This window comes from Burkholderia sp. SR8 (assembly GCF_052851275.1).
The window spans coordinates 1-112,198 of record NZ_JAULUC010000001.1; the positions used below are offsets into that span (position 1 = coordinate 1).

103 protein-coding genes and 1 other RNA gene (1 of these 104 cut by a window edge) are annotated in these 112,198 nt (G+C 67.5%); 35 read left to right on the forward strand and 69 right to left on the reverse strand.

Annotation, left to right across the window (positions count from 1 at the left end):
- Nucleotides 1–99 precede the first annotated feature (99 nt).
- The 3 genes from phaC to Q3A80_RS00015 form a co-directional block, all read right to left on the reverse strand.
- On the reverse strand, nucleotides 100–1,974 hold the full coding sequence (gene phaC, locus Q3A80_RS00005) for a class I poly(R)-hydroxyalkanoic acid synthase (protein WP_446327123.1): 1,875 nt from the start codon (nucleotides 1,972–1,974) through the stop codon (nucleotides 100–102).
- Between the two features lie 365 nt (nucleotides 1,975–2,339).
- Nucleotides 2,340–3,179 carry a peptidoglycan editing factor PgeF gene (pgeF, locus tag Q3A80_RS00010; protein WP_446327124.1) on the reverse strand — a complete coding sequence of 280 codons (840 nt, stop codon included), beginning with the start codon at nucleotides 3,177–3,179 and terminating at the stop codon, nucleotides 2,340–2,342.
- 6 nt (nucleotides 3,180–3,185) lie between these two features.
- On the reverse strand, nucleotides 3,186–4,391 hold the full coding sequence (locus tag Q3A80_RS00015) for an RluA family pseudouridine synthase (protein WP_446327125.1): 1,206 nt from the start codon (nucleotides 4,389–4,391) through the stop codon (nucleotides 3,186–3,188).
- Between the two features lie 41 nt (nucleotides 4,392–4,432).
- Between Q3A80_RS00015 and Q3A80_RS00020 the strand changes: the two genes are divergently transcribed.
- Nucleotides 4,433–5,257 carry an outer membrane protein assembly factor BamD gene (locus tag Q3A80_RS00020; RefSeq protein ID WP_446327126.1) on the forward strand — a complete coding sequence of 275 codons (825 nt, stop codon included), beginning with the start codon at nucleotides 4,433–4,435 and terminating at the stop codon, nucleotides 5,255–5,257.
- 82 nt (nucleotides 5,258–5,339) lie between these two features.
- Here Q3A80_RS00020 and Q3A80_RS00025 read toward each other — a convergent pair whose 3' ends face one another.
- The 3 genes from Q3A80_RS00025 to Q3A80_RS00035 all read right to left on the reverse strand — a co-directional run bounded on the left by Q3A80_RS00025 (nucleotide 5,340) and on the right by Q3A80_RS00035 (nucleotide 8,693).
- Nucleotides 5,340–7,592 (reverse strand): ATP-dependent DNA helicase, encoded by a 2,253-nt coding sequence (locus Q3A80_RS00025; RefSeq protein ID WP_446327127.1) that lies wholly within the window; start codon nucleotides 7,590–7,592, stop codon nucleotides 5,340–5,342.
- 55 nt (nucleotides 7,593–7,647) lie between these two features.
- Nucleotides 7,648–7,863, reverse strand: coding sequence for a YdcH family protein (locus Q3A80_RS00030; protein WP_006755091.1), 216 nt, complete (start codon nucleotides 7,861–7,863; stop codon nucleotides 7,648–7,650).
- 77 nt (nucleotides 7,864–7,940) lie between these two features.
- Complete coding sequence (locus Q3A80_RS00035; protein WP_446327128.1) at nucleotides 7,941–8,693, reverse strand: hypothetical protein; 753 nt, start codon at nucleotides 8,691–8,693, stop codon at nucleotides 7,941–7,943.
- A gap of 158 nt (nucleotides 8,694–8,851) precedes the next feature.
- On the opposite strand from Q3A80_RS00035, the gene Q3A80_RS00040 reads away from it, so the two are divergent.
- Nucleotides 8,852–11,176, forward strand: a complete 2,325-nt coding sequence (locus Q3A80_RS00040; protein WP_446327129.1) for a Tex family protein — start codon at nucleotides 8,852–8,854, stop codon at nucleotides 11,174–11,176.
- A 118-nt stretch (nucleotides 11,177–11,294) separates the two neighbouring features.
- Here Q3A80_RS00040 and Q3A80_RS00045 read toward each other — a convergent pair whose 3' ends face one another.
- From Q3A80_RS00045 to ndk, 17 genes are all read right to left on the reverse strand, one after another.
- Entirely contained in the window at nucleotides 11,295–13,208 is a 1,914-nt protein-coding gene (locus Q3A80_RS00045; protein ID WP_446327130.1) for a potassium transporter Kup, read from the reverse strand.
- A 265-nt stretch (nucleotides 13,209–13,473) separates the two neighbouring features.
- Nucleotides 13,474–14,070 (reverse strand): phosphoribosyltransferase, encoded by a 597-nt coding sequence (locus Q3A80_RS00050; protein ID WP_040144962.1) that lies wholly within the window; start codon nucleotides 14,068–14,070, stop codon nucleotides 13,474–13,476.
- A gap of 9 nt (nucleotides 14,071–14,079) precedes the next feature.
- A complete protein-coding gene (locus tag Q3A80_RS00055) occupies nucleotides 14,080–15,426 on the reverse strand; it encodes an adenylosuccinate synthase (protein WP_446327131.1) in 1,347 nt (448 codons plus the stop codon).
- A gap of 113 nt (nucleotides 15,427–15,539) precedes the next feature.
- Entirely contained in the window at nucleotides 15,540–16,688 is a 1,149-nt protein-coding gene (locus Q3A80_RS00060) for an ATP phosphoribosyltransferase regulatory subunit (RefSeq protein ID WP_446327132.1), read from the reverse strand.
- Nucleotides 16,689–16,787: 99 nt separating this feature from the next.
- On the reverse strand, nucleotides 16,788–16,979 hold the full coding sequence (locus tag Q3A80_RS00065) for a DUF2065 domain-containing protein (RefSeq protein WP_009687995.1): 192 nt from the start codon (nucleotides 16,977–16,979) through the stop codon (nucleotides 16,788–16,790).
- A 36-nt stretch (nucleotides 16,980–17,015) separates the two neighbouring features.
- A complete protein-coding gene (gene hflC, locus Q3A80_RS00070) occupies nucleotides 17,016–17,915 on the reverse strand; it encodes a protease modulator HflC (protein WP_446327133.1) in 900 nt (299 codons plus the stop codon).
- Nucleotides 17,916–17,930: 15 nt separating this feature from the next.
- Nucleotides 17,931–19,286 carry an FtsH protease activity modulator HflK gene (hflK, locus tag Q3A80_RS00075; protein ID WP_446327134.1) on the reverse strand — a complete coding sequence of 452 codons (1,356 nt, stop codon included), beginning with the start codon at nucleotides 19,284–19,286 and terminating at the stop codon, nucleotides 17,931–17,933.
- Between the two features lie 47 nt (nucleotides 19,287–19,333).
- Nucleotides 19,334–20,509, reverse strand: coding sequence for a GTPase HflX (gene hflX / locus Q3A80_RS00080; protein ID WP_446327469.1), 1,176 nt, complete (start codon nucleotides 20,507–20,509; stop codon nucleotides 19,334–19,336).
- A 72-nt stretch (nucleotides 20,510–20,581) separates the two neighbouring features.
- Entirely contained in the window at nucleotides 20,582–20,821 is a 240-nt protein-coding gene (gene hfq / locus Q3A80_RS00085) for an RNA chaperone Hfq (protein ID WP_006399927.1), read from the reverse strand.
- Nucleotides 20,822–20,975: 154 nt separating this feature from the next.
- Complete coding sequence (gene der / locus Q3A80_RS00090; protein ID WP_446327135.1) at nucleotides 20,976–22,313, reverse strand: ribosome biogenesis GTPase Der; 1,338 nt, start codon at nucleotides 22,311–22,313, stop codon at nucleotides 20,976–20,978.
- A 247-nt stretch (nucleotides 22,314–22,560) separates the two neighbouring features.
- On the reverse strand, nucleotides 22,561–23,706 hold the full coding sequence (gene bamB / locus Q3A80_RS00095) for an outer membrane protein assembly factor BamB (protein WP_446327136.1): 1,146 nt from the start codon (nucleotides 23,704–23,706) through the stop codon (nucleotides 22,561–22,563).
- 39 nt (nucleotides 23,707–23,745) lie between these two features.
- Nucleotides 23,746–24,375: a tetratricopeptide repeat protein gene (locus tag Q3A80_RS00100; RefSeq protein ID WP_446327137.1), complete on the reverse strand. Its 630-nt coding sequence runs from the start codon at nucleotides 24,373–24,375 to the stop codon at nucleotides 23,746–23,748.
- A gap of 55 nt (nucleotides 24,376–24,430) precedes the next feature.
- Entirely contained in the window at nucleotides 24,431–25,771 is a 1,341-nt protein-coding gene (gene hisS / locus Q3A80_RS00105) for a histidine--tRNA ligase (RefSeq protein ID WP_446327138.1), read from the reverse strand.
- Between the two features lie 21 nt (nucleotides 25,772–25,792).
- Entirely contained in the window at nucleotides 25,793–27,097 is a 1,305-nt protein-coding gene (ispG, locus tag Q3A80_RS00110; protein ID WP_446327139.1) for a flavodoxin-dependent (E)-4-hydroxy-3-methylbut-2-enyl-diphosphate synthase, read from the reverse strand.
- A gap of 106 nt (nucleotides 27,098–27,203) precedes the next feature.
- Nucleotides 27,204–28,232 (reverse strand): helix-turn-helix domain-containing protein, encoded by a 1,029-nt coding sequence (locus Q3A80_RS00115; protein WP_446327140.1) that lies wholly within the window; start codon nucleotides 28,230–28,232, stop codon nucleotides 27,204–27,206.
- Between the two features lie 163 nt (nucleotides 28,233–28,395).
- Nucleotides 28,396–29,535, reverse strand: a complete 1,140-nt coding sequence (rlmN, locus tag Q3A80_RS00120) for a 23S rRNA (adenine(2503)-C(2))-methyltransferase RlmN (protein WP_446327141.1) — start codon at nucleotides 29,533–29,535, stop codon at nucleotides 28,396–28,398.
- 55 nt (nucleotides 29,536–29,590) lie between these two features.
- Nucleotides 29,591–30,016, reverse strand: coding sequence for a nucleoside-diphosphate kinase (gene ndk / locus Q3A80_RS00125; protein WP_006478674.1), 426 nt, complete (start codon nucleotides 30,014–30,016; stop codon nucleotides 29,591–29,593).
- Nucleotides 30,017–30,266: 250 nt separating this feature from the next.
- On the opposite strand from ndk, the gene Q3A80_RS00130 reads away from it, so the two are divergent.
- The gene (locus tag Q3A80_RS00130) at nucleotides 30,267–30,965 is read left to right on the forward strand and encodes a Bax inhibitor-1/YccA family protein (RefSeq protein WP_006761414.1); all 699 of its coding nucleotides are present in this window, start codon (nucleotides 30,267–30,269) and stop codon (nucleotides 30,963–30,965) included.
- Nucleotides 30,966–31,026: 61 nt separating this feature from the next.
- On the opposite strand, the gene rlmD is transcribed toward Q3A80_RS00130, so the two are convergent.
- Nucleotides 31,027–32,424, reverse strand: a complete 1,398-nt coding sequence (gene rlmD, locus Q3A80_RS00135; protein ID WP_446327142.1) for a 23S rRNA (uracil(1939)-C(5))-methyltransferase RlmD — start codon at nucleotides 32,422–32,424, stop codon at nucleotides 31,027–31,029.
- 214 nt (nucleotides 32,425–32,638) lie between these two features.
- On the opposite strand from rlmD, the gene Q3A80_RS00140 reads away from it, so the two are divergent.
- Complete coding sequence (locus tag Q3A80_RS00140) at nucleotides 32,639–33,499, forward strand: endonuclease/exonuclease/phosphatase family protein (protein ID WP_446327143.1); 861 nt, start codon at nucleotides 32,639–32,641, stop codon at nucleotides 33,497–33,499.
- A 27-nt stretch (nucleotides 33,500–33,526) separates the two neighbouring features.
- Here Q3A80_RS00140 and Q3A80_RS00145 read toward each other — a convergent pair whose 3' ends face one another.
- From Q3A80_RS00145 to ffs, 10 genes are all read right to left on the reverse strand, one after another.
- A complete protein-coding gene (locus tag Q3A80_RS00145; RefSeq protein WP_446327144.1) occupies nucleotides 33,527–34,303 on the reverse strand; it encodes a 3'-5' exonuclease in 777 nt (258 codons plus the stop codon).
- Between the two features lie 3 nt (nucleotides 34,304–34,306).
- Nucleotides 34,307–35,392 (reverse strand): RNA polymerase sigma factor RpoS, encoded by a 1,086-nt coding sequence (gene rpoS / locus Q3A80_RS00150; RefSeq protein ID WP_446327145.1) that lies wholly within the window; start codon nucleotides 35,390–35,392, stop codon nucleotides 34,307–34,309.
- An 11-nt stretch (nucleotides 35,393–35,403) separates the two neighbouring features.
- Entirely contained in the window at nucleotides 35,404–36,303 is a 900-nt protein-coding gene (locus tag Q3A80_RS00155; protein ID WP_446327146.1) for a peptidoglycan DD-metalloendopeptidase family protein, read from the reverse strand.
- Between the two features lie 5 nt (nucleotides 36,304–36,308).
- Nucleotides 36,309–37,238, reverse strand: coding sequence for a protein-L-isoaspartate(D-aspartate) O-methyltransferase (locus Q3A80_RS00160; RefSeq protein WP_446327147.1), 930 nt, complete (start codon nucleotides 37,236–37,238; stop codon nucleotides 36,309–36,311).
- A complete protein-coding gene (surE, locus tag Q3A80_RS00165) occupies nucleotides 37,235–37,996 on the reverse strand; it encodes a 5'/3'-nucleotidase SurE (RefSeq protein ID WP_446327148.1) in 762 nt (253 codons plus the stop codon). Before surE ends, Q3A80_RS00160 begins: the two co-directional genes overlap by 4 nt.
- Nucleotides 37,997–38,216: 220 nt before the next feature.
- On the reverse strand, nucleotides 38,217–39,422 hold the full coding sequence (locus tag Q3A80_RS00170; RefSeq protein ID WP_446327149.1) for a CaiB/BaiF CoA transferase family protein: 1,206 nt from the start codon (nucleotides 39,420–39,422) through the stop codon (nucleotides 38,217–38,219).
- 48 nt (nucleotides 39,423–39,470) lie between these two features.
- Complete coding sequence (recR, locus tag Q3A80_RS00175) at nucleotides 39,471–40,067, reverse strand: recombination mediator RecR (RefSeq protein ID WP_014896897.1); 597 nt, start codon at nucleotides 40,065–40,067, stop codon at nucleotides 39,471–39,473.
- A gap of 49 nt (nucleotides 40,068–40,116) precedes the next feature.
- Nucleotides 40,117–40,443 (reverse strand): YbaB/EbfC family nucleoid-associated protein, encoded by a 327-nt coding sequence (locus tag Q3A80_RS00180; RefSeq protein WP_006755698.1) that lies wholly within the window; start codon nucleotides 40,441–40,443, stop codon nucleotides 40,117–40,119.
- A 94-nt stretch (nucleotides 40,444–40,537) separates the two neighbouring features.
- Complete coding sequence (locus tag Q3A80_RS00185; RefSeq protein ID WP_446327150.1) at nucleotides 40,538–43,036, reverse strand: DNA polymerase III subunit gamma/tau; 2,499 nt, start codon at nucleotides 43,034–43,036, stop codon at nucleotides 40,538–40,540.
- Nucleotides 43,037–43,162: 126 nt separating this feature from the next.
- An RNA gene (ffs, locus tag Q3A80_RS00190) (signal recognition particle sRNA small type) lies at nucleotides 43,163–43,261 on the reverse strand.
- A 405-nt stretch (nucleotides 43,262–43,666) separates the two neighbouring features.
- Between ffs and trxA the strand changes: the two genes are divergently transcribed.
- From trxA to Q3A80_RS00230, 8 genes are all read left to right on the forward strand, one after another.
- Entirely contained in the window at nucleotides 43,667–43,993 is a 327-nt protein-coding gene (gene trxA, locus Q3A80_RS00195; protein WP_006402348.1) for a thioredoxin TrxA, read from the forward strand.
- Between the two features lie 194 nt (nucleotides 43,994–44,187).
- A complete protein-coding gene (gene rho, locus Q3A80_RS00200) occupies nucleotides 44,188–45,450 on the forward strand; it encodes a transcription termination factor Rho (protein ID WP_006478662.1) in 1,263 nt (420 codons plus the stop codon).
- Nucleotides 45,451–45,577: 127 nt separating this feature from the next.
- A complete protein-coding gene (locus Q3A80_RS00205; RefSeq protein ID WP_446327151.1) occupies nucleotides 45,578–46,078 on the forward strand; it encodes a MerR family transcriptional regulator in 501 nt (166 codons plus the stop codon).
- Nucleotides 46,075–47,631 carry an MFS transporter gene (locus Q3A80_RS00210; protein WP_446327152.1) on the forward strand — a complete coding sequence of 519 codons (1,557 nt, stop codon included), beginning with the start codon at nucleotides 46,075–46,077 and terminating at the stop codon, nucleotides 47,629–47,631. Before Q3A80_RS00205 ends, Q3A80_RS00210 begins: the two co-directional genes overlap by 4 nt.
- 38 nt (nucleotides 47,632–47,669) lie before the next feature.
- Nucleotides 47,670–48,503 carry a M90 family metallopeptidase gene (locus tag Q3A80_RS00215; protein WP_446327153.1) on the forward strand — a complete coding sequence of 278 codons (834 nt, stop codon included), beginning with the start codon at nucleotides 47,670–47,672 and terminating at the stop codon, nucleotides 48,501–48,503.
- Nucleotides 48,504–48,659: 156 nt separating this feature from the next.
- Nucleotides 48,660–48,923, forward strand: coding sequence for a type B 50S ribosomal protein L31 (locus Q3A80_RS00220; protein ID WP_040144297.1), 264 nt, complete (start codon nucleotides 48,660–48,662; stop codon nucleotides 48,921–48,923).
- 150 nt (nucleotides 48,924–49,073) lie between these two features.
- Entirely contained in the window at nucleotides 49,074–50,906 is a 1,833-nt protein-coding gene (locus Q3A80_RS00225; protein ID WP_446327154.1) for an ArnT family glycosyltransferase, read from the forward strand.
- Nucleotides 50,907–50,908: 2 nt separating this feature from the next.
- Complete coding sequence (locus tag Q3A80_RS00230; protein WP_446327155.1) at nucleotides 50,909–52,264, forward strand: MATE family efflux transporter; 1,356 nt, start codon at nucleotides 50,909–50,911, stop codon at nucleotides 52,262–52,264.
- Nucleotides 52,265–52,279: 15 nt separating this feature from the next.
- Here Q3A80_RS00230 and lipA read toward each other — a convergent pair whose 3' ends face one another.
- The 5 genes from lipA to Q3A80_RS00255 all read right to left on the reverse strand — a co-directional run bounded on the left by lipA (nucleotide 52,280) and on the right by Q3A80_RS00255 (nucleotide 57,767).
- Entirely contained in the window at nucleotides 52,280–53,245 is a 966-nt protein-coding gene (gene lipA, locus Q3A80_RS00235) for a lipoyl synthase (RefSeq protein ID WP_446327156.1), read from the reverse strand.
- 2 nt (nucleotides 53,246–53,247) lie between these two features.
- Nucleotides 53,248–54,363 (reverse strand): acetoin dehydrogenase dihydrolipoyllysine-residue acetyltransferase subunit, encoded by a 1,116-nt coding sequence (locus Q3A80_RS00240; RefSeq protein ID WP_446327157.1) that lies wholly within the window; start codon nucleotides 54,361–54,363, stop codon nucleotides 53,248–53,250.
- 4 nt (nucleotides 54,364–54,367) lie between these two features.
- Nucleotides 54,368–55,372, reverse strand: coding sequence for an alpha-ketoacid dehydrogenase subunit beta (locus Q3A80_RS00245; protein WP_446327158.1), 1,005 nt, complete (start codon nucleotides 55,370–55,372; stop codon nucleotides 54,368–54,370).
- Between the two features lie 98 nt (nucleotides 55,373–55,470).
- Nucleotides 55,471–56,454, reverse strand: coding sequence for a thiamine pyrophosphate-dependent dehydrogenase E1 component subunit alpha (locus Q3A80_RS00250; protein WP_446327159.1), 984 nt, complete (start codon nucleotides 56,452–56,454; stop codon nucleotides 55,471–55,473).
- A gap of 254 nt (nucleotides 56,455–56,708) precedes the next feature.
- The gene (locus Q3A80_RS00255; protein ID WP_446327160.1) at nucleotides 56,709–57,767 is read right to left on the reverse strand and encodes an ATP-NAD kinase family protein; all 1,059 of its coding nucleotides are present in this window, start codon (nucleotides 57,765–57,767) and stop codon (nucleotides 56,709–56,711) included.
- A gap of 524 nt (nucleotides 57,768–58,291) precedes the next feature.
- Here Q3A80_RS00255 and Q3A80_RS00260 point away from each other — a divergent pair.
- A complete protein-coding gene (locus tag Q3A80_RS00260; RefSeq protein ID WP_446327161.1) occupies nucleotides 58,292–60,208 on the forward strand; it encodes a sigma-54-dependent Fis family transcriptional regulator in 1,917 nt (638 codons plus the stop codon).
- 31 nt (nucleotides 60,209–60,239) lie between these two features.
- On the opposite strand, the gene Q3A80_RS00265 is transcribed toward Q3A80_RS00260, so the two are convergent.
- Both Q3A80_RS00265 and Q3A80_RS00270 read right to left on the reverse strand, forming a co-directional pair.
- Nucleotides 60,240–60,674: a carboxymuconolactone decarboxylase family protein gene (locus tag Q3A80_RS00265; RefSeq protein ID WP_446327162.1), complete on the reverse strand. Its 435-nt coding sequence runs from the start codon at nucleotides 60,672–60,674 to the stop codon at nucleotides 60,240–60,242.
- Complete coding sequence (locus tag Q3A80_RS00270; RefSeq protein WP_446327163.1) at nucleotides 60,658–61,119, reverse strand: MerR family transcriptional regulator; 462 nt, start codon at nucleotides 61,117–61,119, stop codon at nucleotides 60,658–60,660. The genes Q3A80_RS00265 and Q3A80_RS00270 overlap by 17 nt, the downstream gene beginning before the upstream one ends.
- A 296-nt stretch (nucleotides 61,120–61,415) precedes the next feature.
- On the opposite strand from Q3A80_RS00270, the gene Q3A80_RS00275 reads away from it, so the two are divergent.
- Together Q3A80_RS00275 and Q3A80_RS00280 are read left to right on the forward strand one after the other, a co-directional pair.
- Entirely contained in the window at nucleotides 61,416–62,039 is a 624-nt protein-coding gene (locus Q3A80_RS00275) for a ComEA family DNA-binding protein (RefSeq protein WP_446327164.1), read from the forward strand.
- An 88-nt stretch (nucleotides 62,040–62,127) separates the two neighbouring features.
- Nucleotides 62,128–62,556, forward strand: coding sequence for a YidB family protein (locus Q3A80_RS00280; RefSeq protein WP_446327165.1), 429 nt, complete (start codon nucleotides 62,128–62,130; stop codon nucleotides 62,554–62,556).
- 131 nt (nucleotides 62,557–62,687) lie between these two features.
- Here the strand turns inward: Q3A80_RS00280 and clpB are convergent, their stop codons facing one another.
- The gene (gene clpB, locus Q3A80_RS00285; RefSeq protein WP_446327166.1) at nucleotides 62,688–65,285 is read right to left on the reverse strand and encodes an ATP-dependent chaperone ClpB; all 2,598 of its coding nucleotides are present in this window, start codon (nucleotides 65,283–65,285) and stop codon (nucleotides 62,688–62,690) included.
- Nucleotides 65,286–65,441: 156 nt separating this feature from the next.
- The gene (locus tag Q3A80_RS00290; RefSeq protein WP_446327167.1) at nucleotides 65,442–65,954 is read right to left on the reverse strand and encodes an Rrf2 family transcriptional regulator; all 513 of its coding nucleotides are present in this window, start codon (nucleotides 65,952–65,954) and stop codon (nucleotides 65,442–65,444) included.
- Nucleotides 65,955–66,228: 274 nt separating this feature from the next.
- Here Q3A80_RS00290 and Q3A80_RS00295 point away from each other — a divergent pair, with 274 nt between their 5' ends.
- Entirely contained in the window at nucleotides 66,229–66,789 is a 561-nt protein-coding gene (locus tag Q3A80_RS00295; RefSeq protein WP_446327168.1) for a group III truncated hemoglobin, read from the forward strand.
- 60 nt (nucleotides 66,790–66,849) lie between these two features.
- Here Q3A80_RS00295 and Q3A80_RS00300 read toward each other — a convergent pair whose 3' ends face one another.
- The 6 genes from Q3A80_RS00300 to Q3A80_RS00325 form a co-directional block, all read right to left on the reverse strand.
- Nucleotides 66,850–67,326, reverse strand: a complete 477-nt coding sequence (locus tag Q3A80_RS00300; RefSeq protein ID WP_446327169.1) for a molybdenum cofactor biosynthesis protein MoaE — start codon at nucleotides 67,324–67,326, stop codon at nucleotides 66,850–66,852.
- 206 nt (nucleotides 67,327–67,532) lie between these two features.
- Nucleotides 67,533–67,790, reverse strand: a complete 258-nt coding sequence (moaD, locus tag Q3A80_RS00305) for a molybdopterin converting factor subunit 1 (protein WP_446327170.1) — start codon at nucleotides 67,788–67,790, stop codon at nucleotides 67,533–67,535.
- An 18-nt stretch (nucleotides 67,791–67,808) separates the two neighbouring features.
- A complete protein-coding gene (locus Q3A80_RS00310; RefSeq protein ID WP_446327171.1) occupies nucleotides 67,809–69,056 on the reverse strand; it encodes a molybdopterin molybdotransferase MoeA in 1,248 nt (415 codons plus the stop codon).
- Nucleotides 69,057–69,341: 285 nt separating this feature from the next.
- Entirely contained in the window at nucleotides 69,342–70,793 is a 1,452-nt protein-coding gene (gene thrC / locus Q3A80_RS00315) for a threonine synthase (RefSeq protein WP_446327172.1), read from the reverse strand.
- Nucleotides 70,794–70,807: 14 nt separating this feature from the next.
- Complete coding sequence (locus Q3A80_RS00320) at nucleotides 70,808–72,136, reverse strand: homoserine dehydrogenase (RefSeq protein ID WP_446327173.1); 1,329 nt, start codon at nucleotides 72,134–72,136, stop codon at nucleotides 70,808–70,810.
- A gap of 52 nt (nucleotides 72,137–72,188) precedes the next feature.
- Entirely contained in the window at nucleotides 72,189–73,427 is a 1,239-nt protein-coding gene (locus Q3A80_RS00325) for a pyridoxal phosphate-dependent aminotransferase (protein ID WP_011657054.1), read from the reverse strand.
- A 314-nt stretch (nucleotides 73,428–73,741) separates the two neighbouring features.
- On the opposite strand from Q3A80_RS00325, the gene Q3A80_RS00330 reads away from it, so the two are divergent.
- From Q3A80_RS00330 to Q3A80_RS00380, 11 genes are all read left to right on the forward strand, one after another.
- Nucleotides 73,742–74,116, forward strand: coding sequence for an Mth938-like domain-containing protein (locus Q3A80_RS00330; protein WP_446327174.1), 375 nt, complete (start codon nucleotides 73,742–73,744; stop codon nucleotides 74,114–74,116).
- A gap of 135 nt (nucleotides 74,117–74,251) precedes the next feature.
- On the forward strand, nucleotides 74,252–75,928 hold the full coding sequence (locus tag Q3A80_RS00335; RefSeq protein ID WP_446327175.1) for a phospholipid carrier-dependent glycosyltransferase: 1,677 nt from the start codon (nucleotides 74,252–74,254) through the stop codon (nucleotides 75,926–75,928).
- A 13-nt stretch (nucleotides 75,929–75,941) separates the two neighbouring features.
- Nucleotides 75,942–76,313, forward strand: coding sequence for an EamA family transporter (locus tag Q3A80_RS00340; RefSeq protein WP_446327176.1), 372 nt, complete (start codon nucleotides 75,942–75,944; stop codon nucleotides 76,311–76,313).
- A 169-nt stretch (nucleotides 76,314–76,482) separates the two neighbouring features.
- On the forward strand, nucleotides 76,483–77,634 hold the full coding sequence (locus tag Q3A80_RS00345; protein ID WP_446327177.1) for a DegT/DnrJ/EryC1/StrS family aminotransferase: 1,152 nt from the start codon (nucleotides 76,483–76,485) through the stop codon (nucleotides 77,632–77,634).
- Between the two features lie 6 nt (nucleotides 77,635–77,640).
- Entirely contained in the window at nucleotides 77,641–78,663 is a 1,023-nt protein-coding gene (locus tag Q3A80_RS00350; RefSeq protein ID WP_446327178.1) for a glycosyltransferase, read from the forward strand.
- Entirely contained in the window at nucleotides 78,660–79,607 is a 948-nt protein-coding gene (locus tag Q3A80_RS00355; protein ID WP_446327179.1) for a formyltransferase, read from the forward strand. The genes Q3A80_RS00350 and Q3A80_RS00355 overlap by 4 nt, the downstream gene beginning before the upstream one ends.
- The gene (locus Q3A80_RS00360; RefSeq protein WP_052111046.1) at nucleotides 79,604–80,659 is read left to right on the forward strand and encodes a bifunctional UDP-4-keto-pentose/UDP-xylose synthase; all 1,056 of its coding nucleotides are present in this window, start codon (nucleotides 79,604–79,606) and stop codon (nucleotides 80,657–80,659) included. Before Q3A80_RS00355 ends, Q3A80_RS00360 begins: the two co-directional genes overlap by 4 nt.
- A gap of 12 nt (nucleotides 80,660–80,671) precedes the next feature.
- On the forward strand, nucleotides 80,672–81,568 hold the full coding sequence (locus Q3A80_RS00365) for a 4-deoxy-4-formamido-L-arabinose-phosphoundecaprenol deformylase (protein WP_446327180.1): 897 nt from the start codon (nucleotides 80,672–80,674) through the stop codon (nucleotides 81,566–81,568).
- A 107-nt stretch (nucleotides 81,569–81,675) separates the two neighbouring features.
- Nucleotides 81,676–82,137, forward strand: a complete 462-nt coding sequence (locus Q3A80_RS00370) for a peroxiredoxin (RefSeq protein ID WP_174382164.1) — start codon at nucleotides 81,676–81,678, stop codon at nucleotides 82,135–82,137.
- Nucleotides 82,138–82,469: 332 nt separating this feature from the next.
- On the forward strand, nucleotides 82,470–84,284 hold the full coding sequence (locus Q3A80_RS00375) for a PhoH family protein (protein ID WP_446327181.1): 1,815 nt from the start codon (nucleotides 82,470–82,472) through the stop codon (nucleotides 84,282–84,284).
- A gap of 234 nt (nucleotides 84,285–84,518) precedes the next feature.
- Nucleotides 84,519–85,610, forward strand: coding sequence for a C40 family peptidase (locus Q3A80_RS00380; protein ID WP_446327182.1), 1,092 nt, complete (start codon nucleotides 84,519–84,521; stop codon nucleotides 85,608–85,610).
- A gap of 154 nt (nucleotides 85,611–85,764) precedes the next feature.
- On the opposite strand, the gene Q3A80_RS00385 is transcribed toward Q3A80_RS00380, so the two are convergent.
- The 10 genes from Q3A80_RS00385 to Q3A80_RS00430 all read right to left on the reverse strand — a co-directional run bounded on the left by Q3A80_RS00385 (nucleotide 85,765) and on the right by Q3A80_RS00430 (nucleotide 94,471).
- The gene (locus Q3A80_RS00385; protein WP_446327183.1) at nucleotides 85,765–86,775 is read right to left on the reverse strand and encodes an anion permease; all 1,011 of its coding nucleotides are present in this window, start codon (nucleotides 86,773–86,775) and stop codon (nucleotides 85,765–85,767) included.
- Between the two features lie 10 nt (nucleotides 86,776–86,785).
- Nucleotides 86,786–87,412 carry a DUF47 domain-containing protein gene (locus Q3A80_RS00390; RefSeq protein ID WP_006402300.1) on the reverse strand — a complete coding sequence of 209 codons (627 nt, stop codon included), beginning with the start codon at nucleotides 87,410–87,412 and terminating at the stop codon, nucleotides 86,786–86,788.
- 146 nt (nucleotides 87,413–87,558) lie between these two features.
- Complete coding sequence (gene dnaB / locus Q3A80_RS00395) at nucleotides 87,559–89,979, reverse strand: replicative DNA helicase (RefSeq protein ID WP_446327184.1); 2,421 nt, start codon at nucleotides 89,977–89,979, stop codon at nucleotides 87,559–87,561.
- A 135-nt stretch (nucleotides 89,980–90,114) separates the two neighbouring features.
- Nucleotides 90,115–90,567, reverse strand: coding sequence for a 50S ribosomal protein L9 (gene rplI / locus Q3A80_RS00400; RefSeq protein WP_044847232.1), 453 nt, complete (start codon nucleotides 90,565–90,567; stop codon nucleotides 90,115–90,117).
- Between the two features lie 27 nt (nucleotides 90,568–90,594).
- Nucleotides 90,595–90,870, reverse strand: a complete 276-nt coding sequence (rpsR, locus tag Q3A80_RS00405; protein ID WP_006486248.1) for a 30S ribosomal protein S18 — start codon at nucleotides 90,868–90,870, stop codon at nucleotides 90,595–90,597.
- Between the two features lie 4 nt (nucleotides 90,871–90,874).
- Complete coding sequence (gene priB, locus Q3A80_RS00410; protein WP_011657069.1) at nucleotides 90,875–91,174, reverse strand: primosomal replication protein N; 300 nt, start codon at nucleotides 91,172–91,174, stop codon at nucleotides 90,875–90,877.
- A gap of 40 nt (nucleotides 91,175–91,214) precedes the next feature.
- Nucleotides 91,215–91,589 (reverse strand): 30S ribosomal protein S6, encoded by a 375-nt coding sequence (rpsF, locus tag Q3A80_RS00415; protein ID WP_006755436.1) that lies wholly within the window; start codon nucleotides 91,587–91,589, stop codon nucleotides 91,215–91,217.
- Between the two features lie 238 nt (nucleotides 91,590–91,827).
- A complete protein-coding gene (locus tag Q3A80_RS00420; RefSeq protein ID WP_446327185.1) occupies nucleotides 91,828–92,736 on the reverse strand; it encodes an anti-sigma factor family protein in 909 nt (302 codons plus the stop codon).
- Nucleotides 92,726–93,367, reverse strand: coding sequence for an RNA polymerase sigma factor (locus tag Q3A80_RS00425; RefSeq protein WP_446327186.1), 642 nt, complete (start codon nucleotides 93,365–93,367; stop codon nucleotides 92,726–92,728). Before Q3A80_RS00425 ends, Q3A80_RS00420 begins: the two co-directional genes overlap by 11 nt.
- 192 nt (nucleotides 93,368–93,559) lie before the next feature.
- The gene (locus tag Q3A80_RS00430) at nucleotides 93,560–94,471 is read right to left on the reverse strand and encodes a LysR family transcriptional regulator (protein ID WP_446327187.1); all 912 of its coding nucleotides are present in this window, start codon (nucleotides 94,469–94,471) and stop codon (nucleotides 93,560–93,562) included.
- A 169-nt stretch (nucleotides 94,472–94,640) separates the two neighbouring features.
- Between Q3A80_RS00430 and gcl the strand changes: the two genes are divergently transcribed.
- From gcl to lysM, 4 genes are all read left to right on the forward strand, one after another.
- Nucleotides 94,641–96,416, forward strand: a complete 1,776-nt coding sequence (gene gcl, locus Q3A80_RS00435) for a glyoxylate carboligase (protein ID WP_446327188.1) — start codon at nucleotides 94,641–94,643, stop codon at nucleotides 96,414–96,416.
- Between the two features lie 44 nt (nucleotides 96,417–96,460).
- Nucleotides 96,461–97,270: a hydroxypyruvate isomerase gene (hyi, locus tag Q3A80_RS00440; RefSeq protein WP_446327189.1), complete on the forward strand. Its 810-nt coding sequence runs from the start codon at nucleotides 96,461–96,463 to the stop codon at nucleotides 97,268–97,270.
- A 38-nt stretch (nucleotides 97,271–97,308) separates the two neighbouring features.
- Nucleotides 97,309–98,217 carry a 2-hydroxy-3-oxopropionate reductase gene (locus Q3A80_RS00445; RefSeq protein ID WP_446327470.1) on the forward strand — a complete coding sequence of 303 codons (909 nt, stop codon included), beginning with the start codon at nucleotides 97,309–97,311 and terminating at the stop codon, nucleotides 98,215–98,217.
- 458 nt (nucleotides 98,218–98,675) lie between these two features.
- The gene (gene lysM, locus Q3A80_RS00450) at nucleotides 98,676–99,146 is read left to right on the forward strand and encodes a peptidoglycan-binding protein LysM (RefSeq protein WP_021162125.1); all 471 of its coding nucleotides are present in this window, start codon (nucleotides 98,676–98,678) and stop codon (nucleotides 99,144–99,146) included.
- Between the two features lie 89 nt (nucleotides 99,147–99,235).
- Here the strand turns inward: lysM and Q3A80_RS00455 are convergent, their stop codons facing one another.
- Entirely contained in the window at nucleotides 99,236–100,258 is a 1,023-nt protein-coding gene (locus Q3A80_RS00455; protein WP_446327190.1) for an asparaginase, read from the reverse strand.
- Nucleotides 100,259–100,529: 271 nt separating this feature from the next.
- Between Q3A80_RS00455 and Q3A80_RS00460 the strand changes: the two genes are divergently transcribed.
- From Q3A80_RS00460 to Q3A80_RS00470, 3 genes are all read left to right on the forward strand, one after another.
- Nucleotides 100,530–100,820 (forward strand): PsiF family protein, encoded by a 291-nt coding sequence (locus Q3A80_RS00460; protein WP_006402283.1) that lies wholly within the window; start codon nucleotides 100,530–100,532, stop codon nucleotides 100,818–100,820.
- Between the two features lie 323 nt (nucleotides 100,821–101,143).
- A complete protein-coding gene (locus Q3A80_RS00465) occupies nucleotides 101,144–101,602 on the forward strand; it encodes a hypothetical protein (RefSeq protein WP_446327191.1) in 459 nt (152 codons plus the stop codon).
- A 223-nt stretch (nucleotides 101,603–101,825) separates the two neighbouring features.
- Nucleotides 101,826–102,413, forward strand: coding sequence for a BPSL1445 family SYLF domain-containing lipoprotein (locus Q3A80_RS00470; RefSeq protein WP_446327192.1), 588 nt, complete (start codon nucleotides 101,826–101,828; stop codon nucleotides 102,411–102,413).
- A 129-nt stretch (nucleotides 102,414–102,542) separates the two neighbouring features.
- Here Q3A80_RS00470 and Q3A80_RS00475 read toward each other — a convergent pair whose 3' ends face one another.
- The 9 genes from Q3A80_RS00475 to mltG all read right to left on the reverse strand — a co-directional run bounded on the left by Q3A80_RS00475 (nucleotide 102,543) and on the right by mltG (nucleotide 111,118).
- Nucleotides 102,543–103,607: a glycosyltransferase family 4 protein gene (locus Q3A80_RS00475; RefSeq protein WP_446327193.1), complete on the reverse strand. Its 1,065-nt coding sequence runs from the start codon at nucleotides 103,605–103,607 to the stop codon at nucleotides 102,543–102,545.
- A gap of 258 nt (nucleotides 103,608–103,865) precedes the next feature.
- On the reverse strand, nucleotides 103,866–105,044 hold the full coding sequence (locus Q3A80_RS00480; protein ID WP_446327194.1) for an AAA family ATPase: 1,179 nt from the start codon (nucleotides 105,042–105,044) through the stop codon (nucleotides 103,866–103,868).
- A 31-nt stretch (nucleotides 105,045–105,075) separates the two neighbouring features.
- Entirely contained in the window at nucleotides 105,076–106,248 is a 1,173-nt protein-coding gene (locus Q3A80_RS00485) for a mechanosensitive ion channel family protein (protein WP_446327195.1), read from the reverse strand.
- 96 nt (nucleotides 106,249–106,344) lie between these two features.
- A complete protein-coding gene (locus tag Q3A80_RS00490; protein ID WP_006755340.1) occupies nucleotides 106,345–106,701 on the reverse strand; it encodes a Rap1a/Tai family immunity protein in 357 nt (118 codons plus the stop codon).
- A gap of 120 nt (nucleotides 106,702–106,821) precedes the next feature.
- Nucleotides 106,822–107,532 carry an ankyrin repeat domain-containing protein gene (locus tag Q3A80_RS00495; RefSeq protein ID WP_446327196.1) on the reverse strand — a complete coding sequence of 237 codons (711 nt, stop codon included), beginning with the start codon at nucleotides 107,530–107,532 and terminating at the stop codon, nucleotides 106,822–106,824.
- A gap of 43 nt (nucleotides 107,533–107,575) precedes the next feature.
- Nucleotides 107,576–108,355: a TatD family hydrolase gene (locus tag Q3A80_RS00500; protein WP_446327197.1), complete on the reverse strand. Its 780-nt coding sequence runs from the start codon at nucleotides 108,353–108,355 to the stop codon at nucleotides 107,576–107,578.
- 78 nt (nucleotides 108,356–108,433) lie between these two features.
- A complete protein-coding gene (locus Q3A80_RS00505; protein ID WP_446327198.1) occupies nucleotides 108,434–109,462 on the reverse strand; it encodes a DNA polymerase III subunit delta' in 1,029 nt (342 codons plus the stop codon).
- 16 nt (nucleotides 109,463–109,478) lie between these two features.
- Nucleotides 109,479–110,099 (reverse strand): dTMP kinase, encoded by a 621-nt coding sequence (tmk, locus tag Q3A80_RS00510; protein ID WP_446327199.1) that lies wholly within the window; start codon nucleotides 110,097–110,099, stop codon nucleotides 109,479–109,481.
- The gene (gene mltG, locus Q3A80_RS00515) at nucleotides 110,099–111,118 is read right to left on the reverse strand and encodes an endolytic transglycosylase MltG (protein ID WP_446327200.1); all 1,020 of its coding nucleotides are present in this window, start codon (nucleotides 111,116–111,118) and stop codon (nucleotides 110,099–110,101) included. Before mltG ends, tmk begins: the two co-directional genes overlap by 1 nt.
- Before the next feature lie 77 nt (nucleotides 111,119–111,195).
- Here mltG and ygfZ point away from each other — a divergent pair, with 77 nt between their 5' ends.
- On the forward strand, nucleotides 111,196–112,198 hold the 5' portion of the coding sequence (gene ygfZ, locus Q3A80_RS00520) for a CAF17-like 4Fe-4S cluster assembly/insertion protein YgfZ (protein WP_446327201.1). Its footprint extends 32 nt past the window's final position; the window shows 1,003 of its 1,035 coding nt (coding positions 1–1,003); the start codon lies at nucleotides 111,196–111,198; its stop codon lies beyond the right edge, outside the window.

Genomic DNA, 112,198 nt, shown 5'->3' on the forward strand with positions numbered 1-112,198 from the left:
TTCCGTTTCCTCCGGGCCCGCACGACACGGCGCATCGCTACCGGCCCTGTTAAAAAAACTGCGGTGCGCCGGACAGCGTGCGCCGCTGTCCGGTTTTCGTCAATCGCGCTGCAACACGTAGCGGCCCGGCGCCGGCTCGATCACCGGGAATTGCGCGGAACCGGCCTTCGCGGGCGGCGCCACCTTGCGGCCGCCGTACTCGTCGAGCCATTCGACCCAGGTCGTCCACCAGCTGCCCGGCTGCTCGGTCGCGCCGGCGAACCAGTCGTCCGCGGATTCGGGCAGGTCGCTGTCGTTGACCCAGTAGCTGCGCTTCTTCTTCGCCGGCGGGTTGATCACGCCCGCGATGTGGCCCGACGCGCCGAGCACGAACTTCAGCGGGCCCGTCAGGATCGACGTCGATGCGTAGGCCGTCTGCCACGGCACGATGTGATCCTCGCGCGACCCGTAGATGAAGGTCGGCACGTCGATGCGCGACAGGTCGACGGACTCGCCGCACACGGTCAGCGCGTTCGGCACGCGCAGCTTGTTCTCGAGATAGGTATTGCGCAGGTACCACGCGTACATCGGGCCCGGCAGGCTCGTCGAGTCGCTGTTCCAGTACAGCAGGTCGAACGCGGCAGGCGTGCGGCCTTTCAGATAGTTGTCGACGACGTAGTTCCACACGAGATCGTTCGGCCGCAGGAACGAGAACGTGTTCGCGAACTCGACGCCGCGCATCAGCCCCGGCGCCGCACCGTTCTTGCCGCCGATGGTCTGCTCGCGCATCTGCACGTGCGCCTCGTCGACGAACACGTCGAGAATGCCGGTGTCGGTGAAGTCGAGCATCGCGGTCAGCAGCGTCATCGACGCGGCCGGATGTTCGCCGCGCGCGGCGAGCACCGACAGCGCGGTCGCGAGCATCGTGCCGCCGACGCAGAAGCCGAGCGTGTTGATCTGCTCGCGGCCGCTGATCTGCTGCACGGCGTCGATCGCCGCGAGCAGTCCTTCGTTCATGTAGTCGTCCCACGTCTTGTGCGCGACCGATGCATCGGCGTTGCGCCACGACACGAGGAACACCTGATGGCCGTTCGACAGCGCGTGCGCGACGAGCGAATTCTCGGGCTGCAGGTCGAGGATGTAGAACTTGTTGATGCACGGCGGCACGATCAGCAGCGGCCGCTCGAACACCTTGTCGGTCTTCGGCGTGTACTGGATCAGCTGGATCAGGTCGTTCTCGTAGACGACCGCGCCCGGCGTGCACCCGAGGTTCTTGCCGACCACGAACTGCGATTCGTCGGTCTGCGAAATCTTGCCGCGCTGCATGTCGCCGAGCAGGTTCATCATCCCCTGCCGCAGGCTTTCGCCCTGCGTCTCGAGGATCGACTTCTGGGCATCGGGATTGAGCGCGAGGAAGTTGCTCGGCGCGGCCGCGGCCGTCCATTGCTGGACCGAGAAACGGATGCGCTCGCGCGTCTTCGGATCGGTCTCGAGCGCGTCGGCCAGTTCCTGCAGATAGCGCGCATTGAGCAGATACCACGCCGCCGCGAACGCATGTGCGGGCGAGGCCTTCCACGCATCGCCACTGAAGCGGCGGTCCTTCAGTTCGGGGGACTCGAGCTTCGCGGCGGCCGCCTGCTGCATCAGCGTCACGCAGTCGCGCGCGTAGTCGGCCTGCAACTTCTGGAGCCGTTCGGGCGGAATCGCGGCCACCGGCAGCTTCAGCCCCGCGAACGGCGATGCCAGGTTGCCGAGCCCGCCCAGATCGGGCATCGACGGCATCTGGAACGGAACCGCTGTCGGGAACTGGAATGCGGCGAACGGGTTCGCGGAAGTCGCCGCCGTTGCGGCGCGCGCCGGATCTGCGAAGCCGCGCCACGCGTTCAGCCATGACTCGAACATCTGCTGCATCGGCTGCGCAGCCTGACCGGATCCGGTGCTGCCCGCGGAAGTGCCCGCCTGAGCGGACGTCGACGAATTTTTCGATGCTGTCATTACCTGCCTTACCGGTGATTCGTGAGCGTCAATCGTGAAATCCTGCTCGCGCGCGGCGTGCCGGCTGCGAGCCGGGCCGTCATGCTCTGGAGAGGCGTCTCCAGATTCTGCCGCAGTGCGGTATTTTTATCATTATCGTTTTCCCCATGTGAAGCACCGCGTCAAACCACTGAACATTTCCGCCCGGAGATAATCCGCGCGCAACAGGCGGGACAAGGCTTCCGGCGAAACATGAAACATTTCGATTGACTTGACTTTGCGATTATTCATTCGGTTGTCCATACAACACCGCATTGCCGCCGCAATATCGAGATAACTCCATTTTGCAGCGCAACAAACCGCGCGCGCAAGCGCGCGGCGAGCCGTCAATCGCTCAGCCAGATGGCGGCGGCCATGCGTCCGGTGACGCGGTCGCGCCGGTATGAATAGAAGCGCGCGGGTTCGGCGAACGTACACGCGGTGCCGCCGCTCACGTACGCCACGCCGGCGCGGGCAAGACGCAGGCGCGCAAGCGCAGGGAGGTCGGCGAGGAACTTGCCGGGCGTGCCATCGATCGCGACGAACGCCTGCCGCGTGTCATCATGCTCCGACTGCGGAGCCGTGTCGAGAAACGCATCGCGCACCTCCGCGCCGACTTCGAACGCCTGCGGGCCGATCGCAGGCCCGAGGTACGCATGGACCTGATCGGTCGCGCCGCCCGCGAGCGCGGCGACGCGGGCCGCGGTCTGCTCGACGATGCCGGCCGCGAGCCCGCGCCAGCCCGCATGGGCGACGCCCACGGCCCTGCCCTGCGCGTCGCACAGCAGCACCGGCATGCAATCCGCGACCATCACGACGCAGACCGCACCCGCGCGATCCGTCACGCTCGCGTCGGCCCGCACGGGCGCAGCGGCATCCGCCGCCGCGCCGATCACGTCGTCCGCGCGCACGATCTGCGCGCCGTGCACCTGTTCGAGCCACGCGGCGCGCGACTGGCCCGCCAGCGCGAGCAGCCGCGCGCGATTGGCCGCGACATGGTCCGGATCGTCACCGGTGTGCAGGCCGAGATTCATCCCGCCCGGCAACGCGGCGCCATCCTGCCAGCGCCCGTACGGACCTTCGCTCACGCCGCCGTCGCGCGTGGTGATCAGCGCGCGCACGCGCGGCGACACCTGCCAGTCGGGGCGGATGCAGTCCTGCCATGTCAACGGCGCCACGTTCGTCATCGGCACTCACTCCTCCTCGTCATCCATGTACGGCTCATCGTCGTGATATTCGCCGGCGAAATCGTCATCGTCATAGACGTCGTCGTCGTCGAATTCGTCGTCGCCGTGGCCGAAGCCCAGCGCCGCGACCAGTGCATTCATGTCGTCCGGCAGCGGGCAACGCCACTGCATCGTCTTGCCCGAGACCGGATGCACGAGGCCGAGCCGCCACGCATGCAGCGCCTGCCGTGCGAACCCGTCCGGCAGCGGCGTGACCGAGCGCTTGCCGCGCGCGCGCCCGTAGACGGGGTCGCCGAGCAGCGGGTGCCCGGCATGCGCGCAGTGCACGCGGATCTGATGCGTGCGGCCGGTTTCGAGATCGCACTGGATCGCCGAAACGGGCTGACGTTGCCACACGCATGTGTCAACCGTGCGGAAATGCGTGCGCGCGGGCTTGCCCGACGCGCCGGTGACGACGGCCATGCGCGTGCGCTCGCGCGGATCGCGGCCGATCGGCGCGTCGATCGTGCCTTCCTCGGGCATCGTGCCCCACACGAGCGCGAAATAGCGGCGCTTCACGGTGCGGGCCTGCAGCTGGCGCACGAGATCCGTCTGCGCGGCGAGCGTGCGCGCGACCACCATCAGGCCCGACGTTTCCTTGTCGAGCCGGTGCACGATGCCCGCGCGCGGCAGGCCGGCCGCCGCGTCGCCGTAGCGGTGCAGCAGGCCGTTGAGGATCGTGCCGCTCCAGTTGCCGGCCGCCGGATGCACGACGAGGCCGGCCGGCTTGTTGATCACGACGAGCGCGTCGTCCTCGTAGATCACGTCGAGCGGCACGGGCTCCGGCGTGAACGCGAGCTGCTCCGGCAGCAGGTCGGGCACGAGCGCGATCTTCGCGCCGAGCGGCACCGGCTGGCGGATCTTCGCCGGCGCGCCGTCGATCAGCACGCGCTGCGCCTCGATCCAGCTCTGCAGGCGGCTGCGGGAGAATTCGGGGAACAGCTGGGCGAGCGCCTTGTCGAGGCGTTCGCCGGCGAGCGACAGCGGCACTTCGACGACGCGCGGCGCGTCGTCGCCCGCGGCGGACGGCACGACGGGTGCCTGGATCGCGTCGCCGGGCAGATCGTCATCGAGGGAATCCCCCGACGCAGCGTCGGCGGGCCGATCGCTTGGGCTATAATCTTCGCGATTTGACTTGCCCCGCGGGGCATTCTGCGAACTTGAACGGGTCATTTAGACTGGGTCACCGAGACTTGAAGCTAGGACATGCGAGCATGATGAATTCGACCAAACGTACGGCCAAAACCGTCGCCGCCCGAGCTGCGGCGGTAGCGGCCGCGGCCCTCATCGCCGGCTGCCACGGCTTGCCGCAGAAGCAGGACGAGACGGCGACCTGGTCGAACAACAAATTATACTCAGAGGCCCAGGACGCACTGTCCGGCGGCGACTGGGGCAAGTGCGCGAAATATTTCGAATCGCTGCAAGGCCGCGATCCGTTCGGTCATTTCGCGCAACAGGCGCAGATCAACGTCGCGTACTGCAACTGGAAGGACAACGAACCGGCGGCCGCCGACCAGGCCGTCGACCGCTTCATCCAGCTCCACCCGGATCACCCGGACATTCCGTACGCGTACTACCTGAAGGGGATGATCCACTTCAACGACGATCTCGGCCTGTTCGGTCGCTTCTCCGGCCAGGACATGAGCGAACGCGATCCGCAGGCGCTGCGCGAATCGTACGATGCGTTCAAGGTCGTCGTCGACCGCTACCCGAAGAGCAAGTACGCGCCCGACGCCGCGGCCCGGATGCGCTACATCGTCAACGCGCTCGCGTCGCACGAAGTGCATGCGGCCGACTACTACTACCGGCGCGGCGCGTATGTCGCGGCGATCAACCGCGCGCAGCTCGCGATCAAGGACTACAAGGGTGCACCGGCAATCGAGGACGCGCTGCACATCATGATCCTGTCGTACGGCAAGCTGAACCAGCCGCAGCTCGCGGAAGACACGAAGCGCGTGCTCGCGGGCACGTTCCCGGACAGCCCGTACATCACCGGCCACTCGCGCCCCGGCACGAAGAAGTCGTGGTGGCAGTTCTGAGCGACGCCCGCCGCACCAGCAAAAAACCCGGCCATCGAGCCGGGTTTTTTGTTGGCGTCGCCGCCAGCAGGCGACGCTTTGCTCACGCGCGTTTCTGCGCGCGATGCTCGTCGAAGAAGTCCTGCACGACCGCGATCTCGCGCGTGCGCTTGAACGGCGGCAGGCTCTGCCAGATCCGGCGGCCATAAGGCTTGTCGACGAGCCGCGTGTCGCAGATCATCAGCACGCCGCGATCCGTCTCCGCGCGAATCAGGCGGCCTGCGCCCTGCTTCAGCGTAATCACCGCCTGCGGCAGCTGGTGAACCGCGAACGGGCTCAGGCCCTTCCGGGTCAGCGCATCGAGCCGCGCGGCCAGCACCGGATCGTCCGGCGGCGCGAACGGCAGCTTGTCGATCACGACGAGCGACAGCGCGTCGCCGCGCACGTCCACGCCTTCCCAGAAGCTCTGGCTGCCGACCAGGATTGCGTTCCCGTACGACCGGAAGCGATCGAGCAACTCGGTGCGGCTCGCGTCGCCCTGCACCAGCAGCGGCGTGTTCCAGCCGCGCGACTCGATCACGTCGCGCAGTTTCGATGCGATCCGGTCGACCGCGCGCAGCGTCGTGCACAGCATGAACACACCGCCGCCCGACGCCTCGATCGCCGGCAGCGCGGCGTCGAACACGGCATCGGTAAACGCCGGCGACGACGGCTGCGGCAGGTTGCGCGGCACGTACAGCAGCCCTTGCGTCTGATAGTCGAACGGGCTCGCGAGCGTCATCGAGCGCCGCGAGCTGAGGCCCATCTGCGCCGCGTAGTGCGTGAAGTCGCCGCGCACCGACAGCGTCGCCGACGTGAAGACCCACGCGCGCGGCACGCCGGCGCGCTGCTTCGCGAAGATCGGCGCGACCGACAGCGGCGTTTCGTGCAGCTGCACGGTATGCGCGAACACTTCGACCCAGCGCACCTTCTCGTTCGGGTCGTCGGCCGCGGCCTTGTCGCCGGCCGCCGCGGCATCGGCCTTCGCGGCCGCTTCCGCCGCCCCGGGCGTGACCCAGCCGGCGAGCAGGTCCTGCAATTCGCGGGCGCGCCGCAGGCACGCGCCGAGCGACTCCGCCCGCTCGGCCTGGCCGGCCAGCGCCGACGCGAGCGCATCGAGCGCCGCCTCGAGCCCGTCGAGCGCGCCGAACATCGGATGATCGTCGCCCAGCTGCGCGAGCGACATGCGCACGATCTGGTCGTTCGCGAACGCGAGCCGCAGGTCGCGCGCCGCGCGCTCGAGATCGCCGCCGAGCTTCACCCACTCGACCGCGTCGCGCGCATGGCTGAGGCCTTCGGCGACCGTGTCGCGCGCGAGTTCGAGGATCTGCGTGGTCGACAGCGTCTCGCCGAAGAACAGCGTGGCCGTTTCGGGCAGCTGGTGCGCCTCGTCGAAGATCACCGTGTTCGCGTTCGGCAGCAGTTCGGCCATCCCGGTGTCGCGCAACATGATGTCCGCGAAGAACAGGTGATGGTTGACCACGACGATGTCGGCCTGCTGCGCCTCGCGCCGCGCCTGCATCACGAAGCACTCCTTGTAATGCGGGCACTCCTGGCCGAGACAGTTGTCGCGCGTCGACGTGACCATCGACCACACGGGCGCCGTCTCCGGCACGCTCGCGAGCTCGGCCTTGTCGCCGCTCTTCGTGATCTTCGCGAAACGGACGATTTCCTGCAGATACGCGGTGTCCTGCCGCGACGGCAGCCGGCCGTTGTCGGCGGTGCGCTGCAGGTAGTAATGGCACAGGTAGTTCGAGCGGCCCTTGAGCATCGCGACCGTGACCGGCACCGCGAGCGCGTTGCGCACCGTCGGGATGTCGCGCTGGAACAGCTGGTCCTGCAGGTGCTTCGTGCCGGTCGACACGATCACCTTGCCGCCCCACAGCATCGCGGGCACGAGGTACGCATAGGTCTTGCCGGTGCCGGTGCCGGCCTCGACGATCAGCGTGTTGTCGGCGGTGTCGCCGTCGGCGTCGGCTGCTGCGCCGTCCGCGGCCGATTCGGCGCCCTTGTCGGCCTTGTCGCCGTCGCCCAGGCGACGTGCCGGCCGCTTGCGCGTCTCGAAGATTTCCGGCTCCGGCAACCGGCGCGCGGACGCCTCCATCGCGGACGCGACCGCGCGCGCCATCTCGATCTGCGACTGACGCGGATGATAGCCGTCGAGCGCGCGCGCGAGCAGTCCGCCTTCGCCGAAGATCGTGTCGAGCTCGTCGACACGCTTGCGGCTCAGCTCGAACGTGCCTTCGGGCGCACGAACGCGCCCGGCGGACGACGCGTCACGCCGGGCATCGGGGTTGGCTTCAAGCGGTGAATTCAAGGCAAGCGTTCCTGTGTCCAGCGCCCGGGCGGCGCCGGCGCTTGCCAGGCCGCGCTCAGGCGCGCTTATCCGGTTCCAGCTGCGATTGCAGCAAAATGATTTTGTCCTTGGCCGCCAGCTTTTCCTTCTTCAGCCGGTGCAGCGTAATGTCGTCGATGTCGGAGTGTCCTTCCTTCAGCTCGATTTCCCGAGCGAGCTGCTGGTGCTGCTCCTGCAATGCTGCCAAACGGTTGTGCAATTCCTGCTGCTGTTCCGTGGGACGGTTTTGCATATGCGCCTCCTCATCGAAGCAGCGCGCCGGCTGGCGTGCCGGCACGCATGAGACTGATTCCGGATCAATCCGACACGTTACTGCCCCTGCTGTTGCTTCTGCTTGGCCTTCTCGGCCGCTTCCTGCTGACGCCGCTCGACATCGGCCTTGTGCTGGGCGGCTTCCTTCTGCTTCTGCTCGTAGCGCGCGGCGTTGTCCGAGCGCTCCTGCGCCTTTTGCGCGGCCTGCTGGTGCGCCTCGTCGAGCTTGCGCTGGAAATCCGCCTGCTTCTGGTCGTATGCCTGCCGGTTCGCCGCGCGCTGCGGGCCTTCCGCACCGCGCTGCGCCCGCTTCAGTGCATTCTGCTCCTGCTTGTCGCGGAACGCAGCGGCGTTCGCCGCGTCGTTCGCGGCCCGCTGCGGCGCTTCCGCCGCATTCTGCGCCTGCTTCAGCGCCTGCTGCTCGTCGCGCTGCTGCGCCCGCACCGCGCGCTGTTCGTCGTCGAGCGCGAGCTGCTCCTGGCGGATGCTCGCCCGCTCCTCGCGCATCCGGTCGCGCGCATTGCCGAGACAGTGGTTGACGAAGAACTTGCTGTAGCAGTCGTGCTCCGCCACCGCATAACGATAATCGTTTTCGGCGGAACGCTGATTGAGCACTTTTTGACGGGCGTCAAAATCCTGCGTGGCGGAGGCCGCGATCGGCGCGGCGACGGCGGTGTCAGGCACGGTTGCGCCGGGTGCCTGCGCGTACGCGGCAACCGACCCGGCGGACAAAGCCGCGGCAAGCGCTGCGGCGAGCGCGACGAGAGAAATGCGGGAAGTTGGCAACGTCGTAGGAAAGCTGCGGGACATGTGTCAAATTCTATCACCCCCGGCTGGACGCTCCGCCATTTATGGCAAAATGCCCCGCTTCACTCACCCGCGGCATCTGGTCCGGCGGCCCCGTCTCGCAGCCCGCCGCGCGGTCTGCCGGCCCGCGCCGCGATTTCAGCAGGCAGATCATCCACGACATGACGGAAACCGTAGCACTCAAGATCGTACAGCGCATCGCCACCGAACTGTCCGTCCAGCCGCGCCAGGTCGCGGCGGCCGTGCAACTCCTCGACGAAGGCTCGACCGTTCCGTTCATTGCCCGGTACCGCAAGGAAGTGACCGGCAACCTGGACGACACGCAGCTGCGCCAGCTCGAGGAACGCCTCCTGTATCTGCGCGAGCTCGAGGATCGCCGCGCGGCGATCCTGTCGAGCATCGACGAACAGGGCAAGCTGACCGACGAACTGCGCGCCGCGATCGACGCGGCCGACAGCAAGCAGGTGCTCGAAGACCTCTATCTGCCGTACAAGCCGAAGCGCCGCACGCGTGCGCAGATCGCCCGCGAAGCCGGCCTGGAGCCGCTCGCGCACGCGCTGCTCGCGAATCCGCTGCTCGACCCGCAGACCGAAGCCGCCGCGTACGTCGATGCCGACAAGGGCGTCGCCGACGTGAAGGCCGCGCTCGACGGCGCGCGCGACATCCTGTCCGAGCAGTTCGGCGAAACGGCCGAACTGCTCGGCAAGCTGCGCGACTACCTGCACAGCCAGGGCGTCGTGTCGTCAGCGGTCGTCGAAGGCAAGGAAAACGAGGAAGGCGAGAAGTTCCGCGACTACTACGACTACGCGGAAACGATCCGGACCGTGCCGTCGCACCGCGCGCTCGCGCTGTTCCGCGGCCGCAACGCCGGCGTGCTGACCGTGAAGCTCGGCCTCGGCGAAGAACTCGACGCGCAGGTGCCGCATCCGGGCGAAGCGATGATCGCGCGCCATTTCGGGATCGCGAACCAGGGCCGCCCGGCCGACAAGTGGCTGTCCGACGTGTGCCGCTGGTGCTGGCGGGTGAAGGTGCAGCCGCACATCGAAAACGAATTGCTCACGCAACTGCGCGAAACCGCCGAAGCCGAGGCGATCCGCGTGTTCGCGCGCAACCTGAAGGATCTGCTGCTCGCCGCGCCGGCCGGCCCGAAGGCCGTGATCGGCCTCGACCCCGGCCTGCGCACCGGCGTGAAGGTCGCCGTGGTCGACCGCACCGGCAAGCTGCTCGCGACCGACACGATCTACCCGCACGAGCCGCGCCGCGACTGGGACGGCTCGCTGGCAAAGCTCGCGCGCCTCGCCGCGCAGACGCAGGCCGAGCTGATCAGCATCGGCAACGGCACCGCGTCGCGCGAAACCGACAAGCTCGCGAGCGAGCTGATCTCGAAGCACCCCGAACTGCGGCTGCAGAAGATCGTGGTGTCGGAAGCCGGCGCGTCGGTCTACTCGGCGTCCGAGCTGGCCGCGAAGGAATTCCCGGATCTCGACGTGTCGCTGCGCGGCGCCGTGTCGATCGCACGCCGCCTGCAGGATCCGCTCGCCGAGCTCGTGAAGATCGAGCCGAAGGCGATCGGCGTCGGCCAGTACCAGCACGACGTGAACCAGCGCGAACTCGCCCGCTCGCTCGATGCGGTGGTCGAGGATTGCGTGAACGCGGTCGGCGTCGACGCGAACACCGCGTCGGTCGCGCTGCTGGCGCGCGTATCGGGCCTCAACGCGACGCTCGCGCGCAACATCGTCGACTACCGCGACGCGAACGGGCCGTTCCCGTCGCGCGACCACCTGCGCAAGGTGCCGCGCCTCGGCGACAAGACGTTCGAGCAGGCGGCCGGCTTCCTGCGCATCAACGGCGGCGAGAATCCGCTCGATCGCTCGTCGGTGCACCCGGAAGCGTATCCGGTCGTCGAACGGATCCTCGCGAAGATCAGCAAGCGGATCGACGACGTGCTCGGCAGCCGCGACGCGCTGTCCGGCCTGTCGCCGGCCGAATTCGTCGACGAACGTTTCGGGCTGCCGACCGTGCGCGACATCCTCGCCGAACTGGAAAAACCGGGTCGCGACCCGCGCCCCGAATTCAAGACCGCCACGTTCCGCGACGGCGTCGAGAAAGTGTCCGACCTGATGCCGGGCATGCTGCTCGAAGGCGTCGTGACGAACGTCGCGGCATTCGGCGCGTTCGTGGACATCGGCGTGCACCAGGACGGCCTCGTCCACGTGTCCGCGATGTCGACGAAGTTCATCAAGGATCCGCACGAAGTCGTGAAGGCCGGCCAGGTCGTCAAGGTCAAGGTGCTCGACGTCGACGTGAAGCGCCAGCGCATTGCGCTGACGATGCGCCTCGACGACGACGCGGCCGCGCCGGGCATGGCGCCGCGCGGCGGCCAGGATCGCGGCAACGCCGGCCGCGGCGCGGCACGCCCGCAGCGTTCGCGCGAGCCGGAACCGGCCGGCGCGATGGCCGCGGCGTTCGCGAAGCTCAAGCGCTGAGCGCTCGACGCGTCGGCGCCGTACAAAAAAACCCGCCGAAAGGCGGGTTTTTTTCATGGCTGCGGCGAATGCGCCGCCGAAATGGCGTGGGCCGCATGTGCGGCCCTGCACGCGCGCGTCAGATCTCGATCTTGGTGCCCAGCTCGACCACGCGGTTCGCCGGAATCGAGAAGAAGTCGGTCGGCTTCGCCGCGTTCTGATGCATCCACGCGAACACGCGCTCGCGCCAGATCGACATGCCGGGCAGATGCGTCGGCACGACCGTTTCGCGCGCGAGGAAGAACGACGTGTCCATCAGCTCGAACGTCATGTCGTGCGTGCGGCCGAATTCCTCGAGCACGGCCTTCACGTCCGGCGTCTCGTTGAAGCCGTACTGCGCGTTGACGATGTACATGCCGCCGCCCGCATCGCGGGAACTCAGGCGCTTGTCGTCGCGCACGTACGGGATGTCGCGCGTGACGAAGGTCAGGAAGATGGTCCGCTCGTGCAGTACCTTGTTGTGCTTCAGGTTGTGCAGCAGGCTGACGGGCACGAGCTTGTCGTTGCCGGTCAGGTAGATCGCGGTACCCGACACGCGGTGCGGCGGATGCGCGAGCAAGCCCTGCAGGAACGGTTCGAGCGGGATACCGTCGGCCGCCGTGCGCTCCTTGACGATGTGACGGCCCTTGTACCAGGTCATCAGCAGGAAGAACAGCAGCGCGCCGATCCCGAGCGGCAGCCAGCCGCCCTGCGCGACCTTCAGCAGGTTCGCGCCGAAGAAGCCGAGGTCGATCGCGAGAAACACCGCGATGATCGCGCCGACGAGCAGCCGGTTCCAGTTCCACACCTTCACCATCACGACGCACGCGAGCACGGTCGTGATCACCATCGTCGCCGTCACCGCGATACCGTACGCGGCAGCCAGGTTGTCGGAGCTCTTGAAGCCGATCACGATGCAGAGGATCACGAACAGCAGCAGCCAGTTCACGACCGGCACGTAGATCTGGCCGATCGCGAGCTCGGACGTATGCAGCACCTTCATGCGCGGCACGTAGCCGAGCTGGATCGCCTGCGACGTCAGCGAATAGGCGCCGGAAATCACGGCCTGCGACGCGATCACGGTCGCGACCGTCGACAGCACGACGAGCGGCAGCAGCGCCCAGTCCGGCGCCATCAGGAAGAACGGATTCTCGATCGCCTGCGGATTCTGCATCAGCAGCGCGCCCTGGCCGAAGTAGTTCAGTACGAGCGACGGCATCACGAGCCCGTATGCGGCGATGCGGATCGGCTTCGCACCGAAGTGGCCCATGTCCGCATAGAGCGCTTCCGCGCCGGTCAGCACCAGCACGACCGAACCCAGCACGACGTAGGCCTGCAGCAGGTGGTCCGCCATGAACGATGCGGCGTAGTACGGATTGATCGCGGCGACGATGCCCGGCACGCGCAGGATGTGGTACACGCCGAGTGCGGCGATCGCAACGAACCACAGCACCATGATCGGCCCGAACAGCTTGCCGACCGTCGCGGTGCCGTGGCGCTGGATCCAGAACAGCGCGATCAGGATCACGATCGTGATCGGCAGCACGAGGTGCGACAGATGCGGCGTCGCGATCTGCAGGCCTTCGACCGCCGACATCACGGAGATCGCCGGCGTGATCACGGCGTCGCCGTAGAACATGCACGCGCCGAAGATCCCGAGCGCCATCAGCGCGCCCGCGACGCGGGTCTTCGAATCGAGCGGGCGCAGCGACAGCGCCATCAGCGCGAGCACGCCGCCCTCGCCGTTGTTGTCGGCCCGCATCACGAACAGCAGGTATTTGACGCCGACCACGAGGATGATCGCCCAGAACAGCAGCGAGATCACTCCGAGGATCGAACTTTCGGTCAGCGGAATGCCGTGGGCGGGGCTGAACGCCTCCTTCAGCGAATACAGCGGGCTCGTGCCGATGTCGCCGAACACGACGCCGATCGCCGCTATCGCAAGCGAGCGCATCGAATGTTGGTGCGTCGAATGCGCATGGGCAGCGTCGGTCGCCTGGGTCGTGTCGTTCATATGAAGCGTAATAATCGGGTCCGGTTCGGACAAAACGAGCGCTATTCTACTCGCGCCCCCCTGAAACACCGTCCTGCCCTGTTGCCCTGAAACCACGTGATCCACGCCGCGCATGCAATCGTGCACGAGCTGTGGCAGGGCTGCCATCATAGCCGGGGCCGCGCCGTCTGCCTACCGCGTCCGCCCATCGCCGCAGCCGGCCGCGCAAATGAAATCGGCGCCGCAAGCGGCGCCGTGCAAGGCTTTCCTTCGATGGGCCGGCCGCTTACGCGCCCGAGCCGTCGCGCTGCGCGCGGCCGCGCTTGATCCATGCCTCGAGGTTGTGCGGACGGACCGTGTCCCACTCTTCGAACGGCTGATGAATCCACGGATTCGTCGGCAAGTACTGCGTATGATAGTCAGGCTTGACCTTCGAGCAACCCTTGTACCAGAGCACGGCCGAGCGCACGGCCGTGACCGACGGATAGCGCTCCTTCAGATGCTCCTGCACCCGCGCGAGCGTGACGCCCGAATCGACGAGATCGTCGACCAGCAGCACGTTGCCCGCGAGGTTGCCGCGCGTCATCGTGATGTACTGCGCGATGTCGAGCTCGCCCTGCTCGGTACCGGCCGCTTCGCGGTACGAACTCGTCGCGAGGATCGCGAGCGGGACGTCATAGATGCGCGACAGCTGGTCGCCGACGCGCAGGCCGCCGCGCGCGAGGCACAGGATCTGGTCGAACTTCCAGCCCGACTCGTGCACCTGCAGCGCGAGCAGCTCGATCAGACGATGGTATTCGTCCCAGCCCACCCACAGGTTCTTGTCGTCGTTGCGCGGATCGGTCATCAAGTCCGCCGCCGTCATCGTGATTTGCTGCGTCATGCTGAAAATTTAAACCTTGAACGGATGGCGGAGCAGGATCGTTTCGTCGCGGTCCGGGCCCGTCGAAACCATGTCGACCGGCACGCCGGCCACTTCCTGGACACGGGTCAGGTAAGCCTGTGCGTTCGCCGGCAGCGCGTCCCACGTCTTGATGCCGACGGTGCTTTCCTTCCAGCCGGCGAACGTTTCGTACACCGGTTCGCAACGCGCGACGTCGACCGCGCCGCGCGGCAGGATGTCGACGTCCTTGCCGTCGACCTTGTAGCCGACGCACAGCTTCACTTCATCGAGACCGTCGAGCACGTCGAGCTTCGTCATGCACAGGCCCGACACGCCGTTGATCTGGATCGAGCGGCGCAGTGCCGCGGCATCGAGCCAGCCGGTGCGGCGCGGACGGCCGGTGACCGAGCCGAATTCCTTGCCGACGTTCGCGAGCGTGACGCCCACTTGGTCCTGACGCTGCGGGTTGTCCGCATCGTACAGTTCGCTCGGGAACGGACCCGAGCCGACGCGCGTGCAGTACGCCTTCGTGATGCCGAGGATGTAGTTCAGCTTCTGCGGACCGACGCCGGCGCCGGCCGATGCCGCACCCGCGACGCAGTTGCTCGACGTGACGAACGGATAGGTGCCGTGGTCGATGTCGAGCAGCGTGCCCTGCGCGCCTTCGAACAGCAGGTTCTGGCCGGCATTGTTCGCGTCGTACAGGCGGCGCGACACGTCGGCCACCATCGGCTTCAGCCGATCGGCATAGCCGAGCATCGTGTCGAGCGTGGCCTGGAAATCGACGGCCGCGCCACCCAGGTACTGGGTCAGCACGAAGTTGTGGAAATCGAGGTTCTCGCGCAGGCGGTCGGCGAAGGTCTTCGCGTCGAACAGGTCCTGCACGCGCAGCGCGCGGCGGCCGACCTTGTCTTCGTACGCGGGGCCGATGCCGCGGCCGGTCGTCCCGATCTTGCCCGCGCCCTTGCGCGCTTCGCGCGCCTGGTCGATCGCGATGTGGTACGGCAGGATCAGCGTCGTGGCTTCGGAGATGAACAGGCGGTCGCGCACGTTCACGCCGGCTTCTTCGAGCTCGCCGATTTCCTTGAACAGTGCCTCGGGGGACAGGACGACGCCGTTGCCGATGTAGCAGGCGACGCCTTCACGCATGATGCCCGACGGAATGAGGCGCAAGATGGTTTTCTTGCCGCCGATGATGAGGGTGTGGCCGGCGTTGTGACCGCCCTGGAAACGCACGACGCCCTGAGCGTGGTCCGTCAGCCAGTCGACGATCTTGCCCTTGCCTTCATCACCCCATTGCGTTCCCACGACGACGACGTTGCGCCCGGGAGTCACGTTCACTGCGCTGGCAGACATGTTGATTCGTTAGCTGGTTAAAAACGTATTCTACCTATGTTCGCGGGCGATTCCGAATTTTTCCGTTTCGCTTCAACGATATGCACGTCGAACGACGGCCCGCGAACGCCTGATTAACGGGGTTCGACCACCCATGCGCCGTTACGCTCGACGAGCGAACGGTCGCATGCGAACTCGTCGAGCACGTGGTCGTGCCCCGGCAGCGCCTGGATCACGACCTCGCCCGCATCGCGCAGCGCTGCGACGGCCGCGCTCAGTGCATCGTCCTGTGCCCACGGCGCGAGGATCGCAGTGCCGCGCGCCTCGACCGGCGAAATCCGCGCGAGCTCGCGCAGGTCCAGCGAGAAACCCGTCGCCGGACGCGCGCGACCGTACGCCTGGCCCACGTGGTCGTAGCGGCCGCCGCGCGCGATCGCGTTCGGCACGCCGTCGATGTACGCGGTGAACATCGCGCCGCTGTGGTACGCGTAGCCGCGCAGGTCGGCGAGATCGATCGCGACTTCGGCGCCCTTCGCCTGTGCCGCGAGCTGCGCGAGATCGTCGAGCGCGCGCGTGATCTCCGGCAGCACCGGCAGGCGCGCGCGCGCCTCGTCGAGCACGCTCGCGTCGCCGTACAGCTGCGGCAGTGCACGCAACGCCGCGCGCGTGTCGGCGCCGAGATCGTCGGTCAGTTCGTTCAGCAGCGGCACGTCCTTGCCCGACAGCGCGTCGTACAGCGCTTCGCCGCGCTCGGCCGCCTGCGCGTCGCGCGCGAGCAGCGCCGCGAGCACGCCCGCGTGGCACAGGTCGAGCCGGATCCGCGACAGCCCTGCCAGATGCAGCGCGTCGAGCATCAGCTGCTGGATCTCGAGATCGGCTTCCAGCCCCGCATGGCCGTAGATTTCCGCGCCGATCTGGATCTGCTCGCGCGTCGCGTGCAGGCCACGCGGACGCGTATGCATCACGTGGCCCGCGTAGCAGAGGCGCGTCACGCCCTGACGGTTCAGCAGATGCGCGTCGATGCGTGCGACCTGCGGCGTGATGTCCGCGCGCAGGCCGAGCGTGCGGCCCGACAACTGGTCGACCAGCTTGAAGGTGCGCAGGCGCAGGTCGGCGCCGCCGCTCGTCAGCAGCGACTCGAGGTATTCGAGCAGCGGCGGCATCACCATCTCGTAGCCGTACGAACGGAAGCGGTCGAGCAGCCTGCGGCGCAGCTCCTCGATCTTGCGCGCTTCCGACGGCAGCACGTCGGCGATATTCTCGGGAAGTAACCAGGTCGACATCGGTACGGTCCTACGACGGGAAACAGGGCGCGACACACGCGCCGCGAAATGAATCGGAAATCGGAATCGGGCGGAACGAACGGCGGGTGCGCCGTCCGGTCAAGTGGCGAGCAGCAGCAGGACGAGCCCGAGCGCCATCACGATGAGCCCGCCGATCCGGATATGATGCGGCGGCCGCTCCGCTATTCTACGAAACGTGTCGCGCCAGGCGACGGGAAACACGAAGGGGAACGCCCCCTCGATGATCAGCATCAGTGCTACCGCGAGCAACAACGAGCCAGCCAGATCCATGCGAGCGACGGCGCCGCTCGTCGCGGCGCCCCAAGGTCAGTGTTTGCGGGGAGCGGGAGCCGCCGGTGCGGCACCGCCCGTCGGGCTGCGCATGAAACGGAAGAACTCGCTGTCGGGATCGACGACGATGATGTCGTTGCGCTTGAAGGTACTCCGGTAAGCCTGCAGGCTCGCGTAGAACTGGTAGAACTGCGGATCGCGGCCGAATGCGTCGGCGGCGATCGACGCGGCCTTCGCGTCGCCCTCGCCCTTGATCGTCTGCGCGGACTTGTACGCATTCGCGAGCACCGCCTGCTGCTCGCGTTCCGCGTCGGCCTTGATCTGCTCGACGTCGGCCGCGCCTTCGGCACGCACCTTCGCCGCCTGGTCGCGCAACGCGGCAATCATCCGCTGATACACGGCGTCCGTCTGCGCGGCCGGCAGGTCGACGCGCGTCAGTTGCACGTCGACCACGTCGACGCCGAAGCCCGCTGCCTGCGCGCGCACCGCATCGCGCGCCGCATCCGCGATCTCGCGCTGGCCGCCGAGCGCATCGTCGAGCGCGTGCTTGCCGAACGCGTCGCCGAGGGCTCGCTTCAGCGCGCCGGCCAGCCGGTCGGCCGCGGCCGCCGCGTCGCCGCCCGTCGCCGTGAAGTACTTCATCGGATCGCTGATCCGGTACTTGGCCGCATACGCGACGAGCAGGTCGTGCTTGTCTTCGGTCGCCAGCTGCAGCGGGTCTGACGATTCGAGCGATTGCAGGCGCGTATCGATCAGCGTCGCCGTCTGCAGCGGCGGCGGCAGCTTGAAATGGATGCCGGGGCCCGCGAGCTCGGGCTGCGCACCGTCGCGTCCCGACAGCACGGCCGTATGGCGGGGATCGACGGTCAGCACCGTCGACGATGCCGCGAACGCGGCGATCACGATTGCGACGACGAGCGCAATGATTCGGTTCATGTTCTGCGCTCCCCGTTACTTCGTATCGTCTTCGCGCGAGCGGCTGCGGAACGCATCGCGCGATCGCAGCACGTCGCTGCCCGGTGCGGGCGCCGCGGCGGCCGAAGCCGCGCTCGCGGGTGCGCCGGCCGCGGCAGCAGCCGCGTCCGACGCCGCGTCGGACGCGGATGCGCCGGCGGGCGCCGCATTCGTCGCATTCGCGGCGTTTTGCCGCCCCTGCTCGACGAGCTTGTCGAGCGGCAGGTACACGACGCTGTTGCCGCCCTTGTTGCCGACGAACACCTTCGTCGCGTTCGAATAGATTTCCTGCATGGTCTCGAGGTACATCCGCTCGCGGATCACCGCGGGCGCCTTCGAATACTGCGCATAGACCTGCTTGAAACGCTCCGCGTCGCCTTCGGCCTCGGTGACCACGCGCTCGGCATACGCCTTCGCTTCGTCGGCGAGCTTCGCGGCGTCGCCCTGCGCCTTCGGCAGCAGGTCGTTCGCATAGGCCTGCGCGGCGCGCTTCGCGGCCTCGCGCTCGTCGCGCGCCTTCGCGACCTCGGCGTACGCCGCTTGCGTCTGCTCGGGCGCCGCGACGCTCTGCATCGTGACGGCCGTGACCTCGAGCCCCGACTGATAGCGATCGAGATCGCGCTGGATCGCGGCCGACAGCTGCTCGCGCAGTGCGTCGCGGTCCTGGTTCAGCATGTCGGCGGCGCTGCGCGTGCCGACGATCGCGCGCACCGCGGCCTGGGCGGCCTGCGACACGCTGCGCTCGGGATCGACGCTGCGGAACAGGTAATCGGTGGCGGAACGGATCCGGTACTGGACGACGAAACGCACGTCGACGATGTCGGCATCGCGTGTGAGCATCGCCGCTTCTTTCACGTTCGCGAGACGCACGACGTTGTTGCGGCCGATCTCGATCGAACGGACCTGCGACGTGTCGACGATCTCGTGCGATGCGAACGGATACGGCGCGCGCCAGTGGACGCCCTGGCCCACCGTGCCCGACAGCTTGCCGAACTGCAGCACGACGCCGGTCTGGCCGTCCTGCACGACGAACAGCCCGCTGCCCGCGTATACCGCGATCAGCACGCCGATCACGATGCCGACGCCGACGCGCGCGGCCCGGCCGTTGTCGGGCCGGAAGCCGTTGCCGCCCTTGCCGCCGAACAGGCCGCTCAGACGCCGGTTGAAGTTGCGCCACATCTCGTCGAGATCGGGCGGACCGTCGCCGTCGCCACCGGGCGGACGCTTCGATTCGTTCGCACGCGTACGGGATCCGTCGTTGCCCTTGCCGTCACCACGCCCCCAGCGGGGATCGTTGATCGACAGCAAGGCGCGCATCCGCCGCCAGGTACTCCGCTCGTTGTATTCGTTCACCAGAGTTTGTTCACCAGATTGGACGCCGGCGAACCGGCCGGGACCGGTTAGCGCCCGTGTTCGGAAATCGTGTGGTCTTCGTGCGGTTCTGCGGGTGCGCCGTCGAGCGCGTCGTCGGGTAACGTCGCGCCGGAAAGGTGTTCCGCGGAGGCGATTTCGGCGATGGCGGCACGCAACGCGTCGAGACCCTGACCGGTGCGCGCGCTCAAAAAGACGCGCGAAATATTACCATACTCGTCCCGCTCGACCGCGTCGCCGCGGGCCGCCAGCTCGGGCACGGCGTCGATCTTGTTGAACACCAGCACCTGCCGGATCGTGTCCGCACCGATCTCGTGCAGCACGCCGTTGACCTGCTCGATCTGCTCGAGCCGCACCGCGCTCGACGCATCGACCACATGCAGCAGCAGATCCGCGTGGATCGTTTCCTCGAGGGTCGCGCGGAACGCGGCAACCAGCTGGTGAGGCAGTTCGCGGATGAACCCGACCGTATCGGACACGACGATCTGGCCGGCCTCGTCGCCCAGGTACACGCGCCGCGACGTCGTATCGAGCGTCGCGAACAGCTGGTCGGCCGCGTAGGCCTGCGCTTTCGTCAGCGCATTGAACAGCGTCGACTTGCCCGCGTTGGTATAGCCGACGAGCGACACCGACATCGTGCCGCTGCGCGCGCGCTGCCGACGCTGCGTGCTGTGCTGCCGGCGCAGCCGGTCGAGGCGCGACTTCAGCATCTTGATGCGCTCGCCGATCAGCCGGCGGTCGGTTTCGAGCTGCGTTTCGCCGGGGCCGCGCAGGCCGATACCGCCCTTTTGCCGCTCGAGGTGCGTCCACGCGCGGATCAGCCGGGTCGACAAGTATTGCAGCTGCGCGAGCTCGACCTGCAGCTTGCCTTCGTGGCTGCGGGCGCGCTGCGCGAAGATATCGAGGATGAGGCTCGTGCGATCGACCACACGCCGATTAAGCGCCTGCTCCAGATTGCGTTGCTGGGCCGGTGCGAGGGCGTGGTTGAAGATGACGATTTCGACGTTGTGCGCGTCGCACGCAAGCCGTAGTTCTTCGGCTTTGCCGCTGCCGATGAACATCTTGGCATCGGGACTGGCGCGACGGCCCGTGAGGGTGACGGCGGGACGGGCCCCCGCACTGGAGGCAAGAAGGCTGAGTTCTTCGAGACTGGCTTCGAAATCGGTCTTGCCGAAGTCGATGCCGACGAGCGCTGCGTTGATCAAATTATCGGGTGTCAAGATGAGGCGGCTGGCATCGGTCGCTCGCGGCGACCGGATGCCGGCCGCTGCGATGGGTTAGGACGAGGCTTCCGCGTCCGGGTGGAAATTCACCGGGCGCGCCGGCACGACCGTCGAGATGGCGTGCTTGTAGACCATCTGGGTCACCGTATTACGGAGCAACACGACGTACTGGTCGAACGATTCAATGTTCCCTTGCAGCTTGATGCCGTTGACGAGATAGATCGAAACGGGAACGTGCTCTTTGCGCAGTGCGTTCAAAAACGGGTCTTGTAACAATTGCCCTTTGTTGCTCATGGCGTACTCCATCTTTTTTTGCAGGTTGATCTGGATTGGCGACGAAGAAAAAGAGATCCGGCGCCAATCGCTACACTATAGCCGATTTTGCCTGCCCCGCCCGGGCATAGGCCATGCGGCCTATCCGTTGTGGGACGCGCGTGGCAGGCGTACTTCAGCCCTTGTCCGCGTACGGATTGTTCGACGAACGGAACTCTATGCGCAATGGAGTCCCGGTCAGCGAGAAAGTTTCGCGGAAGCGGTTTTCGAGGTAGCGCTTGTACGTCTCGGTGACCGCGTCGAGCGCGTTGCCGTGGATCACGATCAGCGGCGGATTCTGGCCGCCCTGGTGCGCGTAGCGCAGCTTCGGACGCACCGGGCCGCGACGGCGCGGCTGCTGGAATTCCACAGCCTCGATCAGCGCGCGCGTGAGCTTCGGCGTCGGCAGCTTCGCCATCGCCGCCGCGTACGCGTCGTCGACCGAGCGCATCAGCGCGCCGATGCCCGTCTTCTTCGCGGCCGAGATGTAGTGCGATTTCGCGAAATCGAGGAATTTCAGCTTGCGGGTCAAATCCGCTTTCGCGCGATCGCGCGCGTGGTCGTCCAGCCCGTCCCACTTGTTGACGCCGATCACGAGCGCGCGGCCCTGCTCGACGACGAACCCGGCGATGTGCGCGTCCTGGTCCGAGATGTCCTGCTGCGCATCCAGCAGAAGAATGACGACGTTCGCGTCCGAGATCGACTGCAGCGTCTTCACGACCGAGAACTTCTCGATCGCCTCGAACACCTTGCCGCGGCGCCGTAGGCCCGCGGTGTCGATCAGCGTGTATTTCTTGCCGTTACGCTCGAAGTCGACGTAGATCGAATCGCGCGTCGTGCCCGGCATGTCGAACGCGATCACGCGGTCCTCGCCGATCAGCGCGTTCACGAGCGTCGACTTGCCGACGTTCGGGCGGCCGACGATCGCGATCTTGATGCCGCGCGACGGATCGTCGTCGTCCGCTTCCTCGGGCTGGCCCGCATACGCGACTTCCAGCGCCTCGTTGATCATGTCGGTCACGCCGTCGCCGTGCGCGGCCGAGATCGCGCGCGGATCGCCGAGCCCGAGCTCGTAGAAGTCGGTCGCGACCGCCGTGTACTTCATCCCCTCGGCCTTGTTGACGACCAGGAAGATCGGCCGGCCCGTCTTGCGCAGGTAGTCGGCGATCGACTTGTCCTGCGGCGCGAGCCCGTTGCGGCCGTCGACGATGAACACGACGACGTCCGCTTCCTCGACGGCCTGCCGCGTCTGCCGCGCCATCTGGTGCAGGATGCCGTCCTTCGCGACGGGTTCGAAGCCGCCGGTATCGACGACCAGGTACGGCCGCGCGCCGACCCGCCCCTCGCCGTAATGGCGATCGCGCGTCAGGCCCGGCAAGTCGGCGACCAGCGCATCGCGCGAGCGCGTGAGCCGGTTGAACAGCGTGGATTTCCCCACATTGGGGCGCCCAACGAGGGCAATGACCGGTTTCATCTGTGTTTTCTACGGTGATGCGCAGCAGCGGGAGGCCCGCTGCTGCGGGCGGCTGCGCTGAATGAAAATATCACGATTTCGCGCCGCGCCGGATGCGCGCGCCGGGCGCGCGTTGCGCGCCGTCGTCTTTCGTTGCGAACTGCCTTTCAAATACCGAGCGGCCGGGGACACCGGCCGCCTTCATGTCGCGCGGCCGCGGCGTGCGGGACCCGCCCGCTCCGCCGCGATCGCGCCTGTTGCGTGCGCGTCAGCGCGGACGGAACCCGTACAGGCCGCCGTCCTTCGTCTGCACGACGAGCGTATTGCCCGCCAGGACCGGCGCCGCGGTGATCGCGCTGCCGTCCGTCTTCATCCGCGCGATGAAGCTGCCGTCTTCGCGCGACAGGAAGTGCACGAAGCCCTTGTAGTCGCCCAGCACGAGCGCATGGCCGAGCAGGTAAGGCACGCCGACATCGCGGCTCTTCAGCTTGTCGTTGCGCCAGAGCTGGTTGCCGCTCGCGGCGTCGTAGGCCGTCACGACCGACCAGTCGTCGCCGCCGGCGACGACCGAATCATCCTGTGCAAGACCGCTGCGGCTCGAGAACGGCTTTTCCCACAGCGGGCGGCCCGAGTTCGCGTCGAAGCAGCCGAGCTGGCCCTGGAACGTGACCGCGCATGCTTCGGCACCGACGAGCGTCGGCGGACCGCTGACGTCGTTGATGCGCTCCACCTCGGTCACGCCCTTCGGGAACGACACGGGCGTCTGCCAGAACGGCTCGCCCGTCTGCAGATTGATCGCGACGAGGCCGCCGCCGGGGAAGCCCGCCAGCACGGCCGCATCGCCGGCGAACGTCATGCCGGCCGACACGCGCAGGTTCAGCGGCACCGCGCGGTTGCGGTAGTTCCACTTCTGCTCGCCCGTCTGCGCGTTGAACGCGATCACCTGGCCGTCGATCGTGCGGACGATCACGAGGCCGTTGCCGACCAGCGGCGGCGAGAAGATCTCGCCCTGCACGCTCGTCTTCCACAGCTGCTTGCCGTCGGGGCCGAGCACGAACACGCCGCCCTTCAGCGCGCCGACCGCGGTCAGGTTGCCGTCGCTGCCGACACCGGCCGACAGGTCGGACCCGACCTTCGTGCGCCACAGCGTCTGGCCCGTCTTCGCGTCGATCTTCTCGACCGAACCGTTCTCGCCCGCCGCGAAAACGGCGTCGCCCACGGCCACCGGCGAGAACAGGTAGCGCCCGCCCTTGCCGACGCTCGCCTTCCAGACCTGTTGCACGTCCATGACGGGCTTGAACTCGGTGAGCGGCGTCGGCACGCGGCGCGCGTCCTTCGACGACGAGCAGGCCGCCAATGCCAGGACAGCCGCCGCGCAGGCGACGGGCACAGCGTAACGTTTCAGCAAATTCATCGGTTAGCGAAGCAAGTTAAGAGGTTGAGGGGGCCGGACTCAGCCGCCGAGCGCGTCGAGCTTGAATTGCACGAGCTGACGCGCGGACTGGTCGTCCTGCGACAGGCCGTCGAGTGCGAGCTTGTACGAGGCGCGCGCATCGTCGGTCTTGCCTTGCGCGGCAAGCAGATCGCCGCGGCGATCGGCCACGAGGCCCTTGAATGCATCGACCGGCGTGCCGGACAGCAGCGCGAGGCCCGCGTCGTACGCCTTCTCGTCGAGCAGCAGCGATGCGAGGCGCAGCTTCGCGATCTGCTTGTACTCGTCGTCCTTCGCATGGTCGACCGCCCATTGCAGCTGCGCCTTCGCGCCGGCCGCGTCGCCGGCCGCGTACAACGTCTTCGCGGCTGCGAGCGCCGTCATCTGCGCATACGGCGTGCGGGCGAACTTGTCTTCCATGTCGGCGGCCGCGCGGGCCATCGTCGCCTTGTCGTTCGCGGCGGCGGCCTTCAGGACCTGTTCGTACAGCCCGGATGCCTCGGCGGCCTGACGGCGCTGCCAGTAATTCCAGCCGTTGAAACCGGCCGCGACGACGAGCGCCGCGAGCACGATCCACGTGGTGAGATTGCCCCAGCGGGCCCACCACGCCTTCAGACTTTCAATCGATTCTTGTTCGTCGTGATAACTCATCGGCGAGCGATTCCTTCCTTTTCAGGCTTTTCTTGTCGAGCGAATGCCAGCGCGATCAGTCGTCGCCGTCTTCGGCGGATGCAACCATCGCATTGATTAGGAATTCGGTCAAGCTTTCGACCGGTACGGTCTGCTGAACGTTCTTTTCCCCTTCCTGGCCCGCACCGCGCAGCGCTTTCACGCCCACCGTGCCGTTCGCGACCTCTTCCTCGCCGAAGATCACCGCGAACGCGGCACCGCTCGCATCGGCGCGCTTCATCTGCGACTTGAAGCTTGCCGGCGCGCCGTCGGCGCTGCAGTGGAAAATCACGTCCAGGCCCGTGTCGCGCAGACGCTCGGCCGCGATGAACGCCTGTTCGCGCGCCGTCTCGCCCTGGTGCACGACGTACACGTCGACACCTTCCTGCTCCGGCGCGAGATCCTCTTCCTTCAGCAGTTCGAGAATGCGCTCGATGCCCATCGCCCAGCCGCACGCGGCGGTCGGCTTGCCGCCGAGCTGCTCGATCAGCGGGTCGTAGCGGCCGCCGGCCGCGACCGTGCCCTGCGCGCCGAGCTTGTCGGTCACCCACTCGAACACGGTCAGGTTGTAGTAGTCGAGGCCGCGCACGAGACGCGGGTTGATCTTGAACGGAATGTTGTTCGCGAGCAGCAGGCGCTGCAGCCCTTCGAAGTGCGCACGCGATTCGTCGCCGAGGAAGTCGATCAGCTTCGGCGCGTTCTGCGCGATTTCCTGCAGCGCCGGGTTCTTCGTGTCGAGCACGCGCAGCGGGTTCGTATACAGCCGGCGCTTCGCGTCCTCGTCGAGCACGTCGGCGAACTGCTCGAGGTACTTGATCAGCTCGACGCGATGCGCGGCGCGCTCTTCGGCGAGGCCGAGCGAGTTGATCTCGAGCTTGATGCCGGTCAGCCCGAGGTCGTCCCACAGGCGCTGGCACATCATGATGATCTCGGCATCCGCATCCGGGCCCGCGAAGCCGAGCGCCTCGACGCCGACCTGGTGGAACTGGCGGTAGCGGCCGCGCTGCGGACGCTCGTGACGGAACATCGGGCCGATGTACCACAGGCGCTTCGGGCCGTCGTACAGCATGTTGTGCTCGATCGCCGCGCGCACGACGGCCGCGGTGTTCTCCGGGCGCATCGTCAGGTTCTCGCCGTTCAGCGCGTCAGTGAAGCTGTACATCTCCTTCTCGACGATGTCGGTGACTTCGCCGATGCCGCGCGTGAACAGTTGCGTGTGTTCGACGATCGGCGTGCGGATGTTCTGGTAGCCGTACGCGCGCAGCAGCGATTTCACGGTCGCTTCGAAAAACTCCCACAGGCCGGCATCCTGCGGAAGGATGTCGTTCATGCCCTTGACGCCGGTGAGTTTCTCGATCTTGCGTTTCTGTTCAGTCATCGTTCGTGTGTGTGGACGAATTTAGTTCAGGGCCGCTGCGCGGCCGTAGTTGCGTGCGACGTAGTCGCTGACGATCTGCTGGAATTCCTCGGCGATCCGCTCGCCGCGCAGCGTCTTGACCTTCTCGCCGTCGATGAAGACGGGCGCGGCCGGGTTCTCGCCCGAACCCGGCAGGCTGATGCCGATGTTCGCGTGCTTCGATTCGCCCGGACCGTTGACGATGCAACCCATCACCGCGACGTTCATCTTCTCGACGCCCGGATACTCCTTGCGCCAGACCGGCATCTGCTCGCGCAGGTAGGTCTGGATCTGCATCGCGAGTTCCTGGAACAGCGTGCTCGTCGTGCGGCCGCAGCCCGGGCACGCGATTACCATCGGTGCGAACGAGCGCAGGCCCATCGTCTGCAGGATTTCCTGGCCGACGATCACCTCGCCGGTGCGCGATGCGCCCGGTTCCGGCGTCAGCGAGATGCGGATCGTGTCGCCGATCCCTTCCTGCAGCAGCACGCCGAGCGCGGCCGTCGACGCGACGATGCCCTTCGAGCCCATGCCGGCCTCGGTCAGACCGAGGTGCAGCGCGAAGCCGCAACGGCGGCCGAGCTCGCGATACACGGCGATCAGGTCCTGCACGCCGCTGACCTTGCACGACAGCACGATGCGGTCGCGGCCGAGGCCCAGTTCGACCGCGCGCTCGGCCGAGCCGATCGCCGACTGGATCAGCGCCTCGTACATCACGCTCTGCGCATCCCACGGCTGCGCACGCGCGCCGTTCTCGTCCATCATCCGCGCGAGCAGGTCCTGGTCGAGGCTGCCCCAGTTCACGCCGATCCGCACCGGCTTGTCGTACTTCGCGGCGGCTTCGATCATCTGCGCGAACTGCGTGTCGCGCTTCGCGCCCTGGCCGACGTTGCCCGGGTTGATCCGGTACTTCGACAGCGATTCCGCGCAGCCCGGATAATCGCGCAGCAGCAGGTGGCCGTTGTAGTGGAAATCGCCGACGAGCGGAACGGTCACGCCCATCCGGTCGAGCTGTTCGCGGATCGCCGGCACGGCCGCCGCCGCCTCCGGCGTGTTGACCGTGATGCGCACCAGTTCGGAGCCCGCGTTCGCGAGTTCCTTGATCTGGATCGCCGTGCCGATCGCATCGGCCGTGTCGGTATTCGTCATCGACTGCACGCGCACCGGCGCATCGCCGCCGATCGTCACGAGCTGCCCGCCCCAACGAACATCCACCGCATGCGACACGCGACGCGGCTGATGCCCGCCGAACACCGGCTCGGTTGAACAAATCTGACTGCTGCGTGGGGATTGAGCTTCGGATTGCATCGATAGATCCATTTACGCGGAATGCGCCGCGAGGCGGCGCATGAATTGAAAAAGCGCCGTGCCCTCGCGGCCTGTCGAGGACAGGCCTTCGCCACGGCGCTTGACGTCAGGGCAACGTGAACCGCGCCACGTTACCCCGCGCTGCCGAATATTTTGCCGGATCGACGGGTTTTCCGTCGAACGCGACCGTATCGAGGCCGGCCTTGTTGCCGATCGTGACCTTGAACGGCCCGTCGCCCGCGACCTGCTTCGTCTCGCCGGCCCGCACCAGCGCCGAGAACAGCTCCTTGCCGTTCTTGTCGCGCACGCTGAACCAGCAATCCTGCTTGACCTTCAGTTCGACCATCGACTGGCCTGCCGCGACCACGACGCTCGCGGGCTGGGCCGGCGCGGCCGCGCTCGCCGCCGCAGCGGCGACGACCGGCTGCGATGCGGGCGCCGCGGCGACCTGGGCCGTCGCCGAAGCTGCGACCGGCGCCGGCGCTGCCGACGCGACCGTCTGCGGCGCCGCGGCAGACGCCGCAACCTGCGCGGGCGCGATGTTGCCGGCTGCCGTCGACGCGCCGGCCGCGGCCGCCTCGTCGACGGTGGACGCCGCCGGCGCGCTCGCCGCGGACGCATGCCCGGCGTCGCCGCCCTTGAAGCGCGCGAGCCAGCTCGACGAATCGCCGCCAGTGTGCCACATGAGTACCGCGATCACCGCGACGACGACGATCGCCGTCCCCCACAGCCACGGATGATGACCCGACGAACCGCCGAGCGGAATCGACACGCGGCCGCGCGGCAGATCCGTCCCCGACGAAGCGGGCATCGACAGGTCGACTTCCGGCACGCCGCGCTCGCGGCGCAATGCCTGCGCGAACGGTTCCGGATCGACGCCGAGCATCTTCGCGTAGCTGCGCACGACGCCGAGCGCGAACGTCACGCCGGGCAGATGGCTGATGTCGCCCGCCTCGAGCGCGCGCAGCTTCTGCGGGGCGACCTTGAGGCGCGCCGACACGTCGTCGACCGTCCAGCCCTTCGCTTCCCGGAGTTGCGCCAGCCGGCTGCCGACGGCCGCCAGCGTTTCCAGTCCCGCCGGTGCCGGCTGCGCGGCATTCGTCTCTGCGCCGTTGGTCGGCTGCGGCTCACTCATCCTTGTCCTCGCGTCGATTCTTCTTCACTGGGGCGCCGCCGGCTCCCGCCGGCCGCACCCGCAACTGTCCATACCATGCGCGGCGCCGAGGCGCCGCGACCGATCGCTATTCGCGTGTTGTACCGCCAAAAAGTCCGGACATCCGCGGCCACAGGCCGCCCCGTCAAATCGCCCGGACTTCGATGATCTTTGCTGCTGCGCCCGTCCGCTCCGCCAGGCGCGTGCGGTCCTTCACCGCGCCGGCCAGCTGGCCGCATGCGGCGTCGATGTCGTCGCCGCGCGTCTTGCGCACGGTCGTGACGACACCCGCGTCGATGAGAATCTGTGCAAAACGCTTGATCTGCTCCGGCTTCGAGCGGATGAGGCCCGACTCCGGAAACGGATTGAACGGAATCAGATTGAACTTGCACGGCACGTCACGCGTGACGGCCAGCAGTTCGCGCGCATGCGCTTCGGTGTCGTTGACGCCGTCGAGCATGCAGTATTCGAAAGTGATGAAATCGCGCGGCGCGACTTTCAGATAGCGCTGGCACGCGGCCATCAGTTCGCGAAGCGGATGCTTCTTGTTGAGCGGCACCAACTCGTCGCGCAGCGCATCGTTCGGCGCGTGCAGCGACACGGCGAGCGCGACCGGCAGTTCGGCGCCGAGACGGTCCATCATCGGCACCACGCCGGACGTCGACAACGTGACGCGGCGGCGCGACAGGCCGTATGCGTTGTCGTCGAGCATCAGCCGCATCGCGGGCACGACCGCGTTGTAATTCAACAGCGGCTCGCCCATGCCCATCATCACCACGTTGGTGACGACCCGTTCGGCCTTGCCGTTCGGGCCGGGCGCGCGGCCGAGCGACGCACGCAGTGCAAACTCGGCCATCCGCAGCTGGCCGATGATTTCGGCTGTCGACAGGTTGCGAGAGAACCCCTGCTTGCCCGTCGAGCAGAAGCGGCAGTTGACCGCGCACCCGGCCTGCGACGACACGCACAGCGTGCCGCGCGTCTCTTCCGGGATGAACACGGTTTCGACCGCATTGCCGTTTCCGACGTCGATCAGCCACTTGCGCGTGCCGTCGGTGGAAACGTGATCGCTGACGATGTCGGGCATCACGATCGATGCGCGGCCCTTGAGCTTTTCTCTCAGGGACTTCGCGAGATCGGTCATGCCGTCGAAATCGCCGGCGTTGTACTGGTGGATCCAGCGCTGCAACTGCTTGGCGCGGAACGGCTTCTCGCCGAGGCTGCCGCAGTACGCGACAAGACCCTCGGCATCGAAGTCGAGAAGATTGACGGAAGTTTCGCTCGTCATGATGTGCTGCCTTGCCGCGTGCGCTGAATCCTGCCTACTTGTTGCCAGCCGGGGCTTAGCGCGAGTAGACGTTCATTTCCGGGAAGAAGAACGCGATTTCGACCGCAGCCGTTTCGGCAGCGTCCGAGCCGTGCACGGCATTCGCGTCGATGCTGTCGGCGAAGTCGGCGCGGATCGTGCCCTTTTCCGCCTTCTTCGGATCCGTCGCGCCCATCAGGTCGCGGTTCTTCAGGATCGCGCCTTCACCTTCCAGAACCTGGATCATCACCGGACCCGAGATCATGAAATCGACGAGATCCTTGAAGAACGGACGTGCTGCGTGAACTGCGTAGAACTTCTCAGCGTCCGCACGCGACAGGTGTGCCATGCGCGATGCGACGATCTTCAGGCCGGCGCCTTCGAAACGGCTGTAGATCTGGCCGATCACGTTCTTTGCCACCGCATCCGGCTTGATGATCGACAGGGTGCGCTCGATTGCCATAAAAACTCCAAGAAATTAAGAAGTTACAGGTTCAAATGAATCCGCTATTGTAGCACGATCCCGTGTATCATTGCGATTGAACCCTTACACATGTGAAAGGTTCCGAATCCATATGTTTTTGCGCCGCCCGGCCATTGAAACCAAGCGGCGCGGAACGTATCTTAGCCATAGCTGCTCCGGTTTGCTGCGCCGCACACCGCGCGCGCCGAACCGGCCCCGGACGCCCATGCGTTCAATGTTAGGAGAAACCATGAACGACTATCCGTACAATTTCGGCCGCGGCGGCTCCGTCAGCACCGCGGAGGTTCGCAATCGCGTGCTGCGGAACACGTACTGGCTGCTCGCGCTGTCGATGGTGCCGACGGTGCTGGGCGCATGGGTCGGCGTCGCGACGGGCTTCTCGCTGTTCGCGGCCACGAGCCCGATGATGAGCCTGCTCGCGTTCTTCGCGATCGCGTTCGGCTTCATGTTCGCGATCGAGCGGACGAAAAACAGCGCGGCCGGCGTGTTCGTGCTGCTCGGCTTCACGTTCTTCATGGGCCTGATGCTGTCGCGCCTGCTGAGCTTCATCCTCGGCTTCTCGAACGGCCCGTCGCTGATCATGCTCGCGTTCGGCGGCACGGGCATCATCTTCGCCGCGATGGCGACGATCGCCACCGTCAGCAAGCGCGATTTCTCGGGGCTCGGCAAGTGGCTGTTCATGGGCGTGATCGTGATCCTGCTCGCTTCGGTCGCGAACATCTTCCTGCAGCTGCCGGCGTTGATGCTCACCGTGTCGGTGCTCGCGATCGCGATCTTCTCCGCCTACATGCTGTTCGACGTGCAGCGCGTCGTGAACGGCGGCGAGACCAACTACATCTCGGCCACGCTCGCGATCTACCTCGACCTGTACAACGTGTTCACGAACCTGCTCGCGCTGCTCGGCATCTTCGGCGGCAACCGCAACTGACGTTCGCCGCATCGATGAAAAAACCGGCCCTCGGGCCGGTTTTTTTACGTCCGCCGCCCGCTCAGTCCCGCTCGAACAGCGCGATCGACTCGACGTGCGACGTATTCGGGAACATGTTCACGACGCCGGCGCCCTTCAGCCGGTAGCCTGCTTCGTGCACGAGCAGTCCCGCGTCGCGCGCGAGCGTAGACGGGTTGCACGACACGTAGACGATCCGCTTCGGCAGCGGGCCTTCGCCGCTCTGCGCGATTTCGGCCAGCGCCTTCGACACCGCCAGCGCGCCTTCGCGCGGCGGGTCGATCAGGAACTTGTCGAATGCGCCGAGCGCGCGGAGATCGTCGCCCGTCACTTCGAACAGGTTGCGGCACGCGAACGTCGTGTGGCCGTCCACGCCGTTCTCGCGCGCATTCGCGAGCGCGCGTGTCGTCAGCGTGTCGCTGCCTTCGATGCCCATCACCTCGCGCGACAGGCGCGCGAGCGGCAGCGTGAAGTTGCCGATCCCGCAGAACAGGTCGAGCACGCGATCGTCGCGCGACGGCGCGAGCAGGCGCAGCGCGCGGCCCACCAGCACGCGGTTGATCTGATGGTTGACCTGCGTGAAGTCGGTCGGCTTGAACGGCATGCGGATGCCGAACTCCGGCAGCGTGTAGTCGAGCGACACGTCGAGCGGATAAAACGGCGTCACCGTGTCCGGCCCCTTCGGCTGCAGCCAGAACTGCACGTTGTGCTCGTCCGCGAACGCGCGCAGCAGCGCTTCGTCGTCCGCATTGATCGGTTCCAGCACGCGCAGCACCAGCGCCGTGACCGTCGAGCCGACCGCGAGCTCGATCTGCGGCATCCGGTCGCGGATCGACAGCCCCTCGACCAGCCGGCGCAGCGGTACCAGCATCGCCGACACGTGCGGCGGCAGCACTTCGCAGCTCGTCATGTCGGCGACGTAGCTGCTCTTCCTTTCGTGGAACCCGACCAGCACGCCGCCCTTCTTCGCGACGTTGCGCACGGTCAGCCGCGCGCGGTAGCGATAACCCCACGACGGACCGTGGATCGGCGCGTACATCGTCTCGGCGCGCAGCTTCGACAGGTGCCACAGGTTGTCCTCCAGCACGCGCTGCTTGATCGCCACCTGTGCGCGCATGTCGAGGTGCTGCATCGAGCAGCCGCCGCAGGTGCCGAAGAACGTGCATTTCGGCTGCGTGCGCATCACGCTCGGGCGCAGAATGTCGACGACGGTCGCCTGCTCGTAGCTCGGCTTGCGGCGGTAGCTCGAGTAGGTCACGCGCTCGCCGGGCAGCGCGCCCTCGACGAAGATCACCTTGCCGGGCGTGCCGTCCTCGGTCGCCGTGCGGCCGACACCGCGCGCTTCCATGTCGAGCGATTCGATCTCGAGAACCGGGGCAGGCCCGGGCGCGACGGGCGCATTTTTCGATTTGCGCGCAGAAGTGGGGACGGCTTCGGACACCAGCTTTTCCTGACAAAACGTTGAAGAAGGCGAGATTGTAGACGACGACAGCCCGCGTCGCCCGCTTTCGTCGCGCGAGTATCGATGCAGATGCGCATGGCGCGCTGCGCCGCGCGAGAATGGTCCGCGGACCGGCGCCCCGCCAACGTGCCGCGCGCGGCCGGCCGGGAGGCACGCGTTGTGCGCGCCGGCACGAATCACAGGAGATTCGACCATGCGACTGATCGACTGGAACATTCAATGGGGTCGGGATGCAGACGGTGTCGTCGACCTCGCGCGCACGATCGCTGCCGCCCGCCTGCTCGGCGACTTCGACGTGCTGTGCATGCAGGAAGTCACGCGCGGCTTCGGCGCGCTGCCCGGCCACCCGGGCCCAGACCAGTTCGCCGAACTGGCGGCGTTGCTGCCCGGCTATACGATCGTCGATGCGATCGGTGCCGACCTCCCGGCGCTCGACCCGGGCGCACCGCGCCGGCAGTTCGGCAACGCGATCGCGACCCGGTTGCCGGTCGCGCGCGTGCTGCGCCAGCTGCTGCCGTGGCCGGCGGACGCCGCTGCGCCGTCGATGCCGCGCGTCGCGGTCGAGGCCGAGCTGGTGACGCCGTCGGGCCCGATCCGCGTCGTCGCGACACACCTCGAATTCTATTCGGCGCGCCAGCGACTCGCGCAGGTCGATGCGCTGCGCGACCGGCACCGCGAAGCCTGCGCGCACGCCACCCAGCCCGCTCCGGCCGAGAATGCGACCGGGCCGTTCACCGCAACCGGCCAGCCGCGCGATGCGATCATCTGCGGCGATTTCAACAGCGCGTTCGGCAGCGATGCGTACCGGCGGCTGCTTGAGCCGATCGCCGATGCGCCGCCGTTCGTCGATGCATGGGTCGCCCGGCACGCGGGCCGCACGCCGCCGCCGACAGCCGGCGTCTACGATACCGTGCAATGGTCGGACGGCCCGCTCGCGTGCGATTTCGTGTTCGTGACCGATACGCTGCTGCCGCGCGTCACGCGCTGCGAGATCGACGGCAACGTGCGCGCGTCGGATCACCAGCCGGTCATCCTCGAACTCGATTGCGATTGAGTGCGGCCGCGACGCGGGCCGCCGGGCTCACGCGTCGAAGCCGGCCAGGTATTCGGCCCAGTGCGACGCGGGTTCCTGCGCGAGCGCGTTCTTCACGAGCAGGATTTCGTCCGCGTATTCGCTCGGCGTCAGGCCGCCGCGCATCAGCTGGAACCGGCAATACAGCAGGTACGTGTTGACGACGTCGGTTTCGCAGTAGTTGCGGATTTCGTCGATGCGCCCGTCCTGGAACGCGGGCCACACCTGGCTGCCGTCCATCCCGAGCTTGCCCGGAAAGCCGCACAGCTTTGCAAGCGCGTCGAGCGGCGCGTTCGCACGCGCCTGATACATCGCGAGCACGTCCATCAGGTCGGTGTGCCGCGAGTGATAGCGCGAAATGTAGTTGTTCCACTTGAAGTCGCGGTCGTCCTCGCCGAGATCCCAGTAGCGGGTCGCGGGAATCCCGTGCACGAGCGCGCGGTAATGGAGCACCGGCAGATCGAAGCCGCCGCCGTTCCAGGACACGAGCTGCGGCGTGTATTTCTCGATCACGCGGTAGAACGACTGGATCAGCGCGGCCTCGTTGTCCTGCGGCGTGCCGAGCGAGCGCACGCGAAAACCGTTGTTGTCGCGGAACACGCACGAGATCGCCGCGATGCGCTGCAGGTGATGCGGCAGGAAGTCGCTGCCGGTCTTCTCGCGGCGCGCGGCGAATGCATGTTCGGCCACCGCGGCATCGTCGAGCGTCGCGGGCAGGTCTTCCAGACGGCGAATGCCGTCGACATCGGGAATGGTCTCGATGTCAAAAACGAGAATCGGTGTCATCAGTTACAGAACGGCGTCCTTGCGCACGCCGTTGGAGGCGAAGAACCGCTTGAGGCGCACCAGCGCTTCCTGCTGGATCTGCCGCACGCGTTCGCGCGTGAGCCCCATCTCGTCGGCCAGCTCCTCGAGCGTGGCCGGTTCGATGTGGTTCAGGCCGAAGCGGCGCTCGATCACGTGCCGGTGCTTGTCGGACAGCCGCGACAGCCACGCGCGCGTGAGCGTCTCGAGTTCTCGGTGCTGGACTTCGGCATCGGGCGACTGGCTCTGGTCGTCGGGCAGCAGGTCGAGCAGGCTGCTCGCGGGATCGAGATCGAGCGGCGCGTCGAGCGACGCGGTGTGTTCGTTGAGCGCGAGAATGTCGGTGACTTCCTCGGCGGTCTTGCCGGTGAGATAGGCGATGTCGTCGATGCTGGCTTCGCGGCGCTCGGCCGCCTCGCCCGTCGACATCGAATTCTTTTCGAGGTGGCGCTTCGCGCGCAGCACCTGGTTCAGTTCGCGGATCACGTGCACCGGCAGACGCACAGTGCGCGCCTGGTTCATGATCGCGCGCTCGATGCTCTGCCGGATCCACCACGTCGCATAGGTCGAGAAGCGAAAGCCGCGCGTCGGATCGAATTTCTCGATCGCGTGCATCAGGCCGAGATTGCCTTCCTCGATCAGGTCGAGCAGCGGCACGCCGCGGTTCAGATAGCCTTTCGCGATACTGACGACGAGACGCAGGTTGCGCTCGATCATCACCTGCCGCGCCTCGAATTCGCCGGCCTTCGCAAGACGCGAATAGCGCTGCTCTTCCTCGACGGTGAGCAGCGGCTTCACGCTGATGCGATTCAGGTAATGCTGGATCGTGTCGGCCGTGAGTTCGGCCTGTAGCAATGCGCGGAAATCGTCGACGTCGGGCGCGGCTTCGGCGCGGCCTTCGTGCTCGTCCTCGCCGTCCGCTTCGGCGTCGCGTGCCTCGAGATCACGTTCGTTTTCCGCGACGTCGTCTTCGTCGTCCGTCGAAGCGCCAGCTCGCTCCACCGATGCTTGCGTGGCACGACTGATCTTCTCAGACTCGGCTTGCGGCTCGTGGCGCTTCGATTTCGGCATGGTCGTCTCGGTTATTGAGGCGGCAAATACTTCAGCGGATCGACAGGTTTACCCTGTCGGCGAACCTCGAAATGCAGCATCACGCGGTCGGCGTCGCTATTACCCATCTCGGCGATCTTCTGCCCCTTCGTTACCGCGTCCCCCTCTTTTACCATCAAAGCGCGATTGTGTGCATACGCGGTGAGGTAAGTTGCATCGTGTTTGATGATAATGAGGTTGCCGTAGCCGCGCAGCCCGTTGCCCGAGTAGACGACGCGGCCGTCGGCCGCCGCCTTCACCGCCTCGCCGGACGTGCCGCCGATATTGACGCCCTTGTTCTTCGCATCGTCGAAACCGTTCAGCACCGGACCGCGAACGGGCCATGCGAACGTCACGGGGCCGCTCGGCGCTGCTGTCGTGTCGCTCGATGCGGCAGCGGCCGGCGGCGGCGTGATCGCCGAGGAAGACCCGGCGGCTGGCGACCCGGCGGCCGGGGCTGCAGGACCGCTGCTAAGCGGCGCGGTCGCGACGGCTGCGCCGCCGATCGGCGCGGCAGCCGGCGTGCCGGCAACCGCGGCGCCACCCGGCGGCGCGACGCGCAGCAGCTGGTCGACTTCGATCTGGTTCGGGTTCGCCAGGTTGTTCCACGCGGCGATATCGCGATAGTTCTGCCCGTTCTCGAGTGCAATCCGGTACAGCGTGTCGCCTGGTTTCACACGGTAAAAGCCGGGCGGCGGCGGGCCGAGCGGCACGGCCGGCTGAGCGGCAGCGGTCGTGCCGAGCGATCCGGAGCGGTCGACGACGGGCGCGTTGTCGAGCCGCGTCGCACAGGCGGCCAGCAGCGTGGAGAACGCAGCCACACAGATCGCGCGCTGGGCGAACGTGAGCGGTTCCCTGGTTCGGTTGTTTTGCATCGCGCGCAACATACTCATCGGTTTCAAATCACTCCGGATTTTAAAGGGACAAAGAAAACGCGATCAAGCCGGGACTCTCGCCACTGCGCGTGCGCGACGCGCTCGACGAGCGTGAGCACCTGCGGCTGCCCGCTCTGCCCGCCGACCGGCGCGACGAGGCGCCCGCCGATCGCGAGCTGCTCGAGCAGCGCCTGCGGCACGTCGAGCCCCGCGGCCGCGATCACGATCGCGTCGAACGGCGCCGCGGACGGCAGGCCGACCCGCCCGTCGCCGTAGTGCAGACGGATGTTCGGCACGCGCAACGGCCGCAGGTTCAGCTTCGCGCGCTCGTAGAGCGGCTTGATGCGTTCAATCGAATACACGTCGCGTGCCACGTGGCTCAGCACGGCGGCCTGGTAGCCGCAACCGGTGCCGATCTCGAGCACGCGCTCGAGCGTGCGGCCGGCCATCGCGAGCTCGATCATGCGCGCGACGACCGACGGCTTTGAAATCGTTTGCTGGTGGCCGATCGGCAACGCGGAATCCTCGTAGGCCTGCGTCGCGAGCCCCGGATCCACGAACATGTGGCGCGGCACCGCGGCCATCGCATCCAGCACGCGCGCGTCAGTCACGCCGTTCGCGCGCAGGCGTTCGACCATGCGCTCGCGCACGCGTTCCGAAGTCAGCGCGAACGCGCCGGCCGGTGCGACGCTCGGCGCGGCCGGCTTCGGCATCGCGGGCTTCAGCACGGTCGGCTTCGGCGCGCTCGCCGGCTTCGCGGCGGCCGTGCCGGGCAGCGCGCGCGCGACGCCGGACTTCGCCGCCACCGGCTTCAACACGGCAACGGGCTTGTCGATCGGCTTCGGCATCGCGCTCGTCGCGTGACGCTCGCCGGCCCGGCCGTCCGATTTGCGTGGCGCTCGCTTGAGATCTTCGAGCGCGAGCGGAAACCGCTTCGCGCGCTCGCCGCTCATGAGGCCCGCCCTCCGGCACGCGCCCATTCGCGCATCGCAGGCAGCATTTGCGTATGCGTGAGATCGAGTTGCAGCGGCGTGATCGACACGAAACCGTTTGCGACGGCATGGAAATCCGTGCCCTCGCTCGCGTCCAGCGCCGCACCCGCGGCGCCGATCCAGTAGACCGGCTCGCCGCGCGGGTCGGTCTGGCGAATCACCGGCTGCGACGGATGGCGCTTGCCGAGGCGCGTGACCTTCCAGCCGTTCAGCTGGTCGTACGGCAGATTCGGAATGTTGACGTTCAGCAGCGGCTGCCCCGGCAGCGGATGCGCGAGGTAGTGCTCGACGATTTCGGCGGCGACGCGCGCGGCGTCCGCCAGATGAGCCCAGCCCTTGTCGGCGAGCGAGAACGCGATGGCCGGCACGCCGAACATGATGCCTTCGGTCGCGGCTGCAACTGTCCCCGAATAGAGCGTGTCTTCGCCCATGTTCTGGCCGTTGTTGATGCCGGACACGACGAGGTCGGGCCGCTCGTCGGCCATCCCCGTCAACGCGACGTGCACCGAATCGGTCGGCGTGCCGTTCACGTAGAAGAAACCCGTATTCGCCGCGCGCTGCACCGACAGCGGACGCGACAGCGTGAGGGAATTCGATGCGCCGCTGCAGTTCTGCTCGGGCGCGATCACCGTGAGTTCGGCAAGCGGCTGCAGCGCGTCGCTGAGCGCGGCGAGACCGGGGGCGAGATAGCCGTCGTCGTTGCTGAGTAGGATTCGCATCCGGCGATTGTAACCGAGGAAAGATGGCGCGAGAGCGACAGTCCGGCGGCTGCGCACGAGCGCGTGCGTACGTGTCCTGCACGGTGCGCCGCCGCATTGCGCGGCGGCATTCCGGGCGCCCGGGAAAACGCTGTGTCGCGTCCCGGACGTTCGCGCGAAACGACGCGCCTGCGCGGACGTCGGTTCCGCGGAACCGACGCGACGCGCCGGAGCGCCGCGCTCAGATCGCGCCGGTCTCGCGCAGCGCGGCGATCGCGTGCGCGTCGTAGCCGAGGCCGCGCAGCACCTCGTCCGTATGTTCGCCGAGTTCCGGCCCGAGCCAGCGCGTTTCGCCCGGCGTGTCGGACAGCTTGGGCGTGATGTTCGGCAGCGGAATCTCGGTGCCGTCCGGCAGCTTGAAACGCTGGATCATCTGCCGCGCGACGAACTGCGGATCGGTGAACATGTCGGCGGCGCTGTAGATGCGACCGGCCGGCACGTCGGCCGCGTTGAGCACGGCCAGCGCGTCGTCGATCGTGCGCGGCGCGAGCCACGCGGCGATCGCGTCGTCGATCTCCTGCGTGCGCGGCACGCGGCCGTCGTTGCGTGCGAGTGCCGGGTCGTCGGCGAGATCGTCGCGCTCGATCGCCTTCATCAGCCGCTTGAAGATCGGATCGCTGTTGCCGCCGATCACGATGCTGCCGTCGCGGCACGCGTAGGTGTTCGACGGCACGATGCCCGGCAGCGACGCGCCGGTGCGCTCGCGCACCATCCCGTAGACGCCGTATTCGGGCACCACGCTTTCCATCATGTTGAACACCGCTTCATACAGTGCAACGTCGACCACCTGCCCCGCGCCGCCGTTCACGTTGCGGTGATGAAGCGCCATCATCGCGCCGATCACGCCATGCAGCGCAGCGATCGAATCGCCGATCGAGATGCCGATGCGCGGCGGCGGCAGATCGGGATAGCCGGTGATGTGGCGCAGTCCGCCCATCGATTCGGCGATCGCGCCGAAGCCGGGCCGGTCGCGGTACGGGCCCGTCTGCCCATAGCCGGACAGGCGGACCATCACGAGACCGCGGTTGTCGGCCGACAGGACGTCGTAGCCGAGGCCGAGCTTTTCGAGCAGGCCGGGACGGAAGTTTTCAATCACGATGTCGGCCTCGCGCGCGAGCTGCCGCGCGATGGTCTTGCCGGCATCGGATTTCAGGTTGAGCGTGACCGATTTCTTGTTGCGAGCCTGCACCGACCACCACAGCGACGTGCCGCCCTGCTCCGGGTACAGCTTGCGCCATTTGCGCAGCGGGTCGCCGCCGTTCGGATCCTCGATCTTGATCACTTCCGCGCCGAATTCGGCAAAGAGGCGCGACGCGAACGGCCCCGCGATCAGCGTCCCGAATTCGAGCACTTTGACGCCCGCGAGCGGGCCCTGGCTGGTGCTCATGTGTCTCCCTGGCATGAGGAACGGCGCCGCCGGCCGGCGGCGCCCGGCTTACATCGTGCGGCGGTCGAGCATCGCGCGGGCGATGGTGCCCGCGTCGACGTATTCGAGTTCGCCGCCCACCGGCACGCCGCGCGCGAGGCGCGTGACCGCGAGCCCGCGCGCCTTCAGCGTCTGGCCGAGGTAGTGCGCGGTGGCTTCGCCCTCGTTCGTGAAGTTGGTCGCGAGCACGACCTCCTTGACGATCCCGTCGGACGCGCGCCGCACGAGGCGGTCGAAATGGATTTCCTTCGGGCCGATTCCGTCGAGCGGGCTCAGCCGCCCCATCAGCACGAAATACAGCCCGCGGTACGTCATCGTCTGCTCGAGCATGATCTGGTCGGCCGGCGTCTCGACGACGCACAGCAGCGTCGGATCACGCTCCTCGTCGCTGCATACCTCGCAGATCTGCGCTTCGGTGAACGTGTTGCACTTCTCGCAGTGCTGCAGGTGCTCGGTCGCAAACAGCAGCGACCGGCCGAGCCGCTCCGCGCCCTCCCGATCGTGCTGCATCAGGTGGTACGCCATGCGCTGCGCGGATTTCGGTCCGACGCCGGGCAATACGCGCAGCGCTTCGACGAGCGCGGACAGGGCGGACGGCTGTTTCATACGGCGGTTGAAAGCTGAACGGGCTGATCGGGCTGAACGGACGCTGCGCTCAGAACGGCAGCTTGAAGCCCGGCGGCAGCGGCAGGCCCGACGTCATGCCGCTCATCTTTTCCTGCGACGTCGCTTCGGCCTTGCGCACGGCGTCGTTGAACGCGGCGGCGACCAGATCCTCGAGCATGTCCTTGTCGTCCGCGAGCAGGCTCGGGTCGATCGCCACGCGGCGCACTTCGTTGCGGCAGGTCATCGTCACCTTGACGAGGCCGGCACCCGACTGCCCTTCGACTTCGATCTGCGCAAGCTGCTCCTGCATCTTCTTCATGTTTTCCTGCATTTGCTGCGCTTGCTTCATCAGTCCGGCGAGGTTGCCTTTCAACATGGGAATACTCCTTCTGATCGTGTGAAAACCGGCATGCGGCGCGTGCCGGTCAATGTGTGCGGGGCGTGATTGTGCCTGTCGCCATGCGATTCGTTCAATGCAGCGTCGGCGGCGTGCCGTCCGGCGCCGAATCGGCGAGCGGCCGCACCGAGCCTTCGACGATGCGCGCGCCGAAGTCGCGCACGAGTTGCTGGACGAACGGATCGCCGTGGATGTCCTGCTCGGCCTCGCGCTGGCGTGCCGCGCGTGCGGCCGCGTCGAGCGCGGCCGCGGTGCGCCGCGCCGGCCCGACCTCGACCGCGACCTCGACCGGCTTGCCGAGCGCGTCGGCCAGCGCGGCCTTCAGCTTCGCGACCTGCGCGGCGTCCGCATACTGCGGCACCGGCACGGACAATTGCAGCGTCGTCGCGTCGACTGCCGTCAGTTCGCTGTTGAACGCGAGCTGATACGCGACGCCCTTCAGCGGCAGCCGCGCGGCCAGCGCCGGCCATTCGCCGTCGAAGCCGATCGGGTCGAGCGCGATCGCGGGCGGCAGCGGGCGGGTGTCGACCGGCGCGGACGCGCGGGCCTCCGCCGGCTTCGGCGCGATGCGCACATCGTCGGGGCCGCTGTCGAACACCGGGACGAAGCCGTCGTCGGCTGCGCCGCCGAACATCTCGTCGGCGCTGAGCGGTACGTATTCGTCCGGCGGGATGTCTTCCCACGGCGGCGGCGCCTGGCGCGTGTCGGCAGCCTGCGGCGCGCGGGCAGCCGCGCGCGGCGTCGGCACCTGGACGGTGGGGCGCGCTGGCGCCGGTTTCTCGACGGCCGGCTGGGCGGCCGGCTTCGGCGCCGCGCCCGCCCGCGAGCGGTCGGACGACACGCGCATGCCGGCATTGCGCAGCACGTCGAGCGCGGCCGCGGCACCGCCGCGGGCCGACGGACGCGCGGCCGGCTCGGCCGGTGCGGCAGCACGCGGCGCCGACTCCGGTTCGGCAGGCGCCGCAGGTTCGTCGTCGCGCTTCGCGACGGCAGGCGGTTCAGGTTCGTTGCGGGCAGCCGGTCGCGCGTCGGCTGCCCGTGTCGTCTCAGGTGCCGGGCTCGCTGGCCGCTGCGGGGCGACCGGCGCGTCGGCGGATGCCGAAGTCGGAGCTGCGGCGGCAGTCGATGTCGGGGCTGATGTCGGAGCCGGAATCGACGCCTGAGCCGATGCAGATGCCGGAGTCAGTGCCGATGCCTGAGCCGATGCAGATGCCGGAGTCAGTGCCGATGCCTGAGCCGATGCAGATGCAGGGGCCGAAGCCGGCTTCACCATGGGCGCAATCGCCGCATCGCCGGACTGAGCCGGTGCCGGACGTGCAGCAGGCGCCGCTGCTTGCGGGCGTGCAGCACCGGCAGATGCCTGTGCCGATGCCGGCACCGAAGGCCGCGGCGCCGCAGCCGGCGCAGCAGCGGCCTGCGCCCGCGGCGCAGATGCCGGCACGGCACGCGGTGTGGCCGGCTGGCCGCCCGTTGCGCTGCCTGCGCCGACGGCCGGCTCGAACGCGAGCATCCGCAGCAACGTCATCGTGAAGCCCGCGTATTCGTCCGGCGCGAGACCGAGCTCCGCCCGCCCGACCGTCGCGATCTGATAGAACAGCTGAACCTGCTCGGGACTCAGCGTCTCCGCGAAGCGGCGCAGGTCGGCTGCCTCCGGCCATTCGTCGAGGACCGAGCCCGGCGCGAACTGTGCCCACGCGATCCGGTGCAGCAGGCTCGCGAGATCCTGCAGCGCGGTGGAAAAGGACAGGCTGCGCAGCGACATTTCATCCGCGATCGCGAGGATTTCCGGACCGTTGCCGGCCGCGAGCGCGTCGAGCAGGCGCACCATGTAGGTCTGGTCGAGCGCGCCGAGCATGCCCGACACCGCCGCTTCGGTCACTTCGTTCGCCGAATAGGCGATCGCCTGATCGGTCAGCGACAGCGCGTCGCGCATGCTGCCCTGCGCGGCACGCGCGAGCAGGCGCAGCGCCTGCTGCTCGAACGAGATCTGCTCTTCGCCGAGGATCCGTTCGAGATGCGACACGATGTGCCCGGCCGGCATCTGCTTCAGGTTGAACTGCAGGCAGCGCGACAGCACGGTGACCGGGATCTTCTGCGGATCGGTGGTCGCGAGGATGAACTTGACGTGCGGCGGCGGCTCCTCGAGCGTCTTCAGCATCGCGTTGAACGCGTGGTTCGTCAGCATGTGCACTTCGTCGATCATGTAGACCTTGAAGCGCGCATCGACGGGCGCGTACACCGCGCGCTCGAGCAGCGCGGCCATCTCGTCGACGCCGCGGTTGCTCGCGGCATCCATTTCGACGTAGTCGACGAAGCGGCCTTCGTCGATCTCGCGGCACGCGCGGCATACGCCGCACGGCTGCGACGTGACGCCGGTTTCACAGTTGAGCGCCTTCGCGAAGATCCGCGACAGCGTCGTCTTGCCGACGCCGCGGGTTCCGGTAAACAGATAGGCGTGATGGAGACGCCCGCCGTCGAGCGCATGCGTGAGCGCCCTGACGACGTGCTCCTGGCCGACGAGCGAAGCGAAATCCTTCGGACGCCACTTGCGTGCGAGAACTTGATAGGTCATCGGGAAATTGTATCAGTAACGCCGCGTCGCGCCGACACGCGAAGCAGTGCGGAATGCGGGCAAAGCGCGGGCAAAACGGAGAATGACGCGGAAATAAAAAACGCCCGGCGAACGGGGCGAGAGGAAGGTGACGAGCCCGACCCTCGGCACTGGCGGAAAACGATTGTGGCTGCTTCGTTCCCGACCTGACCAGGTTCACCGCCCCACCATGCGAGGAGGCCCGTCACGGCGTATTCTATCACCGCTTCCTGCCGAATGCGACCGTTTGTTCGCAACAATGCAAACGGCCGCGCCAACCGGCGCGCCTGTCGGCACCCACAGCGGGCATGCATGCGCATTGCCTTCCCCGTCGCTCTTGCAATTCGCGCGCGCACCTCCACCTTCAAAACACAACGGGTCGAACGGCGCGTCGTACCCCTACTCGCGTAGCGGCTACTATCGCCGCCCGCAGCAGATAGCAATTTAGGCTAATATGACGCCCGAACGACCCGCGAGCCGCGCCATGCAGCGCCTGCGCCCTTCCTTCCGGAGAGCGGAGTGACCTGCCGCAGCGGCCGGCAGCCGTCAGGCGGCCGGAACGCCGCAACGCGCCAAGCAGGCAGTCCCCGAACCGTAAGAGGTATTGACCCAATGAGCGAACAGATCAAACACATCAGCGACGCATCGTTCGAACAGGACGTCGTCAAATCCGACAAGCCCGTGCTCGTCGACTTCTGGGCCGAATGGTGCGGCCCGTGCAAGATGATCGCCCCGATCCTCGACGAAGTCGCGAAGGACTACGGCGACAAGCTGCAGATCGCGAAGATCAACGTCGACGACAACCAGGCAACGCCTGCGAAGTTCGGCGTGCGCGGCATCCCGACGCTGATCCTGTTCAAGAACGGCGCGGCTGCCGCACAGAAGGTCGGCGCGCTGTCGAAGTCGCAGCTCACCGCATTCCTGGACAGCCACCTGTAATACCGGCCGTTCCGCGGACGTGTTGTCTACCGACAACACGTCCGTCGTCCAGCCGCCGATCGGCCGCTCAGGCGCGAATCGGCATATGCTAGAATCAAAAAACGTCTACAAGACGCATTAAGTCTCAGAGCGCCTCCGCTCGCCCTCCTCCCTTATTTCTTTTCGTCGCTTCTCCTCCCTGGCGGGTTCTCCGTATGCATTTATCCGAGCTCAAGTCTCTGCACGTGTCCGAACTGATCGAAATGGCCAATGGCCTGGAGATCGAAAACGCGAACCGCCTGCGCAAGCAGGAGTTGATGTTCGCCATTCTCAAAAAGCGCGCCAAGACGGGAGAGACGATCTTCGGCGACGGCACGCTCGAAGTGCTGCCGGACGGCTTCGGCTTCCTGCGTTCGCCGGAAATGTCGTACCTCGCCAGCACCGACGACATCTATATCAGCCCGTCGCAGATCCGCCGCTTCAACCTGCACACCGGCGACACCATCGAAGGTGAAGTCCGCACGCCGAAGGACGGCGAGCGCTACTTCGCGCTGGTGAAGGTCGACAAAGTCAACGGGCAGCCGCCCGAGGCCTCGAAACACAAGATCATGTTCGAGAACCTCACGCCGCTGCACCCGAACAAGCCGCTGTCGCTCGAACGCGAAATGCGCGGCGAAGAAAACGTCACGGGCCGCATCATCGACATGATCGCGCCGATCGGCAAGGGCCAGCGCGGCCTGCTGGTCGCGTCGCCGAAGTCCGGCAAGACCGTGATGCTTCAGCACATCGCGCACGCGATCAAGCAGAACCACCCGGACGTGATCCTGTTCGTGCTGCTGATCGACGAACGCCCTGAAGAAGTGACCGAAATGCAGCGCTCGGTCGCCGGCGAAGTGATCGCGTCGACGTTCGACGAACCGGCCACGCGTCACGTGCAGGTCGCCGAAATGGTGATCGAAAAGGCCAAGCGCCTCGTCGAGATGAAGCACGACGTCGTGATCCTGCTCGACTCGATCACGCGTCTCGCGCGTGCGTACAACACCGTGATCCCGGCGTCGGGCAAGGTGCTGACGGGCGGTGTCGACGCGAACGCACTGCAGCGTCCGAAGCGCTTCTTCGGCGCGGCGCGCAACATCGAGGAAGGCGGTTCGCTGACGATCATCGGCACCGCGCTGATCGAAACCGGCAGCCGCATGGACGACGTGATCTACGAAGAGTTCAAGGGCACCGGCAACATGGAAGTGCACCTCGAGCGCCGTCTCGCGGAAAAGCGCGTCTATCCGTCGATCAACCTGAACAAGTCGGGCACGCGTCGCGAAGAAATGCTGATCAAGCCCGAGATCCTGCAAAAGATCTGGGTGCTGCGCAAGTTCATCCACGACATGGACGAAGTCGAGGCGATGGAATTCCTGCTCGACAAGATCCGCCAGACGAAGAGCAACTCCGAGTTCTTCGACCTGATGCGCCGCGGCGGCTGATCGCCCTCGCACCGCACGGCCGCCTGCGCGTCTCGCCCGGCGGCCGTTTTTCCGCCTCAACCTGAACGTGAACGTACAGGTTGATCTATAATCGCATCATCGTCCCGACCGAAGCCCCGCCATCCCGATGCCGAACGACGCCTCCCCCGCGCTGCTGACCGTGAGCGACGCCGCGTCGCGGCTCGGCGTCACGCCGCGCACGCTGAAGTATTACGAGGAGCGCGGGCTCGTCACGCCATCGCGCAGCGGCGGCCGCTATCGGCTGTACGACGAGGCCGACCTCGAACGCTTCGCGCGCATCCTGCGGTTGCGCGCGCTCGGCTTTTCGCTGCACGGGATCACCGAGATGCTCAAGCGCCCGCTCGAGGAAACGGGCGACGGCCGGCGGCGGTATTCGGACGCGTCGCTGCGCGACATCCGCACGGGGCTCGCCGGACAGATCGACACGCTCGACCGGCGCATCGCGGCCGTCCAGCGCGAACTGAAGGAAGCCGTCGCGCTGCGCAAGGAGCTGCAGCACGACATCGACTACATCGAACGGCGCCTCGCCGGCGAAAACGCCGACGCGCTGATTGCGCAGCGGCAGGCCGAAGCCGGCAGGCGGCGCGCGCGCAAGGATCGCGAATGAACGTCGCGCCCGGCCGCCCGCCGCTGTGGAGCCGCGCCAACCTGCGCGCGGATCTGTTCCCGTGGGCGCTCGCGCTCGTCACCGGCATCGACTACTTCGACAACGCGGCCTTCTCGTTCTTCGCGAGCTACATCGCGGGCGGCATCAACGCGTCGCCGGACGAACTCGTGTGGTCGTCGAGCGCGTATGCGGTCACGGCAGTGCTCGGCATCCTGCAGCAGCAATGGTGGGTCGATCGCCTCGGCCATCGCCGCTACGTCGCCGGCTGCATGCTGATGTTCTCGTTCGGCGCGATCGCGGCCGCGCTCGCCGACACGTCGCTCGAGCTCGCGTTCGCGCGCGGCTTCCAGGGTTACTTTATCGGCCCGATGATGGGCGCATGCCGGATCCTGATCCAGATCAGCTTCAAGCCGCAGGAGCGGCCGCCCGCCACGCGCGCGTTCCTGATCATGATCCTGCTCGGCAGCGCGCTCGCGCCGATCGTCGGCGGGCTGCTGGTCGCGCATTCGACGTGGCGCGCGCTGTTCGCGTGCACGGCGCCCGCGGGCATCGCATTCGCGATCCTCGCGCTCGTCACGCTGCCCGATTCCGGCCGCACGCCGGACGACGCGCGCGGCTCCGGGCACTTCTGGCCGTACGTCGTGTTCGCGCTCGCGCAAGGCGCGCTGCAGATCGTGCTGCAGCAGGTGCACTATCAGCTCTACAGCGGCTCGCCGATGCTGATCGCGCTGACGTTCGCCGGCCTCGGCGCGCTCGCGTGGTTCGCGTATCACCAGTGGAACCACCCGACGCCGCTCGTGCGGCTGCATGCGTTTCGCGAGCGTACGTTCCAGGTCGGGCTGCTGCTGTACATGTTCTATTACTACGAGTCGACGGGCTTCAGCTACCTGACCTCCCGGCTGCTCGAAGGCGGCCTCGGCTATCCGGTCGAGAATGCCGGGCGCCTGGTCGGCTCGATGTCGCTGATTTCGGCCACTGCGCTGTTCGCGTACCTGCGCCATGCGAAGCGCGTCACGCACAAGAAATGGTTCGTCGTGCCGGGCTTCGCGATCGCGATCGTCGCCGCGCTGTGGATGACGCGGATGACGCCGCAGGTCGGCGAGGCCGCGCTGATCGTTCCGCTGCTGCTGCGCGGGTTGCTGCTGCTGTTCATCGTGCTGCCGGTCGCAAACCTGACGTTCCGCATCTTCGCGATCGACGAATACACGCACGGCTACCGGCTGAAGAACATCGTGCGGCAACTGACGATCTCGTTCGCGACGTCGTCGGTGATCATCGTCGAGCAGCATCGGCTGGCCGTGCACCAGACGCGGCTCGTCGAACGCGCGAACGTGTTCGACCCGCTGTTCCAGCAGACCGTCGACACGCTCACGCGCAGCTATGCGGCGGCCGGCCATGCGCTGAACGAAGCGCACGGCCTCGCGATCGCATCGATTGCGCGGATGGTCGCGCAGCAGGCGTCGTTCCTCGCGTCGCTCGACGGTTTCTACTTCCTCGCGGGCGTCGCGCTCGTCGGCGGCCTGTTCGCGGCATGGCAAAAAGAGATCGATTGAGTTAAAAGACAGGCTTTGGTTTTTCCCGCGCTGCCCCCATGCTCTCGAAACTGACCCGCTGGCTCGACGACCGCCGCCGCGACCGCGCGCTGCGCAGCCATCCGATTGGCGATGCGTTGTGGCAGCACACGCTCGCGCGCCTGCCGTTCCTCGCTGCGCTGCCGCCCGGCGACCTGGAGCGGCTGCGCGAACTGACGAGCCTGTTCATCGCGAAGAAGTCGTTTTCGACCGCGCACGGGCTCGAGCTGACCGACGAGATGATCGTCGCGATCGCCACACAGGCATGCCTGCCGGTGCTGAATCTCGATTTGTCGCTGTACGACGGCTGGGTCGGCGTCGTCGTGTATCCGGGCGAATTCCTGATTCGCAAGACCGTGCAGGACGAGGACGGCGTGGTCCATGAAGTCGAACAGGACGCGAGCGGCGAAGCGTGGGAAGGCGGCCCGGTGATCCTGTCGTGGGAGGACGCGCAGATGACGGACGGCCGCGATGCGTACAACGTCGTGATCCACGAGTTCGCGCACAAGATCGACATGGTCAACGGCGAGGCGGACGGGTATCCGCCCCTATTTCGCCGCTGGCACGCGCCGCACCTCGACGCGCAGGCGTGGGCCGACGTGTTCGAGCATGCGTACGACCAGTTCTGCGCACGGGTCGATGCGGTGCCGGACCGCACCTGGGCACGCTTCGAGCGCGACTCGCTGATCGATCCGTATGCGGCCGATCACCCGTCGGAGTTCTTCGCGGTGTGCAGCGAGGCGCTGTTCGTGCGGCCGCGCGCGTTCGAGTCCGAATTTCCGGAGCTGTACCGGCTGCTCGCCCGCTACTATCGGCAGGATCCGGCCCGCACCGGCGCCCTCGACGGGCGATGAAAATTATTCGTCAACCGTCTGATTTTCTGGCATAATCGCCGTTTTTCGACCTTAGGCAAGTGGCTCGCGCCGGGCTTGACGTCGGCTGAATCGCGCGGTTCGTGCGGTGCGGCACGGCAAGCGGCGGGTTGGCTACCGCTCTCACCAAGGAAAATCATGAAACCTGGCATTCACCCGGACTACCGCGAAGTCGTCTTCCAAGACATGTCGAACGGCTTCAAGTTCATCACGCGCTCGACGATCCAGACGCGCGAAACCATCGAACACGAAGGCAAGACCTACCCGCTCGCCAAGATCGAAGTGTCGTCGGAATCGCACTCGTTCTACACGGGTCAGCAAAAGATCATGGACACGGCAGGCCGTGTCGAGAAGTTCAAGAACAAGTTCGGCGCACGCGCCAGCGGCAAGGTCGCGAAGTAAGCTTCGCACCGATCCGGTGGTTGCAATGCACCGGTACCGCACGAAAGGGCAGCCCAGGCTGCCCTTTTTTGTCTCCGCTCGCCGGACAACCCCGGGCTGCCGGCCGGCGGCCCGGCAATCGTCTGACGCGCAACGGCCGGCGCGTCTACAATGCCGGATGCCCGAATCCGGCCCGGTCGCGCCCGCCCTCGCCGGCCGCCCGCCCATAACAAATCGCTCATCTGCATGAAGCCTGTCGTTCGTCTCACCGCCTCCGCCACGCGCGCGCTGCCGCGCTGGCTGCTGCTCACGCTCTGCCTCGTCTACGCGGCGTTCGGCCTGTTCGGCCGCGATCCGTGGAAGAACGAGGACGCGGCGGGCTTCGGCGTGATGTGGACGATGGCCACCGGCGGCTGGCACGACTGGCTGCTGCCGAATCTCGTCGGCAAGTTCATCACGACCGACGGGCCGCTCGGCTACTGGCTCGGCGCGCTGTCGATCCGCGCGCTGGCGCCGTGGGTCGACGCGAGCAACGCGTCGCGCATCGACACCGGCGTGCTGTTCTGCGTCGCATGCGCGTTCGTCTGGTACGCCGCGTACCTGCTCGGCCGGCGCGCCGAGGTCCAGCCGTTCAAGTACGCGTTCGGCGGCGAGCCCGAGCCGCGCGACTACGGCCGCACGCTCGCCGACGGCGCGCTGCTGATCCTCGTCGCGTGCTTCGGGCTCGCGGAGCGCGGCCACGAAACGACGCCGCAGCTCGCGCAATTCGCGTGGATCGCGATGCTCGTATACGGGATCGTGCGCGGCATCGACAAGCCGATGCAGGGCGCGCTGTGGTGGGGTGCCGCGATCGGCCTCGTCGCGCTGTCCGGCAATCCGGTGCTCGTCGTCGCGCTGCTCGCCGGCACGGCCGCGCTGTGGCTCGTCACGCCGGAGATGCGCAACCTGCGCCTGCCGCTGATCGGGCTGCCGCTCGCGGCCGCGATCTTCGCGCTGTGGCCGCTCGCCGCGTTCAACGCGGCGCCCGACGACGCCGCATGGTTCTTCAACCAGTGGATCCACGGCAGCCTGATGCGCTTCTCGGGCCCGCCGACCGCGGTGCTCGGCTATGCGGCGAAGAACCTGCCGCTGTTCACGTGGCCCGCGTGGCCGCTCGCGATCTGGGCCTGGTGGAGCTGGGCCGGCATGCGCCGCCGCGCGCACATCGCGATTCCGCTGTCGGTCGTGGTGCCGCTCGTCGCGCTCGTGATCCTGCAGAGCCAGCAGTCGAACCGCATGTACATGCTGCTGCTGCCGCCGCTCGCGGTGCTCGCGACCTTCGCGCTGCCGACGCTCAAGCGCGGCGCGATCAACGCGATCGACTGGTTCGCGGTGCTGAGCTTCACGATCCTCGGCACCTTCGTGTGGCTCGTGTGGCTCGCGTCGCTCACCGGCTTCCCGCATCCGCTCGCACGCAACCTCGCGCGCCTCGTGCCCGGCTACGAACCGCACTTCAAGATCCTGTCGTTCATCTGCGCGGTGATCGTGACCGTGTGCTGGTGCCTGCTCGCGCGCTGGCGCATCTCGCGCCAGCCGAAGGTGCTGTGGCGCAGCGTCGTGCTGTCGGGTGCCGGCACCACGCTGATGTGGGTGCTGCTGATGACGCTGTGGCTGCCGATCGTCAACTACGGCCGTACCTACAGCGACGTCGCGCAACAGATCGCATCGCATCTGCCGAAGGACTACGAGTGCATCTCGCCCGTGCGGCTCGGCGATGCGCAGATCGCGACCTTCGCGTACTTCGGCGACATGCATTTCGAATTCTCCGGCGAGTGCGACGTGATCCTGCGCCAGGACCGCGCAGACTTCGGCGAGCCGAGCGCGATGTCGCAATACGTGTGGCGTCTCGTGTGGGAAGGCCGCCGCGTGGCCGACCGCGACGAGCGCTTCCGGCTGTACGAGCGGATCGAGCGGCCGGTGGCACCCGTCAAGCGCCGCAGCCCGCGCCACCGGACGGTCGATTGACGATGTTCGCCGACATCCGCCGGATCGTCGGGCTCGCGTGGCCGGTGCTCGTCGGCCAGCTCGCGATCATCGCGTTCGGCGTGATCGACACCGCGATGGTCGGCCGCTACTCGGCCATCGATCTCGCCGCGCTCGGGCTCGGTTCGTCGATCTACGTGTCGGTCTACATCGGGATGACGGGCATCCTGTCCGCGCTGCAGCCGATCGCCGGGCAGCTGTACGGCGCGCGGCGTTATGACGAGATCGGCGAGGAAGTCCGCCAGGCGCTGTGGCTCGCGCTGATGCTAGCGGTGCCCGGCTTCCTGCTGCTGCATTTTCCCGAACCGCTGCTGCAGGTCGCGCACGCGCCGCCCGCGCTGCACGACCGCACCGTCGACTACCTGCGGATCCTGTCGTACGGCCTGCCGGCCAGCCTCGTGTTCCGGATCTACAACGCGCTGACCAACGCGGCCGGCAAGCCGCGCCTCGCGATGATCCTGCAGATCGGCGCGCTGCTGCTCAAATTTCCGCTCAACGTGTGGTTCATCTTCGGCGGGTTCGGCGTGCCGGCCCTCGGCGGCCCCGGCTGCGGGCTCGCGAGCACGCTGATCAACTGGGCGCTCGCGCTGATCGGCTTCATGCTGCTCGCGAAGCTCGACGTGTTCTCGCCGCTCGCGATCTTCTCGCGCTTTTGCCGGCCCGTGTGGGAACGCCAGAAGGCGTTGCTGAAGCTCGGCGTGCCGATGGGGCTGTCGTACCTGATCGAGGTCACGTCGTACACGTGCATGGCGCTCTTCATCGCGCAATTCGGCACGACGACGCTTGCCGGCCACCAGATCGCCGGCAACATCGGCGCGGTGCTGTACATGACGCCGCTGTCGATCGGCGTCGCGGCATCGACGCTCGTCGCGCGCGCGCTCGGCGCCGGCCGCCCCGACGAGGCGCGCCTGCTCGGCCGGCACAGCGTGATGCTCGCGTGCGCGATCGCGGCCGCATACGGCGTGCTCGTGTTCACGCTGCGGCCGCTGATCGTCGGCGGCTACACGCCGAATCCGGCCGTGGCCGCCGCCGCGCTGCCGCTGGTCGCGATCGTCACCTGCTATCACTTCTTCGACGCGCTGCAGATTACGTCCGCGTTCGTGCTGCGCGCGTACAAGGTCGCGGTCGTGCCGACCGTGATCTACGCGGTCGCGCTGTGGGGCGTCGGGCTCGGCGGCGGCTACGTGCTCGGCTTCGACGTCGGCGGCATCGCGCCCGCGTCGCTGACCGGCGCACGCGGCTTCTGGTTCGCGAACACGGTCAGCCTGATGCTCGCGGGCGCCGGCCTCGCGCTGTACCTGCGCCACGTCGGCCGCGCGCACCTGTCGGCCGGCCGGTGACGCACGGCCCGCCGCCTACGCGTCCTCCAGCACGTCGGCCGCGTGATACGACGAGCGCACGAGCGGGCCCGCAACGACTTCCCTGAAACCGAGCGCGAGCCCCTCGTCGCGCCACGCGGCGAACGCGTCCGGGCTCACGTAGCGCCGTACCGGCAGGTGGTGCGCGGACGGCGCGAGATACTGGCCCAGCGTCAGCACGTCGACCTCGTGCGTGCGCAGGTCGCGCAGCGTGTCGCGCACCTCGTCGTCGCGCTCGCCCAGGCCCAGCATCAAGCCGGATTTGGTCACGAGCGTCGGCCGCGCGGCCTTCGCCTGTGCCAGCAGTTCGAGCGAGCCGCGATAGTCGGCGCCCGGGCGCGCCGCCCGATACAGCGACGGCACGGTCTCGATGTTGTGATTGAACACGTCCGGCCATGCCGACGACAACGCGTCGAGCGCACGCGGAACACGGCCGCGGAAATCGGGCGTCAGCACCTCGACGCCGATCCCGGGCACGCTCGCGCGCACCGCCGCGATGCAGGCCGCAAAATGCGCGGCACCGCCGTCGCGCAGGTCGTCGCGATCGACCGACGTGATCACGACGTAGCGCAGCCCGAGCGCCGCGACCGCGTCCGCGAGCCGCGCGGGTTCATCCGGGTCGAGCGGCTCGGGGCGGCCGTGCGCGACATCGCAGAACGGGCAGCGACGCGTGCACAGCCCGCCCATGATCATGAAGGTGGCGGTGCGCTGCGCGAAGCATTCGCCGATGTTCGGGCACATCGCCTCCTCGCAGACCGAATGCAGCCGATGGTCGCGCAGCACGGCCGCCATGTCGGCGACCGCCTCGCTCATCATCGGCCGCGCCCGCAGCCACGGCGGCTTCGGCAGCGCCGCGCCGGCCGCGGGCTCGACGCGCACCGGAATGCGCGCGAGCTTGTCGCGGCTTCGCGCGCCCGGCTGACCGAGCGCAGTGAGACTGGGTCGTTCGAGCGCGGCGGCCATCGTCAGTCTCCGAGGAACGCGACGATCAGGCGGTTCACGTCGGCAGCCGCCTCCATCTGCACCATGTGGCCGCTGCCGGCGATCACCTCGACCCGCACGCCGTCCGGCAAGCCCTGCGCATGCTGCGCGGGGATCACCTGGTCGCGCTCGCCCCAGATCACGAGCGTGCGCGGCGCGAGCGACGCGATGCGGTCGCGGAACACGCGCCGCTGCGTCGCGCCGTCGAACGCGGCGTTCGCGATCTTCTCCAGCGCGGCCTGCACGCCCTCGAGCCGCTTGTACTTGACGAGATCCTCGACGAGTTGCCGCGTGACGAGCGCGTGGTCCGCGAACAGCGCGCCGAGGTGCGGCTTCAGCGTATTGCGGCTGTTGCCGGCGACGAAGCCGTCGATGTACGCGCGGTTGATGTCGGCGCCGAGTCCGGCGCTCGCCACGAGCGTCAGCGACGCCACGCGTTGCGGCGCGCGCTCGGCCGCCGCCATCGCGACCGCGCCGCCCATCGAATGACCGATCAGGTGTGCGCGCTCGATGTGCTGCGCGTCGAGCAGCGCGAGCACCGCGTCGGCCAGTTCGTCGAGGCTGCCGGTCTCGACGGCCTTGCCCGACTCGCCGTGACCCGGCAAATCGAGCGCCCACACCGGCCGGTGCGCAGCGAGTTCCGCGTGATTGAACAGCCAGTTGTTCAGGTCGCCGCCGAAGCCGTGGATCAGCACCGCGGGCGTACCCGAACCGTCGCCCAGCTTCAGGAAGCGGATCGTGCGCCCGCCGATCTGCGCCTTTTCGGGCTGCGGGCCGGCCGCGTCGTCGGTGGCCGCGCTCGGCACGAAATCGCGCTGGAATTCGGCGATCGCCGCGTCGATGTCGGCATCGCTCGCATCGGCCGCAGCGACCACGCCGAGCAGCGCACCGACGGGCAGCGTCTCGCCCTCCTGCGCGACCTGCCGGCGCAGCGTGCCGTCGAACGCGCACTCGACGCCCGACGAAATCTTGTCGGTCTCGACATCGAGCACTTCGTCGCCCTTCGTCACGCGCTCGCCGATCGCCTTCAGCCAGCCGTTGACCTGCCCCTGCTCCATCGACAGCCCCCACTTGGGCATCGTGATCATGTGAATCGACATCGTGTCAGCTCCTCGTCTTCAGAACCGCCTGCGCGATCGCATCGGCGGACGGGATATACAGGTCTTCCAGCACGCCGGCGAACGGCGCGGGCGTATGCGGCGCGGTCACGAGCTCGATCGGCGCCTTCAGCGAGCGGAACGCGCGCTGCGCGACGAGCGCGGCGATGTCGGTCGCGATCGAGCAGCGCGGGTTCGCTTCGTCGACGACCACCACGCGGCCGGTGCGCTCCGCGCTTTCGAGGATCGTGTCCTCGTCGAGCGGCGACGTCGTGCGCAGGTCGATCACGTCGACGTGGATGCCGTCCTTCGCGAGCTTCGCGGCCGCGTCGGTCGCGAGATGCACCATCCGGCCGTACGTGACGATCGTTGCGTCGTCGCCTTCGCGCACGACGTTCGCCTCGCCGAACGGAATTGCATAGGACTCCTCCGGCACGTCGCCTTCGCGCGTGTAGAGCAGCTTGTGTTCGAGGAAGATCACCGGATCGTTGTCGCGGATCGACTGGATCAGCAGCCCCTTCGCGTCATACGGCGTCGACGGGCACACGACCTTCAGCCCCGGGATATGCGTAAACAGCGACGTGAGCATCTGCGAATGCTGCGCGGCCGCACGCAGGCCGGCGCCGTACATCGCGCGGATCACGACCGGCGTCACGGCCTTGCCGCCGAACATGTAGCGGAATTTCGCGGCCTGGTTGAAGATCTGGTCGAAGCACACGCCCATGAAATCGATGAACATCAGCTCCGCGACGGGCCGCATCCCGCACGCGGCCGCGCCGACCGCCGCGCCGATGTAGCCGCCCTCCGACAGCGGCGTATCGAGCACGCGGCCCGGAAACTTGTGGAACAGCCCCTTCGTCACGCCGAGCACGCCGCCCCACGCGTCGTCCTCGCCGGGCGCGCCCGCGCCGCCCGCGTTGTCCTCGCCCATCACGATCACGCTGTCGTCGCGCGCCATTTCCTGCGCGAGCGCCTCGTTGATCGCCTGCGAATAAGTGATCTTCCTTGCCATGTCTGTCTCCTGGAATATTCGGTTCGTCGCACCGGCCGTACCGGCTGCGAGCTGCCTGCGGCCAACGGCTGGCTGCCGGCGGTTGCGTCAGATCGCGGTCACGGATACGACACGTACACGTCGGTCAGCAGGTCGGCCGCGTCGGGCAGCGGCGCGGCCTTCGCCTGCGCGACCGCGTCGTCGATCAGCGCCTTCACCTGGGCGTCGACGGCACGCAGGTCGTCGGTCGTCAGCACTTCGGCGCGCACGACCCGCGCTTCGAAATGCTTCAGGCAGTCCTTCTCGTCGCGCAGCTTCTGCACTTCGCCCGGCGCGCGGTAGGTCTGCGCATCGCCCTCGAAGTGGCCGAAGTAGCGCGTGAACTTCACCTCGACGAGCGTCGGACCGCCGCCGCTGCGCGCGCGTGCGACCGCTTCGCCGAGCGCCTCGTGCACCGCGAAGAAGTCGAAGCCGTCGACGATCACGCCGGGCATGCCGAAGCCGTTCGCGCGATCGGCGATGTTGTCGGTCGCGACCGACCAGCTCGACGACGTCGCTTCCGCGTAGCCGTTGTTTTCGGCGACGAAGATCGCGGGCAGCCGCCACACCGACGCGAGGTTCATCGATTCGAAGATCACGCCCTGGTTCGACGCGCCGTCGCCGAAGAAGCACACGCCGACGCCGCCGGTCTTCTTGTGCTTGGCCGCGAGCGCCGCGCCGCACACGAGCGGGCCACCGGCGCCGACGATTCCGTTCGCGCCGAGCATCCCCATCGCGAGGTCAGCGATGTGCATCGAGCCGCCCTTGCCGTGGCAGACGCCCGTCTTCTTGCCGTAGATCTCGGCCATCATCCCGTGCACGTCGACGCCTTTCGCGATGCAGTGGCCGTGCCCGCGGTGCGTGGTGGCCACGTAGTCCTCGAGACCGAGGTGCAGCATCGTGCCGACCGCGGAAGCCTCCTCGCCCGCGTACAGGTGAACGAAGCCCGGGATTTCGCCGGTCGCGAACTCGACGTGCAGGCGCTCCTCGAATTCGCGGATGGTGCGCATCAGCCGGTAGGCGTCCAGCAGCGTGTCCCTGCTGAGCTGTGTCGAAACGGTCATGTGTGTCTCCTGGATAGGTCTGACTGCGAATGCCGCCGCGGCAATGCCGCAGCGACGGATGGCACGGCGGCCTGCGGCCGTCAGTGAAACGCGAAGCGCCCGTCGATACGCGCGGCCTGCGTGCGCGCCGCGCTGCCATGCGCGCTGGCGGTTGCGAAGGCAATGGCGGCCGGTCGGCCGGGTCGGGCTGTCATGGCGATGTCTCCTCGTCGATGGTTCGGAAGCGGATTGGGGGTGGCTTCGGGAAGCCGCGATCAGAAGCGCCACGCGCCGGCGTCGCGCAACAACTGCCGCGACGACGCGTAACGCAGCGTGCGGCCCACATCGACCGTCAGCGGCCCGCGCCAGTCGAGCGCGATCTCGTAGCGCTCGCCGCGCGCGACTTCGATCTCGCGCTCGCCGTCGAACGCGAGCGTGCCGTGCTCGAACGGAATCGTCTGCCACGCGTCGGGCTCGAGCCGCTCGCAACTGCGCATCACGACGCGATCGACGCGCCCCGGTGCGATCGGCGCGACGAGCGGCGTGCCGGCCGTCTTGCCGTCGGCGGCGAAGCGCATCGCGAGCCCGTGCGGCGCGCTGCGCTCGAGCGGCGCCCACGCGCCGCCGAGCGCGGACAGGCCGATGCCGTCCGGTTCCGCGAACGTCAGGTACAGCGAATCGATGTCGTCGGGCCCCGAGATCGCGCGTGCGCCGATGAAGCGCTGGCGCGCCGCGCACACGTCGACGAGCGCGATCTCCTCGCGCCCCGCGTTCGCGCCCGCGACGCAGCGCACGACGAGCCGCTTGTTGCGCACGAACGCGACGTCGGGCGGCACGGCGCCGGTCGCGGCGAGCCCCGCGGCCACGCCCGCGACGGTCGCCTCGCGATGTTCGGGAAACGCGTTGTTGGTGCCGGTGGACAGCGCGACGAGCGGCGTCGCGCCGCAATGCGCGGCGACCGCGCGATGCGTGCCGTCGCCGCCGAGCACGACGATCAGCGCGGCTTCCATCCGATGCATGTACGCGGCGCCGGCATGCGTGTCGGCCACGGTATCGGAGATCGGCAGGTCGACGAATTCGACGTCGGGCCAGCGTTCGTGCGGCGCGACCGCGCGATGCGTGTCGAGCGCGCGCATCAGCAGCGTCGCGATGCCCGTCTTGTCGCGCAGCGTCAGCACGCGCGCGACGCCCATCGCGCCGAGGCCGGCGAGCAGGCGCACGACCATGTTGGCCTTCTCGGCGGTCGGGAACACGGATGCATGCGTCGTCAGGCGGCGAATGTCGCGCCCCGATGCGGGGTTCGCGATCACGCCGACGGTCACGGGCGTCGTCACGGGCTTGTCTCCATCCAGTGGACCGGCGCTCGCACGCCGGCCCTGCTTCTGTCGTCCGCCGTCATCGAGGACAGCGGATCGTCGTCGCCGACGCGAGCGCGCCGGACTTGCCCGTCATATCTGCAAGCGGCGTGCCACCGTGCGTGCAACGAGTGCGAAACCCGCATCCGGACTGGCTCGGCGGGCAGCGCTGTCGTCACGACCCGTTGCCGCCGCAGCTCGACGACCTGCGAAACCGGCCGTCCGTCTCACGTCGTCGCTCTCCATGCACACCCGTTGCGGCCCGTCGATGCGCATGCCGATCCGGCCCGCATGCCACGCGCATCGCGGCGCGGCGCGCATCGTCGTGCGGGGCGCGGTCGCCGCGCCCGGCGAACGTGCGCGTCTCAACCGTGCGAGACCGGCTGAGATGCCGCTGAGACGAACGTCTCACGCCGCGCGCGTGCTGCGATGCAATGTGATCCGCGCCGGCGGATGTGCTACAAGAACATCGAATTCCCCGCCGTACGGAACCGGAGCCGACCATGCCCTATGCCGTCCCCCAGGCCCAGCACGCCGACCGTGTGCTCGGCGCGCTCGCCGGACGCCTGCCCGCGCCGGCGGATTCCGCGCGCCTGGTGTCGTCGTGGCAGCGCTCGCTCGAGCGCTATGCGCTCGACCCCGCTTCGTCGATCGGCCCGCGCGTGCTGACCGCGGCCGAGCTGCGCGAGGTGCGCGACAAGGAGGAGGCGTTCCTGCGCGCATCGGGCCAGTGCCTGACGCGCCTGCACGACATGATTCGCGTCGCCGACTATTGCGTGATGCTGACCGACGCGCACGGCGTGACGATCGACTACCGGATCGATCGCGAGCGCCGCACCGATTTCCGTCACGCGGGGTTGCACATCGGCTCGTGCTGGTCGGAAAGCGAGGAAGGCACCTGCGGCGTCGCGAGCGTGCTGACCGACCTCGCGCCGATCACCGTGCACAAGACCGATCACTTCCGCGCGGCATTCACCACGCTCACCTGCAGCGCGGCGCCGATCTTCTCGCCGGCCGGCGAACTGATCGGCGTGCTCGACGCGTCCGCGGTGCAGTCGCCGGACAACCGCGACAGCCAGCGGCTCGTGTACCAGCTCGTGCGGCAGAGCGCGGCGCTGATCGAGGACGGCTATTTCGTGCACAGCACCGCGCAGCACTGGATATTGTTCGGTCATCCGAACCGTCACTACGTCGAGGCGCAGCCCGAATGGCTGATCGCGTTCGACGAATGCGGCAATATCGTCGCCGCGAACCGGCACGCGCGCGACGCGCTGCCCGCGCTGCGCGAGCCGCGCCATATCGACGAAATCTTCGATGCGACCGAGATGCCGCTGCGCGATGCCGCGCGGCTCGATGCGATCGTCGCGCTGCGGCTGCGCGCGACCGGCGCGCCGCTCTATGCGCGGTTGCGCGCGCCGCTACGGCGCGCGGGCCGCGAAACCGGCACCGCAGCGCGCCGGCCCGGCACCGCGCAGCGTCACGTGGGCGCGCTGACGCCGTTTTTGCAGAGCAGCGATGCGCGCATCGCGCAGCAGGCCGAACTCGCGCTGCGCGTCGCGAGCAAGCGGCTGCCGATCCTCGTGCTGGGCGAAACCGGCGCCGGCAAGGAAGTCTTCGCCCGCGCGATCCACGATGCCGGCGCGCGGCGCGCGCGGCCGTTCGTCGCGGTCAACTGCGGCGCGCTGCCCGAGGCGCTGATCGAAAGCGAACTGTTCGGTTACGCGGCCGGCGCATTCACCGGTGCGCGCAAGCACGGCGCGCGCGGCAAGATCGCGCTCGCCGACGGCGGCACGCTGTTCCTCGACGAAATCGGCGACATGCCGCTCACGCTGCAGACGCGGCTGCTGCGCGTGCTGGCCGACGGCGAGGTCGTGCCGCTCGGCAGCGATACGCCGGTGCGCGTCGATCTCGACGTGATCTGCGCGACGCACCGCGATCTCGCGCAGATGGTGGCCGACGGCACGTTCCGCGAGGATCTGTACTACCGGCTGAGCGGCGCGACGTTCGAGCTGCCGGCGCTGCGCGAGCGCGCGGACGTGCGCGACGTGATCGCCGCCGTGTTCGCCGAGGAAGCGCAGGCGACCGGCCACGTACTCACGCTCGACGCGACGCTCGCCGAGCAGCTGGCCGCGTATCCGTGGCCCGGCAACGTGCGGCAGCTGCGCAACGTGCTGCGCTATGCGTGCGCGGTCTGCGACGCCGCGCGCGTGACGCGGCGCGACCTGCCGGCCGATCTCGCCGCGCAACTCGGCGGCGGCCCGGCCGGTGCACTGCCGGACGACGAACGCAGCCGCATCGTCGCGGCGCTCACCGCGCATCGCTGGCGGCCCGACGCAGCCGCGCAGGCGCTCGGCATCTCGCGCGCGACGCTGTACCGGCGGATCGCGAAACACCGGATCGTCGCGCCGCACCGCATCTGATGCATGCAGCACGTGGGCGCGCTGCGCGCCGTCACGCGGCGTGCGCGGCCGCGTCGGCCGTGCCGCCTCCGTCGCCGGCTGCCGCATCGCGCCGCGTGAACACTTCGTGCGCGGCGAACAGCGCGTTGAGCGCGGCCGGAAAACCGGCATAGACGGCCATCTGCATGAAGACCTCGACGATCTCGTCACGTGTACAGCCGACGTTCAGCGCGGCCTCGATATGCACCTTCAGTTGCGGCTGCGCATTGCCGAGCGCGGCCAGCGCGGCGATCGTCGCGATCTCGCGCGCCTTCAGGTCGAGCTGCGGCCGGCTATAGATGTCGCCGAAGCCGAATTCGACGAGCAGCCGCCCGAAGTCCGGTGCGATCGGCGCGAGCGCCGCGATCACGCGTTCGCCCACTTCGCCGTCGATTTCCTTCAGCTTGTTCCAGCCGCGCGTGTAGCGGTCTTCAACGAGTCGTTCCATGGTGTCCGTCCTGTTCCGGGGATGATTGAGAAGAGTTCGCCCGTCGTTCCGTCTTGCGCTCCTGCGTCTCGTAGTACGCGATCTTGTCGCCGATCGCGTCGAGGCTCGCCTGCAGCTCCGCGATATGCGCGCGCACCGCGTCGCGATGCGCGCTCAGCAACCGCCGCCGCGCACCGAACGTCGACTCGCCTTGCGCGCGCAGCGCCGCGAACTGCTGCATCTGCGCGATCGGCATGCCGGTCGCCTTCAGGCGCATCACGAAGGCGAGCCAGTCAAGATCGGCCGGTGCATAAAGCCGGTGCCCGGCGGCCGTGCGCGAGATCGCGCGCAGCAGCCCGGCCTGCTCGTAATACCGCAGCGTATGCGTCGACACGCCGGTCAGTTCGGCGACTTGCCCGATCGTCAGCGGACCGGCGGCGGAAGAGGTGGAAACGGTTTTCGACATGGCAGGAACAAGGTTAGGAGTTAGAGTTCACTCTAAGTCAAGCACTGTCGAACGGCCAAGTCCGACAATCGCCGGTTGCACGCATCTGCCCCCGCCGACACCGTAAAGAATGGTCAAAATCGGCGCCGCGCACGGCTTTCCTTCTTTACAGCGACGCAAGCCTTCAGCAAGATTCGGTCAGCCTGTCTTAAAAAGGGCACGCATTTGTCCTATGCTTAACGGCGACGCCCGGCCGGGTTGCGCGCCGCCGTCCGTTGCAACAGCCATTCATCCGTCAGAACCAGGGAGCCTGTGCCATGCTGAAAAAGCTGCTGATGCTGTTCGTCGCGTTATCGCTGTCGCTTGCCGCGGGCTTCGCCGCGGCCGTCGAAGTCAACACGGCCGACCAGGCCGCGCTCGAATCGGTGAAGGGCCTCGGGCCCGTGAAGTCGAAGGCGATCATCGACGAGCGCACCAAGAACGGCCCGTTCAAGGACGCGGACGATCTCGCGAACCGCGTGAAGGGCCTCGGCACGAAGTCGGTCGGCCATCTCGAGGAAAACGGCCTGACGATCGGCGGCTCGTCGACGCCGCCGAAGGGCGTGAAGCTGTCGAAGCCGGCCGCGACGACGTCGGCGACCACCTCGGCCACGACGTCGGCCGGCACCGCCGCGCCGTCCACGTCGACGACCGCGACAGCCGGCACGACGGCAACGGCACCGGCGACGACGGCCAGCGCGCCGGAGGCGGCATCCAAGCCGGCCAAGAGCAAGCGCGCGTCGAAGAAGGAGAAAGCGGCCGCAGCCGCGGCGGCCTCCGCCGACGCCGGCGCAGGCGCGAGCGCGCCGGCCGCGGCGTCGTCCACGAAGGCGGCCAAGGGTTCGAAGAAGAAGAGCAAGAAGGACAAGGCAGCCTCCGCCGCCGCGGCGTCGGGCGCCTGATGTGCGCCGCGCGCGCGACGGCGTGCGCGCGGCATTCGATCAACGGGCGCCGACGTTGCGGCGCCCTTTTCTGTGAAGGTGAACAACCATGGGTCTCCTCGACATCGTCGGCGGTCTGATCGGCGGCCAGGCCGGCGGCAACTCGCAAAGCGCGCTCATCACGACCGCGCTCGAATTCATCAACAACCAGCCGGGCGGCCTGAACGGGCTGATCGAGAAGTTCAAGGCCGGCGGCGCAGGCGACATCATCGGCTCGTGGGTCGGCACCGGCGAAAACCAGCCGATCTCGCCGGACACGCTGCAGAACGTGCTCGGCTCGGACGTCGTCGGCTCGCTCGCGAGCAAGGTCGGCATCGATCCGGCGCAGGCGTCGTCGATCCTCGCGCAGGTGCTGCCGCACGTCGTCAACGGCGCGACGCCGAACGGCGAAGTGCCGGCCAGCGGCCAGGTCGACACGTCGAACGTGCTCGGCACGCTCACGCAGCTCGCCGGCATGTTCGGCGGCAACAAGGCCTGAGCGCGCACGCGTGACAGGCCGGGCGAGCGCGACGCACGCTTCGGCCGCCCCATATGCAAACACCCCGCCGAAGCGGGGTGTTCGTTTTTGCGCGCCCGGCGCGAACCGGGCGTGCGGCCGATCGCCGGCGATCAGTGGACGACGCGATCGAACACGAACTGGCCGTCGTTGACGTCGACCGGGATCACGTCTTTCGGACCGAAGCGACCGGCGAGGATCAGCTTCGCGACCGGGTTCTCGATCTCCTGCTGGATCGCGCGCTTCAGCGGCCGCGCGCCGAACACCGGATCGTAGCCGACCTTCGCGATCTGTTCGAGCGCCGCCGGCGACACGTCGAGTGCCATGTCGAGCTTCGCGAGCCGGTCGTGCAGGCGCGCGAGCTGGATCTTCGCGATCGACTCGATGTTGCTGCGGTCGAGCGCATGGAACACGACGACGTCGTCGATCCGGTTCAGGAACTCCGGACGGAAGTGCTGCTTCACCTCGAGCCACACGGCGTCCTTGATCTCTTCCTGCGGCGAACCGGTCATCGCCTGGATCACCTGCGAGCCGAGGTTCGACGTCATCACGATCACCGTGTTCTTGAAGTCGACCGTGCGGCCCTGTCCGTCGGTCATCCGACCGTCGTCGAGCACCTGCAGCAGCACGTTGAACACGTCCGGATGCGCCTTCTCGATCTCGTCGAGCAGGATCACGCTGTACGGCTTGCGGCGCACGGCTTCCGTCAGGTAGCCGCCTTCCTCGTAGCCGACATAGCCCGGCGGCGCGCCGATCAGCCGCGCGACGCTGTGCTTCTCCATGAACTCGCTCATGTCGATGCGGATCAGGTGCTCTTCCGAGTCGAACAGGAACGACGCCAGCGCCTTGCACAGCTCGGTCTTGCCGACACCGGTCGGGCCGAGGAACAGGAACGAGCCGTACGGACGGTTGGGATCGCCGAGACCCGCGCGCGAACGACGGATCGCATCCGCCACCGCGCTGATCGCCTCGTCCTGGCCGACCACGCGCTCGTGCAGCTTTTCCTCGATGTGCAGCAGCTTTTCGCGTTCGCCCTGCATCATCCGCGACACCGGAATCCCGGTGGCACGCGACACGACTTCCGCGATTTCTTCCGCACCGACCTGCGTGCGCAGCAGACGCGGACGCGTCGGGTTGTGCTGCTCCTGCTCCTCGGCCTGCGTGACCTGCTTCAGCTGCGACTCGAGCTGCGGCAGCTTGCCGTACTGCAGCTCGGCGACCTTCTCCAGCTTGCCTTCGCGCTGCAGGCGCGCGATGTCCGCCCGCACCTTCTCGATCTCTTCCTTCAGCTGCGCGCTGCCCTGCACCGCGGCCTTCTCGGCGGTCCAGATCTCTTCCAGGTCCGCATACTCGCGGCCGAGGCGCTCGATCTCTTCCTCGATCAGTTGCAGGCGCTTCTGCGATGCTTCGTCCTGCTCCTTCTTCACCGCCTCGCGCTCGATCTTCAGCTGGATCAGCCGGCGGTCGAGCTTGTCCATCTCTTCGGGCTTCGAATCGATTTCCATCTTGATCTTCGACGCAGCCTCGTCGATCAGGTCGATCGCCTTGTCCGGCAGGAAGCGGTCGGTGATGTAGCGGTGCGACAGCTCGGCCGCGGCGACGATCGCCGGGTCGGTGATGTCGACGCCGTGGTGCAGTTCGTACTTCTCCTGCAGCCCGCGCAGGATCGCGATCGTCGCCTCGACGCTCGGCTCGTCGACGAGCACCTTCTGGAAGCGGCGCTCCAGCGCGGCGTCCTTCTCGATGTACTTGCGGTATTCGTCGAGCGTGGTCGCGCCGATGCAGTGCAGCTCGCCGCGCGACAGCGCCGGCTTCAGCATGTTGCCCGCGTCCATTGCGCCTTCGGCCTTGCCGGCGCCGACCATCGTGTGGATCTCGTCGATGAACACGATCGTCTGGCCTTCGTCCTTCGCGATGTCGTTCAGCACGGCCTTCAGGCGCTCCTCGAACTCGCCGCGGTACTTCGCGCCGGCGAGCAGCGCGGCCATGTCGAGCGACAGCACGCGCTTGCCCTTCAGCGTCTCGGGCACCTCGCCGTTGACGATCCGCTGCGCGAGCCCTTCGACGATCGCGGTCTTGCCGACGCCCGGCTCGCCGATCAGCACCGGGTTGTTCTTGGTGCGGCGCTGCAGGATCTGGATCGAGCGGCGGATTTCGTCGTCGCGGCCGATCACCGGATCGAGCTTGCCCGCGCGGGCGCGCTCGGTCAGGTCGACCGTGTATTTCTTCAGCGCCTCGCGCTGGCTTTCCGCGTCCTGGCTGTGCACCTGCGAGCCGCCGCGCACCGCGGCGATCGCGGCTTCGAGCGACTTGCGCGTGAGGCCGTGCTGGCGCGCGAGCTTGCCGGCTTCGCCCTTGTCGTCGGACACGGCGAGCAGGAACATCTCGCTCGCGATGAACGTGTCGTTGAGCTTCTGCGCTTCCTTGTCGGCCTGGTTCAGCAGCCCGGCCAGTTCGCGGCCGATCTGGATGTCGCCGCCCGTGCCCGTCACTTGCGGCAGGCGCGAAATGGCCTCGTTCAGCGCGCCTTGCAGCGCCTGCACGTGCACGCCCGCGCGCGACATCAGCGAACGGGCGGAACCGTCCTGCTGCGCGACCAGCGCGGCCAGCACGTGAACGGGTTCGATGTATTGATTGTCGCGGCCTGCCGCGAGGCTTTGCGCGTCCGCGAGTGCTTCCTGGAACTTGGTGGTGAGCTTGTCGATTCTCATTGAGCGAGACCTCCAATTTTCGATTAACACCAAGATGAGGATCGTTATACGGGTTTCAAGCGGATTTCCGGTTGATTCAGCGCAAAAATCGGCAGACGGCGACGCAACTGCCCGCACGCGGGCGCCGCCGCAGGATGACCGGGCGGTGCCGGCGCGTCAGTCCTTCGACGCGGCTTCGGCGCACGCCGATGCATCGCCGTCCGACGGCTCGGCGCGCATGAGCGCGACCGGATGGATGCCCAGCAGCGCGACGAGCGGCGACGCCGGCGCGGCCAGCTCGCCGATCGTATGACGGTCGAGTTCGGCGAAGAACGCATCGCGCGCGGCCGCCAGCACGCCCTTCAGACGACACTGCGGCTCGATCACGCAGCCGCGTGACTCGCCGTCGGCCGCAAAGCAGCCGACCAGCGCGAAGTCGCTCTCGGTCGCGCGCACCACCTGGCCGACGGTCAGCTTCAACGACTCGGAGAACAGCCGCAGCCCGCCGTTGCGGCCGCGCACGGTGTCGACCCAGCCGAGCTCGCCGAGCTGCTGGACGACTTTCATCAGATGGTTCTTCGAGATGCCGTAGGCGTCCGAGATCTCCTGGATCGTCGCCAGCCCCTCGCCGCGCACGGCGAGGTACAGCATGACGCGCAGCGAGTAGTCGGTGTAGTCGGTGAGTCTCATGGGCGAATACGGAAAATTGTCGATCGTGCCCCGATTATGCGAATCCGGTCAATCGGGACGCGCGCCGGGCCGGCTGTCGCGACCGCCAGACGGCACGGGTTGCCGGAACGGCCTGCGCGCAATAAGATGCATGGCATCTACGCATTTTTCAGGCATTGGTGGACGCTATTTTGCGTCAAAATTCGAGCGGCGTCCTGCGCATTGCCCGCACTGCCGTTCCACCGGCACGTGGCCGACGCGTCGCCCATGCCCCGCTATCCCGGCCCTTTTTGTCATGACTGCCCTGCCCGCCTCGCCCGACACCGCGCCGGCCCGCCCGCGCGACGCCGAACCGACCGAAGACAACATCCGCGACCTCGTGTACGCGTTCTACGACCGCGTGCGCGCCGATCCGCTGCTCGGCCCCGTGTTCGACGCGAAGCTCGACGGCCGCTGGGACGATCACCTGCCGAAGATGGTCAGCTTCTGGTCGAGCCTCGTGCTCGGCACCAAGGGTTATCGCGGCAACGTGCAGCAGGCGCACCAGCCGCTCGACGGGATCGAGCCCGCGCACTTCAGCCGCTGGCTGTCGTTGTTCCTGAAGACCGTCGAGGGCCGCTACGCGCCGCCTGCGGCCATTCGCTTCATGGAGCCCGCGCTGCGGATCGCGCAAAGCCTGCAGCTGAGCCGCTTCGGCTGGGATTACCAGATTCCGCCGGAGCAGCAGGCGCTGCTCGACGCGATCGCGCCGCGCCGCCGCGACGCGGGCGACGATCCGCATGCGCTGCCGTCGCGCGCGCGCGGCGAGCCGTTTCCGACGAAGATCATCGGGCGCAGCGTCGATTCGGACGCGTAACGCCGCGAATCGCGGCGCTTGCGCGCTGCGGCACGGCGCCGCACGCCGCGTATGCGGCGCTCAACGGCGCGTGTTGCCCGATTCGATGCCCCAGCGCGCGAGCGCCGCATCGTCGGTGCTGCGCGCGTCGACCCAGCGCTCGCCGCTGGGCGTCGTTTCCTTCTTCCAGAACGGCGCCTCCGTCTTCAGGTAGTCCATCACGAACTCGCACGACGCGAACGCGTCGCCGCGATGCGACGCGACGGTCGCGACCATCACGATCTGGTCGAGCGGCAGCAGCCGGCCGACGCGGTGCACGATCGCGACGTCGATGCCCGGCCAGCGCCGGCCTGCGTCGGCGGCGATCTTCTCGAGCGCCTTCTCGGTCATTCCCGGATAGTGCTCGAGCTCCATCGCGGCGACGGAATCGCCTTCGTTCAGGTCACGCACCGTGCCGACGAAGCACGCGACCGCGCCGATCTTCGGGTTGCGCGCGCGCAATGCCGCGATTTCGGCGTTCAGGTCGAAATCGTCGGTCTGCACTCGTACCGTAGCCATCCTCTGCTCCTGTCGACCAGAGTTAGCGCTTTAGCGCTTACTCTGGTCCCATGCTTCGCGGTCGACCAGAGTTAGCGCTTCAGCGCTTGCCCCGATCCCATGCTTCGCGGTCGACCAGAGTTTGCGCTTCAGCGCTTACTCTGGTCCCATGCTTCGCGGTCGACCAGAGTTAGCGTCAACGCTTACCTCCGGTCCCGCGCAAATGCTCAACCGCCCGTGACCGGCGGAAAGAACGCGACCTCGCAACCGTCGGTAAGCCTGGTGCCGGGATCGGTCATCTCGTGATTGCACGCCATGCGCAGCGCGCGCCCTTCGGCGAGCGTCTCGGCCCACGCGCCGCCGCGCTGGCGCAGCCACGCGCGCACGTCGCCGACGGTCGTCACGCCGTCCGGCACGTCGGCCTGTTCGTCGGACACGCCGAGCGCCTCGCGCACGCTTGCAAAGAATTTCAGCTGAATCTTCATGGTCGGGAAGCCGTCGCGTTACGACAGCAGTTCGGAAAACGGAATGAAACGCACGGTCTCGCCTGCGCTGATCGCGTGCTGCGGCGGATTATCGATCAGCCCGTCGCCCCACACGGTCGACGTCAGCACCGCCGAGCTCTGGTTCGGGAACAGGTCGAGGCCGCCGGCCGCATTGACGCGTGCGCGCAGGAATTCGTTGCGCCGGTCGCCCTTGCTCTGCGAGAAGTCGGCGCGCAGCGACAGCGCGCGCGGCGCAACGTCGCGCACGCCGGACAGGCGCAGCAGGAACGGCCGCACGAACAGCAGGAACGTGACGAAGCTCGACACCGGGTTGCCCGGCAGCCCGATGAAGTGCGCATCGGCGCGGCCGTCGCCGCGGCGCACCGCGCCATACGCGAGCGGCTTGCCGGGCTTCATCGCGATCTGCCATAGCGCGAGCCGGCCTTCGGCCTCGACGGCAGGCTTCACGTGATCCTCGTCGCCGACCGATACGCCGCCGCTCGTCAGGATCACGTCGTGGTCGCGTGCGGCTTCGCGCAGCGTGTCGCGGGTCGCGGCGAGCGAGTCGGGCACGATCCCGTAGTCGGTCACGTGGCAGCCGAGCCGCTCGAGCAGCCCGCGCAGCGTGAAGCGGTTCGAGTTGTAGATCGCGCCGGGCTTCAGCGGCTCGCCGGGCATCGTCAGTTCGTCGCCGGTAAAGAACACCGCGACGCGAATCCGCCGCGCGACCGGCAGCTGCGCGCAGCCGACCGATGCGGCCAGGCCGAGCGCCTGCGGCGTGAGCCGCGTACCGGCAGGCAGGATCACCGCCCCCCGGCGGATGTCCGTGCCCTGCGCCGTGATCCATTCACCGGCTTTCGGCGTGTGCAGGATTTCGACCGCATCGCCGTCGGCCGCCGTCTGCTCCTGCATCACGACGGCATCGGCACCGGGAGGCACCGTCGCGCCGGTGAAGATCCGCGCGGCCGTGCCCGCGGCGAGCGGCGCGGCCGGATGACCGGCGGGGATCCGCTGCGACACCGGCAGCCGCCGTTCGCCGTGCAGCAGATCGGCGACGCGCACCGCATAGCCGTCCATCGCGCTCGTGTGCATCGGCGGCACGTCGAGCGGCGAGCTCACGTCGGCGGCCAGCACGCGGCCGAGCGCATCGAGCGTCGCGACGGTTTCGGTACCGGGCAGCGGCTTCGCGGCATCGAGCAGCGCGGCAAGCGCTTCGGCGGTCGACAGCATCGGCGCGCGCGGCGCCGCGGGATTCGGGTTCGACATCGATGGAATCGGGGATCGTTGGAGTCAATACGTCATTGTAGCGACGCCGCCGCGCCCACGCGCGATATGGCCGGCATGCGAAAACTGTGATCGGCGCGAACGCACGGCACTGGCACTTGTTTCGCCCGACGGTTCGCCCGACGTCGTGCCGCACGCCTGCGCATCGCCATGCACCGGCCAAACGAAACGGCCGGAACCCCGACTCGCGCGACGAATCGGCATTCCGGCCGTCCTGCGCCGCCGGGCGTGCGACCCGGCGGCGCGACGTTGCGCGCCGATGCGCGCTTATGCACCCGTATGCGCGGCGATGAAGTCCTTCACCTGCTGCGCGTCGGCCTTCACGACCTCGAAGCGCTGCGGCAGCGCCTCGAGCCCGTCGAAGGCGGCCGGACGCTCGGCTTCGCGATCGAGCGCCTCGCGGATCGTCTCGCCGAACTTGATCGGCTGCGCCGTCTCGAGCACGACCATCGGCACGCCCGCATCGAGATGCTCGCGCGCGACCTTCACGCCGTCGGCCGTATGCGTGTCGATCATCGTGTCGTAGCGCGAGAATACGTCGCGGATCGTCGCGATGCGGTCGGCGTGGCTGCTGCGGCCCGACACGAAGCCGAATTCGGCCACGCGCGCGAAATCGCCGCTCGCCGCGAGATCGAAGCCGCCCTTCTCCTCGACGTCGCGGAACAGCTGCATCACGCGTGCCGGATCGCGGCCGAGCAGGTCGAACACGAAGCGCTCGAAGTTCGACGCCTTCGAGATGTCCATGCTCGGACTGCTCGTGTGATACGTGTTCTCGGCGCTGCGCACGCGGTACGCACCGGTGCGGAAGAACTCGTCGAGCACGTCGTTCTCGTTGGTCGCGACCACGAGCTTCGCGATCGGCAGCCCCATCATCCGTGCGATGTGACCCGCGCACACGTTGCCGAAGTTGCCCGACGGCACCGTGAACGACACGCGTTCGTCGTTCGACGCCGTCGCCGCGAAATAGCCCTTGAAGTAGTACACGACCTGCGCGACGACGCGCGCCCAGTTGATCGAGTTGACCGTGCCGATCTTCTGCTGCGCCTTGAACGCGTGATCGTTGGACACGGCCTTCACGATGTCCTGGCAGTCGTCGAACACGCCTTCGACCGCGAGGTTGAAGATGTTCGGATCCTGCAGGCTGAACATCTGCGCCGTCTGGAACGCACTCATCTTCTTGTGCGGCGACAGCATGAACACGCGCACGCCAGCCTTGCCGCGCATCGCGTATTCGGCCGCGCTGCCCGTGTCGCCGGACGTCGCGCCGAGGATGTTCAGCGCTTCGCCGTGCTTCGCGAGCGTGTACTCGAACAGGTTGCCGAGCAGCTGCATCGCCATGTCCTTGAACGCGAGCGTCGGGCCGTTCGACAGCTCGAGCAGCGACAGCGCCGCGCCGCGCTCGGTGCCGAGCGTCTTCAGCGGCGTGATGTCGGACGCGTTCTCGCCGTGGCGCGTGTTGCTGTACACGGCGGCCGTGTACGTGCGGCGCGTGATCGCGCGCAGGTCGTCGGCCGGCACGTCGTCGCAGAACTTCGACAGGATCTCGAACGCGAGATCCGCGTACGGCAGCGTGCGCCAGCGCGCGAGCTCGTCGGCCGACACCTTCGGGTATTCGGCCGGCAGGTACAGCCCGCCGTCCTTCGCGAGGCCGCCGAGCAGGATGTCGGAGAACGTATGGCGCTCGCCGATGCCGGCGCCGCGCGTGGAGATGTAGTTCATGTCGTTCCTGGTCCTCAGTTCAGCGCTTCCATGCGCAGCTTCGTCACCTTCGAGACCACCGTCGCGAGGCTCTCGATCTGCGCGATGGCCGCGTTCACGTGCTTCTCGACCGTCACGTGCGTGATCAGGATGATGTCGGTTTCGCCGTTCGCGTCGTCGATCTGCTCCGACTCCTTCTGCAGCAGCGCGTCGATCGAGATGCCCGATTCGGCGAGGATGCGCGTGATGGCGGCGAGCACGCCGGTCTGGTCGGCCACGCGCAGGCGCAGGTAGTAGCCGCTCGTGACTTCCTCGATCGGCAGGATCGGCGTGTTCGACAGGCTGTCCGGCTGGAACGCGAGATGCGGGACGCGATGCTCGGGGTCGGCCGTGTGCAGGCGCGTGACGTCGACGAGATCCGCGACGACCGCCGACGCGGTCGGTTCCGCGCCCGCGCCCTTGCCGTAGTACAGCGTCGTGCCGACCGCGTCGCCGTGCACGACGACCGCATTCATCGCGCCCTCGACGTTCGCGAGCAGGCGCTTCTCGGGAATCAGCGTCGGGTGCACGCGCAGCTCGATGCCGTTTTCGGCGCGGCGCGCGATGCCGAGCAGCTTGATCCGGTAGCCGAGCTCTTCCGCATAGCGGATGTCGGTCGCGTCGAGCTTGCTGATGCCTTCGACGTACGCACGGTCGAACTGGACCGGCACGCCGAACGCGATCGCGCTCATGATCGTCGCCTTGTGCGCGGCGTCGACGCCCTCGATGTCGAAGGTCGGATCGGCTTCCGCGTAGCCGAGCTCCTGCGCGGCCTTCAGCGCGGTCGCGAAGTCGAGGCCGCGGTCGCGCATTTCCGACAGGATGTAGTTCGTCGTGCCGTTGATGATGCCCGCGATGTACTGGATCCGGTTGGCCGTCAGGCCTTCGCGCAGCGCCTTGATGATCGGGATGCCGCCGGCGACGGCCGCTTCGAACGCGACCATCACGCCCTTCTCGCGCGCGGCCTCGAAGATCTCGGTGCCGTGCACCGCGAGCAGTGCCTTGTTCGCGGTCACGACGTGCTTGCCGTTCGCGATCGCGCGCAGCACCAGCTCGCGCGCGATGCCCGTGCCGCCGATCATCTCGGCGACGATCGAGATCGACGGATCGTCGACGACCGCGTTGAAGTCATCGGTGATCTGCGCCGTGCCGGCGTGCGCGCCGAGCGCGGCCTGCGCCTTGGCCGGGTTGCGCACCGCAATGCGCGCGACCTCGATGCCGCGCCCCGCGCGGCGCTTGATTTCTTCCTGGTTGCGGTTCAGCACCGTGAAGGTGCCGCTGCCGACGGTGCCGAAGCCCAACAGGCCAACTTTGATCGGTTCCATGCTGCGTGTGATCGATGAGTAAGAATGAATGAATGCCGGATGACCTTGCCGCTCACACCGAATGGCGTTTGCGGTAGCCGTCGAGGAAGCGCGCGATCCGGTTGATCGAATCGGTCAGGTCGTCGAGGTTCGGCAGGAAGACCACGCGGAAGTGATCCGGCGCCGCCCAGTTGAAGCCCGTTCCCTGCACGAGCAGCACGCGCTCCTCGAGCAACAGGTCGAGGATGAACTGCTGGTCGTTCTGGATCGGATAGAGCTTCGGATCGAGGCGCGGGAACATGTACAGCGCGGCCTGCGGTTTCACGCAGGTCACGCCGGGAATCGACGTGAGCATGTCGTACGCGAGTTCGCGCTGCTTGTACAGGCGCCCGCTCGGCACGATCAGCTCGTTGATGCTCTGGTAGCCGCCGAGCGCGGTCTGGATCGCGAACTGGCCGGGCACGTTCGCGCACAGGCGCATCGACGACAGGATCCCGAGCCCTTCGAGGTAATCCTTCGCGCGCCGGCGGTTGTCGCCGCCGAGGCCCGACACGGCCATCCAGCCCGCGCGGTAGCCGCACGAGCGATAGCTCTTCGACAGGCTGTTGAACGTGACGGTGATCACGTCTTCCGACAGCGAACCGAGCGCGGTGTGCTCGAGCCCGTCGTAGACGATCTTGTCGTACACCTCGTCGGCGAACACGATCAGCCCGTGCTCGCGCGCGATCGCGAGCAGCTCGAGCAGCAATTCGTCGGAATAAAGCGCGCCGGTCGGGTTGTTCGGGTTGATCACGACGATCGCCTTGGTGTTCGGCGTGATCTTGCGGCGGATGTCGTCGAGGTCGGGCATCCATGCGTTCTGCTCGTCGCACACGTAATGCACGGGCGTGCCGCCCGACAGGCTCACGGCGGCCGTCCACAGCGGATAGTCGGGCGCGGGCAGCAGCACTTCGTCGCCGTCGTTCAGCAGCGCCTGGGTCGCCATCACGATCAGCTCGGACGCGCCGTTGCCGATGTAGATGTCGTCGAGGCCGACGCCCACGACGCCTTTTTGCTGCGTGTAGTGCATCACGGCCTTGCGCGCCGAGAACACGCCCTTCGAGTCCGAATAGCCGGACGACGCCGGCAGGTTGCGGATCATGTCCTGGATGATCTCGTCCGGCGCGTCGAATCCGAACGGCGCGAGGTTGCCGATGTTCAGCTTGATGATGCGGTGGCCTTCTTCCTCGAGGCGCTTCGCGTGCTCGAGCACCGGGCCACGGATGTCGTAGCAGACGTTGAGCAGCTTGTTCGACTTCTGAATCGGTTTCACGACGACACGGTTCCTGGGTTGGCCTTGCGGCCGGGGGACGGGATCAAAACTGGAGAGCGGCCGGTCTGTGCGCGCTGTCTAGACTGGGAAAAAGCGGCGGCCGGACGCGGCTTGTGGCGGCGCACGACGCAAGTGGCGCCCGCGGGCGACCAAAAAGTTATAATTTAGCGGATTTTGGCCGACTTTCGCAATGCACCATGGCCGCTCCGGGCCCGCGCCGTCAAGCGTCCGGCGCGCGCCGGGCGCGAAACCGGCCGCCCGGGCCCGTGCGGCCCCTGCCAGACATTTCCCCTACGGAACCGCGGAATACCGATTTGAAACTGCACCAGGACTCGAGCGGCGCGCTCAATACCGTTACCGGCTACGGCCCCGATTATGTCGACGTCAATCTCCAGCGCCACGAAGGGAGCGTCATCGTGCTGCCCGGCGCACCGGTGCGCGAGTGGCCCGTGTCGTCGTTCGACGCGCTCGCGCCCGAGCACTTCGCGATGCTGCTCGACCCGGCGCCCGAACTCGTGATCTTCGGCAGCGGCGCGCGGCTGCGCTTTCCGCACCCGCGGCTCGTGGCCGCGCTCACGGCCCAGCGGATCGGCGTCGAGACGATGGATTTCCAGGCCGCCTGCCGCACCTACAACATCCTGATGGCCGAGGGCCGCAAAGTCGCCGCCGCGCTCTTAATTGAACGTTAAGCGCCGATGCGGTAAAACTCGGGCCGGCGCACCGGGTCGATCCCCGGATCATCGTCCGGATCGAACCCGGCCGGCCGCCCGCCCCCGGCGCCACCCGCCGGCGGCCCATCACAACAACCAACAGGCTGAAAATCCATGAACGATACGCCGTCGAGGCTACCGCTCAACCGCATCACGCTCGTCCTCCTGCTCGTCGCGCTCGCGATCGTCTGGTTCGCGCCGCTCGGGCTGCGCCACCTGATCCCGAGCGACGAAGGCCGCTATGCGGAAATGGCGCGCGAAATGTTCGTCACCGGCGACTGGATCACGCCGCGCTACAACGGCTACAAATACTTCGAGAAGCCGCCGCTGCAGACCTGGCTGAACGCGCTGACGTTCGCGTGGTTCGGCATCGGCGAATGGCAGGCGCGGCTCTACACGGGCCTCGCGAGCTTCGCCGGCGTGCTGCTGGTCGGCTTCACCGGCGCGCGCCTGTTCAACCCGCTGTCGGGCTTCCTCGCGGCGGTCGTGCTCGCGTGCTCGCCGTACTGGAACCTGATGGGCCACTTCAACGCGCTCGACATGGGGCTTGCGTTCTGGATGGCGCTGTCGCTCTGCGCGCTGCTGCTCGCGCAGCGGCCGGGCCTGCGCGCGGGCGCGGCGCGCGGCTGGATGTGGACCTGCTGGGCCGCGATGGCGTTCGCCGTGCTGTCCAAGGGCCTCGTGGGGCTGATCCTGCCCGGCGCGGTGCTGGTGCTCTATACGCTGATCGCGCGCGACTGGGCGCTGTGGAAGCGGCTGTACCTCGTCAGCGGCCTCGTGATCTTCTTCGCGATCGTCACGCCGTGGTTCGTGCTCGTCCAGCAGCGCAACCCCGAATTCTTCAATTTCTTCTTCATCGTCCAGCAGTTCCGCCGCTACCTGACCCCGGAACAGAACCGCCCGGGCCCGCTGTATTACTTCGTGCCGGTGCTGCTGGTCGGCTTTCTGCCGTGGCTGTCGGTCGCGTGGCAGAGCATCCGCCATGCGCTGCGCATGCCGCGCCAGCCGAACGGCTTCTCGCCGATGCTGGTGCTGCTGATCTGGAGCGCATTCATCTTCCTGTTCTTCAGCGCATCGCATTCGAAGCTGATCTCGTACGTGCTGCCGGTCGCGCCGGCGCTCGCGCTGATGATCGGCGCCTACCTGCCGCTGATGAGCGCCGAGCGGTTCCGCCGTCACCTGCTCGGCTACCTGGTGTTCTTCGTCGCCGCGGCGTTCGGGATCATCGCGCTCGCATACCAGGGCGACGCCCGTACGCCGAACGCGCTGTACCGCGCGTTCCAGATGTGGCTGTACGCGGGCCTTGCGGTCGCCGGCGCGCTGACGCTCGGCGCCGCGTGGCTGAACCGCCGCGTGGGCGTCGCGGCCGCGATCACCGCATTCGGTGCCGCGTGGCTCGCGTTCGGCACGATCGGCGGCACCGGTCACGACGAATTCGGCCGCTACAGCTCGGGCGCGCTGCTCGCGCCCGCGGTGCGCGCCGAACTCGCGAAGCTGCCGCCCGACACGCCGTTCTACTCGATCGAGATGCTCGATCACACATTCCCGTTCTACATGGGCCACACGACGATCATGGTCCAGCGCCAGGATGAACTCGCGTTCGGGATCTCGGTGGAGCCGAACAAGTGGATCCCGACCGTCGACCAATGGATCGAGCGCTGGAAACAGGAAACCCACGCGCTCGCGATCATGCCGCCCGGCCAGTACGACGCGCTGGTCAAGCAAGGCGTGCCGATGCGCGTGATCGCGCGCGACAACCGCCGCGTGATCGTCGAGAAACCGCAATCGTAAGGACGCCCGCCGCATGAATCCCGTTTCGTTCGTCTGCATCATCACCGGCGTGATGCTCAACGCCTGTGCGCAACTTCTGCTGAAAGCCGGCGTCAACGCCGTTGGACACTTCGAATTCAGCCGTGCGAACATCATCCCGGTCGGATTCAAGATCGCGACCCAGTTGCCGATCATCGGCGGCCTCGGCTGCTACGTGCTGAGCGTCGTCGTGTGGATCCTCGGGCTGTCGCGGGTCGACGTGTCGATCGCGTACCCGATGCTGTCGCTCGGCTACGTCGTCAACGCGTTCGCCGCATGGTACCTGTTCGGCGAAGTGCTGTCGGTGCAGCGGCTCGTCGGCATCGCGATCATCCTGATCGGCGTGCTGGTGCTGGCGCGCAGCTGAGTGCGCGCGGTGGCCCGGCCGCACCGCCGGGCACCGGCATGGGCCGTCGGGCATTAAGCGCCCGCCTACAAAAAATCACGGTACGAAACCCCCAACCGGTGTTTAATGCCGGTTTCGGGCCGGATCGCCCGGTCCCTTTATTACCAGCCATTACAGGCAAACCGCATTCATGAGCCAGACTACCGCTCCGTTTCTGCCGTTCACCCGCCCCGAGATCGACGAGGAAACCATCCAGGGCGTCGTCGAAGTGCTGCGCTCGGGCTGGATCACCACCGGCCCGCAGAGCCAGAAGTTCGAAGCCGCGCTGTCCGAGTATTGCGGCGGCCGTCCGGTCCGCGCGTTCAACTCCGGCACGTGCACGCTCGAGATCGGCCTGCGCATCGCGGGCGTCGGCCCCGGCGACGAAGTCATCACGACGCCGGCCTCGTGGGTGTCGACCAGCAACGTGATTCTCGAGACCGGCGCGACGCCGGTGTTCGCCGACATCGACCCGGTCACGCGCAACATCGACCTCGACAAGCTCGAGCAGGCGATCACGCCGCGCACGAAGGCGATCATCCCGGTCTACCTGGCCGGCCTGCCGGTCGACATGGACCGCCTGTACGCGATCGCGCGCACGCACGGCCTGCGCGTGATCGAGGACGCGGCCCAGGCGCTCGGCTCGACGTGGAAAGGCCGGCGCATCGGCGCGATCGGCGACATCGTGTCGTTCAGCTTCCACGCGAACAAGAACCTGACGACGATCGAAGGCGGCGCGCTCGTGCTGAACACCGCAGCCGAAGCGGCGCTCGCCCAGAAGTACCGGCTGCAGGGCATCACGCGCAGCGGCTTCGACGGGATGGACTGCGACGTGCTCGGCGGCAAGTACAACCTGACCGACGTCGCCGCGCGCGTCGGCCTCGGCCAGCTGCCGCACCTCGAGCGCTTCACCGCGCAGCGCCGCGCGCTCGCGCGCGCGTATTTCGCCGCGCTCGCCGGCGGCCCGGCCGCGAAACTCGGGCTCGGCCTGCCCGTCGCCGATTTCGAGAACGGCAACTGGCACATGTTCCAGGTCACGCTGCCGCTCGACCGGCTGTCGATCTCGCGCGCCGATTTCATGGCGCAGATGAAGGAGCGCGGCATCGGCACGGGCGTCCACTACCCGGCCATCCACCTTTTCACGCTGTATCGCTCGCTCGGCTTCAAGGAGGGCATGTTCCCCCACGCCGAGCGGTACGGCGCCTCGACCGTCACGCTGCCGCTCTTCACGCAGATGACGGAAGACGACGTGCGTCGCGTGGCCGACGCCGTCAATCAGATTTGCGAACAATACGGAAAATAAGCGTACATGAATCACCTTGAAGCACGCGCCGGGCATCCGGGCGCCGCGAACCCGGAGGTATCGGTCATCATCCCCGTGTACAACGAGGAAGACGGCCTGGCTGCGCTGTTCGCGCGGCTGTACCCGGCACTCGACGCACTCGGCACGTCGTACGAAGTGATCCTGATCAACGACGGCAGCCGCGACCGCTCGGCCGCGATGCTCGCGGACCAGTTCCACGTACGTCCCGACACGACGCGCGTGGTGCTGCTCAACGGCAACTACGGCCAGCACATGGCGATCCTCGCCGGCTTCGCGCAGTCGCGCGGCGACATCGTCATCACGCTCGATGCCGACCTGCAGAACCCGCCCGAGGAAATCGGCAAGCTGATCGCGAAGATGCGCGAAGGCTACGACTACGTCGGCTCGATCCGCAAGCAGCGTCAGGACAGCCTGTGGCGGCGCAAGGCATCGCAGATGATGAACCGGCTGCGCGAGCGCATCACGCGGATCAAGATGACCGACCAGGGCTGCATGCTGCGCGCGTACAGCCGCCGCATCATCGACACGATCAACGTGTGCGGCGAAGTGAACACGTTCATTCCCGCGCTCGCCTACACGTTCGCGCAGAACCCGACCGAAATCGAGGTCGCGCACGAGGAGCGCTTCGCGGGCGAGTCGAAGTATTCGCTGTACAGCCTGATCCGGCTGAACTTCGACCTCGTGACGGGCTTCTCCGTCGTGCCGCTGCAGTGGCTGTCGTTCATCGGCGTGATCCTGTCGCTCGGCTCCGCGGCGCTGTTCGTGCTGCTGCTCGTGCGCCGCTTCATCGTCGGCGCGGAAGTGCAAGGCGTGTTCACGCTGTTCGCGATCACGTTCTTCCTGCTCGGCGTGATCATCTTCGCGCTCGGCCTGCTCGGCGAATACGTCGGCCGCATCTACCAGCAGGTGCGTGCACGGCCGCGCTACCTGATCCAGGCCGTGCTCGAGCAGCACGAAGGCGTGCCGCCGGTGCCGGCCGCCGCGAGCCGCACGGAGGCCGCGCAATGAAGCCGCGCGCGGTCGTCTTCGCGTATCACAACGTCGGCGTGCGCTGCCTGCAGGTGCTGCTCGCACGCGGCGTCGACGTCGCGCTCGTCGTCACGCACGAGGACAACCCGAACGAGAACATCTGGTTCGGCAGCGTCGCGTCGGTTGCCGCCGAGCACGGGATTGCCGTCGTCACGCCGGCCGATCCCGCCGATCCGGCGCTGCGCCGCGCGGTGTCCGACGCGCAGCCGGACTTCATCTTCTCGTTCTACTACCGCCACATGCTGCCGGCCGACCTGCTGGCGATCGCGCCGCGCGGCGCGTACAACATGCACGGGTCGCTGCTGCCGAAATACCGGGGTCGGGTTCCGACCAACTGGGCCGTGCTGAACGGCGAAACGGAAACGGGCGCGACGCTGCACGAAATGGCCGCGAAGCCGGACGCCGGCGCGATCGTCGGCCAGACCGCGGTGCCGATCCTGCCGGACGACACGGCCGCGCAGGTATTCGACAAGGTGACGGTCGCCGCCGAGCAGACGCTCTGGCGCGTGCTGCCCGCGCTGCTCGCGGGCGATGCGCCGCACCTGCCGAACGACCTCGCGAATGGCAGCTACTACGGCGGGCGCAAGCCGGAGGACGGCCGCATCGACTGGTCGCAGCCGGCCGCGCAGGTCTACAACCTCGTGCGCGCGGTCGCGCCGCCGTATCCGGGCGCGTTCACCGACATCGGCGGCACGCGCTTCGTGGTCGCCCGCGCGCGCGTTGCTTCGCCCGGCAGCGCCGCCGCCGCGGCCGCGGCGAATTTGCCGCCCGGCCTGCACGTAAGCGATAATGCGCTATTCGGCGTCTGCGGCGACAGCCGCGCCCTATCCATTCTCGAGCTGTGGCAGCAGCGCGACGGCAGCGAAACCGTCGTGACGCCCGCGGAATTCGCGCAGTTCATTCATTCTTCCCGTCATTCATGAAAGCAAAAAAAGTCCTGATCCTGGGTGTGAACGGCTTCATCGGCCATCACCTGTCGAAGCGCATTCTTGAAACCACCGATTGGGAAGTGTTCGGCATGGACATGCAGACCGACCGGCTGGGCGACCTCGTCAACCACGAGCGGATGCATTTCTTCGAAGGCGACATCACGATCAACAAGGAGTGGGTCGAGTATCACGTGAAGAAGTGCGACGTGATCCTGCCGCTCGTCGCGATCGCGACGCCCGCGACCTACGTCCAGCAGCCGTTGCGCGTGTTCGAGCTCGACTTCGAGGCAAACCTGCCGATCGTGCGTTCGGCCGTCAAGTACGGCAAGCACCTCGTGTTCCCGTCGACCTCCGAGGTCTACGGCATGTGCTCGGACGAGCAGTTCGATCCCGACGCGTCGGCGCTCACCTACGGCCCGATCAACAAGCCGCGCTGGATCTACGCATGCTCGAAGCAGCTGATGGACCGCGTGATCTGGGGCTACGGGATGGAAGGCCTGAACTTCACGCTGTTCCGTCCGTTCAACTGGATCGGCCCGGGCCTCGACTCGATCTACACGCCGAAGGAAGGCAGCTCGCGCGTCGTCACGCAGTTCCTCGGCCACATCGTGCGCGGCGAGAACATCAGCCTCGTCGACGGCGGCTCGCAGAAGCGCGCGTTCACCGACATCGACGACGGCATCAGCGCGCTGATGAAGATCATCGAGAACAAGAACGGCGTCGCGTCGGGCAAGATCTACAACATCGGCAATCCGAAGAACAACTTCTCGGTTCGCGAGCTCGCGCACAAGATGCTCGAACTGGCCGCCGAGTTCCCGGAATACGCGGATTCCGCGAAGCAGGTGAAGCTCGTCGAGACGACGTCCGGCGCGTACTACGGCAACGGCTACCAGGACGTGCAGAATCGCGTGCCGAAGATCGACAACACGATGCAGGAGCTCGCGTGGGCGCCGCAATCGACGTTCGACGACGCGCTGCGCAAGATCTTCGAAGCGTATCGCGGCCATGTCGCCGACGCCCGCGCGCTCGTCGAACAGCAGAACTGACGGGACGCTCGCTTGGCTCGTATCGTCCTCAAGATCGACGTCGACACGCTGCGCGGCACGCGCGAAGGCGTGCCGAATCTCGCGCGCATCTTCGACCGCTTCAATGCGCGCGCGACCTTCCTCTTCAGCCTCGGGCCCGATCACACGGGCTGGGCGCTGCGGCGCGTGTTCCGCCCCGGCTTCCTGAAGAAGGTGTCGCGCACGTCGGTGGTCGAGCACTACGGCGTGAAGCAGCTGATGTATGGCGTGCTGCTGCCGGGCCCCGACATCGGCCGCCGCGCGATCGCCGACATGCGCGCGATCCATGAGGCCGGCTTCGAATGCGGGATCCATACGTGGGATCACGTGTACTGGCAGGACAACGTGCGCGTGCGCGATCGCGACTGGACCGCGCGTGAAATGCAGAAGAGCCACGCGCGCTTCGTCGACGTCTTCGGCGCGCCGCCCGTCACGCACGGCGCGGCCGGCTGGCAGATGAACGACGCCGCGTTCGAGCAGATCGACGCATGGGGGATGCGCTACGCATCCGACGGCCGCGGGCATTCGCCGTACCTGCCCGTCGTCGGCGGCCGCACGCTGTCGCACGTGCAGATGCCGACCACGCTGCCGACGCTCGACGAAGTGCTCGGCATCGACGGCATCGACACGCACAACGTCGCCGCGCACATCCTGAAGTTCACCGAAACCAATCCGCACGACCAGGTGTTCACGCTGCATGCGGAACTGGAAGGCCAGAAGCTCGCGCCGGTGTTCGAGCAACTGCTCGCCGGCTGGCGCGCGCAGGGCCATACGTTTGCGACGATGGGCGACTACCACGCGACGCTGGACCGCGACTCGCTGCCATCGTACCCTGTCGCGTGGGGCGAAATTCCCGGCCGCTCCGGCGAACTGATCGTCCAGCCCGACTGACGTTTGCGCGCAGGCGCCGCCTGCGCCGCCCTTGCGGCGTGCCGCCGCGACGCCCCGCCGTACCGCGCCGCCCGAGCGGCGCCTTTCCATAACAACAGGAGAAACACGTGTCCGTCGAAGTTGACCGTCAAGTTCCCGATTTCACCGCAGCTGCCACGGGCGGCGACATTTCGCTGTCCGACCTGAAGGGCAAGAAACTCGTCCTGTATTTCTATCCGAAGGACAACACGCCGGGCTGCACGACCGAAGGCCTGCAGTTCCGCGACCTGTATCCGAAGTTCAAGAAGGCCGGCGCCGAAGTGATCGGCGTGTCGCGCGACAGCCTGCGCTCGCATGACAATTTCAAGGCAAAGCTCGAACTGCCGTTCCCGCTGATTTCCGATGCCGACGAAGCGCTGTGCGCGCTGTTCGATGTCATCAAGATGAAGAAGATGTATGGCAAGGAAGTGCGCGGAATCGAGCGTTCGACGTTCCTGATCGACGCCGACGGCGTGCTCCGCCAGGCATGGCGCGGCATCAAGGTGCCCGGTCACGTGGACGACGTGCTAAGTGCTGTACAAGCGCTTTGAGCCGCGTTATATTGGGCCGCAATGAATGCCAGTTCGCCCCATATTTCTCGTAGCTGCGCCGGTGCCCGTTGCGATGCTTTCCGGCACCTGACGCGCATCACGACGGTATCAGCCGAGCCGCATGTCCCGGTCCACGGGGCAGCGGCTTTTTTTATGGACTGCGCGCCGGCTCTCGGTCCGGCCCTCACCTCGTCAAGGAGCTGACCGACACTTAGGCGAACCGGCTAGACGAAATTCCTGTGCGCCACCGCGCGCAAACTGCATGCGTCTACGTCACGCAGGATGCGATCAGCGGCGCACTTCATGCGACACGATTCCTCCCGAGGGACACCATGCCTTTGCCTACCCCCCCCAGCAAGCTCGGCAGCCTGCTGCCGCCCGATGAATACAAGGCGAAAGCGCGGCCCGCGAAAGCCGCGAAGAAATCCGCCGAAGGGGACGCATCCACAGCCGGTGACTATGGCCCGGCCAGCGTGGCCCAACCGATGACCGAAGCCGCGAACACGGCCGCGCCGCTGCGCGCCGTCGCATCGTCGGCCGAGGAAGCCGCGGGCACGTCCGCACGCGGCCGCAAGACCAGACAGACCGCCGCCCTGCTGCAGCCGTTGCCGGCGCCCGCCGAACCCGCGGCCGCGGCCCCCGTCGTCGCGCGCAACGACAAGCCCGCCGCCGGCAAACCGTCCGCGGCCGCGACGCCCGCGCGCGACGCGGGCGCCGCGACGAAGTCGCGCAGCCGCAAGCCGGCCGAAGCCGAACTGCAGAAGCTGTTCGTGCTCGACACCAACGTGCTGATGCACGACCCGAGCAGCCTGTTCCGCTTCGAGGAACACGACGTCTATCTGCCGATGATGACGCTCGAGGAGCTCGACAACCACAAGAAGGGGATGTCCGAAGTCGCGCGCAACGCGCGCCAGGTCAGCCGCACGCTCGACGCGCTCGTCGCCGACGGCGGCCCGATCTCGGCCGGCATTCCGCTGTCGCGCCTCGGCAGCCGCGAGGCGCTCGGCCGCCTGTACTTCCAGACGAAGCTGGCCGACATCGCACCGGTCGAAGGCTTGCCCGAGGGCAAGGCCGACAACCAGATCCTCGGCGTCGTGCGCGCGCTGCAGCGCGACCGGCCCGACCGCCAGGTCGTGCTGGTGTCGAAAGACATCAACATGCGGATCAAGGCGCATGCGCTCGGCCTGCCCGCGGAAGACTACTTCAACGACCAGGTGCTCGAGGACAAGGATCTCCTCTACACCGGCGTGCGCGAGCTTCCGCAGGACTTCTGGACCAAGCATGCGAAGGGAATGGAGAGCTGGCAGGACACGAAGACGGGCACCACGTACTACCGCGTGACGGGCCCGCTCGTCGCGTCGATGCTCGTCAACGAGTTCGTCTATCTCGAGCCGCAGAACGGCGAACCGACGTTCCACGCGATCGTCCGCGAACTAAACGGCAAGACGGCGCTGCTGCAGACGCTGCGCGACTACAGCCACCACAAGAACAACGTGTGGGGCATCACCGCGCGCAACCGCGAGCAGAACTTCGCGCTGAACCTGCTGATGAACCCGGAGATCGACTTCGTCACGCTGCTCGGCCAGGCCGGCACCGGCAAGACGCTCGTCGCGCTCGCGGCCGGCCTCGCGCAGGTGCTCGACGACAAGCGCTACAACGAGATCATCGTGACGCGCGCGACCGTGCCCGTCGGCGAGGACATCGGTTTCCTGCCCGGCACCGAGGAAGAGAAGATGCAGCCGTGGATGGGCGCATTCGACGACAACCTCGAAGTGCTGCAGAAGACCGACGACGCGGCCGGCGAATGGGGCCGTGCGGCGACGCAGGAGCTGATCCGTTCGCGCCTGAAGGTGAAGAGCATGAACTTCATGCGCGGCCGCACGTTCGTCGACAAGTACCTGATCATCGACGAAGCGCAGAACCTGACGCCGAAACAGATGAAGACGCTCGTGACGCGCGCGGGCCCCGGCACGAAAATCGTGTGCCTCGGCAACATCGCGCAGATCGACACGCCTTACCTGACCGAAGGCAGCTCGGGCCTCACCTACGTCGTCGACCGCTTCAAGGGCTGGGGCCACAGTGGCCACGTGACGCTCGCGCGCGGCGAACGCTCGCGGCTCGCCGACTACGCGTCGGACATCCTGTAACGCGGGCCGGCCGACCGGCCGCCTTTCGATGCCACGCGGCGCTCCGTTTCCGGAGCGCCGTTTTCATTTGTGGGGTCGGAAGCGTTCGTCATCGTTCGTTACGCAACAGCCGCACTTACGCGCGAAACTTCAAGTAAATTCTCAGGAATGGTTGCCTAAGCCCCGCCGGAACGTCTACCATCGGGTCTGTCTGTTGTCATACGATTCGCGCGCGCCGCGCGCGTCTGCCTTGTCATGCTTCGAATCTGGGTTCCCGTCGCCGTCGTTTCACTGCTTGCGGCCTGCTCCAGCGTGCCGCCGCAGTCGGCGTCGCGCAGCTCCGGCATGAAGATCACGACGCCGCGCGCGTTCCCGCCGCCCGCCAATTTCCCGAAATTCGTCGACCACAGCGTCGGCCAGGAAGAAATCTCGATCCAGGCGATGAGCCTCGTCGGCGTACCGTATCGCTGGGGCGGCAACACGCCCACCAGCGGCTTCGACTGCAGCGGGCTCGTGCGCTACGTGATCGGCCGTGCGGCCGACGTGAACCTGCCGCGCACGACCGCCGACATGAGCAGCCGCGGCGTATCGATCGATCCCGACCAGATCGCGCCGGGCGACCTGATCTTCTTCAACACGACCGGGCGCCCGCATTCGCACGTCGGCATCTACGTCGGCAAGCTGCGCTTCGTCAACGCGCCGTCGACCGGCGGCACCGTGCGGCTCGACTACCTGACGAATCCGTACTGGGCCAAGCGTTTCGACGGGATTCGCCGCGTCGCGCCGCCGCGCGGCACACCCGCGCCGTTCGATGCACCGACTTACGAGGCCAGGCGCGCCGAACCGCGCAATCCGGCAGCGGTCGCGGCCGCTCCGGCGGTCGTGACCGCTGCCGCCGCGCCGCGCCAGCAGACGGCGTATGCGTCCTCGCAAGCAAGACCGGCGCAGGTACCGGCTGCGGCCATCCCGCCCACGCCGGCCGCGACGGCGGCCGCTGCCGCCGCAGCTGCGCCGGCAGCACCGGCTGCCGATCCGTACGAGCCGCCGCCGCGCCTGCAGGCGGCCCAGCAGCAGGCAACCGCGCCGAATGATGCAAGGCTGGCGATGACGCCCAATGCAGCAGCGGCCGCCCCGGCGGAAGCCGGCACGCAGATTCCGACGACTGCACTGACGGCCGCCGAGGCTGCCGCCTTCGATGCCGAGCCGCCGCCCGCCACCACGCCGGCGGCCCCACGCAGTATCGAGCCGGTGCAGGTGTTGCGCGCGTCGACGCAATCCGCGCCCGTCAGCCCGCGCACGAGTACGGTCGACGATCCGATCGCCCGGTTTGCGAACGGCAATTACTGACCGGTTGCCCGAACGCCGATCGTCACGCGATGTTGGCGGCATCTGCCGCCCTCCACCTCCTCGCCACCGCCCCTTTCGCGCCCCCTCAAAAGAAAATGCGCCGCAGCCTTTCGGCTTGCGGCGCATTGCGCATCGATCAGGCGGCGTCCGGCGATCAGAAGATCTGATGCCCGATCCACCACCCGCCGGCCGCGAACAGCGCGGCTGCCGGCAGCGTCAGCACCCAGGCCCACACGATGTTGCCGGCGACACCCCAGCGCACGGCCGACAGCTTCTGCGTCGCGCCGACGCCGACGATCGCGCCGGTGATCGTATGGGTGGTCGACACGGGAATGCCGAGGAACGACGCGATGAACAGCGTGATCGCGCCACCGCTTTCCGCGCAGAAACCGCCGACCGGCTTCAGCTTCGTGATCTTCTGGCCCATCGTGCGTACGATGCGCCAGCCGCCGAACAGCGTGCCGAGGCCCATCGACAGGTAGCACGCGCCGATCACCCACGCGGGCGGCGCAGCGGCCGTCGCCGATGCATAGCCCGACGCGATCAGCAGCATCCAGATGATGCCGATCGTCTTCTGCGCGTCGTTGCCGCCGTGGCCGAGGCTGTACAGTCCGGCCGACAGCAGCTGCAGCCGGCGGAACCGCCGGTCGACCTTGCTCGGCGCGGTCCGGAAATACAGCCACGACACGCCGAGCATGAACAGCGAACCGAGGATGAAACCGAGCAGCGGCGAGATGAAGATGAACGCGATCGTCTTCAGCAGCCCGTCGATGTTGAGCGCGCTCCAGCCCGACTTCGCGAGCGCCGCGCCGACGAGACCGCCGATCAGCGCGTGCGACGAGCTCGACGGGATCCCGTAGTACCAGGTGATCACGTTCCAGCCGATCGCTCCGACCAGCGCGCCGAACACGACGTAGTGGTCGACGATTTCCGGATCGATCGTGCCTTTACCGACGGTCTGCGCGACCTTCAGGTGGAAGATGAAATACGCGATGACGTTGAACGCGGCCGCGAACACGACGGCCTGCTGCGGCTTCAGCACCCCGGTGGACACGACGGTGGCGATCGAGTTCGCCGCGTCGTGGAAGCCGTTCATGAAGTCGAATACGAGCGCGACGAGCACCAGCGTCGCGACCATCCATAGGGCGAGTTGTATCGAATGCATCGTGGTCCGCTCAGGCGTTTTCCAGCACGATGCCTTCGATGATGTTCGCGACGTCCTCGCACTTGTCGGTGATCTCTTCGAGCAGCTCGTAGATCGCCTTCAGCTTGATGAGCGTCTTCACGTCGTCTTCTTCGCGGAACAGCTTCGACATTGCCGCGCGCAGCACGCGATCGGCCTCCGATTCCCAGCGGTCGATCTCCTCGCACTGCTTGAGGATCTGCGCCGACTGCTTCATGTCGGACAGCAGCGCGACCGCCTGCTGAACGTGTTGCGCCGACTGCGTGACGATGTGCGCGAGCTGGCTCGCCTCCGACGTGACCGACTGCACGTCGTACAGCGACACGGCCGTCGCGACGTCTTCCATCAGGTCGAGGATGTCGTCCATCGTCGTGATCAGCTTGTGGATCTCGTCGCGATCGAGCGGCGTGATGAAGGTCTTGTGCAGCAGATCGATCGCTTCATGCGTCAGCTTGTCAGCGGCCTTCTCGGCGGTTTGCACGTTTTGCTTGTGAATCTCGGCGTCGGCGAGATTGTCGATCAGCAGTTCGAGCTCGCGGCCACCGGAAACGATGTGCTTCGCGTGCGCGTTGAAGAGTTCAAAGAACTTGCCCTCCGTGGGCATGAATCGACCGAACATGGGATTCCTGAGAGATTGTCAAACGACTGTCACGAAAACGGGCGATATTGTACCGTTTTCGGTTGCGACGCGACGCGCGCATATGCGCGCGCCGGGATTGGAAACAACGCCTGGTGAAATAACGGTTTACATCCGGCGAAGAAGTGTTACTCGCCGTAGAAGGTCTGCGCCCCCGCAAAGTTGTCGAACTTCGTGTATTGGCCCAGGAACGTGAGCCGAACAGGTCCGATCGGACCGTTACGCTGCTTGCCGATGATGATCTCGGCCGTCCCCTTGTCCGGGCTGTCGGGATTGTAAACCTCGTCGCGGTAAATGAACAGGATCACGTCCGCATCCTGTTCGATTGCGCCGGACTCACGCAAATCGGACATCACCGGACGCTTGTTCGGACGCTGTTCGAGACCGCGGTTCAGCTGCGACAGCGCGATCACCGGCACGTCGAGCTCCTTCGCCAGACTCTTCAGCGATCGTGAAATTTCGGAGATTTCGGTCGCGCGGTTCTCGCCCTGCGACGAACCCGACATCAGCTGGAGGTAATCGACGATGATTAGCCCGAGCTTGCCGCACTGACGCGCAAGGCGTCGCGCGCGCGAGCGCAATTCCATCGGGTTCAGGCCGCCCGTTTCGTCGATGAAGAGCTGCGCCTCGCTCATCTTCTGCACCGCGTGCGTCAGTTTCGGCCAGTCCTCGTCGGTCAGGCGGCCGGTACGCATCCGGTGCTGGTCGAGCCGGCCGATCGAGCCGAGCATACGCATCACGAGCTGGGTGCCCGGCATTTCCATCGAGAACACCGCGACCGGCAGCCCGTACTCGACCGCGACGTATTCGCCGATGTTCATCGAGAAGGCCGTATTGTGTGTGACGACGAAATCGTCGGTCACATACAGGCGCGACGGATGCGAGACCGAGATGCATTGCGTGGCAGTCAGGCGCGACGGCTCGATACTTGTAATCACCGGCAGCTTGCGACGCGTCCGGCCGACGGTCAGCCTTTCACGCTTGCCCTCGAACAGGAAGAGGCTCTGCGGATCCGGGTGGCTGATCGTGCACACATATGCGATCGCACCCGACTGGCGTTCGCCGCGCGACGCGAAGGATGTCGCCTTCTCGGAAATCGCGCACCACGCGCCCAGCGAGCGCGCGAGTTCCTGCACGTCCCGCGCGAGTTGCGGGCTGGCCGTTGAATAACGCACCGTGCCCCACGATTCGACCCAACCGTCCGTATCGAGCAGTCCGCGCAGCAAATCCAGGCGCACGTCCCGGGATGCATCGAGGTAGCTCCGCGGCACGAACTTGTCGTAGCTGGTCCGGCCCCACAGGCCGAGGCCTTCGAGCGCTGCCTTCAGCGGATTGACGCTCGGGCGTGTGCCCTCCTGCGCGGAACGGCGCTTGATGCGCCAATCGTACTGGCCCGCATGCTCGAGTTCGAGCGTTGCATCGACGCGTGTACGCATCCGGTTCAGCGTCTCTTCCGCTTTGACGCTGAAGCGCACGGCCGTGCCGCCCAGCGCGCCGTCGCCGAGCAGCGCGCCGAGCACCCACGGATCGACAGGCAGTGTGTCGCCGTGCCCGAAGTCTCCCGTCGGCATGTCGATCCACAAACGCCCCTGATAACGCTGACGCATCAGCAGCGTCCTGATCTCCGCCGTGCTCAGAATGCGCGGCTTCTGCCATTCCCGATAATGGACGCACCACAGATGTTCATCGCAGCATTCGGCCGAACGACCGTCCGAGAAGCGCACGCGGTACACCTGGCGCTCGCCCTGGGGGTAGATCCCGGTGACCATCGACGGCGCGCCATCGACCGAGGCAAGTGCGTCGCCGATCGCCAGTTCACCCATGCGCTTCCAGCCGGTCAGCGTCTTCACGCTTGCATCGAGCGGCTGCGCCTTGCCCATTGACGGTCTGCCCGCCACGATGATCAGTTCGCCGCCATGCATCCCGGACGTCATCCGGTCGAGGTCGACGAAGCCCGTCGGCGTGCCGGTGACGTCGCTCGGGTTCGCGGTGTGGTACAGCGTGTCGATCCGCTCGACGACCTGCGTGAGCAGCGGGCCGATCTCGAGGAAGCCCTGGTTGCCGCGCGCGCCCTCTTCGGCGATCGAGAACACCTTCGACTCGGCCTCGTCGAGCAGCTGACGGACTTCCTTGCCCTGCGGATTGAACGCGTCGGCCGAAATTTCGTCGGCGACCGACACGAGCCGGCGCAGCACCGCGCGGTCGCGCACGATTTCCGCATAGCGGCGGATGTTCGCGGCGCTCGGCGTATTCTGCGCAAGCGCGTTCAGGTATGCGAGGCCGCCGACGTCGTCGGCCTTGCCGGACGTGGTCAGCGCTTCGTACACGGTCACGACGTCGGCCGGCCGCGTCGACGCGATCAGCCGGCCGATGTGCTCGTAGATGATCCGGTGGTCGTAGCGGTAGAAGTCGCCCTGCGACAGGAAGTCGGCAATCCGGTCCCATGCCGCGTTGTCGAGCAACAGGCCGCCGAGCACCGACTGCTCGGCTTCGACCGAATGCGGCGGGACTTTCAGCGATTCGATTTGAGGATCTTGCGGCGCGTTCATGGGTTGGGATTATCGCGAATAGATCGCCGCTGCGCTACCGCTGCGGCGGCCGGGCAATAAAAAAGGCAGGCCCCGGTTGCCCGGGCGCCTGCCCTTGTCCGGACGGCGGAAGCCGCCCGGCAAGCTTGCGTACGCTTATGCGTGGTCGCCGATCACGTTGATCGTGACGTCGACGACGACGTCCGTGTGCAGCGCGATCTGGACGACGTGCTCGCCGATCATCTTCAGCGGGCCTTCCGGCATGCGAACTTGCAGCTTCTCGACTTCGAAACCTGCCTTCTTCAGCAGTTCCGCGACGTCGCCGTTCGTGACCGAGCCGAACAGACGGCCATCGACGCCCGACTTCTGCGTGACTTCGAACGTCTGGCCGTTCAGCTTCTCGCCGACTGCCTGCGATGCTGCCAGCTTTTCAGCGGCGATCTTTTCGAGTTCGGCGCGGCGAACTTCGAATTCGGCGATCGCTTCCTTCGTTGCACGGCGAGCCTTGCGGTTCGGGATCAGGAAGTTGCGAGCGTAACCGTCCTTGACCTTGACGATATCGCCGAGGTTGCCCAGATTGGCGACTTTTTCCAACAGAATGATTTGCATTCGAATTCTCCTTATTGCGTCGCCTGATTACGCCTTGTGCTGATCGGTGTACGGCAGCAGCGCGAGGAAACGCGCACGCTTGATTGCCGTATCCAGCTGACGCTGATAGTGCGCCTTCGTACCCGTCAGACGAGCCGGCGTGATCTTGCCGTTTTCGCCGATGAAGTCCTTCAGCGTTTCCGTGTCCTTGTAGTCGATCTGCTCGACGCCTGCAGCCGTGAAACGGCAGAACTTCTTGCGCTTGAAGAGCGGGTTTTGTTGCTGACGACGCTTGTCGAATTTCTTACCAGTCGGGCGGGGCATGATTTCAGTCCTTTCCAATGTCCTGCAATGCTGTGATGTGAAACACCAAGGTTCTCGCGTTGCGGCTCTTCTTCGCCAGGAAGCCCGTGAACAGCGTCTCGACGCCCATTTCACGACTCTCCAGCCTGCCGCTCGCCTCACCGGCCGCCACCGCCTCGATCGTCATTTCGACCTGACGGGGAATGCCTGCTTCGACGACTTCCGTGCGGTGATGCAACGTGGCGCTTGCGATCGGAACACCTGCCGGCGTATATCGCACCGGTGCGCGTTCGACGACGCTCGCCGTCAATTGCAACCTGTTCACGTGAGTGTCGAGTTCCTTGGTGGCTTAATACGTGACGAACTTAAGCCTGCGCTTCGGTCGGCTGAGCTGCAGCCGCCTTCTTGGCTTCTTCGCGCTGAACTTCCTTCATCATCGGCGACGGGCCGGTCTCGGCCTTCTTCATCTTGACGATGAGGTGGCGCAGCACGGCGTCGTTGAACTTGAACGCGTGTTCGAGTTCGTCGAGCGTCGTCTGGTCGCACTCGATGTTCATGCAGACGTAGTGAGCCTTCGCGAGTTTCTCGATCATGTAGGCCAGTTGGCGACGGCCCCAGTCTTCGACACGGTGGATCTGGCCGCCGTGCGTCGTGATCGTGGTCTTGTAACGCTCGATCATCGCGGGCACTTGCTCGCTCTGATCGGGGTGCACGATGAATACGATTTCGTAATGACGCATTACACACTCCTTGTGGATTGAAGCCACCCGGGCGTCTGAACCGGTGTGGCAAGTGAGAAGCCGAAGATTCTAACCCGGATACGGGGCGCATGCAACACCGATCGACGATTTCCGCACGGATTCGGCCATGTTTTCAAAGACTTGAAGGGGGTCGACAGCGGAAGCGCGATAAGCGCGAGCGCCCGAGAATCGGGGACGTATCGCCATGCGCGCTCCGCTCCCGCGCTCCGGCCCGCCGTCACTCGCTACGAGCCGCGCCCAGCCGCGCGTCGAGCGCCGTGCGGAACGCGGCCAGCGCCGACGGCTCCGCGTCGGTCACCGCCCACCACGTCATCCCGGCCGCGTCCCAGCGGTCGAGCGCGTAGCCCTGCGACACGGTCGCGTACGGCGCGCGCTGCCGCCCTTCTCCGGCCGGCCGCACGTATACGTCGATCACGTGCTGCCGGTAGCGGTACACGAGCACCGCGACGCGGCGGCGCCCGACGTAGTCGAGCCGGCCGCCGGCCAGCGGAAACCCGCTCGCCGACAGGTCCTCGACCGGCGGCGCATAGTCGAGCCGGCCGTTGAACCACGGCTTGACCGTATGCCGGTCGGTCGAGATCACGTCGATGTCGCGCGCCGACAGCCCGGCCCGCACGTGGCTCGACACGAGTTCGTCGACGATCTGGTCGGTGCCGGCGTGACGGGCGGACAGCGCCATCCCGGCCGCCGCGGCCAGCGCGACCGCGAGCGCCACGCCCCAGCCGAGCCCGGGCAGCGCCGCGACGCGCGGCCCCGGGCCCGTCGAGGCCGGGCGAGCCGACGCGCCGCGTCCGGCCGGCCACGCGAACCAGCGGCGCCCGCCCGATCCCGCGCGCGGCCGGGCCGCGGCGCCCGCCGGCGCCGGTTCCTCACGGGTCGATCCGTGTGCCTGGTCCTGTTCGCTGGCCGCCGCGGGCAATCCGGCGAGAATGCTCGCGCGCAGCGCATCCGGCGCGCGGTGATAGTCGGCCTGCCGCACCGCACGGGCCAGCGCGACGATCCGCTCGCGTTCGCGGCGGCACGCGTCGCACCCTTCGACATGCTGCTGGACGCGCAGCGCATCGGGCGCCGACAGCTCGCGATCGACGTCCGCGTCCAGCAATGCGCGCGCTTCGTTACAGTCCATCGATCGCCTCCGATGCGGTTCCGCCCGCCGACGCACGTCCCGGCGCGCATTCGGGCGCTGGCGCCTGCGTGCCGGCCAGCAGCGCGGCGAGCCGGCGGCGGCCGCGTGCGAGCCGCGACATCACGGTACCGACCGGCACGTCGGCGATCGCCGCGATCTCGCGGTAGCTCAAATCCTCCATCTCGCGCAGCACCAGCACCTCGCGGTATTCCGGCGGCAGCTTCGCGAGCGCCGCGTTCACGAGCCGCGCGTTCTCGCCGCGCAGCAGGTGCGCGAGCGGATCCTCCGTCGCCGGCTGCCAGTCGTCGGGCACGTCGGTGTCGTCGAGCGTGTCGGGCAGCGTGACCTCGTGCGCGTGGGCGCGGCGGCGCCACTCCGTGTACCAGGTGTGGCGCACGATCGTCAGCAGCCACGGCCGCGCGTTGTCGCCGCGGCACGCGTCGACGAAGCGCAGCGCACGCATGCACGCGTCCTGGACGACGTCGTCCGCATCGCCCGCGTTGCCGCTCAGCCAGCGCGCGAGGTTGTATGCGGCGTCGAGGTGCGGCAGCACCAGCGCGCGGAACCGCTCGCCGCGCGCGAGCGCGTCGTCCTCCGCCCGCTCGTCGATCGCCTGTCCGGCTTGCCCCACATGGCCTCCCTGGTTCCGGCGGCCGAAGCCGCACCCGTCTCGCGTCCGATGCCGCGCCCGATCTCGCGCCCGGCGCCCGGACAGACCGGCAGCGTGCGCACTCGATGACCTTACCGCCGCTGCGTCGAGTTTATTCCCGCGCGAAGCCGATGCAGCGCAAAAAAATTCGCGCATCGGGGCCGGCGGCGCCCGTTACGGCGTGCTGCTCCAGTAGCCGGGGCGCGCATACGCTTCGCGCAGGTAGTCGATGAAGTAGCGCACGCGCGCGGGCACGTAGCGCTGCTGCGGATAGACGGCGAGGATGTCGTAGTCGGGCAGCGCGTATTCGTCGAGCACGGTCTCGAGTTCGCCGGTTTCGAGCTGTGCGGCGATTTCCCAGGTCGAGCGCCAGCCGAGCCCGAGGCTCTCGGCCACCCAGCGGTGCAGCAGCTCGCCGTCGTTGCAGTCGAGATTGCCGGCCACACGCATCGTGACGATCTTGCCGTGGCGCTGGAAATACCAGCCGCGGTTCTGCCCGCCCTGCAGGTTGAACGCGAGACAGTTGTGCTTGAGCAGATCGTCGAGCGACTTCGGCCGGCCGTGCTTGCGGAAATACGCCGGCGTGCCGCAGACGACGCGCCGGTTCGACGCGAGCTTCACCGCGACGAAATTCGGATCGACCGAGCCGCCGATCCGGATCGACAGGTCGTAGCCTTCGCGCACGAGATCGACGACGCGGTCGGTCAGGTTGAACGACAGCTGCATTTCCGGCTTGTCGACGAGAAAGCCGGGCGCATGCGGCGCGACGTGCTTGCGGCCGAACGCGGCCGGCGCGGACACGATCAGGTGGCCGCTCACCGCGCGCCGCCCGGCGGCCAGCTCGTTCTCGGCCTGGTCCCACTCGGACAGCAGTCCGCGGCAGCGCTCGAGGAACGCGGCGCCCTCCTCGCTGACCACCAGCCGCCGCGTCGAGCGGTACATCAGCTTCACGCCGAGGCGCTTCTCGAGCGCGTCGATGCGCCGCCCGAGCACCACCGGCGACACGCCCTCCTCGAGCGCGGCCGCCGCGAGGCTGCCCGCGTCCGCGACCCGCACGAACGTCTCGATCTGCTTGAAACGATCCATCTGCTGTCTCCACCGTCTCCGACACCGGCGGGAAGCCCCGTCCGGCCGTCATTCCATACTTTTAGTTTCGAAATAAGCGACTTCGGCTGATCTTATCAAACCTTTCCTGCATCCCTAAAGTGTTCCCAACAGACCGATTCGCAAGATCCGATTATCCAAGGAGACATTCATGGCCAAGATGAGAGCCGTCGACGCAGCCGTACTCGTGCTCGAGAAGGAAGGCATCCAGACCGCGTTCGGCGTGCCGGGCGCCGCAATCAACCCGTTCTATTCCGCGATGCGCAAGTCGGGCGGCATCAGCCACGTGCTGGCCCGTCACGTCGAAGGCGCGTCGCACATGGCCGAAGGCTTCACGCGTGCGGCGCCGGGCAACATCGGCGTGTGCATCGGCACGTCGGGCCCCGCCGGCACCGACATGATCACCGGCCTCTACTCCGCGTCGGCCGACTCGATTCCGATCCTCGCGATCACCGGCCAGGCGCCGCGCGCTCGCCTGTACAAGGAAGACTTCCAGGCCGTCGACATCGAGTCGATCGCGAAGCCGGTCACCAAGTGGGCCGTCACCGTGCGTGAACCGGCGCTCGTGCCGCGCGTGTTCCAGCAGGCGTTCCACCTGATGCGCTCGGGCCGTCCGGGCCCGGTGCTGGTCGACCTGCCGATCGACGTGCAGCTCGCCGAAATCGAATTCGACATCGACACGTACGAACCGCTGCCGGTCTACAAGCCCGCGGCCACCCGCGCGCAGATCGAGAAGGCGCTCGCGATGCTCAACGACGCGGACAAGCCGCTGATCGTGTCGGGCGGCGGCGTGCTCAACGCGGCGGCCGAAGACCTGCTCGTGCAGTTCGCCGAAACGATCGGCGTGCCGGTGATCCCGACGCTGATGTCGTGGGGCGCGATTCCGGACGATCACCCGCTGATGGCCGGCATGGTCGGCCTGCAGACGTCGCACCGCTACGGCAACGCGACGATGCTCGCGTCCGATTTCGTGCTCGGCATCGGCAACCGCTGGGCGAACCGCCACACGGGCAGCGTCGAGGTCTACACGAAGGGCCGCAAGTTCGTGCACGTCGATATCGAACCGACGCAGATCGGCCGCGTGTTCGGCCCGGATCTCGGCATCGTGTCCGACGCGAAGGCCGCACTCGAGCTGTTCGTCGCGGTCGCGCAGGAATGGAAGGCCGCCGGCAAGCTGAAGGATCGCAGCGCGTGGGTTGCCGAATGCCAGGAACGCAAGCGCACGCTGCAGCGCAAGACCCACTTCGACAACGTGCCGGTCAAGCCGCAGCGCGTGTACGAAGAGATGAACCGCGTGTTCGGCCGCGATACCTGCTACGTCAGCACGATCGGCCTGTCGCAGATCGCCGCCGCGCAGTTCCTGCACGTGTTCAAGGCGCGCAACTGGATCAACTGCGGCCAGGCCGGCCCGCTCGGCTGGACGATCCCCGCCGCGCTCGGCGTGCGTGCGGCCGACCCGAGCCGTCCGATCGTCGCGCTGTCCGGCGACTACGACTTCCAGTTCATGATCGAGGAACTGGCCGCGGGCGCGCAATTCAAGCTGCCGTACGTGCACGTCGTCGTGAACAACTCGTATCTCGGGCTGATCCGTCAGGCACAGCGCGCGTTCGACATGGACTACTGCGTGCAGCTCGCGTTCGACAACGTGAACGCACCGGAGCTGAACGGCTATGGCGTCGATCACGTGGCGGTCGCCGAAGGCCTCGGTTGCAAGGCGCTGCGCGTGTTCAAGCCGGAAGAGATCGAACCGGCGCTGCGCCAGGCGCAAACGCTCGCCGAGGAGTTCAGCGTGCCGGTGGTCGTCGAAGTGATCCTCGAGCGCGTGACGAACATCTCGATGGGCACCGAAATCGACGCGATCAACGAGTTCGAGGAACTCGCCGAGAAGGCCGAGCACGCGCCGACCGCGATCTCGATGCTCGACTGATCCGCACGCCATTTTTTGACTGACCGACCGAAGAGGCTTAGCTCATGCCGAAGTTTGCTGCAAACCTGACCATGCTGTTCAACGAAGTGCCGTTCCTCGACCGCTTCAAGGCGGCCGCGGACGCGGGCTTCGACGCCGTCGAGTTCCTGTTCCCGTATCCGTACGCGAAAGAGGAACTCGCCGAGCGGCTCGAGACGCACCGGCTGCGCCTCGTGCTGCACAACCTGCCCGCGGGGAACTGGGACCAGGGCGAGCGCGGCATCGCGTGCCTGCCCGATCGCGTCGGCGAGTTCCAGGAAGGCGTCGGCCGTGCGATCGAGTACGCGAAGGCGCTGAAGGTGCCGCAGCTGAACTGCCTGGTCGGCATCCCGTCGGCGAGCACCGCGCGCGACAAGACGTTCGTCACGATCGTCGACAACCTGCGCTTCGCCGCCGATGCGCTCAAGCGCGAAGGCATCCGCCTGCTGGTCGAGCCGTGCAACAGCTTCGACATCCCCGGCTTCGCGCTGAACCGTTCGTCGGAAGGGCTCGACGTGATCCGCGCGGTCGGCTCGGACAACCTGTTCCTGCAGTACGACATCTATCACATGCAGCGCATGGAAGGCGAACTGGCCGCGACGATCGAACGCAACCTCGCGTCGATCGGCCACGTCCAGCTCGCGGACAACCCGGGCCGCAACGAGCCGGGTACGGGCGAGATCAACTACGCGTTCCTGTTCGCGCTGCTCGACCGGCTCGGCTATGCCGGCTACGTCGGCTGCGAATACAAGCCCCGCACCACCACGACGGAAGGGCTCGGCTGGCTGCAGCGCGTCGCCGGCTGCGCATCGGGCTCGGCGCGCCGCGCCGCCTGAGCGCCGCCCTTCCCGCGGTTTCCCCCAGATACGCCCCTATAGGAGACTTTCACATGGCAACCATCGGTTTCATCGGCCTCGGCATCATGGGCGCGCACATGGCGCGCAACCTGCTCAAGGGCGATCATCAGCTCGTCGTGAACGGTGCGTTCCCGATCCCCGACGACCTGCGCGCGAGCGCGAAGGTCGTCGCGAACTCGACCGAAGTCGCGCAGCACGCGGACGTCATCATCTCGATGGTGCCGGACACGCCGGACGTGCGTAACGTGCTGTTCGCCGACGACGGCGTCGCGAAGGGCCTGACGGCCGGCAAGCTCGTGATCGACATGAGCTCGATCTCGCCGCTCGACACGCAGGCTTTCGCGAAGCAGATCAACGCGCTCGGCTGCGACTACCTCGACGCGCCGGTGTCGGGCGGCGAGGTCGGCGCGCGCGAGGCGACGCTGACGATCATGGTCGGCGGCCCGGAGAAGGCATTCGAGCGCGCGAAGCCGCTGTTCGAGAAGATGGGCAAGAACATCACGCTCGTCGGCGACAACGGCGCGGGCCAGACCTGCAAGGTCGCGAACCAGATCATCGTCGCGCTGAACATCGAAGCCGTCGGCGAAGCGCTGCTGTTCGCCGCACGCTCCGGCGCCGATCCGGAGCGCGTGCGCCAGGCGCTGATGGGCGGCTTCGCCGCGTCGCGGATCCTCGAAGTGCACGGTGCGCGGATGACGAAGCGCACGTTCGATCCGGGCTTCCGCATCGAGCTGCACCAGAAGGACCTGAACCTCGCGCTCGACGGCGCACGCAAGCTCGGCCTCGCGCTGCCGCACACGGCCAGCGCACAGCAGCTGTTCAGCGTGTGCGCGTCGCACGGCGGCAAGGCATGGGATCACTCGGCACTCGTGCGTGCGCTCGAGATCATGTCGAACTTCGAGATCGGCCAGACGCCGGCCGCGTAACGCGGCTGCAACAGCGCGCGTTTCGCTGCAACGGCAAACGCGCGCGACGAACACACGCGCGCCGGCCTCGGCCGGCCGCATCGATGCGCGAGCACTCGCGCATCACGGTGGGGCGCCCCGCCGCGCATTGCTGAAACGCGTGCGCGACGGGGCGAAAAGCGCCGCTCTGGGCTGAGAGCGGCGTGGTGGGGTCCGCAGCGGCACCCGGCGGCGCCGGGGAAGCCTTGGTCGGTCAGACGTCGTCGTCGGGTGTCCGCCTGTCGGATTTCGCGTATTACATTTCTTTACGTTCGCGCGTACGATTTTTCATGCAATCGTCGCGATGAACGCCTACACTTTCGCCACGCCTTTCGAGAAATCCGCCGCGCCTGCGCTCACTCCGGTGACCGCGCCCAGCGCGGTGTTTTTTTCGCCACTTCACGGCGCGTTTTCTTTTCAACCACCTAGGGAGTGCAGCGATGGGTCTTCTTTCGTTTATCAAAGAGGCGGGTGAAAAACTGCTGGGTCACGCTGACGCGCAAGCAGCGGAAGATCCGAATGCCGCGAACCAGACCGCGGCCGATGCGATCAAGAACTACATCAACACGCAAGGTCTCGACACGTCGAACCTGACCGTCGCGTTCGACGGCGCATCGCGCACCGTCACGCTGTCGGGCAGCGTCGCCGATCTCGACACGAAGGCGAAGGTCAAGGTCGCGGCCGGCAACGTGCAGGGCGTCGCGGGCGTGAACGACGACGATCTGCAGCCGGACGATCCGGAAGTCCAGTACCACGACGTGAAGCCGGGCGACACGCTGTCGGCGATCGCGAAGGAAGTGTACGGCGACGCGAACAAGTATCCGGCGATCTTCGAGGCGAACAAGCCGATGCTGTCGAGTCCGGACCGGATCTATCCGGGCCAGAAGCTCGTGATCCCGCCGCAGTCCTGAGCATTCGCGCAGCGCTGAGACAACAAAGGCAGGCCGATGGCCTGCCTTTTTTCATGCGCGCCGCGTGCCGCCCGAGCGGCGGCCGGCGGTCACAGCGTGTCGAATGCGCGCTGCAGCGCGTCGCGCTCGTGAATGCCGTTCGCGAGCGCCAGCATCAGCAGCACGCGCGCCTTGAACGGGCTCAGCGACCCGGCGCTCACGAAGCCGAGCGCATCGTCGTTCGCGGCGCCGTTGCGCATCACGTGACCCGAGCCGACGCGCGACGCGCGCACCACGGCGACGCCCGCCTTCTCCGCATCGGCAAGCGCGGCCTGCAGCGTCGCATGGATCGACCCGTTGCCGGTGCCCGCAACGACGAGGCCGCGCACGCCGGCCGCGACGAGCGCGTCGACGGCCGTGCGCGTCACGCCTGCATAGCTCGCAACGACTTCGACCGGCGGCCATGCGGCCGCGATCGCCAGTTGAGTGTCGCGCGCACGCGTGACGCGGCGCGCGAATTCGACGCGGCCGTCCTGCACCCAGCCGAGCGCACCCAGCTCCGGCGACTGGAATGCGTCGACCGCGTAGGTGCTCGTCTTCACGACGTCGCGCGCGCCGTGGATCCGGTTGTTGAACGCGACGAGCACGCCCTGCCCGCGCGCGGCCGGATGCGCGGCGACCGTCACCGCGTTCAGCAGGTTCAACGGGCCGTCGGACGACAGCGCGGTGGCCGGCCGCATCGCGGCCGTCAGCACGACGGGCTTGTCGCCCTTCACGACCAGATGCAATGCGTACGCGGTTTCCTCGAGCGTGTCGGTGCCGTGCGTGATCACGATGCCGTCGATCGCCGGATCGGCCATCAGCGCGTCGATGCGCGCGGCGAGCGTATTCCACAGCGGCAGTGCGAGATCCTTGCTGTCGATGCTCGCGACCTGCTCGGCTGCGACGTGTGCGACCGACGCGAGCGCCGGCACCGCATCGAGCAGGAAATTGACGCCGAGCGCGCCGGCCTGATAGCCGGCCGTGCTGGCGGCGTCCGGCGCGGCGCCGGCGATCGTGCCGCCGGTGGCGAGTACGGCGATGCGCGGCAGCGCCGGCGCGGACGGGGAGGATGCGGGGTTCGGAGTATTCATGGCCGCGATTGTAATGGCTCGCGCCCGGCATCCGGTAGGTCGGGCGCGAACGAGCGCCGCGCGCGCCCCGTGTCATGGTTTGTCCCGATCGCCGGCGCGCGCGTGCCGTCAACGGCCATGCCGCCCGCTGCGTTATAGGAATGCCGTTTTGGTGTTTTCACATTGATTTGCCATAATCGGAACGCGCGGCGCGATGCGACCCTGTTCCCGTCGTGCCGGGCTTCGTGACGGCGTCGATATAAAACGCAATTCACCCCATGGGAGTGTCGAAATGAAGATCCAATCGCTCGTAGCCGCAGTGCTTCTCGGCGGCATGCTGGCTTCCCCCGCTTTCGCGGCGAACAGCCAGCAGGACAAGATGAAGGCCTGCAACACCCAGGCAGCCGGCAAGACGGGCGACGAACGCAAGGCGTTCATGAAGGACTGCCTGTCGGCCAAGCCCGCGAAGAAGATGACGCAGCAGGAAAAGATGAAGGCCTGCAACACGCAGGCTGCCGACAAGAAGGGCGACGACCGCAAGGCGTTCATGAAGAGCTGCCTGAGCAGCCAGCCGGCCGCCTGAGTTCCGGCGCTCCCGTCGCAGATGCCGCGCCCCGCTTCGGCGGGCGCGGCATTTTTGTTTTCGTTGCACGCGCATCGACGTGGGCGAGGCCGTCCGATTTGCGATCGCCGCCAGCGTCGCGCGCCGCCGTCGGCTGTCCGCCGCCGATGCGCGCCGCCTTCCCGCCCCGCTTCCGCCGGCGTGCCGTTCGAAGGCCGCCACATGGTGCGGCAATTCGCCGCGTTTTCTTCTATGATGGCTGCAACGCGGCCCACCCAAGACCAAGAAGCGCCATCGGGCCGCCCTCGAGACGGACGCGCACGCCGCGTCAAACGGAGGCATGGATGGCATGGAGACAACACCGCTGGTTCCACCGCTGGCTGATCGTGATCGTGTTCTGGGCCGTGCCCGTCGCGATCGTCGCCGTGCGCGAGATCCGCGAGGAAATGGCGTACAACAAGGCCGACCTGCAGCTCGCGCTGACCACCTGGCAGCTCACCGACGCGCAGCAGGCAGCCGGCGCGGCCGCGAAATGCCACGGGGATCCCGATGCGGCACGCGCGGCCGGCTGCCCGGCCGACGTGCTCGCCGCCAACGCGCCGCGCCAGCAGGCGGCCCGCGACGAATACGTGGTGCGCCGCAATACGCTGGCCGGTTACCTGTGGCACGCGTTCGTCGGCTACTGGGTCGTGCCGGCCGCGTTCCTGTTCGCGTGCGGCGTCGTGATCGCGCTGATCCGCCGCGCGCTGCGGCGCCCGCCGATCAAGCCGCCCGCCCCGCCTGCGCCGCCCGTCGCGCACTGACGCGCCGCTCCCGAGTCCGAGGTGCCCTGCCCGCCGCCGGACGAACGCGCGGCGCGGCAGCGCACGCGTCGATCCGCCCGTTGGCGCGCCGCGACAGCCGAAACGATTTGACGCTTTTTCACGTCGGAACGAAAAGGGGTTGTAATCCATTGTGATATAACTGCCGACGTGATCCGCTCCATGAGCGAGACTCACTCCGAACGTCATCCGATGGAGAACAACGATGCAAAAACGGACTCTTGTGCTGAAAGCCGCCGCCGCGCTCATCGTCGGTAGCCTCGCGCTCACCGGTTGCACCACCACCCCCGACAAGCCCGACAACGCCGCGACCAACGCGTCGAAGCGCCAGGCGATCGATTCGAGCGTCGACGCCACGCTGTCGCGCATGTATTCGACGGTGAAGGGTTCGCGCGAGCTCGTCGCGAAGTCGCGCGGCGTGCTCGTATTCCCGGAAGTGCTCCAGGCGGGCTTCATCGTCGGCGGCCAGACCGGCAACGGCGCGCTGCGCGTCGGCGGCAGCACGGTCGGCTACTACAACACGTCGTCGCTGTCGGTCGGCCTGCAGGCCGGCGCGCAGTCGAAGGCGATCGTGTTCCTGTTCATGACGCAGCAGGCACTCGACGAATTCCGCAGCTCCGACGGCTGGGCAGCCGGCGCCGGCGCATCGGTCGCGCTCGTGAAGATGGGCGCGAACGGCGCGGTCGACTCCAACACGGCCACCGCGCCGATCCAGGTCATCGTGCTGACCAACGCCGGCCTGATGGGCGACGTGTCGATCAACGGCACGAAGGTCACGAAGCTGAAGATCTGACGCCGCGGCGTCCTCGCCCGTGCGCACCGCGCGGGCGACGTGCAAACGGCGATGTCCTCGCGGACATCGCCGTTTTTTTATCCGCGCGCGCTGCGAATCGACGCCTGGACGCATCGACGCATCGGTGAATCAGGTCGTCGAATCGATTACCTTGAAGCGCGAGCGCTTCTGCGCGCGGATCAGCGACTGATAGACGTCGACGTACTGCTGCGCCATCCGGCGCGACGTGAAGCGCTCCTCGAAGCGCTGCCGCACACGCGCGCGCGGCAGCAGGTGCAGCCGGTTCACGGCGGCGACCGCGCTGATCTCGTCCTCGACGATGAAACCCGACACGCCCTCGTCCACCACCTCCGGCACCGCGCCGCGATTGAACGCGATCACCGGCGTGCCGCACGACATCGCCTCGATCATCACCAGCCCGAACGGCTCCGGCCAGTCGATCGGAAACAGCAGCGCATGCGCGCCCGACAGGAACTCGGCCTTCTGGTGGTCGGCGATCTCGCCGATGAATTCCACGTGCGGCAGCGCGAACAGCGGCTTGATCTCGCGCTCGAAGTACTCCTCGTCGGCCGCGTCGATCTTCGCGGCGATCCGGATCGGCAGCCCGCACTGGCCTGCGATGCGGATCGCGGTGTCGACCCGCTTCTCCGGCGAGATGCGGCCGAGAAACGCGAGATAGCGCGGCTCCACCGGCTGCGGCAGGTACATCGTGTCGGGCAGCCCGTGATAGACGGTCGTCTGCCATTTCGCCTGCGGCAGCGGCTGGCGCTGCGAATTCGAGATCGAGATCACCGGCGCGGTGTTGAACGTGTCGAACACGGGCTGCTGCTCGGGCAGGTCGAGCCGGCCGTGCAGCGTCGTCACGAACGGCGTTTCCTGCCGGTTGAAGACCGAAAACGAGTAGTAGTCCATGTGGAAATGGAGCACGTCGAAATCCTTCGCGCGGCGCGCGACCGTCTCCATCAGCAGCATGTGCGGCGCGACACGGTCGCGGATCGACGAATCGAGCCGCAGCGCGCGCGGCCACACCGGCTCGAGCTTCGCGCGGGTCGTCGAATCGCCGCTCGCGAACAGCGTCACGTCATGGCCGAGATCGACGAGCGCCTCGGTGATGTAGGACACGACGCGCTCCGTGCCGCCGTACAGCTTCGGCGGCACGGATTCGGTCAGCGGGGCGATCTGCGCAATTCTCATGATCCACGTCTCCTGTGTCCTCGGCCGGCACGGGGGCGCCGGCACTGGCGGCCCCATGCGGCACGCGGCCGGCATCGCGCCGGCCGAATATCTCATTATTATTCGCGATCCCGATGCCCGGAAGCGCCGGTCTTGCATTTTATGGGCGTTGTTACAGACAGGATACATTCGACGCGGCGGCTGACCGCATCGGTCCGGTCTCAACGGGCGCGGCCTTCACCGCTGCGGCCGGCGGCGCGTGGTGCGCGGCGCGGCGCGTCAGCGCGACGGCCATTTCCACGGCGGCAGGTCGCGCGTGTCCGCATCGACGAGCACGGTCGCGCCCAATTGCTTGTCGAGCACCAGCGACGCGCAGCCGGCCTCGCGTTCGAGCGTCGCGATGAGCCGCGCCGCGTGCGACACGACCAGCACCTGCGAACGCCCGGCCGCCTGCGCGATCAGGCGGCCGAGCGCCGGCAGCAGATCGGGATGCAGGCTCGTCTCCGGTTCGTTCAGCACCATCAGCGCGGGCGGCCGCGGCGTCAGCAGCGCCGCCGCGAGCAGCAGGTAGCGCAGCGTGCCGTCCGACAGCTCGGCGGCCGACAGCGGCCGCAGCAACCCCGGCTGGCGCATCAGCACGTCGAAGCGACCGCGGCCGCCCGGATTGTCGATGTCGATCGATGCACCGGGGAACGCGTCGTCGATAGCCGCGTCGAGTGCGGCGGCATCGCCGATCTCGCGGACCGTCTGCAGCGCGGCGGCCAGGTCGGCGCCGTCGTCCGCGAGCACCGGCGTGTGGGTGCCGATGTGCGACTGCCGGGCCGGCGCGTGCGCGTCGGTCCGGAAATGATCGTAGAAGCGCCACGAACGGATCCGCTCGCGCACCGCGATCATTTCGGGCGCGCCGACCGGGTCCGCGAACTCGGTCATCATGCTGTCGAAGCTCGCGACCGGCTGCGGCACCGTATGCCAGTCGCCGGAGCCGGTGCGCGTGCGAATCTGCGCGCCCTGGCGGTCGACCAGCAGCGTCGACGGGCGCAGCAGCGCGCCGCCCCAGATGCATTCGCGCTTCACGACGGGATCCAGGCGAAACATCGATGCATCGTTCTTCACCGGCAGGCCGAGATCGATTGCATAGCCGAAATCGTCACCCGCGAAACCGAGCTTCAGGCTCACCGGCCCATTGCGCACCGTGCCCGTCACCGGCACGTCGCCGCTCAGCATCGCGCGCGAAAAGCGCTCGGGGCCGGCCCATAGCGTCGACGGCAGCCCGCCTTCGCGCGCGAGCGACGGAATCACGCGGCCCTGCGCGGTGTCGGCGAGCAGCCGCAGCGCACGGTAGACGCTCGACTTGCCGCTGCCGTTCGGCCCGGTGACGACGGTCAGCGCCGCGAGCGGCACGATCAGCTCGCGCAGCGAGCGGTAATTGGCGATGGCGAGCGTCTTCAGCGCGGTCATGGAAAAGGGATGGCGGCGGATATAGGCGCGTTCAGCGGCCTTCGGCGGCGCGCGGATCGGCCGCGGTATTGGCCGCCGTGCTGGCCGCCGGCGGCCGCGCATGCGGCCGTTCGGGATTCGGCTCCTGCAGCGCGGCGTCGTGCGGATACAGTTCCATCCGGCTGCGCGGCAGGCATTGCGGAAAACGCGCCTGCAGGTACGCGATCAAGCCTTCGCGCACGCGGCAGCGCAAGTCCCAGCATGCCGACGAATCGACCGCGCTAACGAGGGCGCGCAGCTGCATCGTGCGCTCGGTCGCATCCGTCACCTGCAGCACCTGCACGCGGCCGTCCCATTCGGGCGCCGCGTGGACCAGCCGCGCGAGTTCCTCGCGCAGCGGCGCGAGCGGCGTGCGGTAGTCGACTGACAGATACACCGTGCCGATGATCTCCGAGCTGCTGCGCGTCCAGTTCGTGAACGGGTTCTCGATGATCCACTGCAGCGGGACGACGAGCCGGCGCTGGTCCCAGAGCCGCACCGACACGAACGAACCGGTGATTTCCTCGATGCGGCCCCACTCGCCCTGGATCACGACCACGTCGTCGATCCGGATCGGCTGCGTGAGCGCGATCTGCAGCCCGGCGATCAGGTTACCGAGCACCGGCCGCGCGGCGATACCGGCGACGAGGCCCGCGACGCCGGCCGACGCCAGCAGGCTCGCGCCGATCTGGCGCACGTTCGGAAACGTCATCAGCGCGGCGCCCGTGCCGATGATCACGATCAGCACCATCACGGTGCGCACGAGCACCTTCGACTGCGTGTGGATGCGCCGCGCATGGAGATTGTTGGCCGTATCCATCGGATGGGCCTGGATGATCGCATCGCCGACGCCGGCCGCGAGCCGCACCAGCAGCCAGGTCAGCGACACGATCGAGCCGACCGCCGCCGCGCTGCGCATCCCGCGCACGAACGACATGCTGTCGTCCGCCTGGGTCCACAGGAACTCGAGCGCGAGCAGCGCGAACGTGACGAGCGACGGTTTGTCGATGTAGCGCAGGATCACGCTCATCAACGGATACGGCTGCGCGATGCGCTTGACGATGCGTGCGCCGAGCCGATGCACGAGCACGACGACGAACACCACGAGAATCGACACGATCAGCGTGCCGAGCCAGGTATGCAACGGCGCATCGGCGATGCGCTGCAATTCCTCGATTGAAATCATCGGCGCCCGGGATTCTTCGGTTGTGACGCGCAGCGGCGTCGTCCTGGATGCGTCGGCGATGTCCGGGCGACACACGCGCCCGGACGCGGCGTCAAATCAGCTGCCGCCCCTGCACGGAAACGCCTTGCCGAGACCGAGCGACACCGCGGTGCTCGCGTTGTAGTCGGCCAGCTTCGGATTCTCCGCGATGTACTTGCGCACCGCGTCGGTCATCTGCTGCGCCCGGATGTCGGGCGGCAGGCAGAAATACTGCCCGACGCGCGGCCCGGTGGTGCCGCCGATCGCGTCGATGGTGTTGTAGACGCCATCGGCGGCGCCTTCGATGTAGGCCGCGCACGACGCCCGCGACTTGACGTCCGTCTTCGCGCACAGCCGGTCGAGATCCGCGCCCGTGAAAGCCGCCGCCGACAACGGCACGGCAAACGCCGCGGCACAAAACATAGCCCGCAACATGGTGTTCCTTATGTCAATGCGGCGCGAGGCCGCTCACTGCGCTGACCGGCGCGGCGGCCGGACCCCGTCGGCCGGCCGTTTCCAGCCGGCCGCGCGTGTTCCGCCCCCGCGCCGAAACCGTCATTTTGCACTCTTTTGGGCATCTGCCGGCGCCGATGCGCCGACGCGCACCGTCCGCTTGCTCAGGATGTCGATCGCGTCCGGTGCCTTGTAGTGCTTCGCGAACTCGAGCGCGGTGATCCCGAGCTGGTTCTTCACCTGCGGATCGGCACCCTGGTCGAGCAGCAGATTCACCGTCGACGCATGATTGCCGCGCGCGGCCATCATCAGCGGCGTCGTGCCGTTCGGCGACGCGGTGTCGATATACGCGTCGTGGTCGAGCAGGATCCTGACGACCGCGTCCTGGCCGTTGGTGGCCGCGTAGTGCAGCGGCGCCCAGCCCTTCTTGCTGACTTCCGCGCCCTTGTCGATCAGCAGCTTCACGAGGCCGACGTCGCCGTTCAGCGACGCGAGCATCAGTGCATTCTCGCCGGCCTTGTCTTCCTTCTCGAGATCGACGTTCGGCGTCGTCGCGAGCGCGGCCGCGACCTTGTCGGACTTCTCGCGCGCGGCGATCACGAGCAGCGGATCGCCGTTCGGCGCGAGCGTGTTCGGATCGAGCTTGCCGCTCTTCAGCTGCTTGCCGATGTCGTCGATGTCGTCGAACTTGACCGCCTTCACGATCGCGTCGAGCGATTCGGCATGCGCGCCGGCGGCGGCAAACAGGCCGCTCGCGACGAGCGCGGCGGCAACGAGTGCGCGCTTGGGCAGGGTTGTGGTCGGCTTCGTCATTGTTGTGGGCTCCTTCCCTGGGTTGTCGGCTGGCCGCGCGTCTTCAGCGGGCGATCTTGAACAGCCGGAAAAAGTTCTGTGTCGTCGCATCGGCGAGCGCCTCGACGGCGATTCCGCGTTCCGATGCGATAAAGCGTCCGACATGGCTGACGTACGCAGGTTCATTCGGCTTGCCGCGATACGGCACCGGCGCGAGGTACGGCGAGTCGGTCTCGATCAGCAGCCGGTCGAGCGGCACGCGCCGCGCGACGTCCTGCACGTCGGTCGCGTTCTTGAACGTGACGATGCCCGACAGAGAGATATGGAAGTTCTGCGCGAGCGCCTGCTCGGCGACCGGCCACGGCTCGGTGAAGCAGTGCATCACGCCACCCGGCACGTCCGCGCGCTCCTCGGCCATGATCCGCAGCGTGTCTTCCGACGACGAGCGCGTATGGACGATCAGCGGCTTCATCGTCGCGGTCGCCGCGCGGATATGCGTGCGAAAGCGCTCGCGCTGCCATTCCATGTCGGCGATCGTCCGGCCTTCGAGACGGTAGTAGTCGAGGCCCGTCTCGCCGATCGCGACGACCTTCGGGTGCGCGGCGAGCTCGACCAGCTCCGCGAGCGTCGGCTCGCGCGCGTCCTCGTGATCCGGATGCACGCCGACCGATGCGTACACGTTGTCGTGCGCTTGCGCGATCGCGAGCACGTCGGGCAGCGTCTCGAAGTCGACCGACACGCACAGCGCGTGCGTGACGTCGTGCTCGCGCATGTTTTCCAGCACGGCCGGCAGCCGGTCGGCGAGACCCTTGAAATTGATGTGGCAGTGAGAATCGACGAACATCGTGTTTCCTGAATTCGTAAGGCACGCGCTATGCGCGCGCCGGCAATCGTTTCCGCACCCGCGGGAAACAATTCGCGCTCACGCGAACATTTCCCGATAACCGAGAAACAGTTCCTCGAATACGAGCCGCGCATTGAGCGGATGGTTCTCGACCGTCCGCTGGCGCGTCACGGCCTTCATGAAGCGCGCGAACGCATTCGCATCGACGGCTTGCGCGCACCGCGCGAGCGCGGCGGCCTGCATCGGGAAGTAGCGCGGCGCGCCCGCCATGCGCTGCGCGAGCAGATCGTACAGCCAGCGCTGCAGCCAGCCGAGCACGAGAGGCACCGGCAGCTTCTGCAGCGTCTCGCCGCACGCGAACGGATCGCACGCGGCGCCGGCCGCAAGCTGGCCGAGCGTGAAGTCGCGCAGCGGGCGGTTCTCGTCGCTCGCGAGCGCCAGCGCGGCGAGCGGCGCGCCGCCGGCCTCGGCGAGCAGCGCCCGCGCGTCGTCGACGCCCTGCGCCGCGAGCCATGCCGCGGCCGCCTCCGGCGCCGGGACCGTCATCGGCCATTGCCGGCAGCGGCTGACGATCGTCGGCAGCAGCCGATCGAGGCGCGCCGACACCAGCAGGAACACGACGCCCGACGGCGGCTCCTCGAGCGTCTTCAACAATGCATTCGACGCCGCGACGTTCAGCGCCTCGGCCGGATACAGCACGACGACGCGCGCGCCGCCGCGGTGCGAACCGACCCCGCAGAAGTCGAGCAACGCCCGCACCTGCTCGATCTTGATTTCCTTGCTCGGCGTCCGGGTTTTCTTGCCGCCTTCGTCGGCGTCGGCCGGCTTCGCGTCGTCGACGGCGCCCGGCGCTTCGCCCGCGAGCGCCTCGGGCAGCACGATCCGGTAGTCCGGATGGTTGCCCTGCGCGAACCACGTGCAGGCCGCGCAGGTGCCGCACGGCTCGCCGTTCGGCTGCGGCGCCTCGCACAGGAAACCCTGCGCGAGATGCTGCGCGAACTGCAGCTTGCCGATCCCGGCCTGGCCGTGCAGCAGCAGCGCATGCGGCCATTGCGCACGCAGTTGCTGCAGGCGGTTCCAGTCGTCGGTCTGCCACGGGTAGATCATCGGTGCGTTCCTTCGGTTACAGCGCGGCCAGCACGCGTTCGAGCTGCTGGCGGATGTCGGGGATCGTCTGCGTCGCGTCGACGATCGCGAAGCGATGCGGCGCCTCTTCCGCGCGCCGCAGGTATTCGCCGCGGGTGCGCGAGAAGAACGCGTCCGACTCGCTCTCGAACTTGTCCGGCATGCGCGCGGCGCCGCGGCGCTCGCTCGCGACCTGCGGCGCGACGTCGAACAGCACGGTCAGGTCGGGCTGAAACCCGCCCTGCACCCAGCGCTCGAGCGTCTCGAGCTTGTCGCGCGGCAGGCCGCGGCCGCCGCCCTGGTACGCGAACGTCGCGTCGGTGAAGCGATCGGACACGACCCAGTCGCCGCGCGCGAGCGCCGGCTCGATCACGAGCGCGAGGTGCTCGCGGCGCGCGGCGAACATCAGCAGCGCTTCGGTTTCGAGGTCCATCGGCTGGTTCAGCAGGATCTCGCGCAGCTTCTCGCCGAGCTGCGTGCCGCCCGGCTCGCGGGTGACGACCACCTGCCGTCCGGCCGCGGCCAGCTTCGCCTGAAGACGTTCGCAGAACCATTGCAGGTGGGTGGTCTTCCCCGCCCCGTCGATGCCTTCGAACGTGATGAATTTACCGCTCGCCATTATTGACCTCGTATGTACTTGTCCACGGCCTTGTTGTGATCGCCGAGCGTGTCCGAAAACACGCTCGTGCCGTCGCCCTTCGCGACGAAATACAGCGCGCTCGTCTGGGCCGGGTTGATCGCCGCCTGCAGCGACGCGACACCCGGCAGGGCGATCGGCGTCGGCGGCAGCCCGCGACGCGTATAGGTATTGTAAGGAGTGTCGGCCTGCAGGTCGCGCTTGCGCAGGCGGCCGTCGTACGCGTCGCCGAGGCCGTAGATCACCGACGGATCGGTCTGCAGCGGCATCCCGATGCGCAGCCGGTTCGCGAACACGGCCGCGACGAACGCGCGATCGGCCGCGTGCCCCGTTTCCTTCTCGACGATCGACGCGATCGTCAGCGCTTCGTAAGGCGTCTTGTACGGCAGGCCGGGCGCGCGCGCGGCCCAGGCCTCGTCGAGGCGCGTCTGCATCAGGTGGTACGCGCGCCGGTAGATGTTCAGGTCGCTCGTGCCCTTGTCGAACAGGTAGGTGTCCGGGAAGAACAGCCCTTCGCCGCTGCCGCGCTGGATCGCGGTGTCGGGCGCGCCGATCGCGCGCAGCAGCTCGGCGTCGCTCATGCCGGCCGTCGCGTGCGCGAGATCGGGGTTGCCGTCGAGCTCCGCGCGCATCCGCTTGAAGGTCCAGCCCTCGATCACCGTCGCGACGTATTCGTTCACGTCGCCGCGCGCGATCTTCTGCAGCACGTCGTACGGCGTGATGCCGGTCTTGAATTCATAGTTGCCGGACTTGAGCCGGCTCGACAGCCCGAGCACGCGCGTCATCGCGACGAAGCCGAACGGCTCGACCGGCACGCCGCCGCGCTTGAGCTGCAGCGCGACGCTCTTCACGCTGCTGCGCGGCTTGATCGTGACATCGAGCGACGCGGCGCCCAGCAGCAGCGGCCGGGTCGCCCAGTAATACCCGCCGCCCGCGCCGGCAGCGGCCACAACGACGGCCAGCGCCACGACCGTCGCGGCGCATTTCTTCAGTAGGGACATGGAAACGAGACTCAGGTAAGACCCATATAATACTTGCTCGCCTTCGTCAAAGTCAGGGTTGACTGTTCCCTCATTCCATGAGCACACCGTTCGCTTCACCGGCTGCCCAAACCGCATCCGCATCGCTTCCCGTTTTCCCCCGTCCGTCCGCCGCCGATTTCGACGCGCCGGGCGCCTGCATGCCGCTGCCGCAGTTCGGCGTGATCGACGTGGCCGGCGACGACGCCGCGACGTTCCTGCACAGCCAGCTCACCAACGACATCGAGCATCTCGATGCGGCGAGCGCGCGCCTGTCCGGCTATTGCTCGCCGAAGGGCCGGCTGCTCGCGTCGTTCCTCGTGTGGCGCGCCGGTCACGGCGTGCGCCTGCTGATCTCGAAGGACGTGCAGCCGGCCGTGCAGAAACGCCTGTCGATGTTCGTGCTGCGCGCGAAGGCGAAGCTCGCGGATGCGACCGACACGCTCGCGGTGGTCGGCTTCGCGGGCGACGTGCGCGACGCGTTGTCGGGCATCTTCGATGCGCTGCCGGACGGCGTGCACGTGAAGGTCGACGGCCCGGCCGGCGCGCTGATCCGCGTGCCGGACGCGGCCGGCCGCAAGCGCTACCTGTGGATCGGGCCGCGCGCGGAGGTCGACGCGCGCATCGCCGCGCTCGCCGGCACGCTGCCGGTCGTGTCGCCGGCCGTGTGGGACTGGCTCGACGTGCGCGCGGGCGAGCCGCGCATCACGCAGCCGGCCGTCGAGCAGTTCGTGCCGCAGATGGTCAACTTCGACGTGATCGGCGCCGTTAACTTCCGTAAGGGATGCTACCCGGGCCAGGAAGTCGTCGCGCGCAGCCAGTACCGCGGCACGATCAAGCGCCGCACCGCGCTCGCGCACGTCGCCGCCGAAACCGACACCGTGCATGCCGGCGTCGAGCTGTTCCACAGCGACGATCCGGGCCAGCCGTGCGGGATGATCGTCAACGCGGCGGCCGCGCCGGCGGGCGGCGTCGATGCGCTCGTCGAGATCAAGCTGGCCGCGCTCGACAGCGGCACGGTGCACCTCGGTTCGGCCGACGGCCCGGCGCTCGCATTCGACG

What these genes read in the sequence shown, in the direction of transcription:
- phaC (WP_446327123.1), bottom strand. Translation starts at nt 1,974, where the DNA reads ATGACAGCATCGAAAAATTCGTCGACGTCCGCTCAGGCGGGCACTTCC.
- pgeF (WP_446327124.1), bottom strand. Translation starts at nt 3,179, where the DNA reads ATGACGAACGTGGCGCCGTTGACATGGCAGGACTGCATCCGCCCCGAC.
- Q3A80_RS00015 (WP_446327125.1), bottom strand. Translation starts at nt 4,391, where the DNA reads ATGACCCGTTCAAGTTCGCAGAATGCCCCGCGGGGCAAGTCAAATCGC.
- Q3A80_RS00020 (WP_446327126.1), top strand. Translation starts at nt 4,433, where the DNA reads ATGATGAATTCGACCAAACGTACGGCCAAAACCGTCGCCGCCCGAGCT.
- Q3A80_RS00030 (WP_006755091.1), bottom strand. Translation starts at nt 7,863, where the DNA reads ATGCAAAACCGTCCCACGGAACAGCAGCAGGAATTGCACAACCGTTTG.
- Q3A80_RS00035 (WP_446327128.1), bottom strand. Translation starts at nt 8,693, where the DNA reads ATGTCCCGCAGCTTTCCTACGACGTTGCCAACTTCCCGCATTTCTCTC.
- Q3A80_RS00040 (WP_446327129.1), top strand. Translation starts at nt 8,852, where the DNA reads ATGACGGAAACCGTAGCACTCAAGATCGTACAGCGCATCGCCACCGAA.
- Q3A80_RS00045 (WP_446327130.1), bottom strand. Translation starts at nt 13,208, where the DNA reads ATGAACGACACGACCCAGGCGACCGACGCTGCCCATGCGCATTCGACG.
- Q3A80_RS00050 (WP_040144962.1), bottom strand. Translation starts at nt 14,070, where the DNA reads ATGACGCAGCAAATCACGATGACGGCGGCGGACTTGATGACCGATCCG.
- Q3A80_RS00055 (WP_446327131.1), bottom strand. Translation starts at nt 15,426, where the DNA reads ATGTCTGCCAGCGCAGTGAACGTGACTCCCGGGCGCAACGTCGTCGTC.
- Q3A80_RS00060 (WP_446327132.1), bottom strand. Translation starts at nt 16,688, where the DNA reads ATGTCGACCTGGTTACTTCCCGAGAATATCGCCGACGTGCTGCCGTCG.
- Q3A80_RS00065 (WP_009687995.1), bottom strand. Translation starts at nt 16,979, where the DNA reads ATGGATCTGGCTGGCTCGTTGTTGCTCGCGGTAGCACTGATGCTGATC.
- hflC (WP_446327133.1), bottom strand. Translation starts at nt 17,915, where the DNA reads ATGAACCGAATCATTGCGCTCGTCGTCGCAATCGTGATCGCCGCGTTC.
- hfq (WP_006399927.1), bottom strand. Translation starts at nt 20,821, where the DNA reads ATGAGCAACAAAGGGCAATTGTTACAAGACCCGTTTTTGAACGCACTG.
- der (WP_446327135.1), bottom strand. Translation starts at nt 22,313, where the DNA reads ATGAAACCGGTCATTGCCCTCGTTGGGCGCCCCAATGTGGGGAAATCC.
- bamB (WP_446327136.1), bottom strand. Translation starts at nt 23,706, where the DNA reads ATGAATTTGCTGAAACGTTACGCTGTGCCCGTCGCCTGCGCGGCGGCT.
- Q3A80_RS00100 (WP_446327137.1), bottom strand. Translation starts at nt 24,375, where the DNA reads ATGAGTTATCACGACGAACAAGAATCGATTGAAAGTCTGAAGGCGTGG.
- hisS (WP_446327138.1), bottom strand. Translation starts at nt 25,771, where the DNA reads ATGACTGAACAGAAACGCAAGATCGAGAAACTCACCGGCGTCAAGGGC.
- ispG (WP_446327139.1), bottom strand. Translation starts at nt 27,097, where the DNA reads ATGCAATCCGAAGCTCAATCCCCACGCAGCAGTCAGATTTGTTCAACC.
- Q3A80_RS00115 (WP_446327140.1), bottom strand. Translation starts at nt 28,232, where the DNA reads ATGAGTGAGCCGCAGCCGACCAACGGCGCAGAGACGAATGCCGCGCAG.
- rlmN (WP_446327141.1), bottom strand. Translation starts at nt 29,535, where the DNA reads ATGACGAGCGAAACTTCCGTCAATCTTCTCGACTTCGATGCCGAGGGT.
- ndk (WP_006478674.1), bottom strand. Translation starts at nt 30,016, where the DNA reads ATGGCAATCGAGCGCACCCTGTCGATCATCAAGCCGGATGCGGTGGCA.
- Q3A80_RS00130 (WP_006761414.1), top strand. Translation starts at nt 30,267, where the DNA reads ATGAACGACTATCCGTACAATTTCGGCCGCGGCGGCTCCGTCAGCACC.
- Q3A80_RS00140 (WP_446327143.1), top strand. Translation starts at nt 32,639, where the DNA reads ATGCGACTGATCGACTGGAACATTCAATGGGGTCGGGATGCAGACGGT.
- Q3A80_RS00145 (WP_446327144.1), bottom strand. Translation starts at nt 34,303, where the DNA reads ATGACACCGATTCTCGTTTTTGACATCGAGACCATTCCCGATGTCGAC.
- rpoS (WP_446327145.1), bottom strand. Translation starts at nt 35,392, where the DNA reads ATGCCGAAATCGAAGCGCCACGAGCCGCAAGCCGAGTCTGAGAAGATC.
- Q3A80_RS00155 (WP_446327146.1), bottom strand. Translation starts at nt 36,303, where the DNA reads ATGAGTATGTTGCGCGCGATGCAAAACAACCGAACCAGGGAACCGCTC.
- Q3A80_RS00160 (WP_446327147.1), bottom strand. Translation starts at nt 37,238, where the DNA reads ATGAGCGGCGAGCGCGCGAAGCGGTTTCCGCTCGCGCTCGAAGATCTC.
- surE (WP_446327148.1), bottom strand. Translation starts at nt 37,996, where the DNA reads ATGCGAATCCTACTCAGCAACGACGACGGCTATCTCGCCCCCGGTCTC.
- Q3A80_RS00170 (WP_446327149.1), bottom strand. Translation starts at nt 39,422, where the DNA reads ATGAGCACCAGCCAGGGCCCGCTCGCGGGCGTCAAAGTGCTCGAATTC.
- recR (WP_014896897.1), bottom strand. Translation starts at nt 40,067, where the DNA reads ATGAAACAGCCGTCCGCCCTGTCCGCGCTCGTCGAAGCGCTGCGCGTA.
- Q3A80_RS00180 (WP_006755698.1), bottom strand. Translation starts at nt 40,443, where the DNA reads ATGTTGAAAGGCAACCTCGCCGGACTGATGAAGCAAGCGCAGCAAATG.
- Q3A80_RS00185 (WP_446327150.1), bottom strand. Translation starts at nt 43,036, where the DNA reads ATGACCTATCAAGTTCTCGCACGCAAGTGGCGTCCGAAGGATTTCGCT.
- trxA (WP_006402348.1), top strand. Translation starts at nt 43,667, where the DNA reads ATGAGCGAACAGATCAAACACATCAGCGACGCATCGTTCGAACAGGAC.
- rho (WP_006478662.1), top strand. Translation starts at nt 44,188, where the DNA reads ATGCATTTATCCGAGCTCAAGTCTCTGCACGTGTCCGAACTGATCGAA.
- Q3A80_RS00205 (WP_446327151.1), top strand. Translation starts at nt 45,578, where the DNA reads ATGCCGAACGACGCCTCCCCCGCGCTGCTGACCGTGAGCGACGCCGCG.
- Q3A80_RS00210 (WP_446327152.1), top strand. Translation starts at nt 46,075, where the DNA reads ATGAACGTCGCGCCCGGCCGCCCGCCGCTGTGGAGCCGCGCCAACCTG.
- Q3A80_RS00215 (WP_446327153.1), top strand. Translation starts at nt 47,670, where the DNA reads ATGCTCTCGAAACTGACCCGCTGGCTCGACGACCGCCGCCGCGACCGC.
- Q3A80_RS00220 (WP_040144297.1), top strand. Translation starts at nt 48,660, where the DNA reads ATGAAACCTGGCATTCACCCGGACTACCGCGAAGTCGTCTTCCAAGAC.
- Q3A80_RS00225 (WP_446327154.1), top strand. Translation starts at nt 49,074, where the DNA reads ATGCCGGATGCCCGAATCCGGCCCGGTCGCGCCCGCCCTCGCCGGCCG.
- Q3A80_RS00230 (WP_446327155.1), top strand. Translation starts at nt 50,909, where the DNA reads ATGTTCGCCGACATCCGCCGGATCGTCGGGCTCGCGTGGCCGGTGCTC.
- lipA (WP_446327156.1), bottom strand. Translation starts at nt 53,245, where the DNA reads ATGGCCGCCGCGCTCGAACGACCCAGTCTCACTGCGCTCGGTCAGCCG.
- Q3A80_RS00240 (WP_446327157.1), bottom strand. Translation starts at nt 54,363, where the DNA reads ATGTCGATTCACATGATCACGATGCCCAAGTGGGGGCTGTCGATGGAG.
- Q3A80_RS00245 (WP_446327158.1), bottom strand. Translation starts at nt 55,372, where the DNA reads ATGGCAAGGAAGATCACTTATTCGCAGGCGATCAACGAGGCGCTCGCG.
- Q3A80_RS00250 (WP_446327159.1), bottom strand. Translation starts at nt 56,454, where the DNA reads ATGACCGTTTCGACACAGCTCAGCAGGGACACGCTGCTGGACGCCTAC.
- Q3A80_RS00260 (WP_446327161.1), top strand. Translation starts at nt 58,292, where the DNA reads ATGCCCTATGCCGTCCCCCAGGCCCAGCACGCCGACCGTGTGCTCGGC.
- Q3A80_RS00265 (WP_446327162.1), bottom strand. Translation starts at nt 60,674, where the DNA reads ATGGAACGACTCGTTGAAGACCGCTACACGCGCGGCTGGAACAAGCTG.
- Q3A80_RS00270 (WP_446327163.1), bottom strand. Translation starts at nt 61,119, where the DNA reads ATGTCGAAAACCGTTTCCACCTCTTCCGCCGCCGGTCCGCTGACGATC.
- Q3A80_RS00275 (WP_446327164.1), top strand. Translation starts at nt 61,416, where the DNA reads ATGCTGAAAAAGCTGCTGATGCTGTTCGTCGCGTTATCGCTGTCGCTT.
- Q3A80_RS00280 (WP_446327165.1), top strand. Translation starts at nt 62,128, where the DNA reads ATGGGTCTCCTCGACATCGTCGGCGGTCTGATCGGCGGCCAGGCCGGC.
- clpB (WP_446327166.1), bottom strand. Translation starts at nt 65,285, where the DNA reads ATGAGAATCGACAAGCTCACCACCAAGTTCCAGGAAGCACTCGCGGAC.
- Q3A80_RS00290 (WP_446327167.1), bottom strand. Translation starts at nt 65,954, where the DNA reads ATGAGACTCACCGACTACACCGACTACTCGCTGCGCGTCATGCTGTAC.
- Q3A80_RS00295 (WP_446327168.1), top strand. Translation starts at nt 66,229, where the DNA reads ATGACTGCCCTGCCCGCCTCGCCCGACACCGCGCCGGCCCGCCCGCGC.
- Q3A80_RS00300 (WP_446327169.1), bottom strand. Translation starts at nt 67,326, where the DNA reads ATGGCTACGGTACGAGTGCAGACCGACGATTTCGACCTGAACGCCGAA.
- moaD (WP_446327170.1), bottom strand. Translation starts at nt 67,790, where the DNA reads ATGAAGATTCAGCTGAAATTCTTTGCAAGCGTGCGCGAGGCGCTCGGC.
- Q3A80_RS00310 (WP_446327171.1), bottom strand. Translation starts at nt 69,056, where the DNA reads ATGTCGAACCCGAATCCCGCGGCGCCGCGCGCGCCGATGCTGTCGACC.
- thrC (WP_446327172.1), bottom strand. Translation starts at nt 70,793, where the DNA reads ATGAACTACATCTCCACGCGCGGCGCCGGCATCGGCGAGCGCCATACG.
- Q3A80_RS00320 (WP_446327173.1), bottom strand. Translation starts at nt 72,136, where the DNA reads ATGGAACCGATCAAAGTTGGCCTGTTGGGCTTCGGCACCGTCGGCAGC.
- Q3A80_RS00335 (WP_446327175.1), top strand. Translation starts at nt 74,252, where the DNA reads ATGAACGATACGCCGTCGAGGCTACCGCTCAACCGCATCACGCTCGTC.
- Q3A80_RS00340 (WP_446327176.1), top strand. Translation starts at nt 75,942, where the DNA reads ATGAATCCCGTTTCGTTCGTCTGCATCATCACCGGCGTGATGCTCAAC.
- Q3A80_RS00345 (WP_446327177.1), top strand. Translation starts at nt 76,483, where the DNA reads ATGAGCCAGACTACCGCTCCGTTTCTGCCGTTCACCCGCCCCGAGATC.
- Q3A80_RS00350 (WP_446327178.1), top strand. Translation starts at nt 77,641, where the DNA reads ATGAATCACCTTGAAGCACGCGCCGGGCATCCGGGCGCCGCGAACCCG.
- Q3A80_RS00355 (WP_446327179.1), top strand. Translation starts at nt 78,660, where the DNA reads ATGAAGCCGCGCGCGGTCGTCTTCGCGTATCACAACGTCGGCGTGCGC.
- Q3A80_RS00360 (WP_052111046.1), top strand. Translation starts at nt 79,604, where the DNA reads ATGAAAGCAAAAAAAGTCCTGATCCTGGGTGTGAACGGCTTCATCGGC.
- Q3A80_RS00375 (WP_446327181.1), top strand. Translation starts at nt 82,470, where the DNA reads ATGCCTTTGCCTACCCCCCCCAGCAAGCTCGGCAGCCTGCTGCCGCCC.
- Q3A80_RS00380 (WP_446327182.1), top strand. Translation starts at nt 84,519, where the DNA reads ATGCTTCGAATCTGGGTTCCCGTCGCCGTCGTTTCACTGCTTGCGGCC.
- Q3A80_RS00385 (WP_446327183.1), bottom strand. Translation starts at nt 86,775, where the DNA reads ATGCATTCGATACAACTCGCCCTATGGATGGTCGCGACGCTGGTGCTC.
- Q3A80_RS00390 (WP_006402300.1), bottom strand. Translation starts at nt 87,412, where the DNA reads ATGTTCGGTCGATTCATGCCCACGGAGGGCAAGTTCTTTGAACTCTTC.
- dnaB (WP_446327184.1), bottom strand. Translation starts at nt 89,979, where the DNA reads ATGAACGCGCCGCAAGATCCTCAAATCGAATCGCTGAAAGTCCCGCCG.
- rplI (WP_044847232.1), bottom strand. Translation starts at nt 90,567, where the DNA reads ATGCAAATCATTCTGTTGGAAAAAGTCGCCAATCTGGGCAACCTCGGC.
- rpsR (WP_006486248.1), bottom strand. Translation starts at nt 90,870, where the DNA reads ATGCCCCGCCCGACTGGTAAGAAATTCGACAAGCGTCGTCAGCAACAA.
- rpsF (WP_006755436.1), bottom strand. Translation starts at nt 91,589, where the DNA reads ATGCGTCATTACGAAATCGTATTCATCGTGCACCCCGATCAGAGCGAG.
- Q3A80_RS00420 (WP_446327185.1), bottom strand. Translation starts at nt 92,736, where the DNA reads ATGGACTGTAACGAAGCGCGCGCATTGCTGGACGCGGACGTCGATCGC.
- Q3A80_RS00430 (WP_446327187.1), bottom strand. Translation starts at nt 94,471, where the DNA reads ATGGATCGTTTCAAGCAGATCGAGACGTTCGTGCGGGTCGCGGACGCG.
- gcl (WP_446327188.1), top strand. Translation starts at nt 94,641, where the DNA reads ATGGCCAAGATGAGAGCCGTCGACGCAGCCGTACTCGTGCTCGAGAAG.
- hyi (WP_446327189.1), top strand. Translation starts at nt 96,461, where the DNA reads ATGCCGAAGTTTGCTGCAAACCTGACCATGCTGTTCAACGAAGTGCCG.
- lysM (WP_021162125.1), top strand. Translation starts at nt 98,676, where the DNA reads ATGGGTCTTCTTTCGTTTATCAAAGAGGCGGGTGAAAAACTGCTGGGT.
- Q3A80_RS00455 (WP_446327190.1), bottom strand. Translation starts at nt 100,258, where the DNA reads ATGAATACTCCGAACCCCGCATCCTCCCCGTCCGCGCCGGCGCTGCCG.
- Q3A80_RS00460 (WP_006402283.1), top strand. Translation starts at nt 100,530, where the DNA reads ATGAAGATCCAATCGCTCGTAGCCGCAGTGCTTCTCGGCGGCATGCTG.
- Q3A80_RS00465 (WP_446327191.1), top strand. Translation starts at nt 101,144, where the DNA reads ATGGCATGGAGACAACACCGCTGGTTCCACCGCTGGCTGATCGTGATC.
- Q3A80_RS00470 (WP_446327192.1), top strand. Translation starts at nt 101,826, where the DNA reads ATGCAAAAACGGACTCTTGTGCTGAAAGCCGCCGCCGCGCTCATCGTC.
- Q3A80_RS00475 (WP_446327193.1), bottom strand. Translation starts at nt 103,607, where the DNA reads ATGAGAATTGCGCAGATCGCCCCGCTGACCGAATCCGTGCCGCCGAAG.
- Q3A80_RS00480 (WP_446327194.1), bottom strand. Translation starts at nt 105,044, where the DNA reads ATGACCGCGCTGAAGACGCTCGCCATCGCCAATTACCGCTCGCTGCGC.
- Q3A80_RS00485 (WP_446327195.1), bottom strand. Translation starts at nt 106,248, where the DNA reads ATGATTTCAATCGAGGAATTGCAGCGCATCGCCGATGCGCCGTTGCAT.
- Q3A80_RS00490 (WP_006755340.1), bottom strand. Translation starts at nt 106,701, where the DNA reads ATGTTGCGGGCTATGTTTTGTGCCGCGGCGTTTGCCGTGCCGTTGTCG.
- Q3A80_RS00495 (WP_446327196.1), bottom strand. Translation starts at nt 107,532, where the DNA reads ATGACGAAGCCGACCACAACCCTGCCCAAGCGCGCACTCGTTGCCGCC.
- Q3A80_RS00500 (WP_446327197.1), bottom strand. Translation starts at nt 108,355, where the DNA reads ATGTTCGTCGATTCTCACTGCCACATCAATTTCAAGGGTCTCGCCGAC.
- Q3A80_RS00505 (WP_446327198.1), bottom strand. Translation starts at nt 109,462, where the DNA reads ATGATCTACCCGTGGCAGACCGACGACTGGAACCGCCTGCAGCAACTG.
- tmk (WP_446327199.1), bottom strand. Translation starts at nt 110,099, where the DNA reads ATGGCGAGCGGTAAATTCATCACGTTCGAAGGCATCGACGGGGCGGGG.
- mltG (WP_446327200.1), bottom strand. Translation starts at nt 111,118, where the DNA reads ATGTCCCTACTGAAGAAATGCGCCGCGACGGTCGTGGCGCTGGCCGTC.